Here is a 115343-nt window from a genome sequence, read left to right as displayed (position 1 = left end):
TGTACTAACCATTTTTCAAATTTATCAGAGCTTTTAGAAAAACAAAGTACTGCAACTAATAAAAATGGCGTAGTTGGTAACAAAGGTAATAAAACGCCAGCAAAACCAATGACTGTAAATAACACACCAATAATAATTAAAAAATATTTCAAAAAAACACTCCTATTGATAGCTATTATCAATAATAAACTAATTCATCACTATAGTAAATAACATAACATTTTACAGGATAGTTTTTATTTTGGTTGTTAATTTAGACATTTGTTGTAGGTAATGGAAATTCTTATTTTGCTTGTGTTTCATTTTCATTAATTACTTGTTTGTATAAATCTGGATAATTCGTAAAGACGCCATTTACGCCATATTCATTGAGTCGTTGCATGTCTGCTTTTTCATTAACAGTAAACGGATGAACTAAGAGACCTGCTTTTTTGAGATTATGCACATTTTGTTTTGTTAAATCTGTATGTTCAGGTCCTACGCCGACTGCATATTGTTTGATCGCATTAAAGTCTTGTTGTGTCATACTAGTTAATTCACCCTTATCTAATAAGCGTACAAGCGGTATATTAGGGTTAAGGTTTTGTAGCTTTAATAAACTTTCTTGTGAAAAGGATTGAAGCATAACATGTCCATTTTCAAGCGAATCACTATTTAATAAATTGTGTTTATTTAATGTATCTAGAAGTTTTTCTTCCATGCCAGGATAAACATCAGGCGATTTTGTTTCAATATAATAATTGGCACCTGAACCATAGCGTTGGAAAATTTCATCTAATGTCGGTACTTGGACACCTTCATAGTTTGAATTTGCATATTGAGGATTTTCCGCATTAAATTTACTTCCTGCATCTAATTGTTTCAGTTCTTCAAGTGTATATTGATCGACTCTACCTGTACCATTCGTTGTTCTATCAACAGTTTCATCGTGCATTGCGACGAGGTGACCATCTTTAGTCATTTGTAAATCAATTTCTATATATGATGCGCCTATGGCATTGTGACTCTTATCGTAAGCCGCTAGGGTATGCTCTGGTGCATAGCCACTTGCGCCTCTGTGAGCGATTGTTGTGAATTTTTCACCTGTTAAATTATGTAATTCGTTCTGCTTATTATTTATACCGTTTGAATGAGCGCTTTGTTGTGAGTGAGAAGCGTTCTGATTTTCCATCTGACTGCCTTTACCACTTGCGTGAATCTCTGGAGATGCACCGAGACTCAATAATGATGTTACTGCAATACTTGAAATGATAAATTTACTGACGTGTTTCATAATGTTGTCACTCCTTAATCTGAACTGTAATTTCATAGTACAAAATAAAATCAGAAATAAGAATAGGATTTACAACATATTTATTCAAACTAAATAATGTTAAACATATAATTACAATTTATATCAAAAAATTACAAATAAAAGAACGACACTATACCTTGAATGGCTAATACAAGCTGTTTTCTCAAGAGTTGTGGCTATTTGAAGATATATTAACTAGCAATACTGTCATTGCGTCACAGAGTGCTATATATGTCTTTATAATTTAGGATGATTTATTAAGGCGTTATGATTATATATGTAACAAAAAGAACTGGAAGACCGCTTTTTTAAGCACGTTTTCCAGTTCTTTTTGCTAAAGTTGTTGCTTTATTATATTGATTTGTTGTTTTACTGCTTCTTGTCCCGTTGAACCATAACTGATTCTACGACTTACACAGTTTTCAGGTTTTAAGTAATCATAAATGTCCGCTTCGATACTAGCATGCGCGTTTTGATATTCTTCTAACGGAACGTCTAGTAAATAAACGTTATGTTGTATAGACCAAAGCACAATTTTACCAACGATCTCATGTGCACTTCTAAATGGCACACCTTTGTTGACTAAGTAATCTGCAAGTTCTGTTGCATTTGAAAAATCATTGTAGACTGCTTCTTGTAAGTGATTCACATTCACAGTCATTGTATCGACCATGCCTTCGAAGATACGTAGAGAACCTTTAAGTGTATGCACAGCATCAAAGAGTCCTTCTTTATCTTCTTGCATATCTTTATTGTATGCTAAAGGCAAACCTTTAAGTGTCATAAGCATACTCATAAGATTACCTGTCGTACGTCCAACTTTACCTCTAATTAATTCTGCCATATCAGGATTTTTCTTCTGTGGCATGATAGAAGAACCAGTTGAAAATGCGTCGGATAAAGTTATGAAATTTGCTTCTGCTGATGACCAAAAAATAATTTCTTCAGCAAAACGAGAAAGGTGAACCATAGTTAATGAAATGTTGTGTAACGTTTCAACAATATAATCTCTATCACTTACAGCATCCATACTATTTTCATAAAGTGCGCTAAAGTTTAATAAAGATTGTGTTTCATGACGATCAATTGGATAAGTAGTACCACTTAATGCAGCTGCACCAAGAGGGGAGATGTCAATACGCTTTAAGCTATCTTGGAAACGTGATTTATCTCTTTCTAACATCCAATAATACGTCAATATATGATGTGCAAACGATATTGGTTGTGCTCTTTGTAAATGCGTATAACCAGGCATAATTGTATCAACATGTGCTTCAGCAACTTTTACAATAGTTTGTTGGAAAGCAGTGATAGATTCAATTAAGTAGTTAACTTCTTCTTTTGTATATAAATGCATATCAGTAGCGACTTGATCATTTCTACTACGGCCAGTGTGTAATCTGCCACCAGCATCACCGATACGTTTAATTAATTCATGTTCAATATTTAAGTGAATATCTTCTAAAGAAACGTCTAAGTTTAAATTACCTTGTTTATAATCAGCTAAAATAGCATTTAAGCCATCTATAATTTGTTCACAGTCTGAATCAGAAATAATACCTTGTTTGGCTAACATCGTTGCGTGAGCAATACTACCTTGGACATCGTATTCGATTAATGCTTTGTCAAAGTGGATAGAAGCATTGAATTCATCGACCCATGCTTCTGGTTGTTCACTAAATCTACCACCCCAAGCTTTACTGCTCATCGTTATATCCGCCATGTAACATAGAATTCACTTTAGTAGGTAGGCCAAAGATATCGATGAAACCAACTGCTGATTCTTGATTAAACGCGTCTTCTTTTGTATAAGTAGCTAATTTTTCATTATATAGTGTATGTGGCGATTTTCTGCCATTAACGATTGCATTACCTTTGTATAATTTAATACGTACATCACCTGTAACATATTGTTGCGTACTATCGACGAATACTTTTAAGCTATCTGTTAATGGAGAGAACCATAAGCCATTATAAATTTGTTCTGAGAATTGTTTTTCGATTACTGGTTTGAAATGTGCTACATCTTTTGTAAGGGTAATTGTTTCAAGTGCTTTGTGCGCTTTTACAATTACTTCAGCTGCAGGTGTTTCATAGACTTCTCTTGATTTAATACCTACAAGTCTATTTTCTACATGGTCAATTCTACCAATACCATGTTTACCAGCTAATTTATTTAAATATAAAATGAGTTCACTTAATTTATATGATTGACCGTCTAAAGCAGTAGGGATACCTTGCTCAAATGAAAGTACAATTTCATCTGATTCGTCAGGTGTATTTTCTATTGGATTAGTTAAGTCATATGCATCTTCTGGTGGTGTGGCATATGGATCTTCGAGAATACCACATTCGTTACTTCTACCCCATAAGTTTTGGTCTATTGAATAAGGTGAATCGTGTTGAATCGGTACTGGGATATTATGTTTAATTGCATAATCTATTTCTTCTTCACGGCTCCAAGCCCATTCTCTAACTGGAGCAAATACTTTTAGTTCTGGATCCAAAGCTTTAATTGCTACTTCAAAACGAACTTGGTCATTACCTTTACCAGTACAACCGTGTGCAATACCAACTGAATTTGTTTTGCTAGCAATTTCAACTAATTTTTTTGAAATTAAAGGTCTTGATAATGCAGATACTAATGGATAAGTACCTTCATACATTAAATTACCTTTAATTGCATATGATACGAAATCTTGACTGAATTCTTCAGTAGCATCAATAATGTGACATTCACTTGCCCCCATATCTAATGCTTTTTGATGAACGATGTCTAAATCCTTACCTTCACCTACGTCTAAACAACAAGCTACAACGTCGTAACCTTTATCTAATAACCATTTTACTGCAACACTTGTGTCTAAACCGCCTGAATATGCTAATACTATTTTCTCTTTCATAATTTCCACCTCTAATTGATATTTTAAAATTTGTTTTTTTATTTGATATTGAATAGTATAGCAGATGTTTATTGAAAATAAAACCACTTTTATACATAAATATGCAAAAATATTTGGATGGGCTTATTCATTAAAGGAAGTATTTATGTTACGAATATTGGAATAGTGTTGATTAAAGGATTATATCTATATGTATATAATAATGAATAAAAAAAGTGATACGCTAAAAATAATTAGCAAAATTGTCATAATTTATGACTGATTATAGGCTAGTTGTTTGAATAGTCAAAATAAACTTAGTAATATTATACTGAAACTAAAAACACTGGAGGCAATATCAAATGACTCATATTCAATTAGATTATGGTAAAACTTTAGAATTTTTTGGAGAACACGAACTACAACAACAAAAAGATATCGTTAAATCAATTCATAAAACAATTCATGAAGGAACAGGCGCTGGTAGTGATTTCTTAGGTTGGATAGACCTTCCTGTTGATTATGATAAAGAAGAGTTTTCACGTATTTTAGAAGCTTCTAAACGTGTTAAAGAAAATACAGATGTATTTGTAGTAATTGGTATCGGCGGTTCATATTTAGGTGCACGTGCAGCTATTGAAATGTTAACTTCTTCATTTAGAAATAGTGATGAATATCCAGAAATCGTATTTGTAGGTAATCATTTATCTTCAACATATACACAAGAGCTAATTGATTATTTAGATGGAAAAGATTTCTCAGTCAATGTAATTTCAAAATCTGGTACAACAACTGAACCAGCAGTCGCATTCAGATTGTTTAAACAATTACTTGAAAATAAATATGGCAAAGATGAAGCGAAAAAACGTATTTTTGCAACTACAGATAAAGAAAAAGGTGCATTAAAAGAATTAGCTACAAATGAAGGCTATGAAACATTTGTTGTACCTGACGATATTGGTGGTCGTTATTCAGTATTAACTGCAGTGGGCTTATTACCAATTGCAGTTGCTGGAATTGATATTAAAGCAATGATGGAAGGTGCAGCTAAAGCACGTGAAGAATTGTCATCAGAAAACATAGAAGACAATATTGCTTATCAATATGCAACTATCCGTAACGTTTTATATGCAAAAGGTTATGACACTGAAATGTTAATCAACTACGATCCTTCAATGCAATATTTCAATGAATGGTGGAAACAATTATTTGGCGAATCTGAAGGTAAAGACTTCAAAGGTATTTATCCTTCAAGTGCAAACTATACAACAGATTTACATTCTCTTGGCCAATATGTTCAAGAAGGACGTCGTTTCTTATTTGAAACAGTAGTAAAAGTAAATAATCCAAAACATAACATTACTATAGAAGAAGATAATGATAATTTAGATGGATTAAATTACTTAGCAGGTAAAACAATAGACGAAGTTAATACAAAAGCTTTTGAAGGTACACTATTAGCGCATACAGATGGTGGCGTTCCAAACATTGTTGTTGATATTCCTCGTTTAGATGAAGAAACATTTGGTTATATCGTTTACTTCTTCGAATTGGCTTGTACAATGAGTGGTTACCAATTAGGTGTGAATCCATTCAACCAACCAGGTGTTGAAGCATACAAACAAAATATGTTTGCTTTATTAGGTAAACCTGGATTTGAAGATAAAAAAGCAGAATTAGAAAAACGTTTATAATATAGAAACACTTGTTTCATTAAAATAGTGATTTAAGAAAAGACTCATTCCAAAGATAAATTTGGAATGAGTCTTTTCTGTATTGATAACGCTAAAGTGAATAATAATTAGCTATATTTTTTCAAGCACATTACGATTACTAATACTATAAGTCTCTGACATGATGCTTTCTTCATTCTCGAGACTGATTTATATTAAATCTAGTACTTTATAGTTTTAAAAACATGATATTACACTTATAATTATAATCAATAGAAATGATGGAGATGGGTTAGATGACAGAAGAACAAGTACAATATTGGTTTGATTTATTCGGAAACCTAGGATATATTGTAGGTTTTTTATTGCCATTTATTGAAGCTTTTATTCCTATTTTGCCAATCATTGTATTTGTCATTGTTAACGTTAATGCATATGGTTTTATAATCGGAACTTTATTGGCTTGGATGGGTACAGTGGCTGGTAGTTATATCGTGTTCCTATTTTTTAGAAGGCTTACGCATACACGTTATATGAAGAAAATACAACAACGTACCTCTGTTCAGAGATTGATACATTTCATTGATAGAAAAGGCGTTCTTCCAATTTTTATTTTAATGTGTTTTCCATTTACACCAAGTGCGCTAGTCAATATTGTCGCAAGTTTATCGCATATTAAAGCACATGTCTATTTGACCGTTCTTATAGCTTCAAAATTTGTAATGGTTGGGCTTGTAGGTTGGTTGGGGAATGATATTACAACTTTATTCACAAGCCCTACAAGATTGATAACTATCATCATCGTCATTTTAATAGTATGGTTTGTAGGACGAAAAATCGAGAAACATTTTATGCATTCTTCAGAGGAGTGACAACGTGCGATTCATATTAAAACATTTGATTTCCATAATATTTGCGATTATTATTGTACTATTGATACAAGCGTTTGTAATTACAGGCGCCGTCATTAAAAATGATTGGATGGCTCCGAACCTTAAACAAGATGATCGAATTATTGTAAATAAGATTAAAACTACATTTAACATATTAGATAATAATGATATTATAATGTATCGTAAAGGCGATGAAATTCAATTCAGTAGAATTATTGGTAAACCTGGTCAATCTATTGCATATAAGAACGGGACGTTATACAGAGATGACAGGGCAGTGGATGAGCCTTATGCGAGTAATAGTATAAATGGTTTATCACTTAGAAATATTCAGCAATCTGAAGGAGATATCATTCCACCGAATGCTTATTTTGTACTCAATGATAATCGTGAAAATAAACAAGATTCTAGAACGACTGGATTTATACAAAAAGAAGACATTATTGGAAATGTGAGTTTGAGGTATTTCCCATTTGAAAAATTCACAGTGAACTTTAATTAAATAGACGAGGTGTAAAAATTGAAAAAAGAGATATTGGAATGGATTGTGTCGATTATCGTTGCAGTGGCATTGGTATTACTAATTGTAAATTTTGTGGCAAAACCATATACAGTTAAAGGTGACTCCATGGATCCTACGCTAAAAGACGGCGAACGTGTCATGGTCAATTTATTTGGTTATAAATTTGGCGATATAAAAAACGGTAATGTCATTGTCTTTCATGCAAATAAAGAAAGCGACTATGTTAAACGTGTTATCGGAACTGCTGGCGATAATGTTGAATACAAAAAAGACAAATTGTTTGTTAATGGTAAAGAAGTAGAAGAACCATATTTAGATTCAAACAAAAAAAATAAACAATATGAATATATTACAGGCAGCTTTGAAACAAAAGATTTAAACCAAGTAGATGGGAAAAATAAAATTCCTGAAGACAAGCTACTTGTGCTCGGTGATAATCGTGAAGTAAGTAAAGATAGCCGCTCATTTGGTTTAATAGACGAAGATCAAGTGGTTGGTAAAGTAGCATTTAGTTTCTGGCCACTTAATGAAATGAAATTTGGATTTGATCCTGATACAGATCAAGATAAATAATAACTGAATTTAAGATATAGTTACCTAATATTATAAGAGAAGTGTTAATCTGTTAATTTAATGGATTAGCACTTTTTCTATACAAAAATCTATGAAATTAAATAATTTTCATTAATCAGCGTAGAGGTAATTTAAATCAGAGATCGTTACGGAATTTAAAAAAACATATGAAGGGGTATTTTTTATAAAGAACTGATTCAAATACTTAAAATAGTTGAATCAGTCAGATGAAAGATTCGTAAAGAAGAACCTTTTCTATGTTAAAATGTGAGTCAAAGGAGTGGAAGTTTTCCATGGAATTAAATGCTTATATTGGAAGAGCAGGAACAGGGAAGTCACATGAAATCATTGAAGAAATTAAAAGTAAAATGAAACAAGATCCACTAGGCGATCCCATTGTATTAATTGCTCCTACGCAAAATACTTTTCAACTCGAACAAGCATTTGTAAACGATCCTGAACTAAGTGGTAGTCTTAGAACAGAAGTGCTACACTTTGAACGTTTGAGTTACCGTGTGTTTCAAGAAGTCGGTGGCTTGATGGAACAACAGTTATCAAAAGCAGGTACAGAGATGATGATTTATGATATCATCCAACAACATCAAACAGAGTTGAAGCTCTATCGCTCTCAAGTTAAATACTATGGTTTTAGTGAAAAACTTTATGAACAAATACAAGATTTTAAAAAATATGCAGTTTCTCCAGAACAATTAGAGGAATATATAGCTGCAAATCACTTACAAACACGCACGAAACATAAATTGCAAGACATCGCGCTTATTTATAAGCATTTAGAAGATAGAATAAATGGTGAATATGTATCAACTGAGGATTCGCTTCAACGTTTTATAACGATGATGGATCAATCTGAATGGTTAAAGCGAGCCGAAATATATATCGATGGTTTTCATAACTTTTCGACGTTAGAATATCAAATTATTCGTAGCTTAGTAAGTTATGCGAAAAAGGTTACCGTAGTATTAACTACAGACGGGGACAAAGATACGTTTAGTTTATTTAGAAAACCATCTGAATCTTTAACGCATATTGAAGACATCGCGAATGATTTGAATATTAAGGTCAACACTAAACGTTTTAATGAAACAAATCGGTTTAATAATAGTGATTTAAAACATTTAGAGCATAACTTTAACGCATTACAATTTGAGCCAATCTCGGCACAAGGCAATATTGAAATTTTAGAGGCATCTGTAATGCGTGAAGAAATTAATGAAGTAGCTCGTCGTATTTTGAGAGAAAATCGCGAACAAGAAAGACGTTTTCAAGATATCGCAATTTTGTATAGAGATGAATCTTATGCATATTTGATGGAATCGATATTACCGCAATACGATATTCCATACAATATAGATATTAAAGAATCTATGACGCATCACCCAGTAATGGAAATGATGCGCTCACTTATTGAAGTCATACAAACAAATTGGAATTTTGATCCACTTATGCGTCTGTTTAAGACAAATATACTTTCTAAAAAGTTTAAAGATAGTCATTATCTTATTGATATTTTAGAAAACTTTGTACTGGAACGTGGAATTTATGGCAAACGCTGGATTGATGAAAAATATTTCCATGTTGAACAATTTAGAAAAATGGGATTAAAGCGCCAGCCATTAACTGATGAAGAACGTGAAACGTTTGAACGTGTAATTCAAATGAAAGCAGATGTGATTGATAAAGTGATGATGTTTGAATCGAAAATGAATAATGCTACAACTGCAATTGAATTTGCGACAGCCTTTTATGAAGCTATAGAAACATTCGATTTACCTAGTCAATTGATGACAGACCGAGACACATTAGATGTTGAGGGCGAACATAAAAAAGCAGAAGAAATTGACCAGATATGGAATGGTTTTATTCAAACATTGGATGATTTAGTTACTGTTTTTGGCGAACAGACTATGACTCAAACACGTTTTTTAGAATTGTTTGATATTGGCTTAGAGCAATTAGAATTTGTGATGATACCGCAAACGATTGATCAAGTGAGTATAGGGACGATGGATTTAGCTAAAGTTGATAACAAAGCACATGTATACCTTGTCGGTGTAAATGATGGGGTCATGCCACAAACCGTTGCATCATCGAGTTTGATTACAGACGACGAAAAGAAATACTTCCAAGAACAGTCAACGATAGAATTGAGCCCTACAGCAGATATATTACAAATGGATGAAGCGTTTGTGTGCTACATTGCTATGACAAGAAGCCGTATAGCTGTTACATTTTCTTATTCTTTGATGGGAACAAGCGGAGATGAAAAAGAACCGAGCCCATTTTTAAATCAAATTCAACAGTTATATACAAATCTAGATATTCAAAATATTCATCATCAACATCAAGCTAATCCATTATCACTAATGGAACATCCACATCAAACTAAAATTGCATTATTTGAATCGTTAAAAGCATGGTTAGATGATGAGATTGTGGCTGATACATGGTTAGACACATATCAAGTGATGAGAGACGATGACAATTTAAATGATGGTTTGAGTTACTTATTATCGGCATTAACGTATGATAATGAAACGGTCCAATTAAGTGAATCATTGTCTTCAGATTTATATGGAAAGACGATTAATGCAAGTGTATCCAGATTTGAAGGATATCAAGCTTGTCCATTTAAACATTTTGCCTCACATGGTTTACGACTTAACGAACGTACAAAATACAAACTTGAAAATTTTGATTTAGGTGATATTTTTCACCAAGTGTTGAAATTCATTTCAGAAAAAGTGAATGGTGACTTTAAAAACTTAAATACGAAACAAATTCATAAATTAACATTAGAAGCTTTATCTGAAATATTACCTGAAGTTCAATTTAACTTGTTGAATTCAACGGCTTACTATCGTTATTTATCACAACGAATCGGCGCTATTGTTGAGACCACTTTGACTGCGCTCAAATATCAAGGTAGTCACACAAAATTCACGCCACAACGTTTCGAAGCAGGATTTAGAAGAAAACCGCGTGATAATAGTGAATTGTTAGCTGAGCCATTGAAGACAACACAAGGCGTTCCAATCAATATTCGTGGACAAATTGATCGTATAGATACATATCAGCAAGGTGATCAAAGTTTTGTGAACATTATTGATTATAAGTCTTCAAAATATAGTGGGACACTAGATTTGACTAAAGTCTATTATGGTATGCAAATGCAAATGATGACGTATATGGATATTGTGTTACAAAATAAATCACGTCTTGGTTTAACAGAGATGACTAAACCAGGAGGACTTTTATATTTTCATGTTCATGAACCGCGTATTAAATTAGCGTGGAACCAATTAAATGAAGATAAAAGAGATACGGAGTTTATTAATTCGTTTAAATTAAGTGGGTTATTAAATAGTGATGAATCAGTATTAGATGCTTTTGATACAAGATTAGAGCCAAGTTATAATTCTGATATTGTACCACTTGGATTGAAAAAAGATGGCGGAATTAAAAGTAACAGTAAAGTTGCAGATGAAGAAACAATTTATAAATTAATAAAGCATAATAAAAAGAATTTTATTGAAACTGCCTCCAGTATTATGGATGGTCATACAGAAGTTGCACCAATGAAATATAATCAAACATTACCTTGTGAATTTTGTAATTATAAATCTGTATGTCATGTAGATGGTGCTATTGATAGCAAACGTTATCGTACTGTAGACGAGTCGATTAATCCGTTAGAAGCAGTGCAAAATGTGGAGTTAGAAAGTGAGGAAGATGAATTATGAGTCAAATTCCAGCAAAGCCAGCTGATACAAGATGGACTGATAACCAATGGAAAAGTATTTATGCCAAAGGACAAGATGTACTTGTAGCTGCGGCTGCAGGATCAGGCAAAACAGCTGTTTTAGTTGAGCGCATTATTCAGCGGATTATCAAAGATGAAATAGATGTTGACCGCTTACTTGTAGTGACTTTTACAAACGCAAGTGCACGTGAAATGAAACATCGTGTAGATCAACGTATTCAAGAAGCATCTATGGCATCACCTGATAATGCACATTTGAAAAATCAGCGGATCAAAATTCACCAAGCACAAATTTCTACACTCCATAGTTTTTGTTTGAAATTAATACAACACCATTACGATGTTTTAGATATTGATCCAAACTTTAGAACAAGTAGTGAAGCGGAAAATATTTTATTGCTTGAACAAACGATTGATGAAGTATTGGAAAGTCATTATGATGTGTTAGACCCAAGTTTCGTAGATTTGACTGAACAATTATCGTCTGATCGAAATGATGATCAATTACGGAATACGATTAAACAAATGTTTTATTTTAGTGTGGCGAATCCCAATCCTTTAACTTGGCTGCAAAATTTAGCAGACCCTTATTACAATGGTGAGCAACAAGATGATTTACTACAATTATTGAATGAAGTAGCAATGATTTTTATGAATTCAGCATTAGAAGCGTTGAATAAAAGTTATGACTTATTCATGATGCTAGAAGAAGTAGATAAACAAGTAGCTGTATTAGATAAGGAACGACACTTTTTAAATCAAGCGATGGAAGGCGGTCAATTGAATACGCAAGTCATTGCTGAACACCAATTTGAAGCGCGTTTCCCAGCTAAAAATAAGAAGATTAAAGAAGCGAATGAGATGATGCTTGATGCGTATGATGATGGTAAAAAACACTATGATCAATATAAAGCATTGGTCTCAAAAGTTCAGGAAGATTATTTTTCACGTGAAGCAGAAGAATTGAAGCTTGATATGCAGCGCTTAGCACCGAGAGTATCATATCTAACGCAAGTGACAGCAGATGTAATAAAGCAATTTAATTCGAAAAAAAGAAGTAGAAATCTCTTGGATTTTTCTGATTATGAACATTTTGCGTTACGCGTATTAATGAATGATGACGGTACGCCTTCAGAAATTGCGGACATGTACCGTCAACAATTTGAAGAAATTCTTGTTGATGAATATCAAGATACGAATAGAGTTCAAGAGAAAATATTATCATGTATTAAACGAGGTAACGAGTCAGACGGCAACTTATTCATGGTAGGTGACGTGAAACAGTCTATCTATAAATTTAGACAGGCAGATCCAAGTTTATTTATAGGAAAATATAATCGTTTTTCATTAGATGGCTTAGAAAATGGTATGAGAATTGATTTGTCACAAAACTTTCGTTCAAGAGAAGAAGTACTAACAACAACGAATTATTTATTCAAACATATGATGGATGAAGCAGTAGGAGAAATTGTATATGACGATGCTGCACAATTGTATTATGGTGCTCCTTATGATGATAAGCCTCATGATGTTCAGATGAATATGTTGATAGAAGATGCTGAGTCAGATTTAAAAGGCGCAGAGCAAGAAGCTGAATATATCGTACAACAAGTTGAAGAAATAATGGATAAACATGAAATATATGATATGAAATTAGATGAATATCGTAAACCAAGCTATAAAGATATTGTCATACTTGAACGTTCATATGGTCAAGCACGTAAGATTCAACAGGCGTTTAAAGATCACAATATACCGTTCCATGTGAATAGTAAAGAAGGGTATTTTGAACAAGTAGAAATACGATTGATATTATCCTTTTTAAGAACAGTTGATAATCCGTTACAAGATATCTATTTAGTAGGGTTAATGCGTTCTGTGATTTATCAATTTACTGAAGATGAATTATCTAATATTCGCGTATTTAGTCCTAACGATGATTATTTTTATCAATCAATTAAAAATTATATGCTGAATGATGTTGCAAATAAAAAATTAGTGAAAAAATTAGATGCATTTCTAAAAGATATAGAGGTGTATCAACATTATAGCCAAAGCCATCCGGTTTATCAGCTAATAGATAAGTTTTATAATGAGCATTATGTGATTCAATATTTCAGTGGTATTGTTGGAGGCAAAGGGCGTCGCGCCAATTTATATGGATTATTTAATAAAGCAGTAGAATTTGAGAATTCTAGTTTCCGTGGTTTATATCAATTTATCCGCTTTATAGATGAATTAATAGAACGTGGCAAAGATTTTGGAGAAGAAAACGTTATCGGTCCAAATGATGATGTGGTTAGAATGATGACGATTCATAGTAGTAAAGGGTTAGAATTTCCTTTTGTAATATATTCGGGGTTATCTCGTAAATTCAGAAGAGATGATTTACATAAACCAGTGATCTTAAATCAAACTTATGGTTTAGGAATGACTTATTACGATGTGGAAAGTAACTTATCGTATCCTTCGCTATCTTCCGTTACGTATAAAGCCATTGCAGAAAAAGAAATGGTCTCTGAAGAGATGAGACTCATATACGTTGCGCTCACACGTGCAAAAGAACAATTATTTTTAATAGGACGTGTTAAAGATGAGAAGGAATTAGCTCAGTTTGAACAAGTTTCTGTGTCGGATACTCATTTGCCTGTAAGTTATCGACTAACTGCGAAAAGACCGATTGATATGATTTATCCAATATTGTCTAAATATCAGTCATCTGCTTTACCGAATGAATTGCGTTTTGAACGCTCGATTGGTGACATCGATGCAACGATGAAACCCTATGTTCAATTAAATATAGATTTTTATCAAGATATTGCATCAGAAGCGGTAGTTGAAGAAAGTGAACGACGCACGATAGAAGATATTGAGACGCTGAATACGAATGATGAAGCAATTAAATCACAAATTCATCAACAGCTGAGCTATACGTATCCTTATCAAGACGTTGTCGATAAACCTTCAAAGCAGTCTGTATCTGAATTAAAACGTCAACTAGACACGGAACAAGCAGATACAAATTATGATAGAGTAAGACAATATCGTATAGGAACATCGTCTTATGAAAGACCTGGCTTTTTAAGTCATAGCTCTAAAAGGAAAGCAAATGAAGTTGGTACATTGATGCATACAGTGATGCAACACCTACCATTTAAACGCGATGGTCTATCACAACGTGAATTACATGCACATATTGATCAAATGATTGAAAAACACATCATACCGGAAGATGCGAAAGACGATATTCGCTATGAGGATATCTACACATTTATTAGTAGTGAACTATACACAACCATCGCCTCTAGTGATGCAATATATCGTGAATTACCATTCGTTGTGAATCAATCCAATGTGGATCATTTAAAAACCGATGACGAAGATGCTTCAATCATTCAAGGTATGATTGATCTTATATTTTTAAAAGATGACCAATATTATTTTGTAGATTATAAGACAGACGCATTTAATAGACGCCGGAACATGTCAGATGAAGAAATTGGTGCTCAATTGAGAGCGCGTTATAAGATACAGATGGAATATTACCGCACCACATTAGAAACAATATTAAAAACCGAAGTTAAAGGATATTTATATTTCTTTAAATTTGGACAACTTTCAATTGATACTTAAATTTCCAAAAAGAGGTGCTATATTGTGTCACCGCAACGCAGATTATTTGAATTAGATGCATTACGTGGTTTTAGTTTGTTTGGCATCATATTAATGAATATTTTAGTTTTTAGTTTTCCTTATGAGGAAACTTATCTACCTGGAGTATTAAATGGTGCCAATGAAGGGCTATTCCGCATTGTTACACTTTTTGTTATCAGTTCATTTTATCCAATATTTACAATGTTATTTGGATATGGATTAAGCATAATGTATGAAAATAGTAAACGTAGAGGGATGTCATATTATCCTTTTATATATCGAAGATTAGTAGTTTTACTTATTTTTGGTGTACTACATGGCTATTTTTTATTTAATGGAGATATTTTATTTGGATATGGTTTTACCGGAATGATTGCAGTTTTATTTATCAAATTGAAACCTAAGACTTTAATTAAATCAGCTGCTGGCTTATTTATAATGAAAATTGTCATATTGGTTATTCCAATTTCTTTAGCATACTGGAATAAAGGTCGCCATGAAGCAAGTAATTATTCAGGTAAGTCACTTGCGCAATTGGTTGATATCAAACAAAATGGTCATTACTTTGAATTCTTACAAGTAAATGGATTGGAAAGTAAGTATAGTGTTATAGATATTGTTACAAGAGCTGCATATCTTGATCTTTTACCTTACATACTTATAGGTATTGCCGCACAAAAATTAAGTTTGATAACTAAGATTCAAAACAACCCACGTAGTGCCATGACATGGGGGAGCACTTTATTTATTATCGGTTATTTTATTAAACTTCCATTTGCCTTAGATTATGCAAACAATACGTTTTCAGTCATAAGTTCAATGGTAGGTGGGCCGATTCTTGCGATGGGATACATCTTGATCTTTGTTCGTTTATGTCAATATGCCAAAGCTGCGAAGGTACTAGACATTTTTAAATATCCTGGAAAACTTAGTTTATCAGTTTATATATCCCAAAGTATCATTTTCACATTCATTTATTATGATATAGGCTTAAGTTTATACAACAAGTTACCGCTCTATCAATCTTATATTATCGTAGTAGTTGTATATAGTTTGCAACTTTTAGCTTGTTATTATTATCTGAAATTCTTTAAGTATGGACCCATCGAGTGGTTATGGCGGAAAATTACTTACTTAAAATAAGACGCATTAGACACAAAACAATAGAATTTTGAAAATTCTAGTTATTTATTTGTTATTTAGTAGTAAATATAGTTATAATATGTAATAAGATATAGATGAGGAGCTGATATTGAATGAAATTCCTATCATTCAGACATGAAGGACAGACATCATATGGTGTGAAAGTAAAACGTGAAGAAGCTGCGTGGGACTTACAAAAAGTTTTTGCAGATTTTTCGGAGGGTGCGTTCCATCCTAAAACGTTATTAGACGGCCTTCAACAAAACCAAGTCGTAGATTTTCAAGAAGAAGTTCGTAAAGCAGTTGTTGCTGCAGAAGATAGTGGTAAAGGCGAAGATTATAAAGTACAATTTGCTGACATTGAATTTTTACCACCAGTAACACCAACTAATAATGTCATTGCCTTTGGACGTAATTATCAAGATCATGCTAACGAATTAAATCACGAAGTTCAACGCTTGTACGTATTTACTAAAGCCGCTTCTTCATTAACTGGAGATAATAGTACAATTCCTAATCATAAAGATATTACAGATCAATTAGATTATGAAGGTGAATTAGGTATTGTTATTGGAAAATCTGGTGAAAAAATACCAAAAGGCTTAGCATTAGATTACATTTATGGTTATACAATTATTAATGATGTTACAGACCGTAAAGCTCAAGATGCACAAGATCAAGCATTCTTATCTAAAAGTTTAACTGGAGGATGCCCCGTTGGACCTTACATCGTAACTAAAGATGAATTACCTACACCTGAAGACGTGAATATTGTTACAAAAGTAAACAATGATATTCGTCAAGATGGTAATACGAGTGCAATGATTCTTAAAATAGATGAATTAATTGAAGAAATTTCTAAATATGTTGCTTTACATCCAGGTGATATTATTGCAACTGGCACACCTGCTGGCGTAGGTGCAGGAATGAATCCTCCGCAATTTTTACAACCAGGTGATGAAGTTAAAGTTACAATTGATAATATTGGTACACTGACTAATTTTATCGCAGAAAAATAAACGATAGATATATTAACCGGGCTGACATATGTGATGCCCGGTTTTAATATGCGAAAAATAGAATTAACATTGCAATAACCGGCATATTCAAATAAAATAAGTAGTGCAGAATTTCTTTTTTGAAAAATATACTTATTTTGAGTATGATTAAGAAAGGCACTTTTTATTTTACTAATTAAAAGGTGCAACATACTTCTGTTTTACATATTATTGAAGTAAAAATTGTGTGGGGGTTATATATTATGTTACACATGCATATTGCAAGTTGGGTGTTATTAGTAATCTTGTTCTTTGCTGCTTATTTTAATTTTTCAGTAAAACAAGGCGCATCACCTTACTTTAAACCAATCCATATGCTCTTAAGAGTGTTTATGGTATTAGTTTTAATTTCAGGTTTTTGGACATGGATTCAAGCATTCTCATCTGGTAACGCTGGCGGGCATATGTTACTTACGTTGAAAATGATTGGTGGCGTAGCAGTAGTTGCACTTATGGAAGTGTCACTTGCAAAACGTAAAAAAGGTCAATCAAGTCATGGTTTATTGTGGACAACGATTATTGTTATTTTAATTACTATGCTTTTAGGTGTTATCTTGCCATGGGGACCAATTACGCAACTATTTGGTTTATAAAAATTTTAAAACATAAATCAAGTTTAATTAAAAAGGGATCTTCCAATTTTGGAAGGTCCCTTTTAGTTTGAATCACTAGTGCTATTTATTGCGTGCTTTGTAACCAATCATATTAATGATATCTTTAGGTCTACTATAGGGTGGGGCATAAGCAACTTCAAATTCTGTTAATTCGTCTATAGTTAATTTATGCATCATTGCCATAGACAGCACATCTATACGTTTGTCTGCACCTTTCTTTCCAACAGCAGCGGCACGTAAAATACGTCGGTTCGTTTTGTCAAAATGAATGCGTAAATGTAACTTTGTATTACCTGGATAATAACCCGCATGTTCTCCTTGTTTGGCTTCAACAGTTTCATAGTCGAAGTTCGAAAGTTCCTGTGGAGATACACCGACACTTGCAAAAGTATAATCGAAAAATTTTACAATATTTGAACCTAAGTAACCTTTAAATTGTAAAGATGGGTCACCGGCTAATTGTTCTGCAATGATGCTTGCACCACGATGTGCACCCCAAGCTAACGGGATATGTGCATTTAAATCTACATGGCGATAATGTGAAGTGATAATATCACCTAAAGCATAGATATTAGGAATGTTAGTTTGAAATTGATCATTCACTGGCACATAGCCCTTGTCATCTAGAATGACATTGGATGACTCAATAAATGCTGAATTTGGTTTGACTCCGATACCTTCTATTATAAGGTCATAATCTTCGACTTTACCCGACTTAAAGTGAACTTCATTACCAATAACTTTGGATACTTGTTCATTTAAACGATAGTCTATATGTCTTTTCTCAATTTCATCGATAATTGGCTGATTCATGTCTTCGTCCATTAATTTATTGAGATGTGTTGAACGATGAACTAACGTAGGTGCGATACCTCTTTCATATAAATTATCTATAATTTCTAAACCAATATAGCCAGCACCGATAACGAGCGCTTTTTTAACTTGGTTAGCTTCAATAAAGTCTTCAATTGCATCTGTATCTTCCATATTTCTTAAAGTAAATGTCATATCGCTATTTAAGTTTAACGTATTAGCACTACAGCCAGGGCTTAGAATTAATGTGTCATATCGTTCTTCGAAGGTTTTATCTTGGGTGTAATCGTAAACAGTTATGGTTTGTGAAGTATCATTGATTGAGGTTACTTCATGATAAGGTTTCACTACAATCTGTTTAGCATCGTAAAATGATTCTGGTGTTGCTTCTAGTATTTGATCTCTTGATGCTACGACGTTTCCTAAATAATAAGGCAAGGCGCAGTTTGCAAAACTCATATCACGATCTTTCTCGAAGACAATGATTTCACTTTCTTGATCTAATCTTCTTATTTGGCTGGCGACAGTCGCACCACCAGCAACAGCACCAACGACTATGATCTTATTCATAATAAATTGCCTCCTAGTGAGTAATTCTCATATTAAATATAAGATTTTACAGTTACTTCATATGGAATGTTTAATTGGAAGTAATCATTTAAATAACGACCAATACCATCATTATTATTTGAATGCGTGACTTCATTCGCAATATGTTTTAACTCATCCAAGCCATTTTCCATTGCGATACCGTGTTTTGCGTATTTAATCATTTCTAAATCATTATCTTCATCACCGAATGCGATAATATGATTTCTATCAATATCTAAATGTGTTTTAACATAATCAATACCGCGTGCTTTGCTGATACCTTGTTTTACGATTTCTATAACTGGGAAAGGTGAACCCCATCTACGGTGTTCAATATTTTCTGCATAGAATCGTGTGAGCATTTGTTTAACTCTAGGAATCATAAATTCTTCTGCTTCTACTAAAATTGAAGTCGGTGATTCATTTAAACATGTAAGTAAATCGCCTGTTTCAATTTTTGGCGTACCCATGGAAAAACCATCGAATAATTTTTGATCATAGCTATTAAGAAATACATAATCTTTCACTTCTACAATAATATTAGTAACGCCAAAATCATTTAAAGATTGAATAATATTTCGAGCTAAATCAAAATCTAGTCTTTCATGCATTGTTTCAAATTGATCATCTTTTGGATGATGTACAAATGCGCCGTTAAAGTTAACGACAGGTGTATTCATATTAAGTTCATGATAATAAATTTGGCTTGCTCTGTAAGGTCGACCAGTAGCAATCATTAATTTGTGACCTTGATTTTGTAAAGTTGTTAGTACTTCTTTGGTATATGGTGTGATCACTTTTTCATCGTTCAAAAGTGTTCCGTCTAAATCTAGACAAATTAAATAAGGTTTCATGTAAATCTCCTTAATCTTTGATAATTGATGTATAAATATCATAGCATTTTATTGGCGTTTTGTAAGATATTTGATATATTGTTAATAAGATTAAATACGAAGAGGTGAAATTTATGGAGGAAGATTTAAAAGATAGCATATTAGGTGCTTTAGAAATGGTAATTGACCCTGAGTTAGGTATTGATATTGTGAACTTAGGCTTAATATATAATGTGAATGTTGATGATGAAGGCTTATGCACAGTAGATATGACACTGACTTCTATGGGTTGTCCAATGGGACCGCAGATTATGAATCAAGTAAAAGAAGTATTAGCTGAAGTTCCGGAAGTTAAGGATACAGAGATTAATATCGTTTGGAGTCCACCATGGGGCAAAGATAAGATGTCTCGTTACGCTAAGATTGCTTTAGGCGTAAGCTAAGCTTTAATATGTAGAATGAAAACTAGTCTAGTAAGTACATTTTCAAATGTACTTTTACTTAGACTAGTTTTTTTGTCTTCTAAAATACAAGCAATTTAAAATGTTTAATTTTATATTGCTCAATTCATTAAAACTATTGCAGTTATATTACAAAAGTATTACAATGACTTTTGTAATACGTTACTATACATACAGTCATTTATACATTTTAATGAAGAAAGTTTGAGATAAAATGAAAAATAATTTGAATCAGCGTAATGGTATACAACAGCATACGCGTTATATGCCAGGACTAGATGGATTGAGAGCAATATCAGTAATTGGAATTATCATATATCATTTAAATAAACAATGGTTATCTGGTGGTTTCATTGGTGTCGATACTTTTTTTGTTATATCAGGTTATCTAATAACGAGTTTATTGTTAAAAGAATATGAAGAAACAGGTATTATAAATTTGAAACAATTTTGGTTGCGTCGAGTTAAAAGACTTATACCTGCAGTTTTCGTATTAGTACTTGTAGTTACATTGGCTACACTTATCTTTAAACCTGAACATATTGTTAGCATAAAACATGATGCATTTGCGGCATTTCTTTATGTATCTAATTGGTGGTATATAGCAACAGATGTTAATTATTTTGAACAGTTTGCATTCATGCCACTTAAACATTTATGGTCGCTTGCGATTGAAGAACAATTCTACATATTTTTTCCGGTAATTTTGATAATGTTGCTTTTAACAATGAAAAAACGTCGTAATGTCATCTTAATTTTTTTAGCGACATCAATCATTTCTTTATTGACGATGGTCATTATTTCAGGGCCACATTCATCACATTCTCGTGTGTATTTTGGGACTGATACGAGACTACAGACAATGTTGTTAGGGGTAATCCTTGCATTTATTTGGCCTCCATTCAAACTAAAAAAAGACCCTAATATCATTTTGCGCAATATAATTGATAGTATAGGCATGTTCGCTTTACTAGGACTATTGTTAGTGTTTTTCAAAGTAAGTGATGATAGTAGTTGGATATATAATGGAGGATTCTATTTAATATCCACATTAACTTTATTTGTGATAATTAGCGTAGTACATCCATCTGGTTATTTCGCTAAAATTATTGGTAACCGTTTGTTTGTCTATATTGGCAAACGCTCGTATAGTTTATATTTATGGCATTTTCCAATTATTAGTTTTTTACATGCTTATTATGTAGACGGTCAAATACCTGTTTACGTTTATATTATAGACTTAACTTTCACAGCTATTTTCGCAGAATTATCTTATCGTTATATTGAGACACCGTTTAGGAAAAATGGTTTTAAAATATTTACGTTTAAAAAGCTTAATAAAGTTCGATTTATTAGAACTGTAATATTAACTCTTATTGTGATTCCAACGCTCTTCGTTTTTGTAGGCGCTTTTGATCATTTAGGTAAAGATACAGATTCAAATAAAAAGACGACTTTTAATACAGAAAAAATTGATAAAACTTTAGTGCATCCAATACCAGTAGATGATGTTAATTTCTTAGGTAATGCAAATTTTAAAAAGGATAAGGATAATAAAGTGTACACGGATTTAAAACCGTTGTTTATTGGTGATTCCGTTATGGTTGATATTGGTCAACATCTAAATTCGCGTGTGCCTAATGCTAAAATTGACGGTGAAGTTGGACGAAATTTATATGATGCTATACCGTTAGTGGAACGGCAATATAATAAAAAGTATGACCAAGTCATATTAGAATTAGGTACAAACGGTGATTTTTCTAAAGAACAATTAAATGAATTAATTGGTAAATTTGATAGTGCTAAAGTTTATTTAATAAACACACGAGTACCAAGAAATTATGAAAGTCACGTTAATGCGCTGATGAATGATGCAGCTAAAGAACATGATAATGTCATGCTCATCGATTGGTACAAACGTTCTGCAGGTCACTCTGAATACTTTGCACCAGATGGTATTCATTTAGAAAAGTCAGGTGTTGAAGCTATGACTGATGAAATATTAAAACATATAATTCCGAAAAATGATGAATAAACAAGAAGTAATATGAGAAAGTGTATAATTAAAATAATAAAACGCCCTCAATTTTTGAGGACGTTCAGAATGTCGACAAAGTCTTACGCTTTGTCGATAATTTTTATGCATGCTTTCCAAGACTATAGCTTCAAACTGTAGTCTTTGTCTAGTGTTGTATTAACTAGTCAAACGTGGTCACAAAATACCGCTATGATGTAGTGGACATTTTAATTTCAATATTTTTTATCTGCTTCATGAATAGGGTAATCATTCGCGCTCATATCACGTCTTGTCATGAATCCATTAGCATTAAATTCCCAATGTTCATTACCATGCGTACGCATCCACTGATTTGTACTTGCATCTCGCCATTCGTATTCAAATCTAACAGATATACGGTTGTCAGTATAGCACCACAATTCTTTCATTAATTTATAATCTAGTTCTTTATCCCATTTTCTATAAAGAAATGCTTTAATTTGCTCACGACCTTCGAAAAATTCACTACGGTTTCGCCAAACTGAATCTTCTGTATATGCTAAGCATACTTTTTCTGGATCTCTAGTATTCCATGTAGTTTCTGCCATTTTCACTTTTTGTAAGGCGCTCTGTGCATTGAAAGGTGGGACAGGCACTTTGATTTCTTCAGTCATTTTTGGACACTTCCTTTATTGTAAAGTTACAAGAAGTCTAGCAGAATATACTTTTTAATCAAGTTTTTACCACGCTATTTAAAAGCGGGAAAAACAGTGTTTAAGCGTAGTGAAAAATGGGCAAAAGACTGATAGACATTGACTTATAAATAGGTGAAATAAATTTTAAAATGTAGACTAATTTGTTGATTATTTAAATGGAAAAGACTATAATTAAATTAAGGTCAAAGAAAGTCAAAGTCAAACTTGATTTATTTTGATCAAACTTTTAATGGTGAGGTGAATCATTTTGGATATTAATCAAATGACCTATGCAGTTCAAGGTGCTTTACAAAAAGCAGTTGAATTGGCAAAAGAAAATGAGAACCAAAATATAGAAATTGAAGCTGTGCTTAAAGCAGCACTTGAAGAAAATGAAAGCCTATTTAAAAGTGTTCTAGAAAGAGCAAATATTAATACAGAACAACTTGTTAATGCATATAATGAAAAATTAAAAAATTATCCATCGGTTCAAGGAGAAAACATTCAATATGGGCAATACATCAGCCCTAAAGCAAACGAACTTTTAAATAAAGCAGAATTTTATATGAATTCCTATGAAGATGAATATATATCTATGGAACATCTTATAGTTTCTGCCATGGAAATTGATGAAACAACAAAACAGTTTGTCGGTAACAAAAAAGAAGTCATCGAAGAAATTATTAAAAAAATAAGAGGAGGTAATCACGTGACGTCACAAAATCCAGAATCAAATTATGAAGCATTAGAAAAATATGGTCGCGATCTAGTTGAAGAAGTACGTAAAGGGAATATGGATCCAGTCATAGGTCGTGACGAAGAAATTAGAAATACAGTCAGAATTTTAAGTAGAAAAACAAAAAATAATCCAGTATTGATAGGTGAACCTGGCGTTGGTAAAACAGCAATTGTTGAAGGACTAGCTCAACGTATTGTGCGTAAAGACGTACCTGAATCTTTACTAGATAAAACAATTTTCGAATTAGATTTAAGTGCACTTGTAGCAGGTGCTAAATATCGTGGTGAATTTGAAGAACGTTTGAAAGCAGTATTAAAAGAAGTGAAAGATTCAGATGGCAGAATTTTATTATTTATTGATGAAATTCATATGCTTGTTGGTGCAGGTAAAACAGAAGGTGCTATGGACGCTGGGAATATGTTGAAACCTATGCTTGCACGTGGCGAATTACATTGTATTGGTGCAACAACATTGAATGAATATAGAGAATATATTGAAAAAGATTCGGCATTAGAACGTCGTTTCCAAAAAGTAAATGTATCTGAACCTGATGTAGAAGACACAATTTCAATTTTACGTGGACTAAAAGAACGTTACGAAGTGTATCATGGTGTCCGTATACAAGATAAAGCAATCGTAGCTGCTGCAGAATTATCAGATCGCTATATTACAGATCGTTTCTTACCTGATAAAGCGATTGATTTAGTGGATCAAGCGTGTGCAACGATCCGCACTGAGATGGGTTCCAATCCTACTGAACTAGATCAAGTCAATAGACGTGTAATGCAATTAGAAATTGAGGAAAGCGCCTTAAAAAATGAATCTGATAATTTAAGTAAACAGCGTTTACAAGAATTGCAACAAGAATTATCTAATGAAAAAGAAAAACAAAATGCAATACAATCTCGTGTTGAAGAAGAAAAAGGTAAAATAGCAAAACTACAAGAAAAACGTACAGAATTAGATGAAAGTAGAAAAGCATTAGAAGATGCTGAAAATAATTATGATTTAGAAAAAGCAGCGGAATTACAACATGGTAAAATTCCAGAATTAGAAAAAGAATTACGTGAACTTGAAGATGCGTTCCAAAACGAACAAAATGGTGATAATGATCGCATCATTCGCGAAATTGTTACAGATGAAGAAATTGGCGATATTGTTAGTTCTTGGACAGGTATACCAGTATCTAAACTTGTTGAAACTGAAAGAGAAAAATTATTAAATCTATCTGATATTTTACATGAGCGTGTAGTAGGACAAGATAAAGCGGTAGATTTAGTTGCAGACGCTGTTGTAAGAGCACGTGCGGGTATTAAAGATCCCAATAGACCCATTGGTAGTTTCTTATTCTTAGGTCCAACAGGTGTAGGTAAAACAGAACTTGCTAAATCATTAGCATCAACGTTATTTGATTCTGAAAAACATATGATTCGTATCGATATGAGTGAATATATGGAAAAACACTCAGTTTCACGCTTAATCGGTGCACCTCCAGGTTATGTAGGCCATGATGAAGGTGGACAATTAACAGAGGCAGTTCGCCGTAATCCATATTCAGTGATATTGTTAGATGAAATTGAAAAGGCACATTCAGATGTATTTAATGTGCTTTTACAAATATTAGAAGAAGGTCGTTTAACGGATTCTAAAGGTCGAGAAGTTGATTTTAAAAATACAATTATTATTATGACAAGTAATATAGGTTCTCAAGTGCTATTAGAAAATGTTAAAGATGCAGGTGTCATTACTGATGCAACTGAAAAAGCTGTAATGAATAGCTTGAATCAATATTTCAAACCTGAAATTATCAACCGTATGGATGATATTGTACTCTTTAAACCATTAACAATTGGCGATATGAGTTTAATTGTAGATAAAATATTAACGCAATTAAACATCAGACTTATGTCACAAAGACTCTCAATTGATGTGTCTGATAAAGCAAAAGCATGGCTAGGTGAAGAAGCTTATGAACCACAATTTGGTGCTAGACCATTGAAACGTTTTGTGCAAAGACAAATTGAAACACCACTGGCACGCAAAATGATTAAAGAAAACTTAACAGAAGGTACAAAAGTAAACATAGACTTAATGGATGATGGTTTGATATTTGAAGAAATCAAACCAAACAATGAATAAGAGTTTGATAAGTAAACACTTAATTTTAAAAATTAGTACAAAAAATGCCAACAAAGTCTCTGACTTTGTTGGCATTTTTTTTCGCGTCTAATTATAGACGTGTTCTAATGTTGTTCCTTTGTATCATCATTATTGCCTTTAATAACCATTTCAAATAATACAATAATAATAGTGAAAAATATCGCGCCTACAATAGGTGTGATGAGATTAAGCTCGCCACCGCCTGCTAAACTATTAAGCACAAAATTAATCATTTGCAATAAGACAATAGACCAAAATAAAGTTGCGAGGTATTTCATTATGTAATGCCTCCAATATAATATATATAGGTTCATTATAAATAAGAAAGCGCTATTTGTATAGTAGCAAAGTTAGATTCATAGTTTTACATTGTTATAACAGTAGCTTTAAATTATAATTAATCTGTAAAACATATTATATGTTAGGTGTTGTTCTTGTATTTGAAATGTGTATTATGTTAAATTAATACCTGGTATTAAAATTAAAAATAAGAAGGTGTACAACCATGGACGTGGGTATTAAAGGTTTTGGTGCATACACACCTAAAAATGTTGTAGACAATACCTATTTTGAATCATTTTTAGAAACTTCAGATAAATGGATTTCACAAATGACTGGCATTAAAGAAAGAAGATGGGCGGATGAAGATGAAGAAACTTCAGATTTAGCTTATCATGCAAGTTTAAAAGCGATAGAAGATGCGAATATCGAAGCATCAGAAATTGATATGATTATCGTTGCAACATCAACTGGAGATTTTCCGTTTCCTACAGTTGCTAACATATTACAAGAAAAATTAGGCATTGGTAAAGTTGCATCAATGGACCAACTTGCAGCATGTAGTGGTTTTATGTATGCCATGATAAATGCCAAGCAATTTGTTCAATCAGGCGACTACAAAAACATACTTGTTGTTGGTGCAGATAAATTATCTAAAATCACTGATTTTACAGACCGCTCAACTGCAATTTTATTTGGTGATGGTGCTGGCGCAGTTGTCATTGGAGAAGTATCTGAAGGCCGTGGTATTTTAAGCTACGAATTAGGTTCAGATGGTTCAGGTGGTAAATATCTATATTTAAATCCTGAAAATGGAAAAATATCTATGAATGGACGTGAAGTATTTAAGTTTGCCGTAAGAATCATGGGCGAAGCGTCTAACAATGCAGTAGCTAAAGCAAATTTAACACCTGAAGATGTAGACTTGTTTGTACCACATCAAGCAAATATAAGAATTATGGAATCAGCGCGAGAACGCTTAGGCATTCCAAAAGAAAAAATGAGTGTTTCAGTAGATAAATATGGTAATACGTCAGCGGCTTCTATTCCGTTAAGTATTTCTCAAGAATTAGAAAATGGCAAGATTAAAGATGATGATGTCCTAGTACTAGTAGGATTTGGCGGCGGTCTTACATGGGGCGCTGTAACATTAAGATGGGGAAAATAGGAGGATAAAATATGACCAAAGAACAACGTGTTGTAATTACAGGAATTGGAGCATTATCACCTCTTGGTAACGATGCAAAAACATCATGGAATAATGCTCTAAACGGTGTAAGCGGTATTGATACCATTACACGTGTAGATACAACAGATTATAATGTTCATTTAGCGAGTGAGCTAAAAGATTTTAATATTGAAGACCACATGCCTAAAAAAGAAGCGCGACGTATGGATCGTTTTACACAATACGCAGTGGTTGCAGCTAGAGAAGCAGTACAAGATGCTAAATTAGTCATTAACGAAAATACTGCTAATAGAATAGGTGTATGGATTGGGTCTGGTATTGGCGGTATGGAAACATTTGAAATTTCACATAGCCAATTATTAAACCGTGGTCCTAGACGCGTGAGTCCTTTCTTTGTACCAATGCTTATTCCAGATATGGCAGCAGGGCAAGTATCAATTGATTTAGGTGCTAAAGGCCCTAATGGTGCGACAGTGACTGCATGTGCGACAGGTACGAATTCAATTGGTGAAGCATTCAAAGTTATACAACGTGGAGATGCAGACGCAATGATTTCAGGCGGAGCTGAGGCACCTATAACGCATATGGCATTAGCAGGTTTTAGTGCAAGTCGCGCTTTATCTACAAATGACGATAAAGAAACAGCTTGTAGACCATTCCAAGAAGGTCGTGATGGTTTTATTATGGGCGAAGGCGCTGGTATCGTAGTTCTTGAATCTCTTGATTCCGCTCTAGCGCGTGGGGCAGAAATCTATGCTGAAGTTGTAGGTTATGGTTCTAGTGGCGACGCACATCATATTACTGCACCTTCACCAGAAGGCGAAGGCGGTTCGCGTGCAATGCAGGCTGCTTTAGATGATGCTGGTATAGAGGCTAAGGAAGTACAATATCTTAATGCACACGGTACAAGTACACCAGTTGGAGATTTAACAGAAATCCAAGCAATTAAAAATACGTTTGGAGAAGCTGCTGCATCATTAAAGATAAGTTCGACGAAATCGATGACAGGTCATTTACTAGGTGCTACAGGTGGATTAGAAGCAATATTCTCTGCGCTTTCTATTAGAGATAGTCGTATTGCGCCAACAATTCATGCAGACTCTCCAGATCCAGAATGTGATCTTGATATTGTACCAAATAAAGCGGAAGACTTAGAAATTAATTATGCGATGAGTAATAGTTTAGGCTTCGGTGGACATAATGCTGTAATCGTATTAAAAAAGTTCGCTGACTAAATCTATAAACTTTTATTTAAAAAGATTTAAAATGAATATGTCTAAGACGAATATAAATTAATGAAAACAGCCGAAATTAAGATTTCGGCTGTTTTTTAGGTTGAGGTTTTATTTTTTCAGTGTTAATACACATTCTAAGTTTGTACTTAGACTACAATTTTATTTTTATTAACTTTATAATGATAAAATATTAATTTTGAAAATTGTGTGTACAGAACAAACGATTCATGTATAATGGGAATAATTTAGCAGTCAGGAGGGATGAAATTTGAAAAAATTTATGACGTTATCAACCACTTTGAAAACAAGATTAATAGCAGATTTCATCTTGAATGTAGCGAGTCAAGCGATTTTACCCTTTATGGCTTTATATTTAACGAGCAAAACAAATGCAATTTTTGCTGGCGCTTTTTTAATCACAAATATTGTAGTTAGTTTTTTTGTGTCTTTTCTAGGTGGATACTTAGGCGACAATTATAATAGGAAGAAAGTCGTTAATTACATACATTTCTTATATGCTATATGCTTAATTATATTAAGTATAACTGTAACTATGGATGGTATCGGTTTAATTATTTTTTGTGCTACAGTATTTATTTTTGAAATTTTATTTGCGGCGAGTCAACCTATTTTTGATGCGGCCATCATGGATGCGATATACGAAGAGGTAAGGGAATATGTATATCAAGTCAATTATTGGATGTTTAATATTAGTACGGCCATAGGGATGATGTTAGGTGCATTACTATACTTAGGTCATAAGCATTTATTATTTATTATGTTTTTCTTCGCTATGTTAGTGAGTTGGTATTTATTTGAAAAATATTATGACGTAGCACAAATTTATAATAAGAAAGAAGAACTAACATCTCGCTTTAAACATTTTGTGAATAGTTATCATGTTGTACTTAAAGATAAATACTATATGATTTTTAATTTAGGAATGATGTTAGTTTTTATGGCAGAACTCAGTTTAAATTCATATGTCGTAGTTAGATTAAAAGATGAGTTTGAAGCTTTTCATTTTTTAGGATTTTACATAGATGGTGTCAGAATGTTTACTGTCATTATGATTATCAATACGATTGTGGTAGCGACGTTAACTTTTACAGTGAATCGACTTATAGCGCAAACTTCTAAAAAAAATGTCTTTATCATCGGTATAGTGTTATATACGATAGGTTATAGTGTATTGACGTCAGCCAGTGCATTTTGGATATTGTGTTTATTTGCAATCATTGCCACGTTAGGAGAATTAATTTATTCACCGATTCAAAATGCGCAGCGCTTTTTAATGATACCTGATGACAAGCGCAGTACCTATTCTACATTTGGCATGGTATCTTATTATGGAGCCAATGTATTATCTAGATTCGGATTGATTTTGGGGGCATTTTTACTGCCATGGATGATGTCAGTCTATGTTGCTGCAGTTGTATTAATTGGTTTCGTCTTACTTTACTATGCATTATTCTTTAATCCCAATATAGAAACAAGATAATAAAAAGACTGTATTAGAGTATTGTTGAAAAATAAACAATATCTAATGCAGTCTTTTATATTGCAAAAGAAATTACGATAGAGAGTAATAAATAAAATAAATTACAAGCAAATGCAATTTTAACCCATGGCGTAACAAAATAATTTTCTTTTTTTGCTTGCGTAGGTTTGAAAAACTCGTCATTTTCGAGTGTGTCTTTATGTTTTTTGTTAGTAAGTTGGTATTTTAATCTTCTAAAACCATAGCTTGTAGGATCTAAAATACCTTCTTGGACAACAATAATAATGAAGAAGAAGATAGCTAATGAAATGGAAATATAGAAAAAGGTATTGATGTATAGGACTAATGTATGTGAAGCAAATAGCCAAACTAACAAAGTAAGTAAAGGTGTAAAAAGTATCCAAATCAGTAAACTTGTTATGCGTTTCATATTAACTCCTCCAATTATACAATAAATTTATTGTAACTTAATATAACTAAAAAATGAATATAAACTTCTATAAATTCAATTATATCAACACTTGTATAAGATTATAAAATAAATTGTTAATAAATTCTTTAATAATGTAAAGCAAAACAATATTGCTTTACACGTAAAGTAAAAGTATAATGTTAATAAATATTCTGAATATTTCAAAGGGAATGTTAATTCTGAATTTAAAGGGGGATAAAATATGCTTAAGTATGTTTTAAAGCGTTTGGGATATATGATTTTATCATTATTCATAATCATTACGATTACATTTTTCTTAATGAAGCTTATGCCAGGTTCACCATTTAATGATGAAAAATTAAATGAAGAGCAGAAGCAAATTTTAAATGAAAAGTATGGTTTGAATGAACCTGTACCTGTACAGTATGCAAGTTATTTAAAGAATGTCGTTACGGGGGATTTTGGTAACTCATTCCAATATGATAACCAACCTGTATGGGACTTAATAAAACCAAGATTATTACCATCGCTTGAAATGGGACTGACAGCTATGGTTATTGGTGTGATATTAGGGTTGATTTTAGGAGTTATAGCAGCAGTACGGCAAAACAGTTGGGTCGACTATACAGCCACCGTCATTTCGGTTATTGCAGTATCAGTACCATCATTCGTTTTAGCAGTATTGCTACAATACGTATTTGCAGTTAGATTACAATGGTTACCAGTTGCAGGTTGGGAAGGAATATCGACCGCGATACTGCCATCATTAGCACTATCGGCAGCAGTATTAGCAACGGTGGCAAGATACATAAGAGCAGAGATGATAGAAGTTTTAAGTTCGGATTATATCTTGTTAGCACGTGCAAAAGGTAATTCAACAATGAGAGTACTATTTGGTCACGCATTACGAAATGCATTGATACCGGTTATTACGATTATTGTACCGATGTTAGCAAGTATCTTAACTGGTACTTTGACAATTGAAAATATTTTCGGTGTGCCAGGATTAGGGGATCAATTCGTGAGATCAATCACTACGAATGACTTCCCAGTTATCATGGCGACAACAATTTTATTCAGTACATTGTTTATTGTCTCCATTTTCATTGTAGATATTTTATACGGTTTAATTGATCCGCGTATCCGTATACAAGGGGGTAAAAAATAATGGCTGATAAAAGAGACGAAAAATTAACAGATGATCATTCAAATGCGGTTATGACGCATACTTCAGAAGGTATACCGGCATCTGATTTTATTAGAAGTAAGAATGATATTGAAAAAGAACCGGAAATGCAAAGAGAAAGTAAAAACTTTTGGCAAGATGCATGGAAGCAATTGAAACAAAATAAATTGGCCGTAGTTGGGATGATTGGCTTAATCCTTATCGTACTACTAGCATTAATTGGGCCATTATTAAGTTCACATGATTATGCAGAACAAGATGTAGATAGACGTAACTTACCAGCTAAAATACCTGTGCTAGATCAAATACCATTTTTGCCATTTGATGGTGAAGGCGCAAAAGGTGTCGATGCTTATAAAGAAGCAGGCGTTACAGAAAACTTTTGGTTTGGTACAGATCAATTAGGTAGAGATTTATGGTCAAGAACTTGGCAAGGTGCGCAAGTATCATTATTCATTGGTGTGGTAGCAGCTTTGCTAGATATATTTATAGGTGTTGTTTATGGTGCAATATCTGGATTCTTTGGAGGACGGATAGATAATGTCATGCAGCGTATTATAGAAGTTGTTGCTTCGATACCTACACTGATTGTGGTTATCTTATTCGTATTAATTTTCGAGCCATCTATTTGGACCATCATTTTAGCCATGGCACTTACGGGTTGGATTGGTATGAGTCGTGTAGTACGTGGTGAATTCTTAAAATTAAAAACACAAGAATTTGTCTTAGCATCTACAACATTAGGTGCATCAAAATTAAAATTAATATTCAAACATATTTTACCTAATACACTTGGCGTTATCGTAGTAACTTCTATGTTTACAGTACCTAATGCCATATTCTTCGAAGCGTTCTTAAGCTTCATTGGTATTGGTGTACCGGCACCTAAGACGTCGTTAGGTTCGTTAGTAAATGAAGGTAGAGCAATGCTGTTAATTCACCCGCATGAATTATTTATACCAGCAGTAGTATTAAGTTTATTAATTTTATTCTTCTACTTATTTAGTGATGGATTACGCGATGCATTTGATCCTAAAATGCGCAGATAATAAAAGGGGGCAACATTTATGTCAGAACGAGTATTAGAAGTGAATAATTTGCATGTTTCCTTTGATATCGATGCTGGGGAAGTGCAAGCAGTTAGAGGTGTTGATTTCTTTGTCGATAAAGGTGAAACACTCGCAATTGTCGGTGAATCTGGTTCGGGGAAATCAGTCACAACAAAAGCAATCACCAAATTATTTCAAGGTGATGCAGGTAGAATTAAAAAAGGTGAAATTAATTTCTTAGGAGAAGATTTAGCAAAGAAATCAGAACAAGAATTAGTCAAACTTAGAGGTAAAGATATATCTATGATCTTCCAAGATCCAATGACTTCTTTAAATCCAACGATGAAGATTGGTAAGCAAGTTATGGAACCTTTGATGAAGCATAGAAATTATAACAAAACAGATGCGAAAAAACGTGCTTTAGAGATACTAAATTTAGTAGGTTTACCAAATGCAGAAAAACGTTTCACTGCCTATCCACACCAATTTTCAGGTGGACAAAGACAAAGAATCGTTATTGCAACAGCACTAGCATGTGAACCGAAAGTATTGATTGCCGATGAACCAACAACCGCTTTAGATGTAACGATGCAGGCACAAATATTAGAGTTGATGAAAGAGCTTCAAGATAAAATTAGTACATCAATTATATTCATCACACATGATTTAGGTGTGGTTGCGAATATCGCAGATCGTGTGGCAGTAATGTATGGTGGTCAGATGATAGAGACAGGAGATGTAGATGAAATATTCTATGATCCTAAACATCCATACACTTGGGGATTATTATCATCAATGCCAGATTTAACTACAGGTTCAGAAACAGAATTGCTAGCTATACCAGGGACACCGCCAGATTTATTACACCCACCTAAAGGAGATGCTTTTGCAGAGCGTAGCCAATTTGCATTAGATATAGACTTTAAGACGCCACCACCTTGGTTTCAAGTATCACCTACACATTTTGTGAAATCGTGGTTGTTGGACGAACGTTCACCTTATATTGAGCCGCCAAAAATGGTGCAGAAACGTTTACGTGAAATGCCAAATAATTACGATAAACCTCAACAAGTAGAAAGGGTGTCGTTCGATGGAAAATAATAAAGATGTGCTATTACAAGTGAAAAACTTAAAACAATATTTTAATGAAGGTAAGCGAAATGAAGTTAGAGCCATCGAAAACATTTCCTTCGATGTATTTAAAGGGGAAACATTTGGTTTAGTAGGAGAATCAGGCTGTGGTAAATCAACTACAGGTAAAGCCATTATTAAATTGAATGATATTACAGATGGAGAAATACTATATGAAGGCGTAGATATTCAAAAGATAAAAAATCGTAAAGACTCATTGAAATTTAATAAAAAAATACAAATGATTTTCCAAGATCCCTATGCATCATTAAATCCACGTTTAAAAGTTATGGATATCGTAGCTGAAGGTATTGATATACATAAACTTGCTTCTGGGGTTAAAGATCGTAAGAAACGTGTTTATGATTTATTGGAAACAGTAGGTCTAAGTAAAGAGCATGCGAACCGTTACCCACATGAATTTTCTGGTGGACAACGCCAACGTATCGGCATTGCACGTGCATTAGCAGTACAACCAGAGTTTATTATTGCTGATGAACCGATTTCTGCATTAGACGTTTCTATCCAAGCGCAAGTTGTAAACTTGTTATTAAAATTACAGAAAGAGCGTGGCATTACATTCTTATTCATCGCCCATGACCTTTCGATGGTGAAATACATTTCTGACAGAATTGCAGTGATGCATTTCGGAAAAATCGTTGAGTTAGGTAGTGCTGATGAGATTTATCATCATCCTATGCATCCTTATACCAAATCTTTACTTTCAGCTGTACCTCAGCCAGATCCTGAAAGTGAAAGAGTGAGAAAGAGAACCGTTTTTAAAGAAGATGCAGAGAACAATGACAAGCGTTCATTGCACGAAGTACGACCAAACCATTATGTATTTACAACAGATGAAGAAGCGGAAAAACTGCAATCTGAAACACAGGAACCGTCTGTATAAAAGGGGAAAGGGGGATTATGATGAAAAAGTTTAAGTTATTTACGATACTCATTGCGCTGACAGTAGTATTAGCAGGCTGTGGTAGTGCTGAAGGTATATATTCAGATAAAGGACAAGTATTTAGAAAAGTGTTATCTCAAGATATTACGTCACTGGATTCAGCATTGGCAACAGATACAGTGTCATTTGATATGTATAACCAAATTTATGAAGGGCTGTATACATTAGATAAAGATGATAAAGCGCAACCAGGTGTGGCAAAGGAAATGCCTAAAGAAAGCAATGGCGGTAAAACATTAACGATTGAATTGCGTAAAGATGCTAAATGGTCAAATGGAGATCCAGTTACTGCGCATGACTTCGAGTTTGCATGGAAACGAGTAGTTAATCCTGAAACAGCATCTGAATATGCCTATATTATGTACGATTTGAAAAATGCGGAAGATATTAATATGGGTAAAAAAGATGTGGATGAATTAGGCGTTAAAGCAGTTGATGATCATACATTAAAAGTAGAATTAAACAAACCAATTCCGTATATTAATGAAATGTTCGCTTTTGGTACATTTATGCCACAAAATGAAAAAGTTGTTAAAAAACATGGTCAGCAATATGGTACTACAGCTGATAAAACAGTGTTTAATGGACCTTTCAAAATAGAACAATGGAGGGTTGAAGATAAAATTCAACTGGTAAAAAATGAAGATTATTGGGATAAAGAAGCGGTTCATTTAGATCGTGTAAATTATAAAGTATTGAAAGACCAACAAGCAGGGGCGTCATTATATGATACAGGCTCTGTTGATGATACTGTCATTACTGCTGACCAGGTTGATAAATATGAAGATAATGCAGGTTTGAAAAAACGCTTATTAGCAAGTACATTTTATATCAAATTAAACCAAAAAACTGTACCAGCATTTAAGAATAAAGATATGAGACTTGCAATTTCACAAGCAATTAATAAAGAAGGCTATGTAAATGCTGTTAAAAATGATGGTTCGGAAGCAACAGATGGTTTCACATCTAAATTAACAGCAGAAACACCTGATGGTAAAGATTTTGCGGAAACGATTGATTCGCCATTATCATATAACCCAGAAGCTGCTAAAGAACATTATGAAAAAGCTAAAAAAGATTTAGGTATAAAAGATCTGACATTCACGATGAATACTGAAGATAGACCAAGTTCAAAAATTTCAGCAGAATATATTAAAGCTCAAGTAGAAAAAACGTTGCCTGGTGTCACAATGAAAATTAAACAATTACCATTTAAACAACGTTTGAATCAAGAGTCCTCTGAAACACACGAAGCCTCATTATCTGGTTGGGGACCAGACTACCCAGACCCATTAACATTCTTAAGTATTATGACAACAGGTGCTGCTCAGAATAATACTGGCTGGGGTAGTAAAGAATATGATCAATTAATTGAAGATGCTAATGGCAAATTATTGAAAAAACCGGAAGAACGTAATGCTGCTATGAAGAAAGCAGAAGAAATGATGTTGGAAGATGCACCAGTTGCACCGATATATCAAAAAGGGGAAGCGCATTTAACAAATCCACAAGTTAAAGGCTTAATCTATCACCAAATTGGAGGAGATACATCTCTGAAAAATGTAAGAATAGATAAGAGTATTGATAGAGAAACTGGTGAAAAGAAAGAATAGAATTTTAACAATAAAATAAATATTATAAACAGCACATCAACATAAGGTTGGTGTGCTGTTTGCTTTCATATTAAACTAAAAGTTTACTAGTACGTACTTATTTGAAATCAAGGCAACATTTCTATTTCCATTAGTTATACATTTATTTAAAGCATTAGCTGAAGACTACAGGATGAGATTGTGATTGCGGATAGCAAGCACAAATAATGCCAACAAAGTCACTGACTTTGTTGGCATTATGACATATTCTAATCAAATAGAATGTGCCCGTTATAATTATCTTTTACGACCTAAGCCCATAGCTTTTTCCATTTTCTTCAATGTTTTGAAAGAAACTTTTTGTGCTTTATCTCTACCATTATCTAAAATAGTATCTAATTCATCTGAATTAAAATAGTACTCATATTTTTCTTGGAAATCTGTTAAGAATGTTTTTACGATTTCTGCTAAATCTGATTTAAACACACCATAATTAGAGTCTTTATATTTAAGTTGTAATGATTCTAGAGATTCATCCGTTAAACTAGAATAAATGGATAATAAATTAGAAATACCTGGTTTGTTATCTCTATCAAATTTTATAATACCATCTGAATCAGTTACTGCACTTTTGATTTTTTTAGCTGCAGTATTTGGTTGGTCAAGTAAGGAAATGAAGTTCTTTTGATTGTCATCACTTTTACTCATTTTTCTAGTCGGATCCTGTAAACTCATGACACGGCCACCAACTTTTGGTATGCGTATTTCGGGTTTGATTAAAATATCGTTAAAGCGAGAATTAAATCTATCTACTAAATTTCTAGTTAATTCTATATGTTGCTTTTGATCGTCGCCCACAGGGACAATATTCGTGTTATAGATTATGATGTCTGCAGCCATTAACGGTGGATATGTAAGTAAACCTGCTGGAACGCCTTCAGTTTGTTTAGTAGCTTTATCTTTAAATTGTGTCATACGTTCCAATTCTCCAATAGAAGAGATCGTAGTGAGCATCCAACTCGCCTGTATATGCGCTGGTACTTCTGATTGTATGAATAGTGTGGATTTCTCTGGGTCGATACCAGAAGCTAAATAAATCGCTGCAAGCTGTCTTGTTTGTTTACGTAACTTCAAACGATCTTGTGGAACAGTAATTGCGTGCTGATCCACGATGCAGAAGAAACAATTGTAGTCGTCTTGGACTTCACTAAATTGTTTCAATGCACCAATGTAATTACCAAGTGTTGGAATACCACTGGGCTGGATACCTGAAAATAATGTTTCCATTTTTAGATGCCTACCTTCTAAAATTTAATTTAATATATATTACCTACATTATAACAGTATTTCAATCATTTGTAATTTATGTTAAACTATAGACATATCAATATTTCTACCTGAATTTATTGAGAAATGGTTTTATTTTAAATTTTTTGATAAAAATTAAAGAATTCTCATTTAATTTTAATGTTGAAAGGGTATACTTTGATTGTAAGGTTAAGGAAGACGAAGTTTACTTAAAAGTTTCTTAATCATATAAATATTGAAATCTAATGAATTTAAATTCATGAAAAATAGGAGAGTGAGATGTATGGTAACATTATTTACTTCACCAAGTTGCACATCTTGCCGTAAAGCGAAAGCATGGTTACAAGAACATGACATTCCGTATACGGAGCGTAACATTTTTTCAGAACACTTAACAATTGACGAAATCAAACAAATTTTAAAAATGACTGAAGACGGAACAGATGAAATTATATCTACACGTTCTAAGACTTACCAAAAGTTAAACGTTGATATAGACGCATTACCGCTTCAAGATTTATATTCAATTATTCAAGATAACCCTGGTTTATTACGTCGTCCAATTATTTTAGACGAAAAACGTTTACAAGTTGGTTATAACGAAGACGAAATCAGACGTTTCTTACCAAGAAAAGTACGTACGTTCCAATTACAAGAAGCGCAACGTATGGTTGACTAAAAAAATTACAATATTGGCCATAAAGTAGCATGTTTATGATGTTGCTTTATGGCTTTATTATATTTAGCATAACAAATAGACTCAGAGTGAAGTCAAACGAACCGATTGTTTTATATTTCAATACTATTATAAACAATTGGTCATTTGATTAAAGAATGATAAATGCGAAACAGCACTTGGTAATTAGTGCTGTTTTTTTGGCTTATGTTAGGGTATGTGTTAATATAAGAGACCAATTAGGAAATAGTAAAAATCAATGAAACAAATCAATTGTAATTATTACTACGTTCTAATACAATAATGATTACTATTCATCGACTGTAAGGAGTGAGATGATATGAGAATAGAGCGTGTTGACGATACTACTGTTAAATTATTTATAACATATAGTGATATAGAGGCTAGAGGTTTTAAACGTGAGGATTTATGGACAAATCGTAAGCGTGGTGAAGAGTTCTTTTGGAACATGATGGAAGAAATCAACGAAGAAGAAGATTTTGTAGTTGAAGGACCTTTATGGATACAAGTACATGCTTTTGAAAAAGGTGTTGAAGTAACAATATCTAAATCTAAAAATGAAGATCTTATTAATATGTCAGAGAATGGTGATAACGAACAACTTGATTATCAAGTAAATGATTTATTATCACAGACGTTTGATCAAGATGATAGTTTAGAAGATTTATTTGAACAACGTCAACAACAAAAAGAAAGCAACCACAACCAAGATAATAACGACCATAAACAACAAAGCACACGTACAGTGATTGTTAGATTTAACGATTTAGAAGAAGTGATTGATTATGCACATCACAATAATCAATCAATAGATGACTTTGAAGATTTATTATACAGTTTTAATAATATATACTACTATGCTGTTCATTTTGATGAAACAGTGGATCAAGAATCAATTAATGATAGTTATAGTCAATTACTTGAATTCGCATATCCTACTGACAAATCAGAAGTATATTTAAACGACTATGCAAAAATTATTATGAGTCATAATGTTGCGTCACAAGTACGTCGTTATTTCCCAAGTGCGACAGAATAATGTAAATGTTTTGAATTTAAAATTGAGGCCTATTGAAATTTAATTTTCAGTAGGTCTTTTTGTGTACTCTTTTTTATTTAATGTTCAATTGTTAGAGGTATATAAGTAAGTTTCTATTATTACTATATTTTAAAAGTAATTATGCGTTAGTAACAGTGTAATAAAATGAGGTGATAAAATTTTGTTATGTGCAAAAAATGAAAGTAACCAAATCATATCAGCAAAGATTGCTCATAAAGGGCATCAATATACGTGTCCGCATTGTCATAATAAGGTTATATTTAAAAAGGGCCAGTTCATTGCACCTCATTTTGCCCATGTAAGTGAAAGGGGGCTTACATGCAATAAAGGAGAAACTTATGAACACTATCGACTTAAATACCAGCTTGCTCAATGGTTTGAAAAATATAATTATGATGTTGCCATAGAACCTTATATAACAAGATGTTATCAATATCCTGATTTGATCATAAATCACAGTGTAGCAATTGAAATACAATTTTCACGAATTACGATATTAAATATAAAAAAACGCAGTATATCCTTACAAAAATGTGGACTAGATGTTGTGTGGATTATTAATAATCCAAGTTATGATAAGGTAACACAAATTTTAATGCTTACAATTTATGAACGGACTTATATTAATTTGAAAGAGCGCCATTTATTTGCTTGGAATAGTTACACCCAACAACTGTACAGATATAAGATTTTACAATATCTAGGAGGCAAACGTTATGTTGCGATAAGGGAGGTTGTTTCAAATGATACTTTGATACATACTTCGACTCACGTAAATATTCAACATAACAATTTAACTTTAAAATTAAGTGAAACTGCAATTACTAAATACTTGAAGCATTGTCGTAATAGGCGTTCGGTACTCGAGCCGAGCCTTAGCGTTATGTACCAATTACAATTATCAGAAGCATGGATAAGTAAACACCTTGGCATAATTTTCCCAGAGCAATTATATGTGAAATCTCATCCGGTATATTGGCAATTACAACTTCTATTTATGCTAGCGCATTTACAATTTAAGTGATTTTATAAAACTAATTGAGTATAATGAATTTTATATAGGTGATATTAATAAGGAAGAAATTGCTAGTGAAATGGTTAGAAAATTTCAACAATTGAATTATAGCATTGGACTTAATAACGTGCAAAAATGATTGTTACGTGAGAAAATTATAATAATGAACTTTATAGGAGGTTTACTTAATATTATGACTGAACAATTAACAAGAGAAGAACAAGAACGTAAGTACCCTGAATATACGTGGGACTTAACTACTATTTTCGAATCAGATGAAGCTTTTGAAGCAGCATTTAAAGAAGTGGAAAATAACATAGGACAAGAAGAACAATTTAGAGGTCATTTAGCTGATAGTGCAGAAACACTTTATAACGCGTTAGCTTTAGAAGATGAACTAGGTTCTCAATTAGAAAAAGTATATGTATATGCACATCTAAAACAAGATCAAGACACTGCAAATGATAAGTACACTGGGTACGAATCACGTGCGCATCAACTTATTATTAAATTTAGTTCTGGATGGAGTTTCTTAGTTCCAGAAATTTTACAAATTGATGAAGCACAAATCCAAAATTTTATTGAATCTAATGATGATTTAAAACGTTACGCATTTGATTTGAAATTGATTAATGAAAAACGACCTCATGTTTTAAGTGCAGATAAAGAAAAATTACTTACTGAAGCACAAGATGCCTTATCAACAGCAGATAATGTATATGGTATGTTTAGTAACGCTGATTTAGAATTCGAGGATGCCATTGATAAAGATGGTAATCATCATTCATTAACTCAAGGCACGTTTATAAAATGTTTAGAATCAGATGATCGTATTTTACGTAAATCTGCATTTGAAAATTTATATAAAGCCTATGGTGCTTATAACAATACATTAAGCGCAACTTTAGCTGGTGAAGTGAAAAAGAATGTGTTTAATGCCAAAACACATAATTATGAAACTGCAAGAGCAGCAGCATTAAGTAATAATCATATACCAGAAGAAGTATATGATAATTTAGTTAAAACTGTGCATAACTACTTACCATTATTACATCGCTATACGAAATTACGTAAAGACTTATTAGGATTAGAAGATATGAAGATGTACGATCTTTATACACCTTTAGTTAAAGATGTGAAATTTGAAATGCCATATGAAGAAGCTAAAGATTGGATGGTAAAAGCTTTACAACCTATGGGAGAAGAGTATATGAAAGTTGTTGAAGAAGGGTTAAATCATCGTTGGGTAGACGTATACGAAAATAAAGGGAAACGTTCAGGTGGTTATTCTTCAGGTGCGCATTTAACTAATCCTTTTATATTATTAAATTGGTCTAATACAGTGAGCGATTTATATACATTAGTGCATGAATTTGGACACTCTGCACATAGTTATTTCAGTCGTCAAAACCAACCAGCCAATTCAAGTGGTTATACAATATTTGTAGCAGAAGTAGCTTCTACATGTAATGAGGCATTGTTAAGCGACTATATGGACAAACATTTAGATGATGAACGTAGACTATTATTACTTAATCAAGAGCTTGAACGTTTCCGTGCAACGTTATTTAGACAAACAATGTTTGCTGAATTTGAGCATAAGATTCATCAAATCGAAGAAGCAGGAGAGCCACTTACAGCAAACCGTATGAATGAAGAATACGCAGAACTGAATAGACAATATTTTGGTGATTCTGTTGAAACAGATGAAGATATTAGTAAAGAATGGTCAAGAATACCTCACTTCTATATGAATTATTATGTGTATCAATATGCAACAGGATATAGTGCGGCTCAAAGTTTAAGTCGTCAAATTTTGACTGAAGGCCAACCAGCAGTAGATAGATATATTAATGAATTCTTGAAAAAAGGCAGCTCAGATTACCCAATTGAAATACTTAAAAATGCAGGTGTAGATATGACAACTCCTGAACCAATTGAACAAGCTTGCCAAGTATTTGAACAAAAATTAGACGCTTTTGAAAAGCTTATGAAAGCTTAGTATGAATGTATTCGTTTTCAATATGACAAGTTTGTGACAAAGTGATTTTATTTAATCTAAAAGGTTGAAAGACGCATTTTAGCGTGTTATATTATAAACATGAAATTAATCACATAACAAACATACCCCTTTGTTTGAAGTGAGAAAATTTCTCCCATCCCCTTTGTTTAGCGCCGTGTAATCAGACACGGCGTTTTTTTATACCCTTTTTTAATTAAATTCAAAAATATGAATAACTATTCGTTTGACTTTAAAAAAGTAAAACTATAAAATTAACTTGTACTTAAAATTAATACAAGGAAGAGGTTGAATATATGAAATTAGCAGTTATAGCAGCAAATGGTAAAGCAGGGCAACTCATTACGAAAGAAGCTTACGATAGAGGATTAGATGTTACTGCTATTGTAAGAAGTTCAAATAAAACAGTAACAGATCAAGTGATTCAAAAAAATTTGTTCGATTTAACAACGGCTGACATTGCAGAATTTGACGTAGTTATCGATGCTTTTGGACAATCTGATGAAAATAAATTAGATGAACATAGTAAATCAATGAAACATCTAGGTGATTTAGTAAGCAACAGCAACAAGCGTTTGTTAATTATTGGCGGGGCAGGTAGTTTATATGTAGATGAAGCACATACGCTGAAGTTGATAGACTCACCGGATTTTCCTGAACAATTTAAAAAGATTAGCCAAGCACAAATCAAAACACTAGAAGAAATACAAAAACGAAAAGATGTAAAATGGACATTTGTTTGTCCAGCGCCAGATTTTCAATATGATGGTGAGAAAACTGGAGAATATAAATTGAGTGCAGACGAAGTTATTGGTTCAAAAGTAAGTTATGCAGATTTTGCTCAAGCAATGGTAGATGAAGTATTAGAAGCACAACACATCCAACAACGTTTTGCTGTATTTGCGAAATAAAATAATAATGAAAACTATAGTGAGATGAGAGTGGGACAGAAATTTAAATTTTCTAATAAAATTTCTGTCCCAGCCTCGCTCAGCTGACTAGAAAATGGAATAAAAGAACTTAATCTCTTGCATAAGAACTACTTGTCTTCAAAAATGAAGTAGCAGTTCTTTAAAAGCTTGATATAAGCGCATTTTGAATTCAGTCAACCACTGCCAATATAAAAATTGAGGTCGAGACATGTGGTATGTCCCACTCCTGAAATATAAATGGTGATTTGGACCGATACTTGCGGAAAAGCACTAGAAGAAGATTATAGAGTAAAGCTGCGCTAGCGAAAAGCATGCACAAAAAAATGCCAACAAAGCCTGAGACTTTGTTGGCATTATGAGATAGCCCTAAAGGCTATCTTTTTATTTATTAAAAAATGTGGTTATCTGTTTATTGCACATTCAAATTTTAGATCTCCAAAATTTTCCATCTGGAGATTTAAGTTTTTCTATCTTTTGTTGCATTGCTAATTTTTTAAGCTCTTTATTCATTAATTTTTCAGGCCATTCATAAATGGTAAGTAACTCTTCTTTAGTAACTAATTGCTGTTGTTGTATATAACCTTCTAGTGTAGGCGGTAATTTTTTTTCAATAGGTGTTCCAATTAGTTCATTTATGATATACGTATAGATGTGATAAGGATATAGACCTTCAACTTTCAAACCTTCTTCGTGAACGTCTTCGTTAAAGAATACGAGTGAAGGTGCTTCTTCAATCTCCATTTCTCGTGCAATATGCAAGTCTACTTGTAAGCTTTCTTTTAAATAGCTACTATGCAAATCTTCTTTAAAGACTTCGTAATCTAATCCTGCGTTACTTATGCAATTATTGACCATTGATTCAGTGATTATATCTCGTTTTGGTATAATTTCATTTTGTACAAGGTGTATAAAACGTTCTGCACGTAAGCGTCCTTGAAGTTCAGCAGCCTTATATGCGAGCGCAATATTATCTAAGTCCGATGTGCTTTGCGCTTGGCATTTAGTTAAGACACGTAAAGATGGATTTAATATATGTCTTATACTGATATATTGCTTATACTCTATACGCAATTTGGAGAGAATTGCTGACAATTTAAAGCAATCTTTACTGAATGGGTCGAAAAAAGAATAAATTTCTATCTTACTCACAGGTGAAAGATTCGCATCTTCACGACTATTAGCATGTATTAATTTTAATTCTTCAGTCATGTACATTTCACCTACAATTAGTTTTCGGTATTAACCATATGATTCGCTGTTAAACGTAATCTTTCATACAAATAATCGCCGACACCCGCTTGGAAATCTGCATGCTGAATAGCACTATACATATTTTCAAGCCATGCGTCGCGTTCGTTGTTTGTTATTATAAACTCCATATGACGTCTTTTTAACATTGGATGACCATGTTCTTCTGAATAAAGGCTTGGTCCACCTAAAAATTGAGTCAAGAATTGTTTTTGTTTTCTACTTGTTTCTTGAAAATCTCCAGGAAACAAATGGTTAATTCTGTCGTCTTTTTCCACTAAGAAATAGAAATGGTCAATCATCTTATATAATGCGTCATGTCCAATGATTTCGTAAGGTGTCTGTGCCATTTTATCACCATATTCTCTTAATATATAACTAATATAACACGAATATTTACATTTGGAAGTAATTCGACTTTTTAAACTTGCGTACAATTAGTTATTGTTCAAATTTGATTTACGATTGAAAAATCTTTGAACTTTATTTTCGGGTGTTTCATGTTTAATGTCGAATGCTTCAAGAATCATTTTAAATTGAATTAAACCATCATCATAATCTTCAACTTCATATTCCAATTCATAGTCTTGATAATTTAAATAGTCACTTTTATCTAAGACGAGTAAATTGCCTTGAACTTCTTTTTCTAAACGTGAAGTAGTCAAAGCACCAAGAATCACAAGCTGATTAACGTCAACATTCATTTTATTTAATTGTTCGGTGATTTCTAATGGTAAATCATTCGCGACTAATTCTTTATTTAGTTCGGGTATAACATGTGTTTCAAAATTATATTCCATCAAGCCAACTTCGGCAGGTATCTTTAAGGTCATTTCATAGTAATCATCTTTTACACGTATTCTCAATGCAGACTTATGCGAGCGTAAATCAAATTGCTCAGTATCTATATAATAGTTTGTCTGACTGAAGGGTTGCATCTCTGGGAAATACTTATTATATATAGATTGGTACTGTGATTGAGATAATAATTGTTTGAATTCAATTTCATTGTTAGTTGCCACGAGAAACACTCCTTTTAAGCATATAATGATTTATTTTAAAACACTTACGACATAATTTAAATTGAACTGCATTTTAAAATTAAAAATACTTCAGGTATTATGCTAAATTGTTGTCATAACATTAGACTTGTAACGTGTTATGTACGATAGAATTATGTTAAAATGATGGAGAATAAGGAGGAACAAGCATGCGTATTTATGTAAATGAAATTAAAGTAACAGAAGATAGTATTAATTGTTATACAGAAGCGTCTACAGAAGGTCTGGAAGAAGCAGGACAAATGCTTGTTGACAGTGATAATTATAGTTTTGCATACATCTTGGATGATGGACAATCGTATTCATATTTAATTTTTGTTCAAGAAACTTGGTCTATGCTACATGAAAATAAAGGTAAGAAAATAATAATAAATGATAAATTAGAATTACAGCAGTTCGAAAGGGAATTTAATTACATATTGGATAACATACAAGGTAATTTAAATTATGGTAAAGAGTTTGTTTCCGTTGTAGAAGATACTTTCGAATTAGAGTGAAGCGGAGTGAGGCATTATGAATCAATGGGATCAATTTTTATCTCCATATAAACAAGCAGTGGACGAATTGAAAATTAAATTAAAAGGCCTTAGAAAACAATACGAAGTAGAAGACAATGCTTCGCCAATTGAATTCGTAACCGGCCGTGTCAAACCAATGACTAGCATTATTGATAAAGCAAATAAGCGTCAAATTTCGTTTGATCGATTACATGAAGAAATGTATGATATCGCAGGATTACGCTTAATGTGTCAATTTGTTGATGACATTGAAGTAGTAGTTAATTTATTAAGACAACGTGAAGATTTTAAAGTTGTGGAAGAACGAGATTACATTAGTAATACCAAACAAAGTGGTTACCGTTCATTCCATGTTATTATTGAATATCCTATTGAAACACTAAAGGGAGAAAAGAAAATATTAGCAGAAATTCAAATCAGAACGCTAGCCATGAACTTTTGGGCCACTGTTGAACATACATTACGTTATAAATATGATGGAGATTACCCACCTGAGATTCAACATCGCCTTGAACGGGCAGCAGAAGCAGCGTTTTTACTTGATGAAGAAATGTCGGAAATCAAAGAAGAAATTCAAGAAGCCCAAAAATATTATTCTAAAAAACGCTCTAAGAAACACAATAATGACTAGGGGGTGTAATCATGCGTTATACGATATTATCTAAAGGTGATTCAAAATCGAATGCACTGAAACATAAAATGATTAACCATATGAAAGATTTTCAAATGGTTGAAGACCCAGACAACCCAGAGATAGTTATATCAGTGGGTGGTGATGGGACATTGTTACAAGCTTTCCATCAATATAGTCACATGTTATCTCGCTGTGCGTTTGTAGGGGTACATACTGGTCATTTAGGATTTTATGCGGATTGGTTACCACATGAAGTAGAAAAGTTAATTATTGAAATTAATAATTCAGAATTCCAAGTCATAGAATATCCTTTGTTAGAAATTATTGTGCGTTATAACGATAATGGTTACGAAACAAGATATTTAGCTTTAAACGAAGCAACTATGAAAACAGAAAATGGATCTACTTTAGTGGTCGATGTGAATATACGAGGTAATCAATTTGAACGATTTAGAGGTGATGGTTTATGTGTATCTACACCATCAGGTTCAACGGCATATAACAAAGCCCTAGGTGGCGCATTAATTCATCCATCTCTAGAAGCAATGCAAATTGCAGAAATTGCATCAATTAATAATAGAGTGTTTAGAACTGTAGGTTCGCCTTTAGTATTGCCGAAACACCATACGTGTTTGATAACACCTGTAAACCATGACACGATATTAACTACTATTGATCATGTGAGTATTAAACATAAAAATGTTAATGCTATACAATTTAGAGTAGCAAATGAAAAAGTAAGGTTTGCTAGATTTAGACCATTTCCTTTCTGGAAAAGAGTACATGACTCCTTTATCTCTAGTGAGGAAGATGAGTAATGAAATTCACATATGATATTGAATTTCCAGAATTGGTAAGAACATTTTTACAAAAAAATCACTATTCTAAGCGGACTATAAGCGCCATTAAACATAATGGCGCTTTAGTTGTTAACGGACAGCCAGTTACAGTCAGAAAGCAGTTGGAAATTGGCGATGTGCTTCAAGTTCATTTAGGGCAAGAAACGCCAAGTTCGAATTTGCTGCCATTTACGGATAGATTGAATATCTTATATGAAGATGAATATTTACTTGTTGTATCGAAACCTGCACTTCAAAATTGTGCACCCTCGAGAGATCATAAACATTTGAGTTTAGTCGAACAAGTATTAGGATATTTTAAGCAGTCATCCCTCTCAATTACCCCTCATATCGTTACTCGGATAGATCGGAATACATCTGGCATCGTTGTTTTTACCAAACATGGATTCATACATCATCTAATGTCTCAAACACAGGTTGATAAGCGATATTTATGTATATGCCATGGTAATTTGAAAAGTGAAGGCTTAATTGATGCACCTATTGCAAGGGATCCATCTAGTATTATTCAACGCCAAGTCAATGTGAAGGGTAAAGAAGCGAGAACACGTTTTAAATGCCTTCAATATTCTGAAGATTATAGTTTGAGTGAAGTACATTTATTAACTGGTAGGACACATCAAATACGTGTGCATTTTCAACATATAGGACATCCAATCGTGGGCGATGATTTATACGGAGAAAAGCATCCAATATATACACATCAATTATTACGCTGTGTACGTGTATCTTTTATTCATCCAATTACGTATAAAAAGCTTGAAATAAATGATGATTATAGCGCAATAGAATCTATATTTAATATGATATAATTTTTAACATTCATGGAGGTGGGGCCATTGGCTAATGAAAAGGATTCAATCACTTTAGAAGATGAACAAGTATATGATCAAGCATTGCTAGATAAATTGTTGTTTGAAAATCATATCGATGAATTCAGAAAAGAATTCTTAGCGATGCATACATATGAACAAAGTGAATACTTTGAAGACAGTGATGAAGAAATTCGACAAAGAATATTTGAAGTATTATCACCAGAAGAAGTAGCTGATTTCTTTGAGCAATTAGAAATTGACGAAGATGAATATGAATCACTTTTTGACACTATGGATGCCGAATATGCGAGTAAAGTGCTAGAAGACATGTCTTATGATAATGCTGTAGATATAATGAATAAGTTATCTAAGCAAAAAATTGTTAGCTTGCTCACATTAATGAAACGTGAAGATGCTAAAGAAATCAAAGCATTACTACACTACGAAGAAGATACTGCTGGTGGTATCATGACGACAGAGTATATTTCTTTAAAAGCGACAATGCCAGTTAAAGAAGCAATGATGCATGTAAAAGAACAAGCACCAGATGCCGAAACAATTTATGTTATTTTTACAGTGAATGATAATAAACAACTCGCTGGTGTACTTTCGTTAAGAGACTTGATTGTGGCTGAAAATGATGCATATATAGAAGATATTATGAGTGAACGTGTAATCAGTGCAAATGCGGCAGATGATCAAGAAGATGTTGCTCAAAAAATGCGAGATTATGATTTTATTGCTATGCCTGTAGTAGATTATCAAGATCATTTACTTGGTATTATTACTATCGATGATATTTTAGATGTTATGGATGAAGAAGCTAGCGAAGACTACTCACGCTTAGCTGGTGTGTCAGATGTTGATGCAACCAATGATTCCATTATAAAAACAGCTAGAAAACGCTTGCCTTGGTTAATCATATTAACATTTCTAGGTATGATTACTGCCACAATTTTAGGCTCTTTTGAAGATACTTTATCGCAAGTGGCATTATTAGCTGCCTTTATTCCCATTATAAGTGGGATGTCAGGTAATTCTGGAACGCAATCGCTTGCCGTTTCTGTGCGTAATATTTCAACTGGTGAAATTTACGAGCAAAGTAAATTCAAAGTAGCATTGAGAGAAACAGGAAGCGGATTTTTAAGTGGTTTAATTTGCTCAATATTGCTATTTTTAATTATAATAATACTTTATGGTCAACCAATATTAGCAGTGATTGTTGGCGCTAGTTTGACGATAGCAATGACAGTCGGTACATTAGTAGGCTCAATGATTCCGTTAGTTATGGATAAACTGAAAATCGACCCCGCAGTGGCGAGTGGACCTTTTATTACAACAATTAACGATATTGTAAGTATGTTAATTTATTTTGGTTTAGCAACGTCATTTATGGCTTATTTAACGTAGGAGGGTTATATGGAATTTCTATCGCTTGTTGTCGTTGTATTAGCGGCATTTTTAACACCAATTTTAGTCAATAGACTACGTGTTAGTTTTTTACCTGTCGTAGTTGCTGAAATATTAATGGGGATCGTCATTGGTCACTCATTTTTAAATTTAGTAGAACGCGATGCGATGCTTAATATTTTATCCACTTTAGGATTTATCTTTTTAATGTTTTTAAGTGGTTTAGAAATAGATTTTAAAGCATTTAAAAAAGATAAAAGTTCGACTGCACAAGAAGAAAAATCTAAAAAACAAGAACCTGGGCATTTACAATTAGCAGTTATTGTATTTATGGCTATTATGATTATTTCAATTGTATTTGCTTATATGTTTAAATGGTTTGGTTTAATTGATGATGTCTTACTTATGGTAATTATTATTTCAACAATTTCATTAGGTGTAGTAGTACCAACTTTAAAAGAAATGAACATTATGCGTACTACAATAGGACAATTTATCTTACTTGTTGCTGTATTAGCAGATTTAGTGACAATGATATTACTTACAGGTTATGGTGCGATACATGCTTCTGGTAGTACATCACTTTGGTTAATTGGTAGTTTAGTAGTATTTACGCTAATCTTTTATTTCTTAGGAGGCATCTTCAAGAAAGCGCAGTTCCTACAAATGTTGATGGATGGTACGACACAAATTGGAATACGTGCAGTCTTTGCATTGATTATTTTGTTAGTAGCTTTAGCAGAAGGCGTAGGAGCTGAAAATATACTTGGGGCATTTTTAGCTGGTGTCGTTGTATCACTCTTAGGTCCAGATGAAGATATGGTAGAGAAGTTAGACTCATTTGGTTATGGTTTCTTTATTCCTATATTTTTTATAATGGTAGGGGTAGATTTAAATATTCCAGAGTTAATTAAAGAACCTTCGTTATTATTAATAATACCCTTTTTAATATTAGCATTTTTAATTTCGAAATTAGTTCCTGTGTTTTATATACGTAGATGGTTTGATATGAAAACTACAATTTCTTCGGCCTTTCTACTAACTTCAACATTGTCTTTAGTAATCGCATCGGCGAAAATTGCTGAACAATTAGGTACTATTTCTAGTGAAATATCAGGTATTTTAATACTAAGTGCAGTTATTACATGTGTATTTGTACCTATTGTCTTTAAAAAGATGTTCCCAATGCCAGATGAAGCAACAAGACAAATTGAAGTTAGCTTAATCGGTAAAAATCAATTAACAATACCTATCGCTCAAAATTTAACTTCACAACTTTATCAAGTTTCACTTTATTATAGAAATGATTTAAGTGATAAACGCAAGCTTTCTGATGCAATTTCTATGGTTGAAATTGCAGATTATGAAGAAGAATTGTTGGAACGTTTAGGATTATTTGAAAGAAATATTGTAGTCTGTTCAACTAATGATGATGATATAAACCGAAAAGTTGCTTTAATGGCTAAAGAACGTGGCGTTAAACGAGTGATTTGTAGGTTAGAATCAAGTTCTAGTGATATTGAACTACAAAGAGAAGGCATAGAAGTATTCAGTAGCTATTTGAGTAACAAGATATTACTGAAAGGTCTAATTGAAACACCAAACATGCTTAATCTTTTAAGTAATGTTGAAACTTCATTATATGAAATTGCAATGTTAAATCATCAATATGACCAAATTCAATTACGTAATTTCCCATTCGATGGTGATATTATCTTTGTACGTATCATTAGAAATAATGAGTCTATCGTACCTCATGGTGATACACAATTACGTTATAGAGATAGAGTGATTGTAACTGGGTCTAAAGAATATGTGGATGAATTGAAACGTGAATTAGAATTTTATTATTAGTAAAGAGTATAGCGTTAAGTTGAAAAAGTGTTTTTTATGTTTTGATACCTCTGACGCCTTACTTTTATACATAGGTTGAAAATATCTTTTATTCATTAGAAGGTGTAGATATTTATTAAATAAATTATATATAGCAAAAAAACTGTTTAAACAATTAAACCAATGTTAAAATAAAGGATATTGGAATTGGAATCGAGCCAATGAGCCAAAGCTTTCTGATGATTTCTCGAATCGGTTTAAAATGAAAACTTAAATAAAGGAGTTATTCTCATGTTTAATTTAAAAAATAAAACGTTTGTCATTATGGGTATTGCTAATAAACGTAGTATCGGATTTGGAGTAGCTAAAGTATTAGATGAATTAGGTGCAAATTTAGTATTTACATATCGTAAAGATAGAAGTAAAAAAGAGTTGGAAAAATTAGTAGCACAACTGAATCAAGAAACACATCATATGTACCAAATTGATGTTCAAAAAGATGAAGATGTTGTTGACGGTTTTGCGAAAATTGGCGAAGAAGTCGGAAACATTAATGGTGTTTATCACTCAATCGCTTTTGCAAACATGGAAGATTTACGTGGTCGTTTCATAGATACTTCTCGCGATGGTTTTTTATTAGCGCAAGACATAAGTTCGTACTCATTAACAATCGTGTCACGTGAAGCTAAAAAATTGATGCCTGAAGGTGGTAGTATCGTAGCTACAACTTACTTAGGTGGAGAATTTGCTGTTCAAAATTATAATGTTATGGGTGTAGCTAAAGCAAGTTTAGAAGCAAATGTCCGTTATTTAGCATTAGATTTAGGTGAAGACAATATTCGTGTAAATGCAATCTCAGCAGGACCAATACGTACTTTAAGTGCAAAAGGTGTAGGCGGATTCAATACGATTTTAAATGAGATAAAAGAACGCGCACCATTAAAACGTAATGTTGATCAAGAAGAAGTAGGTAAAACTGCAGCATACTTATTAAGTGATTTCTCTAGTGGAGTAACTGGTGAAAACATTCATGTTGACAGTGGTTATCATATCGTTAAATAATAATCAAAACACCTCTAACATGCAATGTGTAGAAATTAACATTGCACGTTAGAGGTGTTTTTTTAAACTATGAAAATGGTACATTGATGGCAAACTAAAAAGCTGAAAGGTCTTTTACATTAAAAGAATCTTTCAGCTTTTTTTGTTAAATAATAATGGATTTTTGATTTTATAAACGAGCTAATCTTTGACATCACTATTAGCTGCTTCAATAAGTTGTTGTCTATACCGGAATACATTACGGACGATAGATTTAATAATAGCATATAGTGGCACTGCTACAAGAATGAGTACAAAACCACCAAGGTTACCTGCTGCTAAAATTACAACAATGACTGTTAATGGATGGATGTTTAAAGATTTACCCATAACATTTGGCGTAATGACATTTCCTTCTAGCTGTTGTGCAATCAGTGTAATGATACAGACCCAAATAAATATTGTTGGACTTTGTATAATGCCAATGATTCCAGCTGGTACAAATGCCATCCAAGGGCCTAAGAACGGAATCATATTGGCAAGACAGGCAAACATAACAAGTAATAATGTATAGTTAAGTCCTAGTATAGAATAACCAATATATAAAATGATACCTAAAATAATACTTACAGTTACTTGACCTTGAATATAAGATTTAACTGTTTCATTTAAGTCTTTTAATAATTCAACTACGAATACTTTTCTATCCCCTTTAAATAATCTTGCAATAAAAGGAATGAATCTTTCGTGGTCTTTTAGCATATAAATTAGGAAGAATGGCACCATGATAAGTAGAAACATAGTAGAAATAAATGATGTCACAAACCCTAATGAATTAGATAATATACTAGTAGCGCCATCGCTCATTGATTTAATCATATTATTAATTCTGTCTGTTACATCTGCTGGTAATCTTTCCATTTGATCTAAAGCAAAATTAACAATGCTTTGAATTTCATTTTGTAGAGCTGGGATTTGTTTAATTAATTTTGAAATTTGATCTATTATCAGCGGTGCAATATAACCTACAAAGCTGCTTATAATAATAACTAACGCAATCAAGATAATTGTTATACTACCCCAACGTGGAACTTTGTATTTTTCAAGAATTTTTTGAAAAGGTAAACAGACATAGAATAAGAAGCCGCTAAGTAACAGTGGTAACAATACCGATTGAATAATAACAATAAATGGTGTGAATACACTATGGACTTCCATTACTAATTTGATAAGTAAAAACAGGATGAGCAAGGCAACACCTGTTCTAAACCAAACCTTATTAAGCATAGGACTTTTCCTCCTAAAAAATCGTATTTGAAGTACTATTCAGTATATCTCAAATAGCTACAGAACAAAAGATAAAAATTGATGTCAATTCGATGAATAATTAAATCGATTCAAATAACTTTATAGAATATTAAGTAAAGTCACATAATGCATTAAATAGTGTAAAATTATTTCGATGGAGAATTTAAGTCATTAAAAATTTTTATTATTAATTCACAATCGAAAATATATAATTTGTGAAAAAGATAACTTATGAAATGCGTTGCGCGGAATATTTTATATGTGTATAATGATAAAAAATATCATTATACATAATGGTACAACAAGGGGGATACGTTATGTTAGAGAGTTTACTTACGTGGTTGTATGATATTGTATGGAGCAAGCCTTTAGTCTATGGTTTGTTACTTACGGGGGTATTATTTTCATTTATGTTACGCTTTTTCCAAGTTAGACATTTTAAAGAAATGATACGTCTAATGTTTCAAGGGGAGAAATCACCTACAGGTATATCCAGTTTCCAAGCGATTGCACTATCATTAGCAGGTCGTGTAGGTACTGGTAATATTGTAGGGGTGTCAACTGCCATATTCATTGGTGGTCCTGGTGCAATATTCTGGATGTGGGCATCAGCATTTTTAGGAGCTGGTAGTGCATTTATTGAATCTACACTCGGTCAGATTTATAAAAGGGAAGAAAAGGGGCAATACCGAGGTGGACCAGCATTCTATATCGAATATGGTATCAAAGGTAAACTCGGTAAAATTTATGGTTTAATCTTTGCTGTAGTAACAGTAATTTCAGTAGGTTTATTATTACCAGGTGTTCAATCCAACGCAATTTCTAGTTCAATGAAAAATGCGTTTAGTTTTGATCCATGGATAGTCGCAACAATTTTGGCAGTATTAATTGCTTTAATTATTTTCGGTGGTATTAAATGGATTGCAAACGCTGCAACAGCAGTTGTTCCGTTTATGGCAATTTTATATATTTTAATGGCAGTTGTTATTATATTTATTAATATTGAACAAGTTCCTGCGCTATTTGCTTTAATATTCAAATCTGCGTTTGGGTTTGAAGCAGCATTTGGTGGGATCGTTGGGGCAATGATTGAAATTGGTGTTAAAAGAGGTCTATATTCCAATGAAGCAGGTCAAGGGACGGGGCCACATGCTGCGTCTGCAGCAGAAGTATCTCATCCAGCTAAACAAGGTCTAGTACAATCATTCTCAGTATATATTGATACACTTTTTGTGTGTACGGCAACAGGTTTAATAATTTTACTTTCAGGTACATATAATGTCACTGGTAATGCTGACATGTCAGACGGTAAATCCAGTTTGATTAAAGATAATGGTGTTTTTGTAGAGACGTCGAATGGAGATAAAGATTACTCTGGTACAGCAATGTACGCGCAAGCTGGTATTGATAAAGCTTTCCAAGGAAGTGGTTATCAATTCGATCCTGCATTCTCAGGAATAGGGTCATACTTCATTGCGATTGCACTATTCTTCTTTGCCTTTACAACAATATTGGCATATTACTATATTGCTGAAACCAATATTACGTATCTAACTAGAAAAAGTTCGAAAAAAATGACTTTTGTTTATATTAATATCACTAGAACTGTTCTCATTGCAGCTACAGTGTATGGTGCAGTTAAAACTGCTGACTTAGCGTGGATGATGGGTGATTTAGGTGTAGGTATGATGGCTTGGCTAAATATCATTGCTATTTGGATATTGCATAAGCCTGCAATTAACGCTTTGAAAGATTATGAGAAACAGAAGAACGACCTTGGATCAGGTAAAAAAGCAATTTATAAACCAGATCCTAAGAAATTACCTAATGCTGTCTTCTGGCACAAAGATTATCCTAAACGCCTAAAAGAAGAAAATTTTGAGGAATAACTCAGTATTCAATTTATAAAAATTAAGTTGAAATATTTTAAAATAATGCGTCTCTTGGTACAATGTCATTAAGACTACTAGGGGGCGCATTATTTATGTATGATTTTCAACCAGGAAGAATTAATAAAATTAGTTTTCCTAGCGAATTATTAGAAAGAGATGTCACACTATCTATTTACTTACCAAAAGATTTTTCAGAATTATTTAAGTATAAAGTTGTATTTTGTTTTGATGGTTTAGATTTTTTTAGTTTTGGAAGAATTCATAGAAGTTATGAAAATCTACGTGAAACGAATGAAATTGAAAAAGCAATCTTCGTTGGCTTTCATTATGAAGACGTTGATAAACGCCGTGCTGAATTTCATCCACAAGGAGCGCGTACGCATTTAACAGTTAAAGCGGTAGCGAACGAAATTTTACCTTTCATTGATCGAACGTTTCCTACATATAAAGTAGGTAATGCGCGTATATTACTTGGAGATAGTTTAGCTGGAAGCGTAGCCTTAATGACTGCTTTATCTTATCCAAGAATTTTTAGTCAAGTCGGTTTATTAAGTCCACAACATGATGAAGTGATTCAGACTTTAATTGAACGATGTCAATTTCAAGAACAGTTAACAATATGGCATGCTGTTGGTTTAGAAGAAGAAGACTTTGAGTTACCAACAAACGGTAAACGTGCAGATTTTCTAACGCCTAACCGTGAACTGAAATCCATTATTGAAGCAAATAACTTCACGCATCATTACATAGAGTTTGAAGGCGGCCATAGATGGAAATCATGGAAGCATTTACTCGATGATTTGCTAAAGTATTTTTTGTCAGATAATATTTCATTTTAATAATCTGAATAAAATTTAGTTTAAAGTAACGAATTTTTCAGAAATTTGATATAATGTAGTTATGTTAAACAAAGGAGGAATTTAAATGATTTTAGGATTAGCATTAATTCCGTCAAAAGCGTTTCAAGATGAAGTGAATGCATATCGTAAGCGTTATGATGCTCACTATGCGTCAATTATGCCGCATATCACGATTAAGGGGCAATTTAAAATAAAAGATAGCGATTTAGAATCTGTCAAAGAGACAATTAAATCTAGACTTGAGGGTATACCAGCAGTTGATGTTCATGCAACAAAAGCATCGAACTTCGCGCCGATTACCAATGTCATTTATTTTAAAGTTGAAAAAACTGAAACTTTAGAAAAATTATTCTACAAATTTAACAATGGTGATTTTCATGGCGTGCCAGATCACTCATTTGTACCACATTTCACAATTGCGCAAGGACTAACAAGCCAAGAGTTCGAAGATATTTATGGACAATTGAAATTAGCGGGTATTGATTATAAAGAAACAATTGAACAACTTTCTTTAGTTTATTACGATGAGAAAGATGAAAAATGGAAAGTATTAGATAACTTTAACTTAGCTTAAATAATGCCCATTAGTAGCATCTATGATTGCTTACGATAAAAAATGGAATTAAAGAGGAGTCACTAACAAATTGTTAGTGACTCCTTATTTTGTGATTATAATCTTTGTGAATATGTTATGAGTTAAGGTGATATTTTTTATTTCTAATAAAGTATATGCCATAGAATATAGCTAAGAATAAGAATAATAATGCTGAGAAATAAAACGTATTATTTACAGAAGCTGTGAATTGGGTGATTAAGCCACCGACAAGCGGACCAATCATTGAACCAAATCCTTGTACACTGTTAAATACGCCCCAAGTCTCTTCTTGTTCATCTATATGTATATGGCTTGCCATAAATGTGTTCCATACAGGTAGTAATATACCATACATCAGACCAATAAAGATTGCCAATATCCATACAAGTGCAATATCTGTAATCAGTGATAGACCAAATATCATTATCGTATATAATATAAAACCACCAAAAATGACGCAGTACATAAATAATGTGCCATGTTTATCAATGACTTTTGATAAGAAGAGCATTGAGATTGCACAACCAATACCGCCAAATACAAGTGCCATAGTATATTCTACTGTAGATACACCGACAACTTTTGTTGCATATGTAGGTAGGATAGGAACTAATGCTGTGATAGAAGCACCTTGTAATAAAATACCTGGGAATAAAATTAAATGACGTTTTGTCACATCTACGATTTGACCTAATTGTTGTTTAACTGGTCGAGTATTATAATTCGTAAGTCTTATCTTCACGAAGTAATATAAAATCCAAGCAATTAGTACTACTAACGCCATCATAAATGCAAATTTCGTCGGATGGAACTTGAAGATAAGATTCATGCCCACCATACCCACAAGTAAACCGAGGAGCCATGAAAAATAAACATATCCCATTTGTTTGCCACGATTTTTCTCATCGACACTTGCAAGCATAATAACCCAAATAGGACTAACAGCTATACCAAGTAGTACTGCACTGATAATTAGAACAATCGGAGAAGTAGGGAACCAAATGACTAAGAACAAGCTTCCGAATGCAAGTAGGAAGCCTAATGTGAGTACGAGTTTCGTGCCTAATCGTTTAAGTAAAAAACCAATCACGAAGTTGGTTGTTGCATCAGCTATAAAATGAGCAGAAATAGCGATAGATGTAATACCTACCGCAATTGAGGTTGCTGTTGGAAGTAATGCTAAGTAACTTAATATATACATGCCTCGGGCAAATTCCATTAAGAACAAAATTACTAACAATATTATAAAGTTTTTACTTGAATGATAATTATCTTTATTTAACGAAGAGCTTTGCATATAAAGGAACCTTTCCGTAAACTTCTTCATAGCGAGATGAATGATCTAGTAAATTTAACAAGTCATTACACAACTTGTAGGTTGAATATGGAATTCGAGATTCATTCATTGACTGAGTCATTTCTGCTATTTTTGATGGTGTATTTGTTAATGTTGCCACCTGTTGAATTGCTTCTTCAGGTGTATCAGCAATCAAACCAAATCCTTTTTCTTCAAAGTAATTTGCATTCTCTAACTCTTGACCTGGAGCAGGATTTAAGAAAATCATAGGTGTTTGACGTGTCAAGGCTTCGGATATTGTGATGCCGCCTGGTTTAGTAATCATCAATTGGCTTGAAGCCATCCATTCATTCATATGCTTAGTATAGCCTACGATAAGTACGTTGTCGTAATTTTTAAATTGTGCAGATAACGTACGTTTCAATTCTTTATTTTTACCACAAATCATTACGACTTGAGAGTGAGGACTTCGGTTTAATATTTCTTGTATCATTTGATCGAAACCTTTTGATACACCAAAGGCACCTGCAGACATAAGTATTGTTGGTTTGTCAGGGGCTAAATTATTTTGGCGTAGCCACGATGTTTTATCAATTTCCTCTTCGAATTTATCTGCGATAGGGATTCCTGTAACTTTTATTTGGGATTTAGGAATACCTATGCTAGCAAACTCATCTTTTAACTCTTCTGTAGCTAGATAATATCTTTGAGAATGAGGAGTTATCCAGTTCTTTTGCATTCTATAATCTGTCATCACAGTTGCAATAGGAATGTTCATATCAAATTGTTCTGTTAAAACAGACATTACTGGTGTTGGGAAAGTAAGCAAGACTAAATCAGGCTTTTCCTTTAACAGTAAATTTATTAATTTATTAAGTCCATAGTATTTATAGAAACATTTGTCTAATTGGTCGGGACGACTATAGTAAAATGCTTTGTACATATTTCTGAAATATTTAAAACTGTTAATGTACCACTTTTTACATATAGAAGTCAGTATTGGGTGAGCTTCTAAAAACAAATCATGTTCAATAACTGTTAAATTGTCTAGATTCATTTCGTTAAACTGGTTCACTACACTTTGAGTAACCTGTAAATGACCATTACCAAAGGATCCAGTAAGGATTAGTATTTTTTTATTTTGAGTAACCATTTAAGCCACCCTCCAATAGTATAAATTTAGCTCATGCTAAGTTTAACGCATTTCTTTGACATGCGAAAGAAAAAACATAATTACTGAAGATTATATCATTTTACATACTGATATGAAATGATTCATACTGAATTCAGAAATATGTATGCAGTAAATCAAGTCATTGTATATTAATACATTACCACGCTTAATATAAATGTATGCTTGAAAAGTAAAAATTAAGTGAATATATAGAAAGCATTAACAAATTAGTTACATAAATTTAACAAAGGAATTCAAAGCTAATTTAAACTCAAAAAAATCATGTGATTTTCCTGTTATAAAAGCACATATATAATAGGAAGAAATTATTATAATCTAGATAATAGATTCTATAAAATCAAAGAAAAACGTGTATAATAGAAGTATTGGAAATAAAGGAGCGATAAATGTTGGATGCAAATTTGTTATTTAAAAAAATAAGAGTAAAACAAGTTGTCGGTACGTTAGAGAGAGATGTAACAGATATCACAACTGATTCTCGTACTGCACAACAAGGTAGCGTTTTTGTAGCATCGAAAGGTTATACTGTTGATAGTCACAAATTCTGTCAAGACGTAGTAAACCAAGGCTGCCAAATCGTCGTCGTAAGTCAAGCGCAAGAATTAGACGGTAATGTGACACAAATCATAGTACCTGATACTTTACGCGTAGCAAGTCTATTAGCAAACAAGTTATTTAATTATCCAAGTAAACAGCTTGTCACTTATGGTGTTACAGGAACAAATGGTAAGACGTCAATTGCTACAATGATACACCATATCTATAGAAAATTAGGTAAAGGTAGTGCTTACTTAGGAACAAATGGTTTTCAGATTAATGAAGAAAAATCAAAAGGCTCTAATACTACACCAGAAACTGTAGCTTTAACTAAAAAAATCAATGAAGCTGTTGAAAAGAAAGCTGAAGCTATGACTTTAGAAGTTTCAAGTCATGGGTTATCATTGGGACGCTTAAGTGGTGTTAACTTTGATGTGGCAATTTTTTCAAATTTAACACAAGACCATTTAGATTTTCACGGTACGATGGAAGCATATGGCCATGCAAAATCACTATTATTTAGCCAACTTGGCCAAGATTTGTCTCAAGAAAAGTTTGTTGTGTTAAATCAAGATGATGGATTTTCTGAATATCTTGCGTCAGTATCACCATTTGAAGCATTTACTTACGGCATTAATAACAAAGCACAATTTATGGCTGAAAATATAAATGAATCATTACAGGGTGCGAGTTTTAATTTTGTAACGCCAGAGGGTAATTTTTATGTGAAATCACCATATGTCGGGCTTTTTAATGTTTCTAATATTATGGCAGCAATGATTGCTGTTTGGAGTAAGGGCGTTAATCTAAGTGAAATTGTAAAAGCAGTTGAAAATTTAGAACCAGTCGAAGGCAGACTCGAAGTATTAGACGAAACGTTACCAATTGATTTGATTATTGATTATGCACATACAGCAGATGGTATGGATAAATTAATTGATGCAGTTCAACCCTTTACTTCACAAAAATTAATTTTCTTATGTGGTTTGGCAGGAGAACGAGATATGAGCAAAGCACCTGAAATGGGACGTATTGCATGCCGTGCGGACTACGTGGTTTTCACACCAGATAATCCAGCAAACGATGAGCCTAAAGTGTTAACACAGGCACTAGCACAAGGTGCGACACATCAAAATTACATTGAATTTGATGATCGTGCAGAAGGAATTCGCCATGCGATTGATATCGCTGAACCTGGAGATACAGTAGTATTAGCTTCGAAAGGGCGGGAGCCGTATCAGATTATGCCCGGCCATGTAAAAGTACCTCATAGAGATGATTTGATTGGTTTAGAAGCGGCATATAAAAAATTTGGTGGTGAGCCAGTTGAAGATTAGCAATATAGATTGTAATGATGTGCATTCAAATTTATATATTTATGAAAATACTGAAGCGGAAGTATACTTAATTGCGTTGCCAGAATTAAATTGGTCATTAGAAATAGATACAACATTAAATGAAGATGATATCAATGATGAACTTGTGATACACTTGTTTACGTTACTTGACGAGTCTACAGCAACTAAGATTGCCACTGACATTGTCAAATTGATACTTGAGGATTAAAGGAGACTAAAAATGAGTATAAAGGAAGAAGTAGAATCAAGAAAAACCTTTGCAATTATATCTCATCCTGATGCTGGTAAAACCACATTAACTGAAAAGTTATTATTATTTGGTGGTGCGATTAGAGAAGCAGGAACTGTTAAAGGTAAAAAAAGTGGAAAATTTGCAACTAGTGACTGGATGAAAGTAGAACAAGAGCGTGGTATTTCAGTTACAAGTTCAGTGATGCAGTTTGATTATGATCACTATAAAATCAACATTCTAGATACGCCAGGACACGAAGATTTTTCAGAAGACACATATAGAACACTTTTAGCAGTAGATAGTGCTGTAATGGTAATTGACTGTGCAAAAGGAATTGAACCACAAACACTAAAACTTTTTAAAGTTTGTAAAATGAGAGGTATTCCAATCTTTACTTTTATTAATAAACTTGATCGTGTTGGTAAAGAACCATTTGAATTATTAGATGAAATTGAATCTACTTTAGAAATTGAAACATATCCCATGAATTGGCCGATAGGAATGGGACAAAATTTCTTTGGTATTATCGATCGCGACTCACATACAATTGAGCCTTTTAGAGAAGAAGAAAATACGCTGCATTTAAATGATGATTTTGAATTAGAAGAAGATCATAAAATGAAAAATGATAGCGCGTTTTCTCAAGCTATTGAAGAGTTGATGCTAGTAGAAGAAGCGGGCGAAGACTTTGATAATGAAGCATTACTAAATGGTGAATTAACGCCTGTATTTTTCGGTTCGGCATTAGCTAATTTTGGAGTTCAAAACTTCTTAAACGCTTATGTGGATCATGCACCAATGCCTCATAGTCGTCAAACAAAAGAAGAAGTGGAAGTAAAACCTTATGATTTAGATTTTTCAGGATTTATTTTCAAAATCCAAGCGAACATGGACCCTAAACATAGAGACCGTATTGCCTTTATGCGTGTAGTAAGCGGTGCCTTTGAACGTGGCATGGATGTTACGTTACAGCGTACCAAGAAAAAACAAAAAATCACACGTTCAACATCATTCATGGCTGATGATAAAGAAACAGTAAACCATGCGGTGGCTGGAGATATTATTGGTTTGTATGATACTGGTAATTACCAAATTGGTGACACGTTAGTTGGTGGTAATCAAAAATTCAGTTTCCAAGAATTACCACAATTTACGCCAGAGTTATTTATGAAAGTTTCAGCTAAAAACGTTATGAAACAAAAGCACTTTCATAAAGGTATTGAACAATTAGTTCAAGAAGGTGCGATTCAATATTATAAAGCACTACACACAAACCAAATTCTTATTGGGGCAGTTGGACAGTTACAATTTGAAGTATTCGAACACCGCTTAAAAAATGAATACAATGTCGATGTTGTCATGGAGGCAGTCGGTCCGAAAATTGCACGTTGGATAGAAAATGAAGAAGAAGTTAAAGACAAGATGAGTACCTCGCGTTCAATTTTAGTTAAAGATATTTATGAAAATTATGTGTTTTTATTTGATAATGAATTTGCAACGAGATGGTTTGAAGAGAAGTTTCCAGAAATTAAATTATATGGTTTGTTATAAAACTATATTTTGTGTATAATAACGATATTAATAGAATACCTATGACTTTGTAGTCAGAGGGGAGTAACTCAACTTTTATTAAAAATATATATGAAGCATGCATTTATATGCTTAAAGAAAATACTTTATATATATTTTTAACATAGTCATTTTATCGTCATTACGAAGCTTGATTGCTTCCGGTAAAATGGGCAGATACAAACTGTCGAGTGAGACCTTTGCTAATAGTGAATAACGTGATTGATTTGTTCTTTAGTGTATAAAAACTAAATGAACTAAATTAAATAGCGGCAATACACTAACTTAGCTTAGGTCTCTATTTTTATGTTTAAAAAATTAAGGAGTTGTCCTAGATGGATCCAAGTATGATTTTACCTTATTTATGGGTGCTCGTTGTTCTAGTATTTTTAGAAGGACTATTGGCTGCAGATAATGCCGTAGTTATGGCAGTTATGGTTAAACATTTACCGCCTGAACAACGAAAAAAAGCTTTGTTTTATGGTTTATTAGGTGCATTAGTATTCCGTTTTATTTCTTTATTCTTAATCAGTATTATCGCAAATCTTTGGTGGATACAAGCACTTGGTGCATTATACCTACTATATATGTCCATAACCAATTTGATATCCTTCTTTAAAGAGAAAGATAAGGAAGAACAAGAAGCTGGTGATGATCATCACTTTGATGAAGATGGTGGAGAGATTCACGCAAGCCCTAAAGAATTTTGGGGCACTGTATTAAAAGTTGAATTTGCAGATATTGCATTTGCTATTGATTCAATGCTTGCAGCTCTTGCAATTGCAGTGACATTACCAGCAGTTGGCATCCACTTCGGCGGAATGGACTTAGGTCAGTTTGCTGTTATGTTCATAGGTGGTATGTTGGGCGTTGTAATTATGCGTTTCGCTGCAACATGGTTTGTAAACTTATTAAACAAATACCCAGGTTTAGAAGGCGCAGCGTTTGCTATTGTTGGTTGGGTAGGTGTTAAATTAGTGGTCATGGTTCTTGCGCATGAAGAAATCGCTGTTTTACCTGAACACTTCCCACATAGTACGTTATGGCAATCTATTTTCTGGACTGTCATGATATTGTTAGTAGTTATTGGTTGGTTAACTTCATTAAGAAATAACAAGAAAAAAGAAAAGCAAAAGTAAATGTTAAAGTAACTGGAAAAGCTCATAGAGGTTTTCCAGTTTTTTTATGTAAAAACATGTAAGGTATTATTTATAAATTTTAATATTGTCGTTTACTAAAATTGAGCAAGGATGTGTCAAAATATTTGAGAAAATCATTTAAAGTTAGAAATTTAGAAAGAAAGTGATTATAATCAGAATGTATCTACTTTTATAAAAGAAAATAAAGAAGAATTATCTATTATATTATGTCATAATAGATAGTGAAGATTTATGTAAGATTAGGGGGGATTAAGGTGACTCAAAATAAAAAACACGTCATTCCTAAAGAAAAATATGGACGTAAACGACGTGAGTTTTTTCATAATGAAGAACGTGAACAACGTGTACATTTAGAGCATGAGGCCAGAGAACAGCGTAAAGAAAAAGCGCAAAAATTAGCCAAAAATAATGAAGAGCGTGTGAAAGAAAATTTACGAAAAGCACGTATCGAAAAGCTAACACAAGAAGAGATACAACAACAACAGGCTTTGATGGCTAAACAAAGTGGTTCTAAAGAAAATATAGATATACCAAGCGATAAACAGTCATCAGATACCACACAGTCCTCAAGTTACCCACAGAAGCAAAATGCTAATTATCATACTCAAAGTAAGTCTGAGCAAGAAACAGATGATCATCGAGAGAATACAGAAAATGATACAGTGGTTACTGAGCAGAGCACATTATCAAAAAATCAATCGTCAAAAATTGATGAAGAAGATAACTTTTATTCAGAAGAAGCACAACAATCTCGAGTTGAAACATACGTTGAAGAAGATGATGTAGATGCAAAAGAAGAAAAAGCGCAAACAACAGCGCGTAACAAACATGCATCTCAACATCAAGGACCAAATCACACCAATCAAAATGGACAATTAAGCAACGTTGATAAGATTAAATATTTCTTTAAGGAACATTGGCCTAAAGTACTTATTGTTATTGCAGTTATATTATTATTAACATTGATGAATGCAATATTTGCTAACGTTGATCAAAACGGTAATGACAAGGATAGTATTTTCCAAAGTAATAAGGGTAAAGAAAAGTCATATACCACAACTATGAAGAGCGCTAATAGTGCTACGCAATCAGTAGTAACGGTTGAGAATGATACAAGCAACAAAGATTCTTCTGCAGAGAAAGAGACACAAGAAGCAGGTAAAGAAAATGAGCTAGGATCAGGTGTCGTCTACAAAAAAGTAGGCGACTCTATTTTTATCATGACAAATGCGCATGTAGTAGGAGACAAGAAAGAACAGAAGATTACATATGGTAATGGAGACTACTCAATAGGAAAAGTTATTGGTACAGATAAATTCTCTGATATTGCAGTGGTTAAAGCAAAGGTTAAGTCTGGGAGCGACGTTAAACCAATCGAAATGGGTGATTCAAGCACTTTAGTATTAGGGGAACCTATTATCGTGGTAGGGAATCCACTAGGCGTTGATTTTAAAGGTAGTGTTTCAGAAGGAATCGTATCAGGTCTTAATCGTCATATTCCTGTAGATATTGATAAAGATGAACAATATGATGTATTAATGGATGCATTTCAAATCGATGCGCCAGTAAACCCTGGTAACTCTGGTGGTGGCGTGGTTAATAGAGATGGTAAATTAATAGGCATTGCATCGTTGAAGATAGATATGGATAATGTAGAAGGTATTGCATTTGCAATTCCAGTAAATCAAGCTGAATCAATAGCAAAAGAACTTGAAGCTAAAGGTGAAGTCAAATATCCTAATACAGGTATTCGTATCATGAATGTTGCCGATATCGATGATGAAATGCGTCAATCATTACAACTACCTGAAGATGTGAAATCAGGTGTATTAATTGGTGAAGTTAAAGAAAATTCAACAGGTGAAAAATCTGGGTTGCAAAAAGATGATGTAATAGTAGAATTAGATGGTAAAGAATTAGAAGATAATCTAAGATATAGACAAATTATTTTTAATCATAAAGATGATTTGGATACATTACCAGCTAAAATATACAGAGATGGTAAGCTTAAGGATATCAAGATTAAATTGAAGTAGCGTTGGGGTGAATAAACGTTGTCCATTTTCAATCAATTGTTAAAAAAATCAAGTCCTCAACAAGGGATAGTGATGTATTATATTGTTACAATTATCGTAGCATTTTTGTTACTTAATTTACCATTTGTTCACAAATCTGGAATCAATGTTGACCCGATTGATTCTTTGTTTGTAGCAGTTTCAGGCGTGAGTGTGACTGGTTTATCACCTGTTAATATCGTTGAGACATATACTACTTTTGGACAAATCATAATTATGATTATTCTAAATATCGGTGGTATTGGCGTCATGGCCATTGGTACGATGCTATGGGTGTTTTTAGGAAAACATATTGGCATGCGTGAACGTCAGCTTATTATGCTTGATAATAATAAAGATACCATGAGTGGTACAGTTAAACTGATTCTAGATATTGTACGTACAATTTTAATTATAGAACTTGTTGGAGCGTCATTATTAGCATTCTATTTTTATAGAGATAATCCAGATTTGCAATATGCAATTATGCAGGGCATGTTTGTAGCGGTATCTGCAACGACAAACGGCGGTTTAGACATAACAGGACAATCGTTAATTCCTTATGCTAATGACTATTTTGTTCAGACTATAGTTATGTTTTTAATTATTTTAGGATCTATTGGCTTTCCAGTATTAATTGAAGTAAAAGCATACATTAAAAATAGAATACCTAATTTTAGATTTTCATTATTTGCTAAAATTACAACAATGACTTACTTAGTATTGTTTGTATTCGGCGCAATAATAATTTTATTATTTGAACATAACCATGCTTTTCAAAATATGACGTGGCATAAATCGTTATTTTACGCACTGTTCCAATCTGCAACAACAAGAAGTGCCGGATTACAAACCATTGATGTAAGTAATTTTGGAGAAGGTACGAATGTAATTATGAGTGTCTTAATGTTTATAGGTTCTTCACCGAGTTCAGTAGGTGGTGGTATTAGAACGACTACTTTCGCAATCTTAATCTTATTCTTATTGAACTTTAGCAATAATAATGAAAAAACCTCGATTAAAGCATTTAATCGTGAAATTCATACAACAGATGTACAACGCTCATTTGCTGTTTTTACAATGGCAGGAATACTCACATTTGCAGGTACGATTACAATACTTGTGGTTGAAAATGGCAAAATATCATTTCTACAAGCATTTTTCGAGGTCATGTCAGCGTTTGGTACATGTGGACTATCATTAGGTGTTACTGATGACATTAGTGGGATGAGTAAGATCGTATTGATGGTACTGATGTTTATTGGTCGTGTAGGACTTATTAGTTTTATTATTATGATTGGTGGGCGTAGAGAGCCAGACAAATACCATTATCCGAAAGAACGTATTCAAATTGGCTAAAACTTCATTTTGATAGTTTTAAGATGATTAATTATAAAGTTATTCCCTTTCTTGTGAAAACAGTGCAAGAGAGGGTTTTTTAATTTCAATGTTTTATAGAATAATGTAAAAGCACTAAAAAGAGGCAATTAAATGATTTAAGCAAGGCTTCTTAAATTATTAAAATTCTTAGAATGTAATATTTCCTTTTGCTATCATGGGTATTTAGAAACATGTTAAACTGAAGGAAATGAGGGGAGAGGCATATGAAAAAAAGCGAGAGAATTACAATAGATGTTATCACAACTTCAGATATGCACAGTCATTTTCTAAACGGAGATCATGGTTCTAATATATATAGAGCAGGTACTTACGTTAAAACGAAGAGAAAAGAAAATGAACATGTTATTTTGTTGGACAGTGGCGGTAGTTTGGCTGGTTCATTGGCTGCATTTTATTATGCTGTTGTTGCGCCATATAAGCGTCATCCTATGATAAAGCTGATGAATGCTATGCAATATGATGCAAGTGGTATTAGTCCTAATGAATTTAAATTCGGTTTGTCCTTCTTTTCAAGAGCGGTCTCTTTATCCAGGTTTCCATGGTTATCGGCGAATATTGAATATAAGCGTACAAGAGAACCTTATTTCTCTACACCTTATACGATAAAAGAAGTAGAAGGCGTCAAGATAGCTATTGTTGGATTAACTTCAGACGGATTGATGAACCGCGAACACTTTGAAATGGAAAATGAGCTACAAATTGATAAAACTTTAGTGGCTTCTAAAAGATGGATTCGCTTTATTCATGAAACTGAAATGCCAGATTTTCTCATAGTCATATATCATGGTGGTATAAACCAACTGAATAAATCCGCAAATGAACGCGAACAAAACGTGAATGAAGCGGAAAAAATTATGCAATCATTAGGCGTGATTGATTTACTGATTACTGGTCATCAACATCAAACTTTTATAGGTAGAGATGATCAAACATTGTATGTACAAGCTGGTCAAAATGCGGAACAATTAGTCCATGTAAAAATTAACTTTAAGCAAAGAACTACCTCATATGAATTAGAAGATGTTGAGTCACAAATTGTTGATTTAAATGAGTATAAGGAAGATGAGGATTTACTAAACTTAACATTTTATGATAGAAAAACTGTTGAACATTGGGGGAAAGAAGTTTTAAATGTTACGCCCGTTTCTGCTCAAGTAAATGGTTTAGGAGACGTTATTACGAAGCCCCATCCTTTCACGCAACTTTTACATGACGGTATTCGCTCAGAGTTTGATTATGATATTTCATGTGTACATTTACCTACCAGTGGAGAAGAAGGCTTAGAAGCAACAATAACCAATGAAGCATTATATAAAGCGTATCCGCATCCTGACGTGCCAGTTGATTTAACTTTAAAAGGACAGCAGATTAAAGATATTCTAGAGTATGGCTATTCACATATAGAATTTAGCCATGGTGAACTCAGTTTAACAATTATTGATGAAACATTATGTACGTTTTGGCAAGGCGTGGATTACACAATTGATATGAATGCTGCACCGTTTAATCGTGTTAATTTAAAAAACATAAGACTGAATCATATGTATCGTGTAAGTATGACAGATTATTGTTATAGAAATTATAGACAGTATTTAGAAAATGCAGTTATTCATGAAACTGGCAAAATAACGATGGTAGAATTAATATCTAGAAATTTGAAAAATGAGCAGTATAAAATAAATCAAAAACAAAGCTTTAATGTAATAACATAGGCTAAAGGATTGTAATATAAATACTACTATATCCTCGTTTGCATAAGATAGGGCTATAGACTCAGCATGTAGCCTTCAATTCATGCTAGACTATTCTAGTTGGTCAAGTGTCTCGTATGCAACAGTGTTGTAATAACTGGAAAAATGAGCATTATAATATATTTATTTTATATAGCACAAAAAACTGGAAGGCGCTCATTATTTTAATGAGCGCCTTCCAGTTTTTAATTTTTAATAAAACGTATAAAGTTCCGCAATAAGTTAAGCATGGAATATTAATAGAATTACTACTGCAACGATTTGTGCTATTACAGTGGTAGCAATTCTACGCGTATAAAAGTAGCTTATTGAGAGTGCAATTTGTACGATAAAGATGAAGAAAACAATCCATAAATTATCTAGATAGTAGAATAATGAAGCTGAGCAAAGCGCCGTAATTATAATGCTAAGCCAACTTGGTATGTTTAATTTAATCAATTCTTTTTGTAAAACTGTTCTCATATAGAGTTCATGACAAGGTATAACAAAGACTAATGTTATTAACATTTGCCATTTAAAATATACGCCAGTTCTTGTTAATTCTTTAATTAATTCAAGATATTTTATATCCGAAGAAATTGCTGCAATAATCAGCTGAATAATAATTAATACAATACCAGTAACAATTCCAACACCTAAAGAAGTAAGTAATCTCTTAGATTCTATATCTCTTTGATAAAAGATATAACTAATACCAGCTATGAGCATAATGCCAGTATATAAATACCAATACTCTTGTTTTTCCCCCCACATAATGAAGAGGATGATGTGGAATACAATAAAGCTTAAAAGAAACCATATTAAAGCCTTTGAAATTCTATTCATTTTTTACTATCCTTCTTGTTCAACGATTGTATATCGCTTATGATTAATAACAGTTTTTTCAGGCAAGTCTAAATCATTGAAATTCTCCATAATTGTTAAATCTACAATTACTGAATTATCATTAATTTTCTCTACACGGCCTTTTAAACCATCATAGAATTCTACTATATTTCCAACTTCTGCAACAGTCATTTTTAGTCCTCCCTAGAAATGCTAACTAGATAGTATTATACAAAAAAACTTAAGACAAATAAACAAATAACCATTAAATTGTGTGATATAAACCGATTTTGAAACTTTTTATCATATTTAATGTAAATGATTGGCATTTTTAGAGAAAATATAGCATAAATAAGGTAAGGGTATATTTTTAGGGAAAAGGAGTGCAATAGATGAAGTTTATTAGTAATAATGATATTACAGATCCAACATTAAATTTAGCAATGGAAGAATATGTATTAAAAAATATGCCGAAAGACGACAGCTATTTTCTATTTTATGTGAATAGACCGTCTATTATAATTGGTAAAAACCAAAATACGATTGAAGAAGTTAACAAACCATATATTGATGCACATAATATTGATGTTGTGAGACGTATATCTGGTGGAGGTGCTGTTTACCATGATGAAGGTAATTTAAATTTCAGTTTTATAACAGATGATGATGGTAACAGCTTCCATAATTTTAAAAAATTTACAGAGCCAATTGTTGAAGCATTAAAATCGTTGGGTGTTGATGCTGAAATGACTGGTAGAAATGATATTCAAGTAGGTAACGCCAAAATTTCAGGTAATGCTATGGTAAAAGTGAAAGATCGTATGTTTAGTCATGGTACATTAATGTTAAATAGTGAATTGGATGAAGTTCAGAACGCATTAAAAGTTAATCCTGCAAAAATTAAATCTAAAGGGATTAAATCTGTACGAAGCAGAGTCGCAAATATTTCAGAATTTCTTGAAGAACCTATTAATATTGATAACTTTAAAGATATTATTTTAAAAACTATTTTTGGAGAAGCAAATCAAGTTGAGACATATCAACTTACTGATGAAGATTGGAAAAATATTGAAGCATTGAGTAATGAGAAATATCGTACATGGGATTGGAATTATGGTAGAAATCCAAAATATAACTTTGAAAGAGAAGAGAAGTTTGAAAAAGGTTTCGTTCAAATTAAATTAGATGTTAAACAAGGTCGTATTGAGCACGCAAGGATTTTTGGAGATTTCTTCGGTGAAGGTGACATAACAGAACTTGAAAATGCATTAGAAGGTACGTTACACGAGTTTGATAGTATTGAAGAAGCATTTTCAAACTACGATATTTATCATTATTTTGGTGATATCGATCGCCATGAACTCATTAGATTAATGTCTTAAACAAGAGTTATAAGTAAAAATAAAACTCAAAAAGGTCTATTCTCTAACTTATTGGTGTAAGTAGGGAATAGACCTTATTTTAAATAACAAGCTATTAAATTATCCAACGAGAAATTCCTCCAGGTTTCTGTATTCTTCAGTATAACGTTTGAAATCCTGCTCGTTTTTATTCTTAAGCGCGTGGTCAATGAGGTATTCTAACTGCTGTTTACGGACATTTCTTAACGACTCATCAATGATTAATTCAATACCTAAATCATTAATCGTTGACACAAAAGATTCTAATGAATTGTATTTAACATTTGTATTGTTTTTCATTTTCAACACAGCCCCTCTATCTATATTTACATATAGTATACAGCCTTTTATTTTTGAAATCAATAAATAGTCAGACTTTTCCGAAAATATAAGTGTAATTTGCAACTTTTCAAAAAATAAGAAAATGCAAAAGTATAATAACTAAAAATCAATTGTAGAAAATTTATAAAATATTTTATTAAATAAGTTGATTTTAAAATATTTGTGTTATGTTATTTGAGTATCACCATAAGCTTTAAGGAGGCGTCAGCTATGATTCAACAATACATTATTAAAAAAGGTGATATGGCTCTTCAACCTTGTAATTTATCTATAGGTCTAAATGAAGGTACTTGTGTATTAAAGTATAAGGAGGAGCGTGATATTGTAAAGGAACGGACACATAAGATTATAGATCGTTCATGTAGATTTTATGGTAGCAGTTATGTATTTAAAAAAGAAGACACAATGAGAATTACAGGTATTAATAGTAAACCCCCGATATTATTCACTCCATTATTTCCTACTTATTTTTTTCCTACACATTCAGACCGAAAAGAAGAAAACACTTGGATCAATATTCATTATGTACTAACCATAAGAGCTTTAAAAGATAAAAAATGTAAAATCACATTTGTCGATAACCAGACTATAGTTGTTAATATTTCAGCACACAGTATGCATCATCAATACTTAAATGGTATATATTATTACTATATGATGGATAGAGCAGCTAGGGTGGCTACTTTTGATCCTGAATCTCCTATAGACTATACGAAACCACAATTAAATATTTATGAAGCATTAGCAAAATATTCTCTATTTGAAAATAAATAGCAAAACATTTCTGAAATTTAAATGTAAAAATGTCATATGTGGAATATTATATTAATTTAGTGTAAATATTCCGCATATTTTTTTGATTAAGGTACTTGAAAAATTCTCTGAAGTTGATATAATAGTATTTGTGCTTGATTGAGATATCAATTATTCCACAGTAGCTCAGTGGTAGAGCTATCGGCTGTTAACCGATCGGTCGTAGGTTCGAGTCCTACCTGTGGAGCCATTGGAAACGTACTCAAGTTGGCTGAAGAGGCGCCCCTGCTAAGGGTGTAGGTCGCGCAAGCGGCGCGAGAGTTCGAATCTCTCCGTTTCCGTTAATAAAAACAAGCTTTTTAATACCGAAGTCCTTAACAGGATTTCGGTATTTTTTTGTTTTGTGAATTTATAATTTGTAAATTCACAATTAATAATCATGATAGTAAGTAACCGCAAAAAGCTAAAAAGTATAATGAATTGCTACAAGTACTGCTAGTTGATACCACTTGTTATAGAGCTTCGTTAATCCTGTAATAACTTCATGTTTTATATTGCTCAAGTGTTAAGTGCTGTGAATCAACTATAATATATCAAAACTCAATTTTTTAATAAAAAAATTATAAGTAATCAGCAATAGTACATAGACACTCGTCTATATATATAGTATTATATTTAGTTATAAGAGGAGAGATGAACTTGTCATATAAAGAATTATCAAACGTATTAAAAGTGCTTTCTAACCCAAGTAGATTAGAAATTATGGATTTACTTTCTTGTGGTGAGTTATGTGCATGTGATGTATTGCAACATTTTCAATTTTCTCAGCCAACTTTAAGTCATCATATGAAATCATTAGTAGAGTGTGAGTTAATTACTACACGAAAAGAGGGGAATAAGCGCATGTATCGGCTTAACCACGATGTATTTGAACAAATTAATCAAAGTTTAAATCTAATAAATACTACAAATGAATTATGTATTTGTAAAAATATGAAGTCAGGTGAGTGTTAATGATGACGATATTAGCAATCACAATCTTTGTATTAACGTTAATTTTTGTTATCTGGCAACCTAAAGGTTTAGATATTGGAATTACTGCATTAATTGGTGCTGTAGTAGCTATAATTACGGGTGTTGTAAGTTTTTCAGATGTACTGGAAGTTACTGGGATCGTTTGGAATGCGACTTTAACGTTTGTTGCAGTTATTCTTATTTCACTTATATTAGATGAAATTGGGTTCTTTGAGTGGTCTGCTATACATATGGTTAGAGCATCAAAGGGTAATGGCTTGAAAATGTTTATCTTTATCATGCTTTTGGGTTCAGTTGTAGCAGCCTTCTTTGCAAATGATGGTGCAGCTTTAATACTTACCCCTATTGTATTAGCTATGGTACGTAATTTAGGCTTTGATAAAAAAGCAATATTTCCATTTATCATTGCTAGTGGCTTTATTGCAGATACAACTTCATTACCACTCATTGTTAGTAATTTAGTTAATATAGTTTCTGCAGATTATTTCGATATAGGTTTTATTGAATACTTTAGTAAAATGATTATACCTAATATATTTTCGTTGATTGCAAGTATTCTTGTGTTATGGCTTTATTTCAGAAAATCTATTCCAGGTAAATTTAACGAAGTAAATATTAGAGAACCAAGAGAAGCGATTAAAGATAAAAAGCTTTTTAACATCTCTTGGATTGTACTTGCTATCTTACTCGTTGGTTATTTAATAAGTGAGTTTATAAATATTCCAGTATCTATTATTGCTGGTATGATTGCTTTAATATTTGTATTATTAGCGCGTAAATCTAAAGCCGTTCATACGAAACAAGTAATTAAAGGTGCGCCATGGAATATTGTTTTATTCTCTATTGGTATGTATCTCGTCGTATTTGGCCTGAAAAATGTGGGGATTACAACACTTCTTGGTGATGTACTAACAAATATTTCAAGTTACGGCTTATTTAGTAGTATCATGGGCATGGGCTTTATAGCTGCATTTCTTTCATCTATTATGAACAACATGCCAACTGTATTAATAGATGCTATAGCAATTGGTCAATCGAGTGCCACAGGAATATTAAAAGAAGGCATGATTTATGCTAACGTTATTGGGTCTGATTTAGGACCTAAAATAACACCCATTGGCTCTTTAGCCACACTTCTTTGGTTACACGTGCTAACTCAAAAAGGAGTGAAAATATCTTGGGGTGTGTATTTCAAAACGGGAGTTATTATCACCATCCCTGTTTTATTTGTAACCTTATTAGGTTTATATTTAACACTAATTATTTTTTAAATGAGAGGTAATCATAAATGGATAAAAAAACAATTTACTTTATATGTACTGGTAATTCTTGTCGTAGTCAAATGGCTGAAGGCTGGGGAAGAGAAATACTCGGCAAAGAATGGAATGTTTACTCAGCAGGTATTGAAACGCATGGTGTAAACTCTAAGGCGATAGAAGCTATGAAAGAAGTTAATATTGATATTTCAAATCATACATCTGATATGATTGATAATAATATTTTAAAACAGTCTGATCTCGTTGTTACACTTTGTAGTGATGCTGATGATAATTGTCCAGTTATACCGCCTAATGTGAAAAAAGAACATTGGGGCTTTGATGACCCAGCAGGTAAAGCATGGTCAGAGTTTCAACGCGTAAGAGATGAAATAGGCGATACAATTAAACGATTTAAAGAACTATAATTATCTCAATTTTAAAAATGAGCATAAATTAAATCAGAAAAATAATAAAAACCTTCAAAGTAGACACTAAAAGTGAAAACTTTGAAGGTTTTTTTACACGTCAAAATGAAAAAGTGTATTAATAATTATAGTTTGTAAAATTTTAAATAACTAGTTAGGGAAAAATGTACTATAAACAACAAGATTATGATAATTAGATATGAGTAAATCTTAATCGGTAATATGATGCAATAAATGTAATGAATTTTTGATTTTATTTCAAGATTTTGTATGACTATATATTTTGATATTGCATGAAAAACAAGAAATTCATTATAAAATATTATTATAGCGAATTTAAATAGAGATGGCTTGAGGAAAAACCAAGAAATTGTTTTGGTTTTTAAAATAAATATTGTTCGCAATGTTGTATATAAATAAAAAAAGTGGTAAGCTATGCATTGTGATAAATCAAGAAAATAGGAGAGAGATATATGGGCTTTATTATAATGATTATTGTAGGCGGTTTAATCGGTTGGTTAGCCGGCGCAATTTTAGGTAAAGATATTCCAGGTGGAATAATTGGTAATATTATTGCAGGTTTAATCGGTTCAGCTATTGGTAGTAAATTATTAGGTACATGGGGACCAGTCTTAGGTGGCGTTCCAATCTTACCAGCACTAATCGGGTCAATCGTATTAATCTTAATTGTTTCATTTATTATGAAAGCAATTAGAAAAAGAAAATAATTAAAAAACACTCACCATTTGGTGGGTGTTTTTTGTTAATCATAAGAATTCTATAAGGTAATTGTAAAAATAAAAGCTAATCATTTCTAAAATTAGAAACGATTAGCTTTTCAATTTTTTCGTGAATTTCAATGTATATGAAATCTATTTTTTACTTATTAAATTTCTGATTCCTTTTATAATAAAGCCTACTACTACAGATCTGAAAACACGTGATATAATATTTTTCATTATTAGTCCTCCTAAGTTACAATTCAACTTTCCATAATTTGCTATATAGTTTCTTTACCCAATTTCAGATGAAATATTGGAGAAAATAGAAAATATTTTATCTTTTAATAAAAAAGTGGTTATTTTTCAAAAGAAATAAGACCGTTTTCGTCTGCTTTGTTAAAGAAAATCGTAATGATGCCACTAATGATAGCGATAACGTATGGAATGCCTGTCCAAAAGAACACTAAATGTATAATACCTTGTAAAAGTTGATTTGAGTAAAATTTATGAATGCCACACCAACCGAGTAAAAATGCAAGTATAACGTAAATGACTTTATTTACTTTCATATGTCTAGTCCTTTCATTTTAAAGTTCTTATCTTAATTATCTCTTATATTAAGCGATTCAACAATCGAAAACAATTAATGAAAAACGATTTCTCGTAAAAACCAATTATTACTTCGAATTTTTTATTTAATTCATATATAATATAGTTAAATAAACATAATAAGGAGAATACAAATGATTAGAAAAGCTAAACCTACCGATAAGCATGAAATTGCAAAATTATGTTATATCATCTGGAGTCAATTAGACATAGATTTAGTGGAATACACCGATAAAGAAAGATTACTAAAAATCATGGAACAAAGTATGGTGGATGTACCATATAGAGGTCATTATAGTAACACTTGGATATACGAAGTCGATGGTAACATTGCAGGTTGCTTAATTGCATATCCTGGTAACAAAGAGTTAGAGCTTGAAAAGGCTTGGTTAGATATGGAATTAGATGAAGACATTAGAGCTTATGGGACGCCGATGCCAATGAAAGAGGCTAATGATGATGAATGGTATATCGAAACAGTTGCTACATTCCCAGAATTTAGAGGGCAGGGTGTCGCTACTAAATTAATTAAACATGTATTAGAAACGTATCCAGATGAAAAATGGAGCTTAAATTGTGATTTACTCAATGATGGGGCGTTACATGTTTATAAAAAATTAGGATTCCAACCTACAAGTGAATTCGATTTATATGGTCATATGCATTACCACATGGTACATATAAAAGACTGAGTTTTTATCTCTGTTAAAAAACAAAAAATCGACCTTCATGAGTATGAAGATCGAAAAAGTAATACTTACTTTATTTGATTGCTGGGTTAAACTTGCTAATTGAGAAATATATTAAATACCACCGAGCAGAGCACTAATATAAATACCTAGTGCATACAGTAGACCGAAGAATGTATTCGTTTTTCCTGTTGCAGCCATTGCTGGCATCATAGTTGCTGGCGTGTCATTCTTTTTGAATCTACGTACAGCCTTGATAGGTAACGGGAATGACAGTAATGCAAGTAAAAAGAAAATTGAACCACCAGGTTGGAAGAATGTAATATAGATAACTAATGCATACGCGACAATGTACATTAATGCTAAGAAGCGTATTGAATTATTTTTACCTAATAAAATAGGTAATGTCTTACGACCACTTTCTTTATCTTTAACACGGTCACGAATGTTATTAGCCATATTGATTAAACCGATTGTTATAACAATCGGAAGACTGATCCAAACAACTAGACTTTGTAAATTACCTGTTTGAATGAAGAATGCAATTAAAATAATAATCATACCCATGAAAATTCCAGAGAATACTTCACCAAAAGGAGTCCAAGAAATAGGGAATGGTCCACCCGTGTATAAATAACCAATTGCCATACACACGAGTCCAATTGGTATGAGCCAGAATGAACTGTTGATGGCTATAAATAATCCTAGTAAAGCAGCAATGACATAAAATGCAATGGCTATATTCATGACTAACTTAGGACTCATGCCATTGCGAACGATTGCACCACCGATTCCTACAGAAGTGTGGTCATCTAACCCTTTTTTGAAATCATAGTATTCATTAAACATGTTTGTCGCAGCTTGAATTAATAAACAAGCGATTAACATGGCTAAAAGCAAAGTAAGACTTAGATGATCTTCACTACCAAGTAGGAATATTTTTGCAGTAGCAGTACCAACAAGTACTGGTACCACAGCAGCGGTTAAAGTATGTGGTCTCATTAAGTGCCAGTATTTTCTGACAGTAGAATATTGTTGATATTGAGATGCCATAAAATTTTATACCTCGAATTCTTTTATATTAAAATATTTTTTATCAAATTTATTTTAATGGAAGAACTTGTAAAGGTCAAATAACGTGAAAATTATATAAATGAAATAGGCTAGATACCATACACATATTGTGAAAAGTGGTACAATATTATAATGAGTGCAAACTGATAAATGAAAGAAGTGAAATAGATGACTTTGGACGTCAAGGAAAGTGAAATTGTCGAAGCGGTATACGAAAGTAATCATACTTGGGTTTCTGTAGAAGCAAAATTAAATTATGAATTAGATCCTACTGTATTATTCCATGTTACGGAAGACAGTGCAGGAGACCGTTTTTATTTTAAAAAAAATGACAACGAAACTTCATTCTTTGGCTATCATGCTATTAAAAGATTTAAAAATGACTTTGAAAGTAAACAATCTATTTTCCGAGAATGGGAAAAATATAAAAGTGATATTGATTTAATTCATCCAAATTCAGAACGACATCATTTAAAGATATGTGGTGGATTCCAATTTTCAACACATAAATCTGGAGATGAGTGGCGTGAATTTGGTATTAATCATTTTATATTACCTGAAGTATTGGTAACTATGGAAGAAGGAAACACGTATATTACCTATACTGTAAAAGCAGATCAATTTGAAATTGACTCATTTTTATCGATTATAGATAAGTTAACTCAAGAGAATGTTAGCCCAAATTTTGAAAAAGGTGAAATTAAGCGCATTGAGGATATTTATAAAGATGAGTGGCGTGATTTAGTTAAAGATACAATAGATATATTAGACGAAAATAAAAAAATTGTGCTTGCAAGAAAACGATTGATTATGTTTGATAAAAACATAAACATCCCTTATATCTTAAACCAAGCAACACAAGGTGAACATAATAGTTACTTATTTGTATTAGAATCACAAGACAGTGTATTCTTTTCACAAACACCTGAACAGTTAATGGAAATTAATGATGAAATACTATCTACCAAAGCAGTTGCAGGTACGATTAAACGTACCCACCAAAATGATGTAGATAATGAAAATATAAATGCATTTTTAAACGATGAAAAAAACTTAAATGAACATCGTTTTGTCGTAGACAGTATATTGAATGACATTGAATTGTATGTTGAAGATATTACATACAATAAAAAACCACAAATTTTAACAAATGATCATTTGTATCACTTATATACGAAAATTAAAGGACAATTGATTAGCAAATCTTATATTGGTTTATTAGATAATCTTCATCCGACGCCGGCGCTTGGAGGTTATCCTAAAGAGGAAGCAATTGAATATATTGAACAAAATGAGTTTGGAACACGTGGGCTTTATGGCGCGCCAGTTGGCTATATTGACATGTATGATAATTGTGAATTTATTGTTGCAATTAGATCTATGTTGATTAAGAAAAATCAGGCAACATTATTTGCTGGTTGTGGGATTGTAAGTGATTCTGATGCGGATAGTGAAGTAGAAGAGACTGCTGTTAAATTTAGCCCAATGATGAAAGCTTTAGGAGTCGAGAAATATGAATAACCATACAACTGCATTAACAAAACAGGTATTTACTTTTGTTTCAGAATTATATGCATACGGAATAAGAGAAATAGTGATAAGTCCAGGGTCTCGTTCAACACCAATGGCAATTGCAATTGAGGCACATCCTAAAATGAAATCTTGGATTCATCCAGATGAACGTAGTGCTGCTTTCTTTGCGATGGGGTTAATGAAAGGTAGTGAGCGACCAGTTGCTATTCTTTGTACATCTGGTAGTGCTGCCGCGAATTATACACCAGCCATTTCTGAAAGTAGCTTGAGTCATTTACCACTAGTGGTATTAACAAGTGATCGTCCACATGAACTCAGAGGTATTGGGGCACCACAAGCAATAGATCAAACAAATATGTTTGCAAATTATACACAATATCAATTTGATTTCCCTATTGCTGATAGTAATGATGACCAAGACTTTATGACGAATACAGTTAAATTCCAATTACAAAAAGCGAGTCAGTATTTATATGGCCCGCATCGAGGTCCAATTCATCTGAATTTGCCATTTAGAGAGCCGCTGACACCTGATTTAGAAAAAGTTGAATGGTTAACTTCAGATACGAAGATTATGCCACATTATCAAAAAACGACGAGTCTCAATGAAATAAATGTAATTGTTAAAAAACGCAAAGGACTTATTATCGTTGGTGATATGCAGCATCAAGATGTAGATCAAATACTCACATTTGCGACGATACATGATATGCCTATACTTGCTGACCCATTAAGTCAATTACGTCGTGAGCACCATCCTAATGTTATAACGACATATGACTTATTATTTAGAGCCGGATTAGAAGTAGATGTTGACTTTATAATTAGAGTAGGTAAACCAGTTATTTCTAAAAAAATAAATCAATGGTTAAAAGATACGAAGGCATTTCAAATATTAGTGCAGAATAACGATAGACCAGATGCATTTCCAATAACACCTCATGTTTCTTACGAGATGTCTGCAAATGATTTCTTTAGACAATTATCTGAGACAACTACAGTTGAACGTAAGCAATGGTTAGAAAAATGGCAATCATTAGAGAAACATGCCAAAGTTGAAATTAAAGATTATGTAAGAACTGCGACAGATGAAGCGGCCTACGTAGCAAATGTACTAGACAAATTAACAACAGATGATGCATTATTTGTGAGTAATAGTATGCCAATTCGAGATGTAGATAATTTGTTTATAGACTGTGAAGCAGCAGTCTTTTCAAATCGTGGCGCTAATGGTATAGATGGTGTTACTTCAACAGCATTAGGTATGGCGGTACACAAGAAAGTGACATTATTAATTGGCGATTTAGCCTTTTATCATGATATGAATGGCTTGCTCATGTCTAAATTAAATGACATCAATTTGAATATTGTGCTATTAAATAATGATGGTGGAGGAATCTTTTCCTATTTACCACAGAAAGATTCAGCCGATGCATATTTCGAAAGGTTATTTGGCACACCAACTGGATTGGATTTTGAACATACTGCGCTACTTTACGACTTTACATTTAAACGATTTGAATCTATTGAAGCATTTAAGTACACTGAGTTATCCAAATTTGGCGCACATATTTATGAAATTATGACGCATAGAGAAGATAACCTACAACAACATCTTAAACTCTATAAAAAGTTGAGTGATATTATCAATGTTACATTATAAATTTCATCGAGCGAATCAATCAACTAATCAATTATTAGTGATGCTACACGGCTTTATTAGTGATCAACAGGCATTTGATAACCATATTCACATATTGAAAGAAAGCGTAAATATCGTAACTATTGACTTGCCTGGACATGGTGCAGATGAATCTCCATTTCATCGAGAGTGGAACTTTCCTTTTATTAGCCAACAGTTAGATGAAACGCTAGAAGTGTTTAGTGCATATCAATTATTTTTACATGGCTATTCAATGGGTGGTAGAATAGCGTTGTATCATGCAATTCATGGCAACACTACATTGACAGGTCTTGTCTTGGAAAGTACGTCCCCAGGCATTGAAGATAGAACAGCACAGATAGAAAGGCAACAAGTTGATTATGCACGTGCCCGAGTATTAGAAATTGCAGGATTAGAAGTTTTTGTTAATGATTGGGAAAAACTGCCACTATTTTATACACAACATGACTTAGATAAGATCACTAAATTAAGTATTCGTAACATGAGAATGCGTCAAGACGCATCTAGATTAGCAAAAGCGTTGAGAGATTATGGTACTGGAAAAATGCCTAATTTATGGTCGGAATTGAATCAAATACAAATCCCAACATGTATTATTGTTGGAAATTTAGATGGTAAATTTTGTGAAATTGCTCAAAAGATAGTTTCAATTATACCGAAGACTGAACTTTTTGAAATAGCACAGAGTGGTCATACTGTTCATGTGGAAGAAATGGCAGAATTTGATAGAATAGTATTAGGTTTTATTCAAAAGGAGGAGCAAAATGACTAGACAGTGGGAAACAATTAAAGAATATAAAGAGATTAAGTATGAATATTACGATGGAATCGCTAAAGTAACAATTAATCGACCTGAAGTTCGTAATGCTTTTACACCAAACACGGTACAAGAAATGATGGATGCATTTACTAAAGCACGTGATGATCAACGTGTTGCTGTTATTATTTTAACAGGTGAGGGAGATAAAGCATTTTGTTCTGGTGGAGATCAGTCAGTACGTGGCCACGGTGGCTATGTAGGTGAAGATCAAGTTCCTCGTTTAAACGTATTAGATTTACAAAGACTTATTCGTGTAATTCCAAAACCAGTTATCGCAATGGTAAGAGGTTATGCAGTAGGTGGCGGTAATGTATTAAATGTTGTATGTGATTTAACAATTGCTGCTGATAATGCTATCTTTGGCCAAACTGGACCGAAAGTAGGGTCATTTGATGCAGGTTACGGTTCTGGTTATTTAGCACGTATAGTAGGGCATAAAAAAGCGCGTGAAATTTGGTATTTATGTCGCCAATATAATGCACAAGAAGCACTAGATATGGGATTAGTTAATACAGTAGTACCACTAGACGAAGTAGAAGATGAAACTGTTAGATGGTGTGAAGACATTAAGAAACATTCACCAACTGCTTTAAGATTCCTAAAAGCTGCTATGAACGCAGATACAGATGGCTTAGCTGGACTTCAACAAATGGCTGGAGATGCAACATTACTTTACTATACAACGGATGAAGCAAAAGAAGGTAGAGATGCGTTTAAAGAAAAACGTGATCCTGATTTTGACCAATTCCCTAAATTCCCGTAAGGAATTATTATATTAACCGTTATTGAGAGGTTAACATATACTGTCGACAAAGTATCAGACTTTGTCGACATTTTTTTGCGCTTTTGCGCAATTACAACTTTGACTTTACTATGTATCTTTATACGGAATTATCTAAGATATGATTTCGATCCATTATTGTGACTTTATTCAGTGATTTTGCCCATAGTAAAAGAATAAAAAAGATGAATAACTGGAATCATTACATAGATTTTATTTTTATATAAAAATAAGATAGTGTATCAATTTATAGTTAGAAATACGTTGTTTAAAAAACTCTTTTAATAGTTATAATATATTTGACTATAATTTAAAAATATATTAATATTATAATGAAAAGAAATGAGGGAGAACAATGGCATCAGACGCTAACGACCAAATACGAAAAGAAATGTGCTACTTATTTTATATTACGAGTAAAGAAGTTGTAAATCGTTTTAATCGCTACTTAAAACAGTATGATATAAGCTTTCCTAACTATATTGTATTACTTTATATTGAAAACGATAAAAATGTTTATATTAAAACGTTATGTGATGAACTCTATTTAGATTCTGGTACTATAAGCCCTATAATTAAACGTTTAGAAAAAAAAGACCTAATTAATCGAATCAGAACAGAAGAAGATGAACGTAGAGTTAAAGTGAGATTAACAGAAAAAGGTTTGAAACTTAAAGAAGAATTCAGCAAAATCTCCGAAGATGTTATTCAACAATTTGATATGGAAGGTGAAGAGTCAGTTACTTATTATCAAATTTTAAAAGCGTTTGCTGAGAAAAATGTTTTTAAGAAAAATGAAGATTTATAAATATAAAGCACCCGCTAAACATTGAAGATAATTCAACATTTAGCGGGTGCTTTTGTGTCTATAATAAAAAGTTATTGTTGATAGTATTCCTTAAGAAATTCTTCAAGCCTTCTCATACCTTCTTTTAAGGCGTCAAGTTCATAAGCATAGGATATACGTACATGACCTTTACCTAAATCAGTAAAAGCTGAACCTGGTACCATTGCTACATGTGCTTTTTCAAGTACATTAATACAAAATTCAAAATCGTCATCAGTAAATTTTTTGATGCTAGGGAAGATATAAAAAGCACCTTCTGGCTTAGCATCAAGTTCAAATCCGAGAGACTCTAATTTTTGAATTAAAAAATCACGACGTTCAATATAAGCTTTATTCATATATTGTGGTGCTTCTAAGCCTTCATTTAAAGCAGCAATACAAGCAATTTGTGCTGGTACATTTGCACAAATACAATTATAAGCATGCATAAATGTTAACTTTTCAATTAAGTACTCAGGTCCAATTAAAAATCCAATACGGATACCAGTTGCAGAATGTGATTTACTTAAACCACCTACGAGTAAAAGTTGATCGCGGATAGCATCAAATTCTGCAAAAGAAGTATGTTTTCCACTAAATGTGTTTTCAGCATAAATTTCATCACTAATTATGAATATCTCTTTATCTTTCAAGGTCTCAGTGATTGCTTGAACCTCATCATACGATAATATGACGCCAGTAGGGTTAGTTGGATAGTTTAGTAATATTGCTTTTGTATTGTTCGTAATATGAGCTTCTATGGCCTCAGGAGTGATTTTATACTGAGACTGAGTTGTATCTATGAAAATTGGAACGCCACCCAGTGTTTTAATTAAAGGAATGTATCCTGCATAAATAGGGCCAGGAACAATAATTTCATCGCCTTGATTAATAATACTTCGTAATGCTGTATCTAATGCTTCACTAGCGCCATTAGTAATAATAATTTCTTCAGTACTATACTTAAAATGATAGCGTTGCTCAAAATATTCACTTACAGCGTTTCTTGTTTCAAATAATCCTTTATTATGCGAATAGGTTGTTTGATTTTCATTTATCGCATTAATATATGCAGATTTAACTACATCTGGCATAGGAAAATCTGGTTGGCCAATTGTTAAATTGATACAGTTATCAATGTTCTTAATACGACTTGAAAATTGACGTATGCTTGGTGCACTTAAATATTTAGCATTATTGTTTAAAGAAAGTTTCATTGATTATTTCACCTCGAGATTAAAAATACCGAATTGTATTTTTATATGTATGATTAATAGATATCATCAAATTATTTCTATCATAACATATTTAAAATAAATACAATTCGGTAAAAGCTTTTATTAACCTTTGAATTTAGAAGGTGACTGCAAATTAATAACTGGGTTTGTCCATTTTGATACAAAACGTGTCGATAAAATATAAACAATGAAACATGTTGCACTTAAAAGATAAATATAAGTTAAAACAGATATTTCATCTTTAAACGGATGAAGACCAAAACCACGAACCACTCCGATTACAAGACCATGTAATAAATAGATATGCATTGTTCTACGTCCTATATAAGTAAAGAATTTTTCTTTTTCAGGTATTAAATTCAAGAAAGAAAACATTGTTGCTAAAATAATAAAATAAAGGAGTAATCTTTTGAACGGACTGTAAAGATCTTGTTCCCCTTCTAATGACATATATGGCGAATCACCTAACAACCAGTCTGAATTGATTGGATGAATGGTATAGATTATATAGAAAGTCACTAAAATTATAAAAGCAATAGGGACGAACTTTTTATTTCGTAAAATTTGAGTATGTTTACTTGTAAATAAATAACCTAAATAAAATATCGGAAAGAACATAATCGTTCTTGAAAAACTCAAATAATTATCAATATTGTCAGAATAACCAGCAAATAATGAAAAAATGATTGCTATTGGTAAGACAAAATAAGGTTTATAGTCTTTAACAATTACTAAAATCACATGAAAGAAGAATAATGTAAGTAAAAACCAAAGTGCGAACACTGGATCGAAAGGATCGAATTGAACGCTATCTTCTTTACCAGTTAAATAATAATATATAGAGAAAAAACCAAAGAAAATAATATAAGGTATTAATAGTTTTTTAGAGACTTTTTCTAAATAACCAGCTTCTCCTGCTTTTTTTGCAAAGTAACCAGAAATAAATAAAAATGCTGGCATATGAAAGCTGTATATTGTTAAGTACAACGACGATAGATATGTACTCGCTTCATTGTAAGGTTGTAATAAATGCCCAAAGACAACAAGAAAAATCAATATTGCTCTTGCATTGTCAAAAAAGTAATCTCTCTTTTTTAATTGTGCCATGCTTTTTCTCCTTTAAAAGTGCCGGGTGAATTTTATAATCACTGATACTAATTTATTATAAATCATATGAGAAATGCAACAAAATAGATCGATTTGTATTTTATTATTGTATATTATGTAGAATGACATTATAATATTAAGAAATATAATAGTGTCATTTGATTGGTAGTAACAAGTAAATTAACATAGTGGAGATGAAGCAACATGTACAAACAACTAGAACAATTAATTACACTGACGAGTAACGATTTGAACTTAGTAAGTAGAAGGTTTGGCCAACGTACAGATTTAACTTCAGAGCAATTAGAAATGTTAAGAATTTTATACAATTATGAAGTTTTATCTCAATATGACTTAACTATGAAAATTAATAAAGAACAATCAATTGTATCACGTTGGATAAAAAAACTTTGCCAAATGGGTTACATAACTAGTAAACAATCTAATAAAGATTTGAGATGTAAAGATTTAGTGGTAACGGATAAGACAAAGGAACTTGTACAACAAATTAATGAGGTAAGGGTAGCTTTAATTGAAGCGCGCTGCCAAAATTTAACTTCACAAGATATAGAAGACTTAAACCATTTGCTATATAAATTAAACGTTCGTCATGCTTATTTACGTTAGATTATTGGGGCTGATTAATTTATATGAAAGCACCAATAAATAAAAATTTAAGAGTACATGTATCACTCATAGAAAATATCTGTTGAGTGATCATGTACTCTTATTTTAATTGTATAAAAGAAAATATAGTATTGTAGGTGTAAATTAAGCTTTATAAGTATTTACATCAAAATATTTACCTAATTTACCCATTGAATCATAGAACCCTTTAATACGTGTGGCATTGTGCTCTGCCCATCTTACATCAGTTGCGTATTGATGTTCACCTGGATTTTCAGGGTTCCAACGCATTTTATAAAGTGTATTTTGACCTTGGCTGATGTATGAACTTGAGATGAATTTAGCGCCACCAACGATTGCTTTTTTAACTGTATCCCAACCGTTAGATTTGGCAGTAGCGAAACCTTGTTTAACTGCATCGCTATCAACTGCTCCGATACCAAACATATTATAATATTTGTTTGGACCATCTGTTACGACTTTATCATCTACTACATCGCCACCGTTAGCAAGTTTTGAAGTACCATCGCCTGTTTCTAATAGGGCATGTGAGATTAAATAAACTTCATTTATATTGTAAGCCTTAGCTGCTTCACTGAATGCTTCGCCTTGACCTTCTAAAATGCCTTTACCAACTAAAAGTTTATCTAAATCTGCTGAAGCAATATCTTGAGATTTATCTAAACGTAAGAATTGATATTTTTGAGTAGGGTCTTGTGCTAATTTACCAGTATCCATAGCATTTTTTATTTCGATAGGTGTAGCATCTTCCCATTTACCTGGTGTGTGTTGAATTTGAGGTTTGGTTTTTAAACCTGCTTGAATTGCAACAGCTTCATCTAGCGTTAGACCAGATTGATAATATTTGATTAACTCTTTGCGTAAGTCTTCTTCTTTAATCCAAACCATTTGGCCATTAGATAGTTTGCCGTGATACCAAGTCACACCATTGACAACTTGTTTCTCGAATACTGTAAAGATACTTTCATAGAAATCATTTAATGAGCCTGCTGGTTGATTAGAAGTTGGATCTAAGTAATAACTACCATCAGCATTATAAATAACATAATCAAATTTATAAGGTGTAACTGCCGATTTAGTTACGTCAGATGTTTGAGTTTCGGTTGCAACTTTATTATTTGTATTTAAATCTTTAGCTGCAATCCATCCAGTCTTGTTATTAACATTACCGTACAAGTATTCATCTTTATCTACTTTAACTGATTTAGAAGCATTAAATTGATTGTTTTTCACATTTTTTAATGAGTCTAATTGTTGAGCTTTTGTACCCCAAGGTACTGCATAAAGTCCATTATTTGTAGATTTAATTGTGAATTGACCATTTTTAGCAGATGTTTTACTTAAATCACGTGTATTGATGTCTTTTGTATTAACCCAACCTAATGGTGTGTTTTGGTTAGAATTTTGAATTAATACGTAAGTGTTATCGCCTTGTGTACGTTGTTTTGTAACGTTAAATGTACGGCCTGATAATTTAGATGCATCTTTGGCTTTTGTATCATTAACTTTAGTCTTAATACCAGAATTTGTATTATTTAATTGACCAATTTTACTTACTGATTGAGTTGGGTTTGCTGTATTTTTAGTAGCAGCTTCATTAACTGTAATATCACCGGTTTGCATCCAACCTATATTACTATTCGTTTTGTTATCTGTTATTAAGTAGAAACTATTACTTCCAAGTGTAGCTTTTTTACTTAATTTATAAGTATTGCCATTCACATATGGTTTTTGTACACCTTGTTTGTCGTAAACTGAAGTGTAGACACCATGATTTGTTTTGGCTACAGTACCTTGTTGGTTAGTAAGATTAGTTACTGATAATTGACCTGTATTTGCAGGTGGGGCAACAGTTGAACTTGGTGAAGACAACTTACTTAAACTTACCCAACCAGATAAATCATTTACAGAGCCATAAACATAGTTTGTTTTATCAATTTGTTGTTGTTTCGTTGCTTTAAATGTTTGGTTAGCGTTACCTGAAACAGTTCCAGCTTTTTGAGAGCTAGTACCCCAAGGGACTGTATATAAAATTTCGCCTGGTTTAATATTATAAGTTTTATTTATCGCAGTAACAGGTTTAGCTGTATTATAATCCACATCATTTTGGTGAACCCAACCAATTAAGTTCCCTTTATTATAATCAGTTACCAAATAGAAATTTTCGTTGCCTATTTTGGCTGATTTTGTAACTTTTAGTGTTTGATTTGTACGATCAGTTTTTTTACCTTGGTGGTCATAAACTGTTGCATATAAGCCATCATTCGTAGTATTAATACGGCCAACACCATTATTAGCTTCTACTGTTAATGAACCTGTTTTTGGTGGGGTAACAGTACTACCTGAGCCACCAGTATTGCTAGAACCATCTGTATTTGTAGATTCGTCTTTTCCACTAGTACTACCTGAAGATGTTGCTCCCCAAGGTGCTACTTGACCAGTTTTAATTAAATATTTTTCATAGATTAGGTCATATAATTCATCATAACTGTAGTTATATGAAGCTAAGTAACCATGAGGGTCCGTATGATTAGAACCACCTAGGAAAGTACTAACGGCTTGGTGAGTCCAAACTGTACCTTGTCCATCGTACTCAGCACTATCTGGTGAAAGACCATAATATTGTAAGTTTGTCGCTGCATAATCAGCATAATTGTTAATTGAACGTGCAAATGAATCATAATCATGTGTATGAACTAACTCAACATGAATAAATCGATCGTTTGCAGCTGGACCAGCGCCCCAAGCAAGATAGTCAGTATTTGCAGTTTCAATAATACGATTACCGTCAATATATGCATGAACAAAAGCACTATTATAATTATTCTTCATGTAGTTAATTTCACCAGTAATAGTTGAGTTATCATTTGCAGTTTCGTGTAAAACGATACCTTCTGGTTTACCATAACGATAATTATATTGCGGTAAATAACTTGCAATATCTTGTTCATAATTTGGAGCTTGGAAGTTATTGTTACGAATATAGTTATTAAGTGATGAACTCACTTGTGGACTATATGCTGGTAGAGAACTTGTTGTGCCTGCTTCTCTTGTTATTGCAGAACGCGTTGAAAGCGTATTATTTACATTAGCTGATGCTACTCTTAATTTAGGAGTAGCTTCTGTACTTACCGTTGTCGCAGTAGTACTTGGCGTACTAGGATTAGTTGCAACTGCTGTCGCAGTTGATGTTGCCTTACTATCTTCGCTTGTGCTTTGCTCACTTACGTCAGAAGAGTCATCTACTTTATTATCTTCAGAAGCTTTAACATCTTCATCATCTTGAACGTCTTCATTAGAAGCGTCTTCTTCAGTAGCTTTAGCATCTTCAGAATTCTGTTCGTTTACGTCAGAAGAGTCATCTACTTTATTATCTTCAGAAGCTTTAACATCTTCATCATCTTGAACGTCTTCATTAGAAGCGTCTTCTTCAGTAGCTTTAGCATCTTCAGAATTCTGTTCGTTTACGTCAGAAGAGTCGTCTACTTTATTATCTTCAGAAGTTTTAGCATCTTCAGAATTTTGTTCACTTACGTCAGAAGAAGTGTTGTCCTCTTTATTTTGTTCAGTAGATTGATTAGTTTCATCATCTTGAACGTCTTCATTAGAAGCGTCTTCTTCAGTAGCTTTAGCATCTTCAGAATTCTGTTCGTTTACGTCAGAAGAGTCGTCTACTTTATTATCTTCAGAAGTTTTAGCATCTTCATCATCTTGAACGTCTTTATTAGAAGCGTCTTCTTCAGTAGCTTTAGCATCTTCAGAATTTTGTTCACTTACGTCAGAAGAAGTGTTGTCCTCTTTATTTTGTTCAGTAGAATGATTAGTTTCATCATCTTGAACGTCTTCATTAGAAGCGTCTTCTTCAGTAGCTTTAGCGTCCTCAGGATTCTGTTTGTTTACGTCAGAAGAAGTGTTGTCTTGAGCTGTATTTTGTTCAGTAGATTGATTAGTTTCATCATCTTGAACGACTTTATTAGAAGCGTCTTCTTCAGTAGCTTTAGTATCTTCAGGATTCTGTTCGTTTACGTCAGAAGAAGTATTGTACTCTTTATTTTGTTCAGAATTTTGATTAGCTTGATCGTCTTGAACGTCTTTATTAGAAGCGTCTTCTTCAATAGCTTTAGTATCTTCAGAATTTTGTTCGTTTACATCAGAAGAAGTGTTGTCCTCTTTATTTTGTTCAGAATTTTGATTAGCTTGATTGTCTTGAACATCTTTATTAGAAGTGTCTTCTTCAGTAGCTTTAGTATCTTCAGAATTTTGTTCGTTTACATCAGAAGAAGTGTTGTCTTGAGCTGTATTTTGTTCAGTAGCTTGCGTATTTTCAACAGTTTGACTGTTATCAACTGCAGTAGTTGTATCATCAGTTGAATTGCCTTCGTTGTGTTGAATATTTTGATTAGAAGTATCTTCTACAGATTGTTGAGTCTCTTCGGAATCTTGCTGGTTTAGGTCAGAAGAACTATTGTTTTGAGCGGGCTCTTGTTCAATACTTTGAGCATCTTCAGAATCCTGAGTGTTTTCAGTTACTTCATTAGCTTCAGATTGCGTGTTCGCTTGGTCTTCTTGGCCTGAAGTTTGTTGATTGTATGTATCTTGACTTGGTGTTTGATCAGAGTTCAACTCATCTAATTCTGCATCGTAAGTGTTAACTTCGTTTGCTAAGGTCTGTTCAACTTGTGTAGGGTCTTGGTATGATTGTGTACCTGAAATATTAGCGGTAGGTTTACTAACTTCAGATTTGATTTGTTCACTTTGTTTAAGTGTATTCTTATCATCTAACACATTCTCGTTTGTAGATTTATTTTGTACGTCATCTGCAGCTTGTGCTTGATGAGATGTTAAAGCTGTACCTGCTAACGTTAGTGCTACCATCGACGGTACTTTATAAGTAAACTTTTTCTTAGTCATTAAACTGCCCCTTTAACTATATAATTTAATATCTATTATAATACGACTTTTGGAGGAGTGGTTTACTTTTTACTGATTTGTAATATAAAATTAATCTAATTAAGTTTTGGAAAAGTTATAACATCTGATTTAATGCGTTATAAAGCTTAATTTTGAAAATATTGAAATATTACACAAATCGAAATATTACAAAAGATAGTTGCAATATAAATACAAAAACATATTAAATTGGGTTAAATAGATTTTGTCATAGCAATATGATCAATATTTTCCTCAATAAAAATCTTTCCAAAAGGTTTATATCCAAGAGATTCATAAAAAGTTTGAGCGTGGCATTGTGCATTTAGCATTAAGGAATGATGGCCTTGATTTTTAGCGATTTCTTCTAAAAATTGCATGAGTAGTTTGCCATATCCAGATTTTCTATGAGATGAAATAATAGCAACTCTTTCTATTTTAACGGCATTGTCATAAGGACGAAATCTACCAGTGGCGAAGGGGATGTTGTTTTCATCATATCCAATGATATGCGTAGCAATAGCTTCGTATTGATCTATTTCATTTTCTAACGGTACACCTTGTTCAAGAACAAATACTTGTTTTCGTACACTATATGCATCTTCCATCATGGAAGGCGTTGTAACAATTTTAAACATAACTATTCCTCGTTTCATTTATTTTGGTTAAAAAAACGCCCTATCAAAGTTTAATATGATAGGGCGTTTTTTAATGATTATTGTGCTTCTTTTCTAATTATCGCAGTATATTGCCAAAAAATTCGCATTTGTGCAATATTCCAATTATTCATACCCATTGTAAAACCAGATGGTCTAAATAAATTAACATCTGTAACCTCTAGTGCAGCCGCAATAAGATATTGGATGGGTACGCTAATTTCTTTCATTGTTTCTGTAATACCATTTTGATTATAAACCCATGAAAACGGTAATTCTGATTCAAAAACATCAACTTTTTCGAATATTTCTGGAAGTCCAACAATATAACATGCACCATCGATGATAGGATTATTATCACTATCTTTATAGTATATGCGTAAAGCTTCATAGTTTTCACGGTGTTCATGATTGACATAGAAAAATTCATTTCTAAAAAGCGCCATATCTTTGCTGTGTATCATTTGTTGTTCTAAAACATTAAACATTCCGTTTATATGAGCAAGTTTTTCGTATGTTTTGCGTGACATATAGTGAGCTCCTCTCTACAGTTAATATTGATTAGTTGGTACTTCTTGAGTATTTTGTTGCTGATTAGGATCTATTTGTTGCTGATCGGTATTCTGTTGTTGCTGATTATTATTGTTTTGTTGTTGGTTAGGGTTACCTTGTTGCTGATTAGGATCTACTTGTTGTTGATTAGGATCAATTTGTTGTTGATCGTTATTCTGTTGTTGTGAATTATCATTGTTTTCAGTGCCATTTAATTCTGATGAATTGTCTTCATCATTATCATTGGAAGTATCATTTTGATTTTTTCTAAGTAGACTACTGTCTAACTCTGTTTGTGGTACGAGTGTACCATAAAAATCAGTGACACGTTGATTTAAGAAATCACTTGTATCTTCAATCTTAGGTAAATTTAAATCATCACGTAGTAAATTTGAAGTGTCTTGAATACTATTAATATCTGGATTGTAATAATAGATTCCATTTAAGTAATCATCTTCACCTTTAAGTTGTTTACTTTTGATTTCAACATCATCTTTTAAATAAGATGTTGCAAGAGCTTTTACCTCATCATAGCTTAAATTATGTTTTGAATTATTCCCAACTATTTCAATAACATCATCTAGCTTACTAAAGGAACCAGCATTTTGTGCCTTAGCAAAGAGTTTTTTAATTAACTCCATTTGTCTTTGACCACGTTTTAAATCAGAATCATGATGTCGTGTTCTAGCGACTGCTAATGCTTCGTCGCCATTTAGTTTTTGATGTCCTTTTTCAACTTTTATTTTGCCACTGTCATCAGTATTTGGTTCACTGATGTCATAAGGGACATTATATTCAATGCCACCAAGTTCATCAACAGCATCTACGAATGCATCCATATTAATACGTACATAATAATCAACCGGTACGTTTAAAGTAGCTTCTACAGAATCCATTGAAGCTGTAGGTCCACCATAAGCATGTGCATGAGTGATTTTATCGTAATAACCTACTTTTGGAATATAACTGATTGTATCACGAGGAATGCTTAGCATTCTTATTTGTTCTTTATCGGAATTAAATGTTGAAAGAATCATTGCATCGGTTCTTGATTGTTCAGTACTTTGCCCATTTTTTTCTCGTCCACTATTTCCATCAATACCTAAAAATAAGATAGAAATAGGATCTTTAGAAGGATCGACTTTAGATTCACGAATGTTTGGTTTCCTAGAGGAGTCACCATCGTTAAAAGAATTCTCAAAAGCGCCTTGAGATGATTTGAGTAGAATGATAGCAAATATAACCGGAACAACGACAAGAACTAAAGATAGAAATATTAAAAAATATTTTAAAAATTTATTCATGTTTGAAGCTCCCCATGTATATGATTTTGTACATGTTACTATATTATCGTTAAATGTTATAGCTCTTTTAACTATATTAAATATTTGTAAAGAAGAAAATGTACTATAACTTATAATTTTATTACTATAGCTAGTAAATATCAACTATGAATGTGTTATTTTCAAGTTTAAAGTAAAATTAAATTAGGGTATGTGTAGTATAATGCTTATATATTGGAATTTATCAGTAGAAACTAACAAAATTGTCATTTGCTTAGAAATGATTTATAGCGATACATGAGCTATAATATATAATAGAAATATCATCTTGTGAACAATAACTGTGTTTCAAGGAAATGACAAAATAATTATAAATATAAGAAAAAAGGGCTTTGCTACGTTATAATTTAAGAACAATGCTTTCTATAAAATATTTTTAAAATTAATAATTGAAATGGATATATCTTTAGCAAAAGATATGAGGAGGAAAAGTGAGTATGAAGCAAGAATGGTTAGATAAAATAGATGAGAGTTTAGTGAAAGATTTTTATGAAATACAAACTGAAACAGAAAAAGAAGAAGGGTTCAAAGGAAGTTTAGCTTTTGGAACTGCAGGTATTAGAAGCACTTTTGGCTTAGGACCAGGAAGATTAAATGCATTTACAATTCGCAAAGTGGCTTTAGGTTTAGCTCAATTTTTAAGAAGTAAAATTGATTCACCAACTGTAGTAATACACTTTGATACGAGATTTTTATCTAAAGCATTTTCACAAGAAATGGCTAGTGTGCTAGCTAACAATAATGTTATACCTATTTTATCAGAAGATTATAAATCTACTCCAGAGTTATCATTTGCCGTTAGACATTTGAATGCAGATGCAGGTGTGATGATAACAGCTAGTCATAATCCTAAAAATTATAATGGTATAAAAATTTATGATGAAAAAGGCGGCCAATTATTACCTGATGAATCCGAACAACTTAGTAATTATATTAATACGATAGAATCTCCATTATCGATTAAAAAGGGCGATTTTGAAGTATTAAAAGAAAATAATAGAATTAAATATATTACTAGTGAAGTAACTGAAAAATATAAAAGTGAAGTTAAAGATTTAGTAGGTTCGATTGATGAAAAAGGTGCAAAAGTAGTATTAACCAGTTTACATGGTACAAGTTTACCGTTAGTTTCAAATATATTAACAGAATTGGATTACCAAAATTTTGTGATAGAAGAAGAGCAATCTACACCGGATGGTAATTTCCCAACTGTAGAAATTGCTAATCCTGAAGATGAAACTGCTTTTAATTACGGCCTAGCACTTGCAGAAAAAACAGACGCACAACTGATCATAGCTACAGACCCTGATGCAGATAGATTTGGTTTTATTGAGCGTTATGGAAAAAATGAATATAGATATTTTAATGGTAATGAAATTGGGTTACTGTTTATGAAATTGAGATTTCAAGAATTAGTTGAAGCAGGCGCACCACTTTACATTATTAAATCTATCGTCACAAGTGAGTTAGCAGAAAGATTAGCATTAGCGTTAGATGTACAAGTTAATAATGTGCTGACTGGATTTAAATATATTTCTGATTTAATTGAGCAAAAAGGTGCAGACAATGAGACGCAATTATTACTCGCATTTGAGGAAAGCCACGGCTATTTAGCGAAATCAATTTCTAGAGATAAAGATGCAATTCAAATGGTACCTTTATTAGTTAAATATAAAAATCTATTATCTAAAAATGGTTTAACATTTAAAGACACTATGGAAGATATTTATCAAAATATTGGTGCATTTAAAGATAGAACACTCGCACCGTCATTTGAAGGAGCCGAAGGTGTAGAAAAGATTTCGAATATAATGAGTCAATTTAGAAATAACGATATATTCTCAATTTGTGGTATGGATGTAAAACAAATAGAAGACTATCATACGGGTGAAAATAGAAATGTTATAGAAGGTACAACAGAAGCATTAACGTTACCGAAAACGGATTTGATTAGATTCATTTTTGATAATGGATTTATCGCGCTTAGACCATCTGGAACAGAGCCGAAAATTAAACTCTATTTCTCTCTGAATGTAGAAGATATAGATGCAATTACAGATCAATTTGAAAAAGACTATATTTAAAATATAGATTAATTTATGTAGAGGCAGCAAGATGACATCAAAAAAACTAAAACAATTTATCATTTTTTTAATCTTTATTTTAACAATAATCACTTTTACAATTGGATATAGATATTATCAAGATAATAAACAAGACACGAAATACCAAATTATTCATACGAATAATTTGAAAACAGTAATGGATAAAAACAACCCACAAATAAACGCGATTCATCAATATTTAGAAAAAGTTAATTTTAACGGCACTATAGCTGTTTTTGAACGTGGTCAACTTAAATTAAATAAAGGATATGGTTTCAAAAATTTTGAAACAGATGAAAAGAATAGGGCAGACACATTATATTTAATCGGATCTTCTCAAAAATTCACCACTGGATTAATGCTTAAGCAATTAGAAAATGAGCAAAAAATTAATATGAATGATGTGGTTCATCAATATTTGCCATGGTTCAAAACATCCAAACCTATTACATTAAATCAACTTATGCTTCATCAAAGTGGTTTATATAAATATAAAGCTTCAACTTCTTATAAAAATCTAGATAATGCAGTACAGTCAATACAACGCAAAGGTATTGAGACTAAATTTTATAATAAAAATAGATATAATGATGCTAATTATTTAGTTTTATCTCGTGTGATAGAAGAAGTAACTGGTAAATCTTTTTCAAAGAATTTCGAAAACAGATTATCAAAGCCATACGGATTGGAGCACACGGCATTTTTTAATGATGAAACTTTCAAAAAAGATATGGCGGAAGGCTATAAAAAAGATGAAAATACAGGTGAACCGGTTAAGCAGAAGCCTAATGTTTTAAACCAATATTACGGCGCTGGTAATTTATATATGACCCCTCATGATATGGGGAAATTGATATTAACTTTACAAAACAATGAACTATTCAAAGATAATATAACAACGCCTTTACTACATGAAAGTTTAACGCCACGTTATCTAAAAGCGTATCGTTATGGTTTTTATTCACTTCCTAATAAAAATCGAATTAATGGTGGTTTTTTTGGACAAGTATTTACGGCATATTTTAATGACGACTATATTGTGGTGCTTGGGACAAATTATGAAAATAATGATGTGAATAATGAGGAAAAGATAAAACATATTTTTAATAAATTACTAAAACAAGACAAGCCTTATAATATAGTAGGGCAACGTTATTAATTACTTGATTATTGTAGTAACCTAAAATGAAGTAATTTAAAACACTCCTAACTGTAAAGTGTAAAGGTACAACCTTTAACTTGATGACAGTATTAGGAGTGTTTTTTCTTAAGTATAAATAATAGTTATATTATGCTACAAATCATATTCACCTTATTTACAGTATTTTAGTGCATTGACGAACATGTCCTCAAACGTATCGGGATGAATGGACATGACCACTGAACAATTAGGGAAGCGAGATTTGAAATCAGTTACTGTTGCACCTTTTGTAAATGTACCATTCGTTTCTATTTGTACATCTGCTTCCTGTACATTGAATTTCTCAGGATGAAGCAAATAAAGCACAGTATATGCATCGTATACATTAATCCCTTTTTCAAAATCATCGCCTTTGTAATGCTTGAAGAGTTGATGCAACATATCACCAGTTTCATTTAGTGTTGGTAGTTTATTTACAAATGCATGGCTTAATGTTGAACTTCTTGCTACATCAAGTCCTACCATGGTTAAAGGCAAACCAGAATTAAAAACGATTTGTGCAGCCTCAGGGTCACAATAAATATTAAATTCCGCTAAAGGGGTGACATTACCACGGTCTGCGCTGCCTCCCATTAATACAATTTCCTTAATATAATCTTTTACTTCTGGATAAGTAGAAAGTAATAAGGCAATATTCGTTAATGGACCTATAGGTATAAGAGTTATAGGAATCTCACTACTTATTAAAGCTTTTCGCATTGCTTCTACAGCATGTGTTGAAGCTAAATCTTTTTCATTTACTTTAGGAAATGGATAACCATCCATACCTGACTCACCATGAACTTGGCTTGCATCTACAATCTCAGAAACTAATGGTTGAGAAGCCCCTCTATGAACGGGTACGTCACTTGCAAAGAATTGCTTGAGTTTCAACGTATTTGCTGTAGTTTTCTCAATGCCAACATTACCATTAATTGTAGTAATCATTCGTAGGTCAAAGTTGGGATGATTCAGCGCGATACTTATAGCAGCGGCATCATCAATACCAGGATCGGCATCTATAATGATTGGTTGTTTCATAATTGTTAAGTCCTCCTAAGTCATTTTGTTATTGTATGGATCCATTTTACATTGTTTTCTTTTAAAAGTGTTGTATATAAATTAATGTATATTTAAGTTGAGCATAAAAGTAGGGAAAAAACATAAAATTTAACGGGAACTAACTTCTATAATTTAATTAATAATAAAAAAAGACTTCTCTTTTAGAGAAGTCTTTTCTTGGATTATAAGTGAGCCGAGTGTCCACCTTGCATTACCCAATAAGTACCAATAACAGTAATTAAAGTAATGATAATCGCAAATATAACTTTAAATGCTTGTAAGTTTCCGTCTCTACCTTCAGTTAAGTGCATGAACATTAATAATTGAACTGCAGCTTGTATAAAAGCAAAACCAAAAATGATGGTAATCTTAACGTTAAGTTCCATAGATGTGTATAAAGTTACAAACACTGCTAATATTGTCAGAACGATTGAGGCAATAAAACCTACTGTGTGTTTTACTATTGTATTCATCCGCTAAACACCATCCCTATCATATATACGGCAGTGAAGATGAAGATCCATACAACATCTAAAAAGTGCCAATATAAACTTACTATAAATAATTTAGGAGCATTGTCTTTATTTAATCCTCGCATAGCTACTTGAATTAATAAGCAGATAATCCAGACGATACCTAACGATACGTGGGCACCATGTGTTCCTAATAGTATAAAGAAACTAGACCAATAAGAACCAATAGAAAGGTTAACACCTTCATGTACATAGTGTATGAATTCATAGATTTCAAAGCCCACGAATACGACACCTAATAATACAGTGATAATCATCCAAATCATCATTAATTTTTCTTTTTCTTTTCTCATGTAGTAAATTGCAATACCACATGTATAAGAACTAATCAATAAAGCGAATGTCATTATCAAAACGAGGGGCAATTCAAATAACTCGGTAGTCATTTTACCACCATAATCGCCACCATGTTGCAGTGTTAGTAACGCTGCAAACAACGTACCAAATAATGAGAATTCAGCTGTAAGGAAAATCCAAAAGCCAAGCTTATTTAATTCACCTTCATGCGAACGTTGATCAATTGTGTTTGCATCATGACTCATGACTTACAGCCTCCTTTTCTTTTATTCGTGCTTCACGTAAACGTTTTTCAGTTTCAATTACTTCAGAAACTGGAATATGATAACCGTGATCTACTTGGAAACTACGGTAAATCATAGTTCCGAAAATACCAATTAAACAAAGAATAGCCGGTAGCATTGTTTCAAAGACTAGGAAGAAACCACCAATAGTGAAGAATATTCCCATCCAAAAACCAACTGGCGTATTATTCGGCATGTGGATATCTGTGTAATTATGGTTATCTAAATAATGACGACCATGTTCTTTCATATCAACAAATGTATCGTAGTCGTTCCAGTCTGGTGTGATAGCAAAGTTGTATTTAGGTGGCATTGCAGCTGCAGTTGACCATTCTAAAGTACGACCTAAGCCATCCCAATTATCACCAGTTGCTTCACGTGGTGCTTTGAAGAAGCTGTAAACAATACTTGCGACTAAGAACATAAAGCCTAATGCCATTAATAGGGCACCGAAAGTTGAAATTACGTTTAGTAACCACCAACCATCTTCAGGCATATAAGTGTATAAACGACGTGGCATACCATCAAGACCTAGTATGAATTGAGGTATGAAACAAATGTTGAAACCAATTACAAAGAACCAGAAACACCATTTATTTAATGTCTCGTTCAGCTTAAATCCAGTCATCTTAGGCCACCAGAATATTAAAGCTCCTAGACAGGCAAATACAACCCCCGCTACTAATGTGTAGTGGAAATGGGCTACTAAGAAGTACGTGTTGTGGTATTGGTAATCTGCTGCTGCCATAGAAAGCATAATACCAGTTACCCCACCAATTAAGAAGTTAGGTATGAATCCTAATGCGAATAGCATTGGTGATTCAAAGGTAATACGACCTTGGTAAAGCGTGAACAACCAGTTAAATATTTTGACACCGGTTGGTATACCAATAAGCATTGTTGAAATCGAGAAGAATGAGTTAATTAATGCACCATTACCCATTGTGAAGAAATGGTGAACCCAAACTAAGAAACTTAAGAATGCGATACCTGCAGTCGCCCAAACCATACTTTGGTGACCAAATAGGCGTTTACGCGCAAACGTTGGAATGATTTCAGAGTATATACCGAATGCTGGTAGGATAACGATGTATACTTCGGGGTGCCCCCATACCCAGAAGAAGTTAGCCCAAAGCATTGGCATACCACCATTAGCAACTGTAAAGAATGCTGTACCGAATATATTATCGGTTGTAAATAGTGCTAATGCTACTGTTAGTACTGGGAAAGCCAAGATAACGATTAAAGCTGTAATGAAAGTAGTAACCGTAAACATTGGCATTTCCATAAATTTCATTGTAGGTGTTTTCATTCTAAGTATAGTTACAAAGAAGTTAATACCTGTCATCAGTGTACCGATACCAGAAATCTGTATTGCAATTAAGTAATAATTGACACCTGGCCCGGGACTGAATTCGCCTGCGAGTGGTGCATAGTTAGTCCAACCAGCAGCAGGTGAGCCTCCGATTATAAATGACAGGTTGAATAAAATCATACCTGAGAAGAATAACCAGAAACTTACGCTATTTAATACAGGGAATGCAACGTCTCGAGCACCAATTTGTAAAGGTACAATGACATTCCATAAACCAAATATGAAAGGCATTGCCATAAAGATAATCATGATAACACCGTGTGTACTAAAAACTTCGTTATAGTGATTTGAGTCCAAGAACGTATTGTTAGGAATCGCTAATTGTGTACGCATCATTAATGCGTCAATACCACCACGAACGAACATTAATACGGCACAGATTAAGTACATTGCCCCGATTTTCTTATGGTCGACAGATGTGAACCATTCTCTGTATAAATATTTCCATAATTTAAAATAAGTAATTACTGCGATTAGTCCAATGATTCCAAATGGGGCACCGATTTGTGCCATTGTAATCATCCAAGAACCTTCAACAAGTAATTGATCCCATGGAAAATTCATTAATGTCCACCTCCAGATTCATGCTCTTTTTTCTCTATTTCAGATACTTTTTCGTCTTTAGCACCTTTAGAGATTTTGTCCATTTCCTCGACGTTATGTTTTTCTTCGTCTTTGAATTCACTGTTGTATGGTTCATCGTTGCCAAGAATCATGGCTTTCATACCATGTCTCTCATAGTTCGCATTTGTGATTTGCGGTTTACGTGCAGGTTGATCAGGTTCATCTAACACATCTTCAGTTAATTCTTCTTCAGTGTTAAAGTTCGGATCTTTCTGTACGTAATTGAAGCGATCATAAGCGTGGAAAATATACTCAGGATCTGCTGCAGGATCAACAAATGCTAGATGGGTACCACTGAAAGTTAACTCTTCATTTTCAGTAGTTGGTAAAAGTTGCTTATCAAATGTATCTTGATCTAACTCTTTTTTACTTTGAGCATCTTTGACCCAATCGTTAAATTCACTTTGACTTACTGAGTTAACATCGAAAGTTTGACGAGAAAAACCTTCACCATTGAAGTTTGAGTTACGTCCACGGAACGTACCTTCTTCACTGGATGTTAATGTCCAGTCCATCGTCATACCTGTCATCGCGTATTTCTGACCACCAAGTTGTGGTATCCAGAAACTTGTCATCATATCCATTGATTGGAGTTTGAAAACAACTGGACGATCTTTCGGTATTGTTAAGTGATTAACAGTTTCAATTTTTTCTTCAGGATAACTAAAGAACCACTTGTAACCAGCACTTGTAGCATAAACTACAATTGGATCATCCTCTTTGTCTGGTGTTTCCTCATACATGTAAAGTGATTTAACCGTTGGAATGGCTATAGCAATTACAATGAGAATTGGAATAATGAACCAGATCGATTCAAGTAAAAAACTATGATGCATCTTTCCTGTTTCCTCTGTTTTGCCCATTCTATATTTGAATAGAAAGACTGTGAACAAGAGAATTACAGCGACAACTATAGCAAGCATGAAGATGATTGAATAGATAATCAAGAACTTCGTATCACTTGCCATTGGCCCTTTTGGGTTTAAAACTTCTACATTCTCACAACCACTAAGTAAAATTAGCGAGCCAAAGAGTAGAAGCAAAGACTTAAATTTTGACACTTTTTTGACCTCCTAATACTACAATTGTAGGGCTTAACATCAATTTTAAGATATTACGCAATTATTACAAGTGTTTGTGCGAAAAAAATTATTGTAAAATTAAAAGAAACCCAACAGAACCAATGTCTGACGGGCTTTTAAAGATTTGTTAAAATTATGTGTACATTTTGTGAAAAGTGTCATAATTAAGTCGAAAGGGTAATTTTGTCTTAAAAATTGTGATAATCGTTATCATTTACGATTTTTGAGACTATGTATGAAACCTAGGTGTTACTTAACTTCAACATAACGTATAGATTTTTTTACAGCACCATTTGAATCTTCAACTTTGTATTCAACTTTATACTTTCCAGTTTTATTTGTATTTATATCTCCATCAACGGTAATTTTATGAGTTAAATCGCCATCTTCTTTATCAAAGGCACTTACACCATTAAGTAAATTGTAATCGTCACCTTTTTCGATGATTGTATCATTAGTACCTTTTAGTTCTGGTGTTGAATTATCAGTAGCTTCTGCACTTAAGTTAGGTGACACAAGTGTTGCAGATACGCCTAACGCTGATAATGACTGTATTAGTTTATTCATAACGTTAACCTCCGTATGACCGTCATTTGTTTTATTCAACTATACTATACTTTAAATGAGTTTAGAATACATCGTACTATAGTCTTAATATAACCTATGACTTTGAATCTAGCTGTAATTTTCAGTAAACATTTAGTAAATTGAACGTTCTGCGAGTTTTGACATAACAAACTTCAAATAATATTAAATTTAATTCGAAATTCTTGGGGGAGGGTTTTAACTGAAAATGAAAAATGTCATTGAAAGATCTCTGTCATTTTTATATTTGGACAATATATTATTATAGATGTAGAAAGTGGAAAATTGGAATGTCATGTAAAAGACACTATTTATATAGTAGAAGGTGGTCTAAATTATTCACATTTACAGTAAAAAGAGATGTTGATAATGATTATGAAGGTGGAGTTTCTTCAATAATAGTTGATAAATTTAAAGTAGGTAAGTTTATTTCAAGAGATTCAGAAATATATGGAGGAAGTTTTTTCTTAAAATCTATTATCACAACTTTACGACAAAAAGGTATAAATGGATAGAAAATAAAGTTCGAATCATTTATACCCAAAATAAGTACTGGTGTGAAATTATTATTTAGATGAAGTATTTGAATTTTGAATATTTTATAAAAAGAGAGGTTAGATTTCACATTGTGACATCTAACCTCTCTTTATTTAAATATTAATTGTAACAATACGTAATAATTATTCTAGAATGATTATTCAATACCTCTACGCATTTTTTCCGCCATAAGCGTATTATTTAAAACCATAGTAATAGTCATTGGGCCAACGCCACCAGGAACTGGAGTAATTGCGCCTGCAACTTCTTTTACTTCATCATAAGCAATATCACCTTTTAATTTACCATTTTCGTCTGGTGTGTTACCAACATCAATTACAACTGCGCCTTCTTTGACATCTTCTTTTGTAACTAATCCCGGACGACCAACAGCACTAACGATGACATCAGCATTTTTTAAATAACTTTGCATATCCTTAGTTCTTGAATGAAGAATCGTAACAGATGCATTTTTTTGTAATAACAATTTAGATACTGGTTGTCCTACGATATGACTACGTCCGATAACAACTGCATCTTTACCTTCTAAATCAATATCAGCATGATTTAATAATTCCATAATGCCTAAAGGTGTACATGGAACGAAAGTTTGTTGGTCTATATAAAGTTTACCAATATTTTCAGGGTGGAAGCCATCCACATCTTTTGTTGGATCTATAGATTCTATAACTTTTTGTTCACTTACTTGTTTTGGTAAAGGTACTTGTACTAATATACCGCTCACAGTATCATCTTCATTTAAACGTTTAAGTTCGTTTAGAACGTCTGCTTCAGATGTTGATTCATCTAAATGTACGATTTCAGAAATCATACCAATTTTTTCTGCTGCTTTCTTTTTAGAATTTACATAACTTTGACTTGCACCATCGTTACCTACAAGTATTACAGATAGTTTAGGTGTGTAACCCTTAGATTGCAAAGCTTCAACTTGATCTTTAAGACCTTGTCTGTAATCTTTTGCAATTTGTTTCCCGTCTAAAATTTTAGCGACCATGAAAAATCCTCCTCCAATGTGTGTACTTTACTTAACTTTAACATAAAAAACTCGATGAATAACAACCAAAAGACGTAGATTGAATCATTTTTTTGATTTAAAGTTCGATTTTTGATTGAAAAACCATCGTTTAGTTGTTATGCTATATCTGTAATATACATCTAATAGTAGTATCATTTCAAATTTCTGAAAGGGTGTTCATTGTGAAAGTGGTAGTTATAATGGGGAGTTCTTCTGATTGGGAGACAATGAAAGAAAGTTGTCTTATGCTAGACCAATTAGAAATTCCTTATGATAAAAAAGTAGTCTCAGCGCATCGTACGCCACAATTAATGTTTGAATTTTCTAAAGAAGCAAGAGAAAAAGGATATGATGTCATTATTGCTGGAGCAGGTGGTGCGGCACATTTACCAGGTATGGTAGCATCAATGACAACATTACCCGTGATTGGGGTACCAATCGAGTCAAAAAGTTTAAAAGGATTAGATTCGCTATTATCTATCGTTCAAATGCCAGGAGGTATACCAGTAGCAACAACTGCGATAGGCAAAGCTGGTGCCAAAAATGCAGGCGTGTTAGCGGCTAGGATTTTAAGTATTGGCAATAAAACAGTCCAAAAGAATTTGGAAAATTTCGAAAAAACATTAGTTGAGAAAGTGAGTGAAATGCAACATGAGCTTCAGTAAATTAAAATTCGGTTCGACTATTGGAATTATTGGCGGAGGTCAGCTAGGTAAAATGATGGCACAATCTGCCCAAAAAATGGGATTTAAAGTCATTGTACTTGATCCTGATCAAGAATGCCCATGTCAATATGTTGCACATGAATTTATTAATGCCGCTTACGATAATCAAGAAGCTTTAAATCAACTTGGTGAATCATCGGACGTCATTACTTACGAATTTGAAAACATTTCAGCAAGTCAATTACAAACATTAGTTTCAAAATATAATGTTCCTCAAGGTTATCAAGCAATTCAGTTACTACAAGACCGATTGACTGAAAAACAAACGTTGCAAGCAGCACAAACTCAAATTGCACCATTTGTTCAATTATCTGAACCGAGTGATTTGAATCAAGCAATTGAAAATATTGGTTATCCATTTATCGTAAAAACACGTTTCGGTGGTTATGATGGTAAAGGTCAAGTTTTGGTTAAAGACGCAACTTATATTGATGAAGCAAAGTCGCTTGTTGATAAACAAGAATGTGTAGCCGAACAATTTCTAGACTTACAAAAAGAAGTTTCACTTACAGTGACGATTGGCAATGATAACCAAATCACGTACTTTCCACTCCAAGAAAATGAACATCAACATCAAATACTTTTTAAAACAATTGTACCAGCCCGTACAGATATAGAAAAAGAACAAGAAGCACAAAATGAAGTTAAAAAAATTATTGATCACATCCATTTTGTAGGTACATTTACCGTTGAATTCTTCATCGATACACATAATCATTTATATGTTAATGAAATTGCACCGAGACCACATAATTCAGGACACTATTCAATAGAAGCATGTGATTACTCTCAATTTGATACACATATATTAGCAATTACAGGACAAAAGTTACCACAATCTATTGAATTGCTAAAACCTGCAGTAATGATGAATTTATTAGGTAGAGATTTAGATCTTTTAGAAGATCAATTTGCTGACCATCCAGATTGGCATGTGCATATATATGGTAAAAACACACGTAAATCAGATAGAAAAATGGGTCATTTAACTGTTTTAACTGATGATGTGACTCGTTCTGAAGAAATATTGTTAAACAGATTTGAAGGGAGATACAACTAATGTCTTTGTTATATGAAGGGAAAGCGAAAAGAATTTTCTCAACTGGAGAACCTGAAATACTACGCGTTGAATATAAAGATGAAGTGACAGCTGGAAATGGGGCGAAAAAAGATTTCATAGAAGGTAAAGGACGATTAAACAATCAAATTACTACTAGAATTTTTAATTTTATAAAAGCTCAAGGCGTGAATAGTCACTTTATTGAACAGACTTCTGAAACTGAACAACTTGTGAAATCGGTAGATATTATTCCTTTGGAAGTAGTAGTAAGAAATATTGCAGCTGGTTCTATAACAAAGAGATTAGGTTTTGAAAAAGGTCATGAATTTGATGCTCCACTCGTAGAGTTTTTCTATAAAAATGATGATTTAAATGATCCATTGATTACAGAAGATCATATTAAGTTATTACACATAGCAACAGATGATGAAATTGCAATTTTAAAAGAAGCAGCTAAAGAAATAAACGCGATACTTGTTCAATTAATGGATAAAATGGATTTAAGGTTAGTTGACTTTAAAATTGAATTTGGGCGTACGACAGATGGTCAAATTATATTAGCTGACGAAATTTCACCAGACACTTGTCGCATATGGGATAAACATAGCGATACAAATTTTGATAAAGATGTATATCGTGAAGACACGGGATCAATTATTGAAACATATCAAACTTTCTTAAATAAATTGGAGGCACTATAAAAATGAAAACAATCGAATTACACATCACTTTACAACCGCAAGTACTTGATACACAAGGACAAGCATTAAACCGCGCAGTACATGATTTAGGATATAAACAAGTGAACGATATTCGCGTAGGTAAAGTTTTATATATGACAATTGATGAAGCAACTGACGAAGCTGTACACAATGTGGTTACAACACTAAGTGAAAAATTATTTGCTAATACTGTAATTGAAGAATATAGTTACAAAGTTTTGGATGAAGGAGAGAAAGCTTAATGAAATTTGCAGTGTTGAAATTTCCAGGATCAAACTGTGACCGAGATATGTATAACGCGGCAGTGAAATCTGGTGTCCAAGCAGAATTTGTAGATTATAGAAATACTTCTTTAGAAGGGTTTGATGGTGTACTTATACCTGGCGGTTTCTCATTTGGAGATTATTTACGCTCAGGTGCGATGGCGAGTGTTGCACCGATTACTGAAGAAGTTAAACGTTTTGCAGATGAAGGGAAACCGGTTTTAGGTGTATGTAATGGTTTTCAAATTTTGACTGAAATTGGACTGTTACCAGGTGCATTATTGCATAACGACTCGCATTTATTTGTGAGCCGTAATGAAACTTTAAAAGTTGTAAATAATAAAACGATGTATACCAATTTATATGAAGCAAATGAAGAAGTAATTTATCCAGTTGCACATGGTGAAGGGCACTATTATTGTACACCAGAAATGTATGAAGCATTAGAAGCCAACAATCAAATTGTTTTAAAATATCTGGACAATCCGAATGGTTCGTATAATGACATAGCCGGAATTATTAACGAAAAAGGAAATGTATGCGGTATGATGCCACATCCAGAACGCGCAATTGAGTCAATTCTAGGCACTGATAGTGGAGTGAAATTATTTGAATCAATGGTAAATAGTTGGAGGGAACAAAATGTCTAAATTTTTAGAACCAAGCTCAGAGGAAATTAAATTAGAACGCTTATATAAAGATATGGGTTTAACTGATAAAGAATACGACAAAGTTTGTGAAATCTTAGGACGTGCACCTAATTTTACTGAAATAGGTATTTTTTCTGTAATGTGGAGTGAACATTGTTCATACAAACATTCAAAGCCATTTTTAACACAATTCCCAACTACTGGTAAACATGTATTAATGGGACCAGGTGAAGGCGCTGGTGTCGTGGATATTGGCGATGATCAAGCAGTAGTATTCAAAGTTGAATCACATAACCATCCTTCAGCAGTAGAACCTTATCAAGGCGCAGCTACAGGAGTGGGCGGCATCATTAGAGATATCGTTTCTATGGGTGCAAGACCTATCAATTTACTAAATAGTTTACGCTTTGGTGAATTAACAGAGAAACAAAATCGTCGTTTATTGCGTGGTGTTGTCGCTGGTATCGGTGGTTATGGTAACTGTATTGGTATTCCAACTACTGCAGGTGAAATTGAGTTCGATAGTAGATATGATGGCAACCCTTTAGTTAATGCTATGTGTGTAGGTGTAATCGACCACGACATGATTCAAAAAGGGACTGCAAAAGGTGAAGGCAACCCAGTGATTTATGTTGGATTAAAAACTGGCCGCGATGGTATTCATGGTGCTACATTTGCTTCTGAAGAACTAAGTGAAGATAGCGAAAGCAAACGACCATCTGTTCAAATTGGTGATCCATTTGTGGGTAAAAAACTAATGGAAGCAACACTTGAAGCAATTACATTTGACGAACTTGTGGGGATACAAGATATGGGTGCAGCCGGACTTACTTCTTCATCTTCAGAGATGGCAGCAAAAGGTGGCAGTGGTTTACACCTTAAACTTGAAAATGTACCAACTAGAGAAGAAGGCATTTCACCATATGAAATGATGCTCTCTGAAACGCAAGAACGTATGCTACTTGTTGTTGAAAAAGGTACAGAGGATAAATTTTTGGAATTATTCGACAAGCATGAATTAGATAGTGCAGTAATTGGTGAAGTGACAAATACAGACCGTTTTGTTCTTACTTATGAAGACGAAGTATATGCTGACATACCAGTACAACCGTTATCAGACGAAGCACCTGTATACACTCTAGAAGGTGAAGCACCAGAATATAGTACAGCAAAAAATGATTATAGCAATATTGATGTGGAAAATGTGTTTGACCAATTACTACAACATCCTACAATTGCATCAAAGCGTTATTTATATGAACAATATGACCAACAAGTCGGTGCAAATACCATTGTAAAACCGGGTTTGCAATCATCTGTAGTACGTGTTGAAGGTACAAATAAAGCTATTGCATCCACAATTGATGGTGAAGCACGTTACGTATTTAATAATCCGTATGAAGGCGGAAAAATGGTCGTCGCTGAAGCATATCGCAATTTAATATCTGTAGGGGCTACACCATTAGCTATGACTGATTGTTTGAATTATGGTTCTCCAGAAAATAAAGAAATCTATCAACAACTTGCAGACTCAACAAAAGGTATGGCAGAAGCTTGTGAAGTCTTAAGTACCCCTGTCGTGTCTGGTAACGTGTCGTTATATAACGAAAATAGAGAAGCATCTATTTTCCCAACACCGGTTGTAGGTATGGTTGGATTAATTGAAGATATTCAATATCTAAATGAATTTACTCCGCATACAGGAGATACTTTATACATTGTTGGTGAAACAAAAGACGATTTTGGCGGAAGTCAAATTGAGAAACTACTTTACAAAGAGGTCAATCATGAGTTTGAAGCGATTGATTTATCGGACGAAGTACGTAAAGGCGAATCTATTAAACAAGTAATTCGTAATGGTATTGCATCACATGTACAAACAGTTGGTAAGGGTGGATTACTAGTGACATTGGCTCGTATAAGTGCACATTACCAATTAGGTATGAACGTTAATTTAGATGTTACAAATGAACAACTTTTCAGTGAAACACAAGGTCGTTATGTTGTTGCAGTTAAAGAAGGTCAATCGTTCGATGTAGAAAACGCAGTAGAAATTGGTAAGTTAACTCAAGACAACCATTTCCTCGTATCAAACAAGGAAGTTCAAGTAACACGAGAAGTTAAAAATCTGAATGAATTATGGGAAGGGGCTATTCCTAAATGTATGACTACAGTGGATTAAATGAAGAGTGTGGTGTATTTGGAATTTGGGATCATCCGGAAGCTGCACAGTTAACATATATGGGGTTACACAGTTTACAACACCGTGGCCAAGAAGGCGCTGGTATCGTGTGTTCGGATGGCGAATCACTTGTTGGACAACGCGGTATGGGTTTACTTACTGAAGCAATTTCAGATACCCAACTTGAATCATTTAAATCCTATAAACATGCAATTGGTCATGTACGTTATGCCACTTCTGGTAATAAAGGAATAGAAAATATCCAACCGTTTTTATATCATTTTTATGATATGAGTGCCGCAGTTTGTCATAACGGTAATCTAATTAATGCACAAAGTTTAAAAAGATCGTTAGAACATCAAGGTTCTATTTTTCATTCTTCATCAGATACAGAAGTAATTATGCATTTAATACGTCGAAGCAAGGCACCAACCTTTGAAGATGCGCTTCAAGAAAGTTTGAGAAAAATCAAAGGTGGCTTTACTTTCGCATTATTAACGAAAGATGCGTTATATGGTGCAGTTGATCCTAATGCAATTCGCCCGTTAGTTGTAGGCAAAATGAAGACTGGTGCATATATCATTGCTAGTGAAACATGTGCGATTGATGTATTAGGCGCAGAATTTGTGCAAGATATTCATGCAGGTGAATATGTTGTGATTAATGACGAGGGTATTAGAGTAGAGTCTTATACAAGACATACGACAACTGCAATTTCAGCAATGGAATACATTTATTTCGCAAGACCTGATTCTACGATTGCTGGTAAAAATGTTCATGCGATTAGAAAACAATCAGGTAAACAGCTTGCCCAAGAAAGCCCAGCTGACAATGCTGACATGGTCATTGGTGTGCCAAACTCTTCTCTATCTGCGGCTTCAGGTTATGCAGAGGAAAGCGGATTACCTTATGAGATGGGACTTGTTAAAAATCAATACGTAGCACGTACGTTTATTCAACCTACGCAAGAACTACGAGAGCAAGGCGTACGAGTTAAGCTGTCTGCAGTTAAAGATATCGTTCATAATAAAAATATTGTACTTGTTGATGATTCCATTGTAAGGGGTACGACAAGTAAACGCATTGTACAAATGTTAAAAGACGCTGGTGCAAATGAAGTGCACGTTCGTATTGCATCACCAGAGTTCATGTTCCCAAGTTTTTATGGTATAGATGTCTCGACTACAGCTGAATTGATTTCTGCGAATAAATCGCCTCAAGAAATTAGCGAGCATATTGGATCAGATTCCTTAGCATACTTAACTGTCGATGGACTTATTCAATCTATTGGACTGAATGAAGATGCACCATACAGTGGTTTATGTGTAGAAAGTTTTACTGGAGATTATCCAGCTGGACTTTATGACTATGAGTCTGACTATCTAGAACATTTAAGTGAGCGTCAAAAGGAATATTTAGCAAATCATACACAATACTTTGATAAAGAGGGGAATTTAAATGTCTAAAGCATACCAACAAGCAGGTGTCGACATTAACGCAGGTTATGAAGCGGTAGATCGTATGTCGAGTCATGTCAAAAGAACGATGCGTAAGGAAGTACTTGGTGGACTTGGCGGTTTCGGCGCAACATTTGATTTGTCACAATTGAATATGAAAGCACCATTACTTGTTTCAGGAACTGATGGTGTTGGAACAAAGTTGAAATTAGCTATAGATAACAATAAGCACGATACAATAGGTGTCGATGCCGTTGCAATGTGTGTGAATGATATTTTAACAACCGGTGCAGAGCCACTTTATTTCTTAGATTATATCGCAACACATAAAGTTATTCCAGAAGTCGTTGAACAGATTGTCAAAGGGGTAAGCGATGGCTGTGAAGAAACAAACACTGCACTTATTGGTGGAGAAACAGCTGAAATGGGAGAAATGTATCACGAAGGAGAATATGATTTAGCAGGTTTTGCTGTAGGCGCTGTAGAAAAAGATGAATATATCGATGGTACTTCAGTAGCACCAGGACAAGTCATTATAGGTCTCGAATCTAGTGGTATTCATTCAAATGGTTATAGTTTAGTTAGAAATTTAATTAAAAAATCTGGCATTAACTTAAATGATAAGTTTGATGAACAACGCACATATCTAAATGTCTTTTTAGAACCTACACGCTTATATGTTAAACCAGTGCTTGCTGTCAAAGATGCAGTGAAAATCCATGCAATGACGCACATTACTGGCGGTGGTTTCTATGAAAATATTCCTAGAGCTTTGCCTGAAGGAGTTATGGCAAAAATTAATACGTCACAATTCCCAACGCCACCAATATTTGACTGGTTACAAGCACAAGGAGAAATCTCAACTGAAGAAATGTATAACGTTTTTAACATGGGTGTTGGCTTTACATTAATTGTAGACAAAGAAAATGAAGCAGCAGTGTTAAATATATTGAAACAACAACAAGTTAAGGCATACCAAATTGGTGAAATTGTTAAAGGTGATCAGCCAATTCAATTATTGGGGGTATAACTGTGACTAAAATAGCTATTTTTGCGTCAGGATCAGGCAGTAACTTTGAAAGCATCATGACTCAAATCGAAGAAGGTAATTTACCGAATATAGAAGTCACTGCCTTATATACAGACCAAGTAAATGCGTATTGCATTGAGCGTGCTAGAAAATATAATTTAGATGTTCATATCAATGAACTTAAAAATTTTCCTTCTAAAGCAGATTATGAGCGCAAAATTATCGAATGGCTTACTTCAGAACAAGTAGAATGGATTGTCCTAGCTGGTTATATGAAGCTGATTGGTGAAAATATATTAAAAGCATACAATAGACGTATTATTAATATACACCCTTCACTGTTACCTAAATATAAAGGTAAAGACGCAGTAGGCCAAGCTCTGGAGAGTGGCGACACGATTACAGGTACAACAGTGCATTATGTGGACAGTGGGATGGACACAGGAGAAATTATCGAACAATGGACATGTGATATATATACGGACGATACTAAAGAACAACTAGAAGAAAGAATTAAAGTGATGGAACATAAGTTATATCCGAAAGTGATATCCAAAATCATTCAATAAGAGGTGCCAATACAAAATGAAAAAAGCAATTTTAAGTGTGTCTAATAAAAGTGGTGTTGTGGCATTTGCCCAATCCTTAAACCAATTAGGGTATGAGTTATATTCTACAGGTGGCACGATGCAAGCTTTAGTAGAAGCA

102 protein-coding genes and 2 tRNA genes (2 of these 104 cut by a window edge) are annotated in these 115343 nt (G+C 32.9%); 70 read left to right on the top strand and 34 right to left on the bottom strand.

From position 1 onward, the window contains the following. From NSR03_RS07990 to NSR03_RS07975, 4 genes are all read right to left on the bottom strand, one after another. On the bottom strand, nt 1-152 hold the 5' end (the start) of the coding sequence (locus NSR03_RS07990; protein ID WP_021339469.1) for a YbaN family protein. 229 nt of this gene lie to the left of the window's left edge; the window shows 152 of its 381 coding nt (coding positions 1-152); it begins with the start codon at nt 150-152; its stop codon lies beyond the left edge, outside the window. Between the two features lie 131 nt (nt 153-283). Further along, nucleotides 284-1273 carry a glycerophosphodiester phosphodiesterase gene (locus NSR03_RS07985; RefSeq protein WP_069802029.1) on the bottom strand — a complete coding sequence of 330 codons (990 nt, stop codon included), beginning with the start codon at nt 1271-1273 and terminating at the stop codon, nt 284-286. 355 nt (nt 1274-1628) lie between these two features. Beyond that, nucleotides 1629-3002, bottom strand: coding sequence for an argininosuccinate lyase (gene argH / locus NSR03_RS07980; protein WP_069821006.1), 1374 nt, complete (start codon nt 3000-3002; stop codon nt 1629-1631). Further along, nucleotides 2992-4197: an argininosuccinate synthase gene (locus tag NSR03_RS07975; RefSeq protein WP_021339472.1), complete on the bottom strand. Its 1206-nt coding sequence runs from the start codon at nt 4195-4197 to the stop codon at nt 2992-2994. Before NSR03_RS07975 ends, argH begins: the two co-directional genes overlap by 11 nt. Nucleotides 4198-4538: 341 nt before the next feature. Here NSR03_RS07975 and NSR03_RS07970 point away from each other — a divergent pair, with 341 nt between their 5' ends. From NSR03_RS07970 to NSR03_RS07930, 9 genes are all read left to right on the top strand, one after another. Next, nucleotides 4539-5870 (top strand): glucose-6-phosphate isomerase, encoded by a 1332-nt coding sequence (locus NSR03_RS07970; RefSeq protein ID WP_002508127.1) that lies wholly within the window; start codon nt 4539-4541, stop codon nt 5868-5870. Between the two features lie 275 nt (nt 5871-6145). Next, nucleotides 6146-6721 (top strand): TVP38/TMEM64 family protein, encoded by a 576-nt coding sequence (locus tag NSR03_RS07965; RefSeq protein WP_069802033.1) that lies wholly within the window; start codon nt 6146-6148, stop codon nt 6719-6721. Between the two features lie 4 nt (nt 6722-6725). Continuing rightward, a complete protein-coding gene (gene lepB, locus NSR03_RS07960) occupies nt 6726-7244 on the top strand; it encodes a signal peptidase I (protein WP_069821007.1) in 519 nt (172 codons plus the stop codon). Nucleotides 7245-7262: 18 nt separating this feature from the next. Next, entirely contained in the window at nt 7263-7838 is a 576-nt protein-coding gene (lepB, locus tag NSR03_RS07955) for a signal peptidase I (protein ID WP_065367372.1), read from the top strand. Between the two features lie 293 nt (nt 7839-8131). Further along, the gene (gene addB, locus NSR03_RS07950; protein ID WP_065367373.1) at nt 8132-11599 is read left to right on the top strand and encodes a helicase-exonuclease AddAB subunit AddB; all 3468 of its coding nucleotides are present in this window, start codon (nt 8132-8134) and stop codon (nt 11597-11599) included. Further along, nucleotides 11593-15252, top strand: coding sequence for a helicase-exonuclease AddAB subunit AddA (gene addA / locus NSR03_RS07945; protein ID WP_176721776.1), 3660 nt, complete (start codon nt 11593-11595; stop codon nt 15250-15252). Before addB ends, addA begins: the two co-directional genes overlap by 7 nt. Before the next feature lie 24 nt (nt 15253-15276). Beyond that, nucleotides 15277-16416, top strand: coding sequence for a DUF418 domain-containing protein (locus NSR03_RS07940; RefSeq protein WP_021339480.1), 1140 nt, complete (start codon nt 15277-15279; stop codon nt 16414-16416). Nucleotides 16417-16529: 113 nt separating this feature from the next. Beyond that, entirely contained in the window at nt 16530-17435 is a 906-nt protein-coding gene (locus tag NSR03_RS07935; protein ID WP_002508120.1) for a fumarylacetoacetate hydrolase family protein, read from the top strand. A gap of 242 nt (nt 17436-17677) precedes the next feature. Then, nucleotides 17678-18067, top strand: a complete 390-nt coding sequence (locus NSR03_RS07930) for a YisL family protein (protein WP_002508119.1) — start codon at nt 17678-17680, stop codon at nt 18065-18067. Nucleotides 18068-18148: 81 nt separating this feature from the next. Here the strand turns inward: NSR03_RS07930 and NSR03_RS07925 are convergent, their stop codons facing one another. Then, nucleotides 18149-19471, bottom strand: a complete 1323-nt coding sequence (locus NSR03_RS07925) for a CoA-disulfide reductase (protein ID WP_069821009.1) — start codon at nt 19469-19471, stop codon at nt 18149-18151. Between the two features lie 32 nt (nt 19472-19503). Continuing rightward, a complete protein-coding gene (locus NSR03_RS07920) occupies nt 19504-20346 on the bottom strand; it encodes a Cof-type HAD-IIB family hydrolase (RefSeq protein ID WP_069821010.1) in 843 nt (280 codons plus the stop codon). 113 nt (nt 20347-20459) lie between these two features. On the opposite strand from NSR03_RS07920, the gene NSR03_RS07915 reads away from it, so the two are divergent. Together NSR03_RS07915 and NSR03_RS07910 are read left to right on the top strand one after the other, a co-directional pair. Beyond that, nucleotides 20460-20768: a metal-sulfur cluster assembly factor gene (locus NSR03_RS07915; protein ID WP_002508116.1), complete on the top strand. Its 309-nt coding sequence runs from the start codon at nt 20460-20462 to the stop codon at nt 20766-20768. Between the two features lie 232 nt (nt 20769-21000). Continuing rightward, entirely contained in the window at nt 21001-22821 is a 1821-nt protein-coding gene (locus tag NSR03_RS07910; protein ID WP_069821011.1) for an acyltransferase family protein, read from the top strand. Nucleotides 22822-23036: 215 nt separating this feature from the next. On the opposite strand, the gene NSR03_RS07905 is transcribed toward NSR03_RS07910, so the two are convergent. Continuing rightward, complete coding sequence (locus NSR03_RS07905; RefSeq protein WP_046465147.1) at nt 23037-23456, bottom strand: nuclear transport factor 2 family protein; 420 nt, start codon at nt 23454-23456, stop codon at nt 23037-23039. 289 nt (nt 23457-23745) lie between these two features. On the opposite strand from NSR03_RS07905, the gene clpB reads away from it, so the two are divergent. Next, complete coding sequence (clpB, locus tag NSR03_RS07900; RefSeq protein ID WP_046465148.1) at nt 23746-26355, top strand: ATP-dependent chaperone ClpB; 2610 nt, start codon at nt 23746-23748, stop codon at nt 26353-26355. A 104-nt stretch (nt 26356-26459) separates the two neighbouring features. Here the strand turns inward: clpB and NSR03_RS07895 are convergent, their stop codons facing one another. Then, nucleotides 26460-26654: a DUF2929 family protein gene (locus NSR03_RS07895; RefSeq protein WP_002508112.1), complete on the bottom strand. Its 195-nt coding sequence runs from the start codon at nt 26652-26654 to the stop codon at nt 26460-26462. Between the two features lie 227 nt (nt 26655-26881). On the opposite strand from NSR03_RS07895, the gene NSR03_RS07890 reads away from it, so the two are divergent. The 3 genes from NSR03_RS07890 to NSR03_RS07880 all read left to right on the top strand — a co-directional run bounded on the left by NSR03_RS07890 (nt 26882) and on the right by NSR03_RS07880 (nt 30580). Next, nucleotides 26882-27823: a beta-ketoacyl-ACP synthase III gene (locus NSR03_RS07890; protein ID WP_002508111.1), complete on the top strand. Its 942-nt coding sequence runs from the start codon at nt 26882-26884 to the stop codon at nt 27821-27823. An 11-nt stretch (nt 27824-27834) separates the two neighbouring features. Next, nucleotides 27835-29079 (top strand): beta-ketoacyl-ACP synthase II, encoded by a 1245-nt coding sequence (gene fabF, locus NSR03_RS07885; protein ID WP_002508110.1) that lies wholly within the window; start codon nt 27835-27837, stop codon nt 29077-29079. 268 nt (nt 29080-29347) lie between these two features. Further along, nucleotides 29348-30580: an MFS transporter gene (locus tag NSR03_RS07880; protein ID WP_065367377.1), complete on the top strand. Its 1233-nt coding sequence runs from the start codon at nt 29348-29350 to the stop codon at nt 30578-30580. 55 nt (nt 30581-30635) lie between these two features. On the opposite strand, the gene NSR03_RS07875 is transcribed toward NSR03_RS07880, so the two are convergent. Beyond that, nucleotides 30636-31010 carry a DUF3899 domain-containing protein gene (locus tag NSR03_RS07875; RefSeq protein ID WP_021339488.1) on the bottom strand — a complete coding sequence of 125 codons (375 nt, stop codon included), beginning with the start codon at nt 31008-31010 and terminating at the stop codon, nt 30636-30638. A 244-nt stretch (nt 31011-31254) separates the two neighbouring features. On the opposite strand from NSR03_RS07875, the gene opp3b reads away from it, so the two are divergent. Genes opp3b through NSR03_RS07850 form a run of 5 tightly spaced genes read left to right on the top strand, consistent with a single transcriptional unit; the run spans nt 31255 to nt 36956 of the window. After that, nucleotides 31255-32181 (top strand): oligopeptide ABC transporter permease, encoded by a 927-nt coding sequence (gene opp3b, locus NSR03_RS07870; protein WP_021339489.1) that lies wholly within the window; start codon nt 31255-31257, stop codon nt 32179-32181. Next, nucleotides 32181-33248 carry an oligopeptide ABC transporter permease gene (opp3C, locus tag NSR03_RS07865; RefSeq protein WP_021339490.1) on the top strand — a complete coding sequence of 356 codons (1068 nt, stop codon included), beginning with the start codon at nt 32181-32183 and terminating at the stop codon, nt 33246-33248. Before opp3b ends, opp3C begins: the two co-directional genes overlap by 1 nt. A gap of 18 nt (nt 33249-33266) precedes the next feature. After that, nucleotides 33267-34349 carry an ABC transporter ATP-binding protein gene (locus NSR03_RS07860; RefSeq protein WP_046465149.1) on the top strand — a complete coding sequence of 361 codons (1083 nt, stop codon included), beginning with the start codon at nt 33267-33269 and terminating at the stop codon, nt 34347-34349. Beyond that, nucleotides 34339-35283, top strand: coding sequence for an ABC transporter ATP-binding protein (locus NSR03_RS07855; RefSeq protein WP_002508104.1), 945 nt, complete (start codon nt 34339-34341; stop codon nt 35281-35283). The genes NSR03_RS07860 and NSR03_RS07855 overlap by 11 nt, the downstream gene beginning before the upstream one ends. 20 nt (nt 35284-35303) lie before the next feature. After that, complete coding sequence (locus NSR03_RS07850; protein WP_069821012.1) at nt 35304-36956, top strand: peptide ABC transporter substrate-binding protein; 1653 nt, start codon at nt 35304-35306, stop codon at nt 36954-36956. A gap of 276 nt (nt 36957-37232) precedes the next feature. Here NSR03_RS07850 and trpS read toward each other — a convergent pair whose 3' ends face one another. Then, the gene (trpS, locus tag NSR03_RS07845; RefSeq protein ID WP_002508102.1) at nt 37233-38222 is read right to left on the bottom strand and encodes a tryptophan--tRNA ligase; all 990 of its coding nucleotides are present in this window, start codon (nt 38220-38222) and stop codon (nt 37233-37235) included. Between the two features lie 304 nt (nt 38223-38526). Between trpS and spxA the strand changes: the two genes are divergently transcribed. The 5 genes from spxA to NSR03_RS07820 all read left to right on the top strand — a co-directional run bounded on the left by spxA (nt 38527) and on the right by NSR03_RS07820 (nt 43946). Then, nucleotides 38527-38922 carry a transcriptional regulator SpxA gene (gene spxA, locus NSR03_RS07840; protein ID WP_002483765.1) on the top strand — a complete coding sequence of 132 codons (396 nt, stop codon included), beginning with the start codon at nt 38527-38529 and terminating at the stop codon, nt 38920-38922. A 337-nt stretch (nt 38923-39259) separates the two neighbouring features. Further along, on the top strand, nt 39260-39979 hold the full coding sequence (mecA, locus tag NSR03_RS07835) for an adaptor protein MecA (protein ID WP_002508101.1): 720 nt from the start codon (nt 39260-39262) through the stop codon (nt 39977-39979). Nucleotides 39980-40160: 181 nt separating this feature from the next. Beyond that, complete coding sequence (locus tag NSR03_RS07830) at nt 40161-41024, top strand: competence protein CoiA (protein WP_176721774.1); 864 nt, start codon at nt 40161-40163, stop codon at nt 41022-41024. A gap of 184 nt (nt 41025-41208) precedes the next feature. Further along, a complete protein-coding gene (pepF, locus tag NSR03_RS07825) occupies nt 41209-43017 on the top strand; it encodes an oligoendopeptidase F (RefSeq protein WP_002508099.1) in 1809 nt (602 codons plus the stop codon). A 314-nt stretch (nt 43018-43331) separates the two neighbouring features. Beyond that, nucleotides 43332-43946, top strand: a complete 615-nt coding sequence (locus NSR03_RS07820; RefSeq protein ID WP_046465151.1) for an NAD(P)-dependent oxidoreductase — start codon at nt 43332-43334, stop codon at nt 43944-43946. 441 nt (nt 43947-44387) lie between these two features. On the opposite strand, the gene yjbH is transcribed toward NSR03_RS07820, so the two are convergent. The 3 genes from yjbH to NSR03_RS07805 all read right to left on the bottom strand — a co-directional run bounded on the left by yjbH (nt 44388) and on the right by NSR03_RS07805 (nt 46237). Beyond that, nucleotides 44388-45176 carry a protease adaptor protein YjbH gene (yjbH, locus tag NSR03_RS07815; RefSeq protein WP_046465152.1) on the bottom strand — a complete coding sequence of 263 codons (789 nt, stop codon included), beginning with the start codon at nt 45174-45176 and terminating at the stop codon, nt 44388-44390. Between the two features lie 17 nt (nt 45177-45193). Beyond that, on the bottom strand, nt 45194-45565 hold the full coding sequence (locus NSR03_RS07810; protein ID WP_002512240.1) for a truncated hemoglobin YjbI: 372 nt from the start codon (nt 45563-45565) through the stop codon (nt 45194-45196). An 87-nt stretch (nt 45566-45652) separates the two neighbouring features. Continuing rightward, a complete protein-coding gene (locus NSR03_RS07805) occupies nt 45653-46237 on the bottom strand; it encodes a CYTH domain-containing protein (protein WP_046465153.1) in 585 nt (194 codons plus the stop codon). Between the two features lie 188 nt (nt 46238-46425). Between NSR03_RS07805 and NSR03_RS07800 the strand changes: the two genes are divergently transcribed. The 7 genes from NSR03_RS07800 (at nt 46426) to fabI (ending at nt 53408) form a co-directional block, all read left to right on the top strand. Beyond that, a complete protein-coding gene (locus tag NSR03_RS07800; RefSeq protein ID WP_021339499.1) occupies nt 46426-46773 on the top strand; it encodes a UPF0738 family protein in 348 nt (115 codons plus the stop codon). A gap of 16 nt (nt 46774-46789) precedes the next feature. Beyond that, on the top strand, nt 46790-47425 hold the full coding sequence (locus tag NSR03_RS07795) for a GTP pyrophosphokinase (protein ID WP_002508093.1): 636 nt from the start codon (nt 46790-46792) through the stop codon (nt 47423-47425). An 11-nt stretch (nt 47426-47436) separates the two neighbouring features. Further along, entirely contained in the window at nt 47437-48246 is an 810-nt protein-coding gene (locus tag NSR03_RS07790; protein WP_002508092.1) for an NAD kinase, read from the top strand. After that, nucleotides 48246-49100 (top strand): RluA family pseudouridine synthase, encoded by an 855-nt coding sequence (locus NSR03_RS07785; protein WP_069802057.1) that lies wholly within the window; start codon nt 48246-48248, stop codon nt 49098-49100. Before NSR03_RS07790 ends, NSR03_RS07785 begins: the two co-directional genes overlap by 1 nt. A gap of 27 nt (nt 49101-49127) precedes the next feature. Continuing rightward, nucleotides 49128-50513, top strand: coding sequence for a magnesium transporter (mgtE, locus tag NSR03_RS07780; RefSeq protein ID WP_021339500.1), 1386 nt, complete (start codon nt 49128-49130; stop codon nt 50511-50513). 9 nt (nt 50514-50522) lie between these two features. After that, the gene (locus NSR03_RS07775; RefSeq protein ID WP_002508089.1) at nt 50523-52367 is read left to right on the top strand and encodes a monovalent cation:proton antiporter family protein; all 1845 of its coding nucleotides are present in this window, start codon (nt 50523-50525) and stop codon (nt 52365-52367) included. A gap of 270 nt (nt 52368-52637) precedes the next feature. Beyond that, a complete protein-coding gene (gene fabI, locus NSR03_RS07770) occupies nt 52638-53408 on the top strand; it encodes an enoyl-ACP reductase FabI (protein ID WP_046465155.1) in 771 nt (256 codons plus the stop codon). Nucleotides 53409-53588: 180 nt separating this feature from the next. Here the strand turns inward: fabI and cozEa are convergent, their stop codons facing one another. Beyond that, on the bottom strand, nt 53589-54674 hold the full coding sequence (gene cozEa, locus NSR03_RS07765; protein WP_046465156.1) for a lipoteichoic acid biosynthesis protein CozEa: 1086 nt from the start codon (nt 54672-54674) through the stop codon (nt 53589-53591). Nucleotides 54675-55012: 338 nt separating this feature from the next. Here cozEa and NSR03_RS07760 point away from each other — a divergent pair, with 338 nt between their 5' ends. The 3 genes from NSR03_RS07760 to NSR03_RS07750 all read left to right on the top strand — a co-directional run bounded on the left by NSR03_RS07760 (nt 55013) and on the right by NSR03_RS07750 (nt 58021). Beyond that, nucleotides 55013-56584 (top strand): alanine/glycine:cation symporter family protein, encoded by a 1572-nt coding sequence (locus NSR03_RS07760; protein ID WP_046465157.1) that lies wholly within the window; start codon nt 55013-55015, stop codon nt 56582-56584. Between the two features lie 95 nt (nt 56585-56679). Next, nucleotides 56680-57426 carry an esterase family protein gene (locus NSR03_RS07755; protein ID WP_021339503.1) on the top strand — a complete coding sequence of 249 codons (747 nt, stop codon included), beginning with the start codon at nt 56680-56682 and terminating at the stop codon, nt 57424-57426. An 85-nt stretch (nt 57427-57511) separates the two neighbouring features. Beyond that, nucleotides 57512-58021 carry a YjcG family protein gene (locus NSR03_RS07750; protein ID WP_069821013.1) on the top strand — a complete coding sequence of 170 codons (510 nt, stop codon included), beginning with the start codon at nt 57512-57514 and terminating at the stop codon, nt 58019-58021. 115 nt (nt 58022-58136) lie between these two features. On the opposite strand, the gene ltaA is transcribed toward NSR03_RS07750, so the two are convergent. Beyond that, complete coding sequence (ltaA, locus tag NSR03_RS07745; protein ID WP_064783040.1) at nt 58137-59339, bottom strand: lipoteichoic acid biosynthesis MFS flippase LtaA; 1203 nt, start codon at nt 59337-59339, stop codon at nt 58137-58139. Then, nucleotides 59317-60492 carry a diglucosyl diacylglycerol synthase gene (locus NSR03_RS07740; protein WP_069821014.1) on the bottom strand — a complete coding sequence of 392 codons (1176 nt, stop codon included), beginning with the start codon at nt 60490-60492 and terminating at the stop codon, nt 59317-59319. The genes ltaA and NSR03_RS07740 overlap by 23 nt, the downstream gene beginning before the upstream one ends. 431 nt (nt 60493-60923) lie before the next feature. Between NSR03_RS07740 and NSR03_RS07735 the strand changes: the two genes are divergently transcribed. From NSR03_RS07735 to NSR03_RS07705, 7 genes are all read left to right on the top strand, one after another. Further along, nucleotides 60924-62408, top strand: a complete 1485-nt coding sequence (locus tag NSR03_RS07735) for a UDP-N-acetylmuramoyl-L-alanyl-D-glutamate--L-lysine ligase (RefSeq protein ID WP_069821017.1) — start codon at nt 60924-60926, stop codon at nt 62406-62408. Further along, nucleotides 62398-62637 carry a YueH family protein gene (locus tag NSR03_RS07730; protein WP_021339507.1) on the top strand — a complete coding sequence of 80 codons (240 nt, stop codon included), beginning with the start codon at nt 62398-62400 and terminating at the stop codon, nt 62635-62637. The genes NSR03_RS07735 and NSR03_RS07730 overlap by 11 nt, the downstream gene beginning before the upstream one ends. Before the next feature lie 12 nt (nt 62638-62649). After that, nucleotides 62650-64212, top strand: a complete 1563-nt coding sequence (locus tag NSR03_RS07725) for a peptide chain release factor 3 (RefSeq protein WP_021339508.1) — start codon at nt 62650-62652, stop codon at nt 64210-64212. Between the two features lie 353 nt (nt 64213-64565). Continuing rightward, a complete protein-coding gene (locus NSR03_RS07720) occupies nt 64566-65369 on the top strand; it encodes a TerC family protein (RefSeq protein WP_002508078.1) in 804 nt (267 codons plus the stop codon). Between the two features lie 275 nt (nt 65370-65644). Further along, complete coding sequence (locus NSR03_RS07715) at nt 65645-67426, top strand: S1C family serine protease (protein ID WP_065367380.1); 1782 nt, start codon at nt 65645-65647, stop codon at nt 67424-67426. An 18-nt stretch (nt 67427-67444) separates the two neighbouring features. Next, a complete protein-coding gene (locus NSR03_RS07710; protein ID WP_340719198.1) occupies nt 67445-68803 on the top strand; it encodes a TrkH family potassium uptake protein in 1359 nt (452 codons plus the stop codon). Between the two features lie 245 nt (nt 68804-69048). Then, complete coding sequence (locus NSR03_RS07705) at nt 69049-70557, top strand: bifunctional metallophosphatase/5'-nucleotidase (RefSeq protein WP_021339510.1); 1509 nt, start codon at nt 69049-69051, stop codon at nt 70555-70557. A gap of 261 nt (nt 70558-70818) precedes the next feature. On the opposite strand, the gene NSR03_RS07700 is transcribed toward NSR03_RS07705, so the two are convergent. Both NSR03_RS07700 and NSR03_RS07695 read right to left on the bottom strand, forming a co-directional pair. Next, entirely contained in the window at nt 70819-71421 is a 603-nt protein-coding gene (locus NSR03_RS07700; protein WP_002508074.1) for a CPBP family glutamic-type intramembrane protease, read from the bottom strand. 6 nt (nt 71422-71427) lie between these two features. Further along, nucleotides 71428-71613, bottom strand: coding sequence for a YkvS family protein (locus NSR03_RS07695; RefSeq protein ID WP_002508073.1), 186 nt, complete (start codon nt 71611-71613; stop codon nt 71428-71430). A 200-nt stretch (nt 71614-71813) separates the two neighbouring features. Here NSR03_RS07695 and NSR03_RS07690 point away from each other — a divergent pair, with 200 nt between their 5' ends. Next, nucleotides 71814-72803 carry a lipoate--protein ligase gene (locus NSR03_RS07690; RefSeq protein ID WP_002508072.1) on the top strand — a complete coding sequence of 330 codons (990 nt, stop codon included), beginning with the start codon at nt 71814-71816 and terminating at the stop codon, nt 72801-72803. A 99-nt stretch (nt 72804-72902) separates the two neighbouring features. Here NSR03_RS07690 and NSR03_RS07685 read toward each other — a convergent pair whose 3' ends face one another. Continuing rightward, nucleotides 72903-73121, bottom strand: coding sequence for an IDEAL domain-containing protein (locus NSR03_RS07685; protein WP_002508071.1), 219 nt, complete (start codon nt 73119-73121; stop codon nt 72903-72905). A 252-nt stretch (nt 73122-73373) separates the two neighbouring features. Here NSR03_RS07685 and NSR03_RS07680 point away from each other — a divergent pair, with 252 nt between their 5' ends. The 7 genes from NSR03_RS07680 to NSR03_RS07650 all read left to right on the top strand — a co-directional run bounded on the left by NSR03_RS07680 (nt 73374) and on the right by NSR03_RS07650 (nt 77363). Next, nucleotides 73374-73937 carry a competence protein ComK gene (locus NSR03_RS07680; RefSeq protein ID WP_069821016.1) on the top strand — a complete coding sequence of 188 codons (564 nt, stop codon included), beginning with the start codon at nt 73374-73376 and terminating at the stop codon, nt 73935-73937. A 154-nt stretch (nt 73938-74091) separates the two neighbouring features. After that, nucleotides 74092-74166: transfer RNA gene (locus NSR03_RS07675), tRNA-Asn, on the top strand. Between the two features lie 2 nt (nt 74167-74168). Further along, a tRNA-Ser gene (locus NSR03_RS07670) sits at nt 74169-74257 on the top strand. A gap of 358 nt (nt 74258-74615) precedes the next feature. Then, entirely contained in the window at nt 74616-74930 is a 315-nt protein-coding gene (locus NSR03_RS07665) for an ArsR/SmtB family transcription factor (protein ID WP_021339511.1), read from the top strand. Then, nucleotides 74930-76222: an arsenite efflux transporter membrane subunit ArsB gene (arsB, locus tag NSR03_RS07660; protein WP_021339512.1), complete on the top strand. Its 1293-nt coding sequence runs from the start codon at nt 74930-74932 to the stop codon at nt 76220-76222. Before NSR03_RS07665 ends, arsB begins: the two co-directional genes overlap by 1 nt. A 17-nt stretch (nt 76223-76239) precedes the next feature. Next, nucleotides 76240-76635: an arsenate reductase (thioredoxin) gene (gene arsC / locus NSR03_RS07655; RefSeq protein ID WP_021339513.1), complete on the top strand. Its 396-nt coding sequence runs from the start codon at nt 76240-76242 to the stop codon at nt 76633-76635. Between the two features lie 473 nt (nt 76636-77108). Continuing rightward, complete coding sequence (locus NSR03_RS07650; protein WP_021339514.1) at nt 77109-77363, top strand: GlsB/YeaQ/YmgE family stress response membrane protein; 255 nt, start codon at nt 77109-77111, stop codon at nt 77361-77363. Between the two features lie 350 nt (nt 77364-77713). Here NSR03_RS07650 and NSR03_RS07645 read toward each other — a convergent pair whose 3' ends face one another. Next, complete coding sequence (locus NSR03_RS07645; RefSeq protein WP_046465163.1) at nt 77714-77926, bottom strand: TM2 domain-containing protein; 213 nt, start codon at nt 77924-77926, stop codon at nt 77714-77716. A 174-nt stretch (nt 77927-78100) separates the two neighbouring features. Between NSR03_RS07645 and NSR03_RS07640 the strand changes: the two genes are divergently transcribed. Then, nucleotides 78101-78658 (top strand): GNAT family N-acetyltransferase, encoded by a 558-nt coding sequence (locus NSR03_RS07640; RefSeq protein ID WP_002508059.1) that lies wholly within the window; start codon nt 78101-78103, stop codon nt 78656-78658. A 111-nt stretch (nt 78659-78769) separates the two neighbouring features. Here the strand turns inward: NSR03_RS07640 and NSR03_RS07635 are convergent, their stop codons facing one another. Then, on the bottom strand, nt 78770-79708 hold the full coding sequence (locus NSR03_RS07635) for a 1,4-dihydroxy-2-naphthoate polyprenyltransferase (RefSeq protein ID WP_021339517.1): 939 nt from the start codon (nt 79706-79708) through the stop codon (nt 78770-78772). 189 nt (nt 79709-79897) lie between these two features. Between NSR03_RS07635 and NSR03_RS07630 the strand changes: the two genes are divergently transcribed. From NSR03_RS07630 to NSR03_RS07610, 5 genes are all read left to right on the top strand, one after another. Further along, nucleotides 79898-81250 (top strand): isochorismate synthase, encoded by a 1353-nt coding sequence (locus NSR03_RS07630; RefSeq protein ID WP_046465164.1) that lies wholly within the window; start codon nt 79898-79900, stop codon nt 81248-81250. Further along, nucleotides 81243-82925 (top strand): 2-succinyl-5-enolpyruvyl-6-hydroxy-3-cyclohexene-1-carboxylic-acid synthase, encoded by a 1683-nt coding sequence (gene menD, locus NSR03_RS07625; protein WP_021339518.1) that lies wholly within the window; start codon nt 81243-81245, stop codon nt 82923-82925. Before NSR03_RS07630 ends, menD begins: the two co-directional genes overlap by 8 nt. Next, entirely contained in the window at nt 82912-83718 is an 807-nt protein-coding gene (gene menH / locus NSR03_RS07620; RefSeq protein ID WP_046465165.1) for a 2-succinyl-6-hydroxy-2,4-cyclohexadiene-1-carboxylate synthase, read from the top strand. The genes menD and menH overlap by 14 nt, the downstream gene beginning before the upstream one ends. Beyond that, nucleotides 83711-84529 (top strand): 1,4-dihydroxy-2-naphthoyl-CoA synthase, encoded by an 819-nt coding sequence (gene menB / locus NSR03_RS07615; RefSeq protein WP_002508054.1) that lies wholly within the window; start codon nt 83711-83713, stop codon nt 84527-84529. The genes menH and menB overlap by 8 nt, the downstream gene beginning before the upstream one ends. 373 nt (nt 84530-84902) lie before the next feature. Further along, nucleotides 84903-85355, top strand: a complete 453-nt coding sequence (locus NSR03_RS07610; RefSeq protein WP_002508053.1) for a MarR family winged helix-turn-helix transcriptional regulator — start codon at nt 84903-84905, stop codon at nt 85353-85355. A gap of 71 nt (nt 85356-85426) precedes the next feature. Here NSR03_RS07610 and NSR03_RS07605 read toward each other — a convergent pair whose 3' ends face one another. Beyond that, nucleotides 85427-86590 (bottom strand): aminotransferase class I/II-fold pyridoxal phosphate-dependent enzyme, encoded by a 1164-nt coding sequence (locus NSR03_RS07605; protein ID WP_021339520.1) that lies wholly within the window; start codon nt 86588-86590, stop codon nt 85427-85429. Nucleotides 86591-86713: 123 nt separating this feature from the next. Further along, nucleotides 86714-87718 (bottom strand): acyltransferase family protein, encoded by a 1005-nt coding sequence (locus NSR03_RS07600; protein WP_069802059.1) that lies wholly within the window; start codon nt 87716-87718, stop codon nt 86714-86716. A gap of 204 nt (nt 87719-87922) precedes the next feature. Between NSR03_RS07600 and NSR03_RS07595 the strand changes: the two genes are divergently transcribed. Next, on the top strand, nt 87923-88345 hold the full coding sequence (locus NSR03_RS07595; protein WP_021339522.1) for a MarR family transcriptional regulator: 423 nt from the start codon (nt 87923-87925) through the stop codon (nt 88343-88345). 144 nt (nt 88346-88489) lie between these two features. Here NSR03_RS07595 and NSR03_RS07590 read toward each other — a convergent pair whose 3' ends face one another. The 4 genes from NSR03_RS07590 to NSR03_RS07575 all read right to left on the bottom strand — a co-directional run bounded on the left by NSR03_RS07590 (nt 88490) and on the right by NSR03_RS07575 (nt 95807). Then, nucleotides 88490-93277: a GW dipeptide domain-containing protein gene (locus NSR03_RS07590; RefSeq protein ID WP_340719197.1), complete on the bottom strand. Its 4788-nt coding sequence runs from the start codon at nt 93275-93277 to the stop codon at nt 88490-88492. Nucleotides 93278-93510: 233 nt separating this feature from the next. After that, nucleotides 93511-93933 carry a GNAT family N-acetyltransferase gene (locus NSR03_RS07585; RefSeq protein ID WP_021338624.1) on the bottom strand — a complete coding sequence of 141 codons (423 nt, stop codon included), beginning with the start codon at nt 93931-93933 and terminating at the stop codon, nt 93511-93513. Between the two features lie 77 nt (nt 93934-94010). After that, entirely contained in the window at nt 94011-94481 is a 471-nt protein-coding gene (locus NSR03_RS07580; protein WP_002508047.1) for a DUF2538 family protein, read from the bottom strand. A gap of 21 nt (nt 94482-94502) precedes the next feature. After that, entirely contained in the window at nt 94503-95807 is a 1305-nt protein-coding gene (locus NSR03_RS07575; protein ID WP_285328576.1) for an LCP family protein, read from the bottom strand. A gap of 476 nt (nt 95808-96283) precedes the next feature. Between NSR03_RS07575 and NSR03_RS07570 the strand changes: the two genes are divergently transcribed. Further along, a complete protein-coding gene (locus tag NSR03_RS07570) occupies nt 96284-97930 on the top strand; it encodes a phospho-sugar mutase (RefSeq protein ID WP_069801740.1) in 1647 nt (548 codons plus the stop codon). A gap of 31 nt (nt 97931-97961) precedes the next feature. Next, on the top strand, nt 97962-99110 hold the full coding sequence (locus tag NSR03_RS07565; RefSeq protein ID WP_069820776.1) for a serine hydrolase domain-containing protein: 1149 nt from the start codon (nt 97962-97964) through the stop codon (nt 99108-99110). Between the two features lie 153 nt (nt 99111-99263). Here the strand turns inward: NSR03_RS07565 and rihC are convergent, their stop codons facing one another. The 6 genes from rihC to NSR03_RS07535 form a co-directional block, all read right to left on the bottom strand. Then, the gene (gene rihC, locus NSR03_RS07560; RefSeq protein ID WP_021338629.1) at nt 99264-100172 is read right to left on the bottom strand and encodes a ribonucleoside hydrolase RihC; all 909 of its coding nucleotides are present in this window, start codon (nt 100170-100172) and stop codon (nt 99264-99266) included. Between the two features lie 203 nt (nt 100173-100375). Continuing rightward, nucleotides 100376-100666, bottom strand: a complete 291-nt coding sequence (gene qoxD, locus NSR03_RS07555; protein ID WP_002508041.1) for a cytochrome aa3 quinol oxidase subunit IV — start codon at nt 100664-100666, stop codon at nt 100376-100378. Beyond that, complete coding sequence (gene qoxC, locus NSR03_RS07550; RefSeq protein WP_002508040.1) at nt 100663-101268, bottom strand: cytochrome aa3 quinol oxidase subunit III; 606 nt, start codon at nt 101266-101268, stop codon at nt 100663-100665. Before qoxC ends, qoxD begins: the two co-directional genes overlap by 4 nt. Then, complete coding sequence (qoxB, locus tag NSR03_RS07545) at nt 101258-103246, bottom strand: cytochrome aa3 quinol oxidase subunit I (protein WP_021338631.1); 1989 nt, start codon at nt 103244-103246, stop codon at nt 101258-101260. Before qoxB ends, qoxC begins: the two co-directional genes overlap by 11 nt. Continuing rightward, the gene (gene qoxA, locus NSR03_RS07540) at nt 103246-104367 is read right to left on the bottom strand and encodes a cytochrome aa3 quinol oxidase subunit II (protein WP_046465172.1); all 1122 of its coding nucleotides are present in this window, start codon (nt 104365-104367) and stop codon (nt 103246-103248) included. The genes qoxB and qoxA overlap by 1 nt, the downstream gene beginning before the upstream one ends. Nucleotides 104368-104637: 270 nt before the next feature. Next, the gene (locus NSR03_RS07535) at nt 104638-104955 is read right to left on the bottom strand and encodes a DUF5011 domain-containing protein (RefSeq protein WP_002508037.1); all 318 of its coding nucleotides are present in this window, start codon (nt 104953-104955) and stop codon (nt 104638-104640) included. A gap of 308 nt (nt 104956-105263) precedes the next feature. On the opposite strand from NSR03_RS07535, the gene NSR03_RS07530 reads away from it, so the two are divergent. Beyond that, nucleotides 105264-105488 carry a hypothetical protein gene (locus tag NSR03_RS07530; RefSeq protein WP_021338633.1) on the top strand — a complete coding sequence of 75 codons (225 nt, stop codon included), beginning with the start codon at nt 105264-105266 and terminating at the stop codon, nt 105486-105488. A gap of 179 nt (nt 105489-105667) precedes the next feature. On the opposite strand, the gene folD is transcribed toward NSR03_RS07530, so the two are convergent. Continuing rightward, the gene (gene folD, locus NSR03_RS07525; RefSeq protein ID WP_021338634.1) at nt 105668-106525 is read right to left on the bottom strand and encodes a bifunctional methylenetetrahydrofolate dehydrogenase/methenyltetrahydrofolate cyclohydrolase FolD; all 858 of its coding nucleotides are present in this window, start codon (nt 106523-106525) and stop codon (nt 105668-105670) included. A 203-nt stretch (nt 106526-106728) separates the two neighbouring features. Here folD and purE point away from each other — a divergent pair, with 203 nt between their 5' ends. The 10 genes in view from purE to purH are tightly spaced (at most 16 nt apart) and all read left to right on the top strand, a layout consistent with a single transcriptional unit that may run on beyond the window. Then, nucleotides 106729-107211 (top strand): 5-(carboxyamino)imidazole ribonucleotide mutase, encoded by a 483-nt coding sequence (gene purE / locus NSR03_RS07520; protein ID WP_031265876.1) that lies wholly within the window; start codon nt 106729-106731, stop codon nt 107209-107211. After that, entirely contained in the window at nt 107198-108331 is a 1134-nt protein-coding gene (gene purK / locus NSR03_RS07515) for a 5-(carboxyamino)imidazole ribonucleotide synthase (RefSeq protein ID WP_021338636.1), read from the top strand. The genes purE and purK overlap by 14 nt, the downstream gene beginning before the upstream one ends. Then, the gene (purC, locus tag NSR03_RS07510) at nt 108331-109032 is read left to right on the top strand and encodes a phosphoribosylaminoimidazolesuccinocarboxamide synthase (RefSeq protein WP_021338637.1); all 702 of its coding nucleotides are present in this window, start codon (nt 108331-108333) and stop codon (nt 109030-109032) included. Before purK ends, purC begins: the two co-directional genes overlap by 1 nt. Before the next feature lie 2 nt (nt 109033-109034). Then, the gene (gene purS / locus NSR03_RS07505; protein ID WP_002508031.1) at nt 109035-109295 is read left to right on the top strand and encodes a phosphoribosylformylglycinamidine synthase subunit PurS; all 261 of its coding nucleotides are present in this window, start codon (nt 109035-109037) and stop codon (nt 109293-109295) included. Further along, entirely contained in the window at nt 109295-109966 is a 672-nt protein-coding gene (gene purQ, locus NSR03_RS07500) for a phosphoribosylformylglycinamidine synthase I (protein ID WP_046465174.1), read from the top strand. The genes purS and purQ overlap by 1 nt, the downstream gene beginning before the upstream one ends. Beyond that, nucleotides 109959-112148: a phosphoribosylformylglycinamidine synthase subunit PurL gene (gene purL / locus NSR03_RS07495; protein ID WP_069801743.1), complete on the top strand. Its 2190-nt coding sequence runs from the start codon at nt 109959-109961 to the stop codon at nt 112146-112148. The genes purQ and purL overlap by 8 nt, the downstream gene beginning before the upstream one ends. After that, entirely contained in the window at nt 112127-113614 is a 1488-nt protein-coding gene (gene purF / locus NSR03_RS07490) for an amidophosphoribosyltransferase (RefSeq protein WP_021338640.1), read from the top strand. Before purL ends, purF begins: the two co-directional genes overlap by 22 nt. Continuing rightward, the gene (purM, locus tag NSR03_RS07485; protein ID WP_046465176.1) at nt 113607-114635 is read left to right on the top strand and encodes a phosphoribosylformylglycinamidine cyclo-ligase; all 1029 of its coding nucleotides are present in this window, start codon (nt 113607-113609) and stop codon (nt 114633-114635) included. Before purF ends, purM begins: the two co-directional genes overlap by 8 nt. A 2-nt stretch (nt 114636-114637) precedes the next feature. Beyond that, the gene (gene purN, locus NSR03_RS07480; protein ID WP_002508026.1) at nt 114638-115204 is read left to right on the top strand and encodes a phosphoribosylglycinamide formyltransferase; all 567 of its coding nucleotides are present in this window, start codon (nt 114638-114640) and stop codon (nt 115202-115204) included. A gap of 16 nt (nt 115205-115220) precedes the next feature. Continuing rightward, on the top strand, nt 115221-115343 hold the start of the coding sequence (gene purH, locus NSR03_RS07475) for a bifunctional phosphoribosylaminoimidazolecarboxamide formyltransferase/IMP cyclohydrolase (protein ID WP_021338642.1). The gene runs 1356 nt beyond the window's last position; only the first 123 of its 1479 coding nucleotides appear in the window; it begins with the start codon at nt 115221-115223; its stop codon lies beyond the right edge, outside the window.

Source organism: Staphylococcus sp. FSL W8-1207 (assembly GCF_038003745.1).
Classification (GTDB): domain Bacteria; phylum Bacillota; class Bacilli; order Staphylococcales; family Staphylococcaceae; genus Staphylococcus; species Staphylococcus equorum.
The sequence above is the reverse complement of the archived record's forward strand: the minus strand, read 5'-3'. Positions and strand labels throughout refer to the sequence as shown.

Coding starts and splice junctions, on each gene's coding strand:
- NSR03_RS07935 (WP_002508120.1), top strand. CDS start 16,530: ATGAAATTCCTATCATTCAGACATGAAGGACAGACATCATATGGTGTG.
- NSR03_RS07640 (WP_002508059.1), top strand. CDS start 78,101: ATGATTAGAAAAGCTAAACCTACCGATAAGCATGAAATTGCAAAATTA.
- menB (WP_002508054.1), top strand. CDS start 83,711: ATGACTAGACAGTGGGAAACAATTAAAGAATATAAAGAGATTAAGTAT.
- NSR03_RS07645 (WP_046465163.1), bottom strand. CDS start 77,926: ATGAAAGTAAATAAAGTCATTTACGTTATACTTGCATTTTTACTCGGT.
- NSR03_RS07595 (WP_021339522.1), top strand. CDS start 87,923: ATGTACAAACAACTAGAACAATTAATTACACTGACGAGTAACGATTTG.
- NSR03_RS07725 (WP_021339508.1), top strand. CDS start 62,650: ATGAGTATAAAGGAAGAAGTAGAATCAAGAAAAACCTTTGCAATTATA.
- ltaA (WP_064783040.1), bottom strand. CDS start 59,339: ATGCAAAGCTCTTCGTTAAATAAAGATAATTATCATTCAAGTAAAAAC.
- NSR03_RS07925 (WP_069821009.1), bottom strand. CDS start 19,471: ATGAATAAGATCATAGTCGTTGGTGCTGTTGCTGGTGGTGCGACTGTC.
- NSR03_RS07800 (WP_021339499.1), top strand. CDS start 46,426: ATGCGTATTTATGTAAATGAAATTAAAGTAACAGAAGATAGTATTAAT.
- NSR03_RS07785 (WP_069802057.1), top strand. CDS start 48,246: ATGAAATTCACATATGATATTGAATTTCCAGAATTGGTAAGAACATTT.
- NSR03_RS07795 (WP_002508093.1), top strand. CDS start 46,790: ATGAATCAATGGGATCAATTTTTATCTCCATATAAACAAGCAGTGGAC.
- cozEa (WP_046465156.1), bottom strand. CDS start 54,674: ATGCTTAATAAGGTTTGGTTTAGAACAGGTGTTGCCTTGCTCATCCTG.
- NSR03_RS07630 (WP_046465164.1), top strand. CDS start 79,898: ATGACTTTGGACGTCAAGGAAAGTGAAATTGTCGAAGCGGTATACGAA.
- purS (WP_002508031.1), top strand. CDS start 109,035: ATGAAAACAATCGAATTACACATCACTTTACAACCGCAAGTACTTGAT.
- purF (WP_021338640.1), top strand. CDS start 112,127: ATGTATGACTACAGTGGATTAAATGAAGAGTGTGGTGTATTTGGAATT.
- qoxC (WP_002508040.1), bottom strand. CDS start 101,268: ATGAGTCATGATGCAAACACAATTGATCAACGTTCGCATGAAGGTGAA.
- NSR03_RS07575 (WP_285328576.1), bottom strand. CDS start 95,807: ATGAATAAATTTTTAAAATATTTTTTAATATTTCTATCTTTAGTTCTT.
- spxA (WP_002483765.1), top strand. CDS start 38,527: ATGGTAACATTATTTACTTCACCAAGTTGCACATCTTGCCGTAAAGCG.
- NSR03_RS07750 (WP_069821013.1), top strand. CDS start 57,512: ATGATTTTAGGATTAGCATTAATTCCGTCAAAAGCGTTTCAAGATGAA.
- NSR03_RS07635 (WP_021339517.1), bottom strand. CDS start 79,708: ATGGCATCTCAATATCAACAATATTCTACTGTCAGAAAATACTGGCAC.
- NSR03_RS07850 (WP_069821012.1), top strand. CDS start 35,304: ATGAAAAAGTTTAAGTTATTTACGATACTCATTGCGCTGACAGTAGTA.
- NSR03_RS07905 (WP_046465147.1), bottom strand. CDS start 23,456: ATGACTGAAGAAATCAAAGTGCCTGTCCCACCTTTCAATGCACAGAGC.
- argH (WP_069821006.1), bottom strand. CDS start 3,002: ATGAGCAGTAAAGCTTGGGGTGGTAGATTTAGTGAACAACCAGAAGCA.
- NSR03_RS07915 (WP_002508116.1), top strand. CDS start 20,460: ATGGAGGAAGATTTAAAAGATAGCATATTAGGTGCTTTAGAAATGGTA.
- NSR03_RS07920 (WP_069821010.1), bottom strand. CDS start 20,346: ATGAAACCTTATTTAATTTGTCTAGATTTAGACGGAACACTTTTGAAC.
- NSR03_RS07720 (WP_002508078.1), top strand. CDS start 64,566: ATGGATCCAAGTATGATTTTACCTTATTTATGGGTGCTCGTTGTTCTA.
- NSR03_RS07585 (WP_021338624.1), bottom strand. CDS start 93,933: ATGTTTAAAATTGTTACAACGCCTTCCATGATGGAAGATGCATATAGT.
- NSR03_RS07790 (WP_002508092.1), top strand. CDS start 47,437: ATGCGTTATACGATATTATCTAAAGGTGATTCAAAATCGAATGCACTG.
- NSR03_RS07890 (WP_002508111.1), top strand. CDS start 26,882: ATGGACGTGGGTATTAAAGGTTTTGGTGCATACACACCTAAAAATGTT.
- NSR03_RS07875 (WP_021339488.1), bottom strand. CDS start 31,010: ATGAAACGCATAACAAGTTTACTGATTTGGATACTTTTTACACCTTTA.
- NSR03_RS07860 (WP_046465149.1), top strand. CDS start 33,267: ATGTCAGAACGAGTATTAGAAGTGAATAATTTGCATGTTTCCTTTGAT.
- NSR03_RS07775 (WP_002508089.1), top strand. CDS start 50,523: ATGGAATTTCTATCGCTTGTTGTCGTTGTATTAGCGGCATTTTTAACA.
- fabI (WP_046465155.1), top strand. CDS start 52,638: ATGTTTAATTTAAAAAATAAAACGTTTGTCATTATGGGTATTGCTAAT.
- NSR03_RS07565 (WP_069820776.1), top strand. CDS start 97,962: ATGACATCAAAAAAACTAAAACAATTTATCATTTTTTTAATCTTTATT.
- arsC (WP_021339513.1), top strand. CDS start 76,240: ATGGATAAAAAAACAATTTACTTTATATGTACTGGTAATTCTTGTCGT.
- purQ (WP_046465174.1), top strand. CDS start 109,295: ATGAAATTTGCAGTGTTGAAATTTCCAGGATCAAACTGTGACCGAGAT.
- opp3b (WP_021339489.1), top strand. CDS start 31,255: ATGCTTAAGTATGTTTTAAAGCGTTTGGGATATATGATTTTATCATTA.
- NSR03_RS07650 (WP_021339514.1), top strand. CDS start 77,109: ATGGGCTTTATTATAATGATTATTGTAGGCGGTTTAATCGGTTGGTTA.
- NSR03_RS07970 (WP_002508127.1), top strand. CDS start 4,539: ATGACTCATATTCAATTAGATTATGGTAAAACTTTAGAATTTTTTGGA.
- folD (WP_021338634.1), bottom strand. CDS start 106,525: ATGGTCGCTAAAATTTTAGACGGGAAACAAATTGCAAAAGATTACAGA.
- NSR03_RS07930 (WP_002508119.1), top strand. CDS start 17,678: ATGTTACACATGCATATTGCAAGTTGGGTGTTATTAGTAATCTTGTTC.
- NSR03_RS07740 (WP_069821014.1), bottom strand. CDS start 60,492: ATGGTTACTCAAAATAAAAAAATACTAATCCTTACTGGATCCTTTGGT.
- trpS (WP_002508102.1), bottom strand. CDS start 38,222: ATGGAAACATTATTTTCAGGTATCCAGCCCAGTGGTATTCCAACACTT.
- qoxB (WP_021338631.1), bottom strand. CDS start 103,246: ATGAATTTTCCATGGGATCAATTACTTGTTGAAGGTTCTTGGATGATT.
- NSR03_RS07530 (WP_021338633.1), top strand. CDS start 105,264: ATGTCATGTAAAAGACACTATTTATATAGTAGAAGGTGGTCTAAATTA.
- NSR03_RS07535 (WP_002508037.1), bottom strand. CDS start 104,955: ATGAATAAACTAATACAGTCATTATCAGCGTTAGGCGTATCTGCAACA.
- pepF (WP_002508099.1), top strand. CDS start 41,209: ATGACTGAACAATTAACAAGAGAAGAACAAGAACGTAAGTACCCTGAA.
- fabF (WP_002508110.1), top strand. CDS start 27,835: ATGACCAAAGAACAACGTGTTGTAATTACAGGAATTGGAGCATTATCA.
- NSR03_RS07580 (WP_002508047.1), bottom strand. CDS start 94,481: ATGTCACGCAAAACATACGAAAAACTTGCTCATATAAACGGAATGTTT.
- NSR03_RS07810 (WP_002512240.1), bottom strand. CDS start 45,565: ATGGCACAGACACCTTACGAAATCATTGGACATGACGCATTATATAAG.
- opp3C (WP_021339490.1), top strand. CDS start 32,181: ATGGCTGATAAAAGAGACGAAAAATTAACAGATGATCATTCAAATGCG.
- NSR03_RS07965 (WP_069802033.1), top strand. CDS start 6,146: ATGACAGAAGAACAAGTACAATATTGGTTTGATTTATTCGGAAACCTA.
- NSR03_RS07685 (WP_002508071.1), bottom strand. CDS start 73,121: ATGAAAAACAATACAAATGTTAAATACAATTCATTAGAATCTTTTGTG.
- NSR03_RS07820 (WP_046465151.1), top strand. CDS start 43,332: ATGAAATTAGCAGTTATAGCAGCAAATGGTAAAGCAGGGCAACTCATT.
- purM (WP_046465176.1), top strand. CDS start 113,607: ATGTCTAAAGCATACCAACAAGCAGGTGTCGACATTAACGCAGGTTAT.
- NSR03_RS07570 (WP_069801740.1), top strand. CDS start 96,284: ATGAAGCAAGAATGGTTAGATAAAATAGATGAGAGTTTAGTGAAAGAT.
- NSR03_RS07985 (WP_069802029.1), bottom strand. CDS start 1,273: ATGAAACACGTCAGTAAATTTATCATTTCAAGTATTGCAGTAACATCA.
- NSR03_RS07600 (WP_069802059.1), bottom strand. CDS start 87,718: ATGGCACAATTAAAAAAGAGAGATTACTTTTTTGACAATGCAAGAGCA.
- NSR03_RS07610 (WP_002508053.1), top strand. CDS start 84,903: ATGGCATCAGACGCTAACGACCAAATACGAAAAGAAATGTGCTACTTA.
- arsB (WP_021339512.1), top strand. CDS start 74,930: ATGATGACGATATTAGCAATCACAATCTTTGTATTAACGTTAATTTTT.
- rihC (WP_021338629.1), bottom strand. CDS start 100,172: ATGAAACAACCAATCATTATAGATGCCGATCCTGGTATTGATGATGCC.
- NSR03_RS07680 (WP_069821016.1), top strand. CDS start 73,374: ATGATTCAACAATACATTATTAAAAAAGGTGATATGGCTCTTCAACCT.
- yjbH (WP_046465152.1), bottom strand. CDS start 45,176: ATGACTGAAGAATTAAAATTAATACATGCTAATAGTCGTGAAGATGCG.
- NSR03_RS07755 (WP_021339503.1), top strand. CDS start 56,680: ATGTATGATTTTCAACCAGGAAGAATTAATAAAATTAGTTTTCCTAGC.
- menH (WP_046465165.1), top strand. CDS start 82,912: ATGTTACATTATAAATTTCATCGAGCGAATCAATCAACTAATCAATTA.
- NSR03_RS07895 (WP_002508112.1), bottom strand. CDS start 26,654: ATGAAATACCTCGCAACTTTATTTTGGTCTATTGTCTTATTGCAAATG.
- NSR03_RS07975 (WP_021339472.1), bottom strand. CDS start 4,197: ATGAAAGAGAAAATAGTATTAGCATATTCAGGCGGTTTAGACACAAGT.
- NSR03_RS07690 (WP_002508072.1), top strand. CDS start 71,814: ATGAAGTTTATTAGTAATAATGATATTACAGATCCAACATTAAATTTA.
- NSR03_RS07910 (WP_069821011.1), top strand. CDS start 21,001: ATGAAAAATAATTTGAATCAGCGTAATGGTATACAACAGCATACGCGT.
- NSR03_RS07700 (WP_002508074.1), bottom strand. CDS start 71,421: ATGAATAGAATTTCAAAGGCTTTAATATGGTTTCTTTTAAGCTTTATT.
- NSR03_RS07605 (WP_021339520.1), bottom strand. CDS start 86,590: ATGAAACTTTCTTTAAACAATAATGCTAAATATTTAAGTGCACCAAGC.
- addB (WP_065367373.1), top strand. CDS start 8,132: ATGGAATTAAATGCTTATATTGGAAGAGCAGGAACAGGGAAGTCACAT.
- NSR03_RS07760 (WP_046465157.1), top strand. CDS start 55,013: ATGTTAGAGAGTTTACTTACGTGGTTGTATGATATTGTATGGAGCAAG.
- purL (WP_069801743.1), top strand. CDS start 109,959: ATGTCTAAATTTTTAGAACCAAGCTCAGAGGAAATTAAATTAGAACGC.
- NSR03_RS07705 (WP_021339510.1), top strand. CDS start 69,049: ATGAAAAAAAGCGAGAGAATTACAATAGATGTTATCACAACTTCAGAT.
- NSR03_RS07695 (WP_002508073.1), bottom strand. CDS start 71,613: ATGACTGTTGCAGAAGTTGGAAATATAGTAGAATTCTATGATGGTTTA.
- menD (WP_021339518.1), top strand. CDS start 81,243: ATGAATAACCATACAACTGCATTAACAAAACAGGTATTTACTTTTGTT.
- NSR03_RS07855 (WP_002508104.1), top strand. CDS start 34,339: ATGGAAAATAATAAAGATGTGCTATTACAAGTGAAAAACTTAAAACAA.
- qoxD (WP_002508041.1), bottom strand. CDS start 100,666: ATGAATACAATAGTAAAACACACAGTAGGTTTTATTGCCTCAATCGTT.
- NSR03_RS07590 (WP_340719197.1), bottom strand. CDS start 93,277: ATGACTAAGAAAAAGTTTACTTATAAAGTACCGTCGATGGTAGCACTA.
- purC (WP_021338637.1), top strand. CDS start 108,331: ATGTCTTTGTTATATGAAGGGAAAGCGAAAAGAATTTTCTCAACTGGA.
- mecA (WP_002508101.1), top strand. CDS start 39,260: ATGAGAATAGAGCGTGTTGACGATACTACTGTTAAATTATTTATAACA.
- purK (WP_021338636.1), top strand. CDS start 107,198: ATGAGCTTCAGTAAATTAAAATTCGGTTCGACTATTGGAATTATTGGC.